General features: G+C 72.9%; 78 protein-coding genes and 4 pseudogenes. 34 read left to right on the top strand and 48 right to left on the bottom strand.

The window, feature by feature from the left end; all coding sequences use genetic code 11:
• Positions 1-275 precede the first annotated feature (275 nt).
• Both ACZ5WK_RS31085 and ACZ5WK_RS31080 read right to left on the bottom strand, forming a co-directional pair.
• Entirely contained in the window at positions 276-1,361 is a 1,086-nt protein-coding gene (locus ACZ5WK_RS31085; protein WP_465552320.1) for a polyprenyl synthetase family protein, read from the bottom strand.
• The gene (locus ACZ5WK_RS31080) at positions 1,358-1,777 is read right to left on the bottom strand and encodes a hypothetical protein (protein ID WP_465552318.1); all 420 of its coding nucleotides are present in this window, start codon (positions 1,775-1,777) and stop codon (positions 1,358-1,360) included. The genes ACZ5WK_RS31085 and ACZ5WK_RS31080 overlap by 4 nt, the downstream gene beginning before the upstream one ends.
• A 424-nt stretch (positions 1,778-2,201) precedes the next feature.
• On the opposite strand from ACZ5WK_RS31080, the gene ACZ5WK_RS31075 reads away from it, so the two are divergent.
• The gene (locus ACZ5WK_RS31075) at positions 2,202-2,672 is read left to right on the top strand and encodes a hypothetical protein (RefSeq protein ID WP_465552316.1); all 471 of its coding nucleotides are present in this window, start codon (positions 2,202-2,204) and stop codon (positions 2,670-2,672) included.
• Positions 2,673-2,782: 110 nt separating this feature from the next.
• Here ACZ5WK_RS31075 and qcrB read toward each other — a convergent pair whose 3' ends face one another.
• Positions 2,783-4,438, bottom strand: coding sequence for a cytochrome bc1 complex cytochrome b subunit (gene qcrB, locus ACZ5WK_RS31070; protein ID WP_465552314.1), 1,656 nt, complete (start codon positions 4,436-4,438; stop codon positions 2,783-2,785).
• A 374-nt stretch (positions 4,439-4,812) separates the two neighbouring features.
• Between qcrB and ACZ5WK_RS31065 the strand changes: the two genes are divergently transcribed.
• Entirely contained in the window at positions 4,813-5,217 is a 405-nt protein-coding gene (locus ACZ5WK_RS31065) for a hypothetical protein (RefSeq protein ID WP_465552312.1), read from the top strand.
• Between the two features lie 13 nt (positions 5,218-5,230).
• Here ACZ5WK_RS31065 and ACZ5WK_RS31060 read toward each other — a convergent pair whose 3' ends face one another.
• Entirely contained in the window at positions 5,231-5,776 is a 546-nt protein-coding gene (locus ACZ5WK_RS31060) for a DUF6328 family protein (RefSeq protein ID WP_465552310.1), read from the bottom strand.
• 528 nt (positions 5,777-6,304) lie between these two features.
• Positions 6,305-6,628: a plasmid stabilization protein gene (locus ACZ5WK_RS31055; protein WP_465552308.1), complete on the bottom strand. Its 324-nt coding sequence runs from the start codon at positions 6,626-6,628 to the stop codon at positions 6,305-6,307.
• A 244-nt stretch (positions 6,629-6,872) separates the two neighbouring features.
• On the opposite strand from ACZ5WK_RS31055, the gene ACZ5WK_RS31050 reads away from it, so the two are divergent.
• From ACZ5WK_RS31050 to ACZ5WK_RS31035, 4 genes are all read left to right on the top strand, one after another.
• Complete coding sequence (locus ACZ5WK_RS31050; RefSeq protein WP_465552306.1) at positions 6,873-7,241, top strand: STAS domain-containing protein; 369 nt, start codon at positions 6,873-6,875, stop codon at positions 7,239-7,241.
• A gap of 150 nt (positions 7,242-7,391) precedes the next feature.
• Complete coding sequence (locus ACZ5WK_RS31045) at positions 7,392-11,252, top strand: hybrid sensor histidine kinase/response regulator (protein WP_465552304.1); 3,861 nt, start codon at positions 7,392-7,394, stop codon at positions 11,250-11,252.
• Positions 11,249-13,654, top strand: coding sequence for a SpoIIE family protein phosphatase (locus tag ACZ5WK_RS31040; RefSeq protein WP_465552302.1), 2,406 nt, complete (start codon positions 11,249-11,251; stop codon positions 13,652-13,654). The genes ACZ5WK_RS31045 and ACZ5WK_RS31040 overlap by 4 nt, the downstream gene beginning before the upstream one ends.
• Positions 13,655-13,746: 92 nt before the next feature.
• Complete coding sequence (locus tag ACZ5WK_RS31035) at positions 13,747-14,100, top strand: hypothetical protein (protein WP_465552300.1); 354 nt, start codon at positions 13,747-13,749, stop codon at positions 14,098-14,100.
• A 58-nt stretch (positions 14,101-14,158) separates the two neighbouring features.
• Here ACZ5WK_RS31035 and ACZ5WK_RS31030 read toward each other — a convergent pair whose 3' ends face one another.
• Positions 14,159-15,118, bottom strand: a complete 960-nt coding sequence (locus ACZ5WK_RS31030; RefSeq protein WP_465552298.1) for a LysR family transcriptional regulator — start codon at positions 15,116-15,118, stop codon at positions 14,159-14,161.
• A gap of 71 nt (positions 15,119-15,189) precedes the next feature.
• On the opposite strand from ACZ5WK_RS31030, the gene ACZ5WK_RS31025 reads away from it, so the two are divergent.
• Positions 15,190-15,972: an NAD(P)-dependent oxidoreductase gene (locus ACZ5WK_RS31025; RefSeq protein ID WP_465552296.1), complete on the top strand. Its 783-nt coding sequence runs from the start codon at positions 15,190-15,192 to the stop codon at positions 15,970-15,972.
• Between the two features lie 86 nt (positions 15,973-16,058).
• On the opposite strand, the gene ACZ5WK_RS31020 is transcribed toward ACZ5WK_RS31025, so the two are convergent.
• On the bottom strand, positions 16,059-16,934 hold the full coding sequence (locus tag ACZ5WK_RS31020) for an MBL fold metallo-hydrolase (protein ID WP_465552294.1): 876 nt from the start codon (positions 16,932-16,934) through the stop codon (positions 16,059-16,061).
• Between the two features lie 149 nt (positions 16,935-17,083).
• Here ACZ5WK_RS31020 and ACZ5WK_RS31015 point away from each other — a divergent pair.
• From ACZ5WK_RS31015 to ACZ5WK_RS30985, 7 genes and pseudogenes are all read left to right on the top strand, one after another.
• Positions 17,084-17,662, top strand: a pseudogene (locus ACZ5WK_RS31015) (cupin domain-containing protein); the annotation flags it as partial.
• The gene (locus ACZ5WK_RS31010; protein ID WP_465552331.1) at positions 17,639-18,139 is read left to right on the top strand and encodes a helix-turn-helix domain-containing protein; all 501 of its coding nucleotides are present in this window, start codon (positions 17,639-17,641) and stop codon (positions 18,137-18,139) included. The pseudogene ACZ5WK_RS31015 and the gene ACZ5WK_RS31010, both read left to right, overlap by 24 nt.
• 372 nt (positions 18,140-18,511) lie before the next feature.
• Positions 18,512-19,606: a sugar ABC transporter substrate-binding protein gene (locus ACZ5WK_RS31005; protein ID WP_465552292.1), complete on the top strand. Its 1,095-nt coding sequence runs from the start codon at positions 18,512-18,514 to the stop codon at positions 19,604-19,606.
• 112 nt (positions 19,607-19,718) lie between these two features.
• Positions 19,719-20,507 (top strand): ATP-binding cassette domain-containing protein, encoded by a 789-nt coding sequence (locus tag ACZ5WK_RS31000; RefSeq protein ID WP_331741217.1) that lies wholly within the window; start codon positions 19,719-19,721, stop codon positions 20,505-20,507.
• Positions 20,504-21,781 (top strand): sugar ABC transporter permease, encoded by a 1,278-nt coding sequence (locus tag ACZ5WK_RS30995; protein WP_465552290.1) that lies wholly within the window; start codon positions 20,504-20,506, stop codon positions 21,779-21,781. The genes ACZ5WK_RS31000 and ACZ5WK_RS30995 overlap by 4 nt, the downstream gene beginning before the upstream one ends.
• A 322-nt stretch (positions 21,782-22,103) precedes the next feature.
• The gene (locus ACZ5WK_RS30990; protein ID WP_465552288.1) at positions 22,104-23,366 is read left to right on the top strand and encodes an MFS transporter; all 1,263 of its coding nucleotides are present in this window, start codon (positions 22,104-22,106) and stop codon (positions 23,364-23,366) included.
• Between the two features lie 159 nt (positions 23,367-23,525).
• Positions 23,526-23,759: a hypothetical protein gene (locus ACZ5WK_RS30985; RefSeq protein ID WP_465552286.1), complete on the top strand. Its 234-nt coding sequence runs from the start codon at positions 23,526-23,528 to the stop codon at positions 23,757-23,759.
• 164 nt (positions 23,760-23,923) lie between these two features.
• Here ACZ5WK_RS30985 and ACZ5WK_RS30980 read toward each other — a convergent pair whose 3' ends face one another.
• From ACZ5WK_RS30980 to murQ, 3 genes are all read right to left on the bottom strand, one after another.
• Positions 23,924-24,844: a Rieske (2Fe-2S) protein gene (locus ACZ5WK_RS30980; RefSeq protein ID WP_465552284.1), complete on the bottom strand. Its 921-nt coding sequence runs from the start codon at positions 24,842-24,844 to the stop codon at positions 23,924-23,926.
• Between the two features lie 197 nt (positions 24,845-25,041).
• The gene (locus tag ACZ5WK_RS30975; protein ID WP_465552282.1) at positions 25,042-25,272 is read right to left on the bottom strand and encodes a hypothetical protein; all 231 of its coding nucleotides are present in this window, start codon (positions 25,270-25,272) and stop codon (positions 25,042-25,044) included.
• A 235-nt stretch (positions 25,273-25,507) separates the two neighbouring features.
• A complete protein-coding gene (murQ, locus tag ACZ5WK_RS30970) occupies positions 25,508-26,437 on the bottom strand; it encodes an N-acetylmuramic acid 6-phosphate etherase (protein ID WP_465552280.1) in 930 nt (309 codons plus the stop codon).
• A 65-nt stretch (positions 26,438-26,502) separates the two neighbouring features.
• Between murQ and ACZ5WK_RS30965 the strand changes: the two genes are divergently transcribed.
• A complete protein-coding gene (locus ACZ5WK_RS30965) occupies positions 26,503-27,147 on the top strand; it encodes an endonuclease (protein WP_465552278.1) in 645 nt (214 codons plus the stop codon).
• Positions 27,148-27,322: 175 nt separating this feature from the next.
• Here ACZ5WK_RS30965 and ACZ5WK_RS30960 read toward each other — a convergent pair whose 3' ends face one another.
• Both ACZ5WK_RS30960 and ACZ5WK_RS30955 read right to left on the bottom strand, forming a co-directional pair.
• A complete protein-coding gene (locus ACZ5WK_RS30960; RefSeq protein WP_465552277.1) occupies positions 27,323-28,003 on the bottom strand; it encodes a DUF6445 family protein in 681 nt (226 codons plus the stop codon).
• Positions 28,004-28,129: 126 nt separating this feature from the next.
• Entirely contained in the window at positions 28,130-28,774 is a 645-nt protein-coding gene (locus tag ACZ5WK_RS30955; protein ID WP_465552275.1) for a TetR/AcrR family transcriptional regulator, read from the bottom strand.
• Between the two features lie 270 nt (positions 28,775-29,044).
• Between ACZ5WK_RS30955 and ACZ5WK_RS30950 the strand changes: the two genes are divergently transcribed.
• The gene (locus tag ACZ5WK_RS30950) at positions 29,045-30,412 is read left to right on the top strand and encodes a DHA2 family efflux MFS transporter permease subunit (protein ID WP_465552273.1); all 1,368 of its coding nucleotides are present in this window, start codon (positions 29,045-29,047) and stop codon (positions 30,410-30,412) included.
• 142 nt (positions 30,413-30,554) lie between these two features.
• Complete coding sequence (gene mca / locus ACZ5WK_RS30945) at positions 30,555-31,436, top strand: mycothiol conjugate amidase Mca (RefSeq protein WP_465552271.1); 882 nt, start codon at positions 30,555-30,557, stop codon at positions 31,434-31,436.
• Positions 31,437-31,504: 68 nt separating this feature from the next.
• On the opposite strand, the gene ACZ5WK_RS30940 is transcribed toward mca, so the two are convergent.
• From ACZ5WK_RS30940 to ACZ5WK_RS30930, 3 genes are all read right to left on the bottom strand, one after another.
• Positions 31,505-33,127, bottom strand: coding sequence for an extracellular catalytic domain type 1 short-chain-length polyhydroxyalkanoate depolymerase (locus tag ACZ5WK_RS30940; RefSeq protein ID WP_465552269.1), 1,623 nt, complete (start codon positions 33,125-33,127; stop codon positions 31,505-31,507).
• Between the two features lie 353 nt (positions 33,128-33,480).
• Positions 33,481-34,479: a YdcF family protein gene (locus tag ACZ5WK_RS30935; RefSeq protein ID WP_465552267.1), complete on the bottom strand. Its 999-nt coding sequence runs from the start codon at positions 34,477-34,479 to the stop codon at positions 33,481-33,483.
• A gap of 50 nt (positions 34,480-34,529) precedes the next feature.
• The gene (locus tag ACZ5WK_RS30930) at positions 34,530-35,804 is read right to left on the bottom strand and encodes an MFS transporter (RefSeq protein WP_465552265.1); all 1,275 of its coding nucleotides are present in this window, start codon (positions 35,802-35,804) and stop codon (positions 34,530-34,532) included.
• A gap of 76 nt (positions 35,805-35,880) precedes the next feature.
• Between ACZ5WK_RS30930 and ACZ5WK_RS30925 the strand changes: the two genes are divergently transcribed.
• On the top strand, positions 35,881-36,438 hold the full coding sequence (locus tag ACZ5WK_RS30925; RefSeq protein ID WP_465552263.1) for a MarR family winged helix-turn-helix transcriptional regulator: 558 nt from the start codon (positions 35,881-35,883) through the stop codon (positions 36,436-36,438).
• Between the two features lie 133 nt (positions 36,439-36,571).
• On the opposite strand, the gene ACZ5WK_RS30920 is transcribed toward ACZ5WK_RS30925, so the two are convergent.
• From ACZ5WK_RS30920 to ACZ5WK_RS30910, 3 genes are all read right to left on the bottom strand, one after another.
• Positions 36,572-38,197 (bottom strand): lipase family alpha/beta hydrolase, encoded by a 1,626-nt coding sequence (locus tag ACZ5WK_RS30920; protein WP_465552261.1) that lies wholly within the window; start codon positions 38,195-38,197, stop codon positions 36,572-36,574.
• A gap of 132 nt (positions 38,198-38,329) precedes the next feature.
• Positions 38,330-39,316, bottom strand: coding sequence for a prolyl aminopeptidase (gene pip, locus ACZ5WK_RS30915; RefSeq protein ID WP_465552259.1), 987 nt, complete (start codon positions 39,314-39,316; stop codon positions 38,330-38,332).
• A 155-nt stretch (positions 39,317-39,471) separates the two neighbouring features.
• Positions 39,472-40,155 (bottom strand): TetR/AcrR family transcriptional regulator, encoded by a 684-nt coding sequence (locus ACZ5WK_RS30910; protein ID WP_465552257.1) that lies wholly within the window; start codon positions 40,153-40,155, stop codon positions 39,472-39,474.
• Positions 40,156-40,328: 173 nt separating this feature from the next.
• On the opposite strand from ACZ5WK_RS30910, the gene ACZ5WK_RS30905 reads away from it, so the two are divergent.
• Positions 40,329-41,942 (top strand): MFS transporter, encoded by a 1,614-nt coding sequence (locus tag ACZ5WK_RS30905; protein WP_465552255.1) that lies wholly within the window; start codon positions 40,329-40,331, stop codon positions 41,940-41,942.
• Between the two features lie 116 nt (positions 41,943-42,058).
• Here the strand turns inward: ACZ5WK_RS30905 and ACZ5WK_RS30900 are convergent, their stop codons facing one another.
• The 3 genes from ACZ5WK_RS30900 to ACZ5WK_RS30890 form a co-directional block, all read right to left on the bottom strand.
• Positions 42,059-42,886 (bottom strand): lysophospholipid acyltransferase family protein, encoded by an 828-nt coding sequence (locus ACZ5WK_RS30900; protein WP_465552253.1) that lies wholly within the window; start codon positions 42,884-42,886, stop codon positions 42,059-42,061.
• Positions 42,883-43,893 carry a GNAT family N-acetyltransferase gene (locus ACZ5WK_RS30895; RefSeq protein WP_465552251.1) on the bottom strand — a complete coding sequence of 337 codons (1,011 nt, stop codon included), beginning with the start codon at positions 43,891-43,893 and terminating at the stop codon, positions 42,883-42,885. The genes ACZ5WK_RS30900 and ACZ5WK_RS30895 overlap by 4 nt, the downstream gene beginning before the upstream one ends.
• Positions 43,894-44,271: 378 nt before the next feature.
• On the bottom strand, positions 44,272-45,651 hold the full coding sequence (locus ACZ5WK_RS30890; RefSeq protein ID WP_465552249.1) for a serine hydrolase domain-containing protein: 1,380 nt from the start codon (positions 45,649-45,651) through the stop codon (positions 44,272-44,274).
• A 322-nt stretch (positions 45,652-45,973) separates the two neighbouring features.
• On the opposite strand from ACZ5WK_RS30890, the pseudogene ACZ5WK_RS30885 reads away from it, so the two are divergent.
• The 3 genes and pseudogenes from ACZ5WK_RS30885 to ACZ5WK_RS30875 form a co-directional block, all read left to right on the top strand.
• Positions 45,974-46,246, top strand: a pseudogene (locus ACZ5WK_RS30885) (carbohydrate binding domain-containing protein); the annotation flags it as partial.
• Between the two features lie 6 nt (positions 46,247-46,252).
• Positions 46,253-46,612 (top strand): annotated as a pseudogene (locus tag ACZ5WK_RS30880) (glycoside hydrolase family 18 protein); the annotation flags it as partial.
• A 109-nt stretch (positions 46,613-46,721) separates the two neighbouring features.
• A complete protein-coding gene (locus ACZ5WK_RS30875) occupies positions 46,722-48,695 on the top strand; it encodes a HEAT repeat domain-containing protein (RefSeq protein WP_465552247.1) in 1,974 nt (657 codons plus the stop codon).
• 131 nt (positions 48,696-48,826) lie between these two features.
• On the opposite strand, the gene ACZ5WK_RS30870 is transcribed toward ACZ5WK_RS30875, so the two are convergent.
• The 5 genes from ACZ5WK_RS30870 to ACZ5WK_RS30850 form a co-directional block, all read right to left on the bottom strand.
• A complete protein-coding gene (locus tag ACZ5WK_RS30870; RefSeq protein ID WP_465552245.1) occupies positions 48,827-49,978 on the bottom strand; it encodes a polymorphic toxin type 44 domain-containing protein in 1,152 nt (383 codons plus the stop codon).
• Positions 49,979-50,017: 39 nt separating this feature from the next.
• Entirely contained in the window at positions 50,018-50,359 is a 342-nt protein-coding gene (locus tag ACZ5WK_RS30865) for a hypothetical protein (RefSeq protein ID WP_465552243.1), read from the bottom strand.
• 158 nt (positions 50,360-50,517) lie between these two features.
• Positions 50,518-51,849 (bottom strand): M1 family metallopeptidase, encoded by a 1,332-nt coding sequence (locus tag ACZ5WK_RS30860; protein ID WP_465552241.1) that lies wholly within the window; start codon positions 51,847-51,849, stop codon positions 50,518-50,520.
• Positions 51,850-51,977: 128 nt separating this feature from the next.
• Positions 51,978-56,021, bottom strand: a complete 4,044-nt coding sequence (locus tag ACZ5WK_RS30855) for a Pls/PosA family non-ribosomal peptide synthetase (protein WP_465552239.1) — start codon at positions 56,019-56,021, stop codon at positions 51,978-51,980.
• A gap of 468 nt (positions 56,022-56,489) precedes the next feature.
• Complete coding sequence (locus tag ACZ5WK_RS30850; protein ID WP_465552237.1) at positions 56,490-57,704, bottom strand: FAD-dependent monooxygenase; 1,215 nt, start codon at positions 57,702-57,704, stop codon at positions 56,490-56,492.
• Between the two features lie 276 nt (positions 57,705-57,980).
• On the opposite strand from ACZ5WK_RS30850, the gene ACZ5WK_RS30845 reads away from it, so the two are divergent.
• The gene (locus ACZ5WK_RS30845; protein ID WP_465552329.1) at positions 57,981-58,523 is read left to right on the top strand and encodes a TetR/AcrR family transcriptional regulator; all 543 of its coding nucleotides are present in this window, start codon (positions 57,981-57,983) and stop codon (positions 58,521-58,523) included.
• A 301-nt stretch (positions 58,524-58,824) separates the two neighbouring features.
• On the opposite strand, the gene ACZ5WK_RS30840 is transcribed toward ACZ5WK_RS30845, so the two are convergent.
• The gene (locus tag ACZ5WK_RS30840; RefSeq protein ID WP_465552235.1) at positions 58,825-59,520 is read right to left on the bottom strand and encodes a TetR/AcrR family transcriptional regulator C-terminal domain-containing protein; all 696 of its coding nucleotides are present in this window, start codon (positions 59,518-59,520) and stop codon (positions 58,825-58,827) included.
• 103 nt (positions 59,521-59,623) lie between these two features.
• Between ACZ5WK_RS30840 and ACZ5WK_RS30835 the strand changes: the two genes are divergently transcribed.
• Both ACZ5WK_RS30835 and ACZ5WK_RS30830 read left to right on the top strand, forming a co-directional pair.
• Entirely contained in the window at positions 59,624-59,956 is a 333-nt protein-coding gene (locus ACZ5WK_RS30835; RefSeq protein ID WP_465552233.1) for a hypothetical protein, read from the top strand.
• A 335-nt stretch (positions 59,957-60,291) separates the two neighbouring features.
• Entirely contained in the window at positions 60,292-61,878 is a 1,587-nt protein-coding gene (locus tag ACZ5WK_RS30830) for an FAD-binding oxidoreductase (RefSeq protein ID WP_465552231.1), read from the top strand.
• A gap of 1,178 nt (positions 61,879-63,056) precedes the next feature.
• On the opposite strand, the gene ACZ5WK_RS30825 is transcribed toward ACZ5WK_RS30830, so the two are convergent.
• A complete protein-coding gene (locus ACZ5WK_RS30825) occupies positions 63,057-63,776 on the bottom strand; it encodes a hypothetical protein (protein ID WP_392934775.1) in 720 nt (239 codons plus the stop codon).
• Positions 63,777-64,173: 397 nt separating this feature from the next.
• The gene (locus ACZ5WK_RS30820; protein ID WP_465552229.1) at positions 64,174-65,013 is read right to left on the bottom strand and encodes an IS5 family transposase; all 840 of its coding nucleotides are present in this window, start codon (positions 65,011-65,013) and stop codon (positions 64,174-64,176) included.
• A 270-nt stretch (positions 65,014-65,283) separates the two neighbouring features.
• Here ACZ5WK_RS30820 and ACZ5WK_RS30815 point away from each other — a divergent pair.
• Positions 65,284-66,080, top strand: a protein-coding gene (locus ACZ5WK_RS30815) for an IS5 family transposase (protein ID WP_465552328.1) whose coding sequence is annotated in 2 segments (ribosomal slippage) — positions 65,284-65,626 and positions 65,626-66,080 — 798 coding nt in all. Because the reading frame shifts where the segments join, the coding sequence is not laid out codon by codon here.
• 19 nt (positions 66,081-66,099) lie between these two features.
• On the opposite strand, the gene ACZ5WK_RS30810 is transcribed toward ACZ5WK_RS30815, so the two are convergent.
• The 3 genes from ACZ5WK_RS30810 to ACZ5WK_RS30800 all read right to left on the bottom strand — a co-directional run bounded on the left by ACZ5WK_RS30810 (position 66,100) and on the right by ACZ5WK_RS30800 (position 67,634).
• Positions 66,100-66,771: an HD domain-containing protein gene (locus ACZ5WK_RS30810; RefSeq protein ID WP_465552227.1), complete on the bottom strand. Its 672-nt coding sequence runs from the start codon at positions 66,769-66,771 to the stop codon at positions 66,100-66,102.
• 449 nt (positions 66,772-67,220) lie between these two features.
• The gene (locus ACZ5WK_RS30805; RefSeq protein ID WP_465552326.1) at positions 67,221-67,439 is read right to left on the bottom strand and encodes a lantibiotic dehydratase; all 219 of its coding nucleotides are present in this window, start codon (positions 67,437-67,439) and stop codon (positions 67,221-67,223) included.
• A gap of 15 nt (positions 67,440-67,454) precedes the next feature.
• A complete protein-coding gene (locus ACZ5WK_RS30800) occupies positions 67,455-67,634 on the bottom strand; it encodes a hypothetical protein (protein WP_465552225.1) in 180 nt (59 codons plus the stop codon).
• Between the two features lie 239 nt (positions 67,635-67,873).
• Here ACZ5WK_RS30800 and ACZ5WK_RS30795 point away from each other — a divergent pair, with 239 nt between their 5' ends.
• Positions 67,874-68,935: a homoserine kinase gene (locus ACZ5WK_RS30795; protein ID WP_465552223.1), complete on the top strand. Its 1,062-nt coding sequence runs from the start codon at positions 67,874-67,876 to the stop codon at positions 68,933-68,935.
• Here ACZ5WK_RS30795 and ACZ5WK_RS30790 read toward each other — a convergent pair.
• The 6 genes from ACZ5WK_RS30790 to ACZ5WK_RS30765 are packed head-to-tail and all read right to left on the bottom strand — an operon-like array spanning position 68,925 to position 74,495.
• The gene (locus ACZ5WK_RS30790; RefSeq protein WP_465552221.1) at positions 68,925-70,133 is read right to left on the bottom strand and encodes a DegT/DnrJ/EryC1/StrS family aminotransferase; all 1,209 of its coding nucleotides are present in this window, start codon (positions 70,131-70,133) and stop codon (positions 68,925-68,927) included. The genes ACZ5WK_RS30795 and ACZ5WK_RS30790 overlap by 11 nt on opposite strands.
• Positions 70,134-70,177: 44 nt before the next feature.
• Entirely contained in the window at positions 70,178-71,152 is a 975-nt protein-coding gene (locus ACZ5WK_RS30785; protein WP_465552219.1) for a phosphotransferase family protein, read from the bottom strand.
• On the bottom strand, positions 71,139-72,107 hold the full coding sequence (locus ACZ5WK_RS30780; protein WP_465552217.1) for a Gfo/Idh/MocA family protein: 969 nt from the start codon (positions 72,105-72,107) through the stop codon (positions 71,139-71,141). The genes ACZ5WK_RS30785 and ACZ5WK_RS30780 overlap by 14 nt, the downstream gene beginning before the upstream one ends.
• Positions 72,104-72,748, bottom strand: coding sequence for a dTMP kinase (locus tag ACZ5WK_RS30775; protein ID WP_465552215.1), 645 nt, complete (start codon positions 72,746-72,748; stop codon positions 72,104-72,106). Before ACZ5WK_RS30775 ends, ACZ5WK_RS30780 begins: the two co-directional genes overlap by 4 nt.
• Complete coding sequence (locus ACZ5WK_RS30770; RefSeq protein WP_465552213.1) at positions 72,745-74,292, bottom strand: glycosyltransferase family 2 protein; 1,548 nt, start codon at positions 74,290-74,292, stop codon at positions 72,745-72,747. Before ACZ5WK_RS30770 ends, ACZ5WK_RS30775 begins: the two co-directional genes overlap by 4 nt.
• Positions 74,289-74,495, bottom strand: coding sequence for a hypothetical protein (locus tag ACZ5WK_RS30765; protein WP_465552211.1), 207 nt, complete (start codon positions 74,493-74,495; stop codon positions 74,289-74,291). Before ACZ5WK_RS30765 ends, ACZ5WK_RS30770 begins: the two co-directional genes overlap by 4 nt.
• Positions 74,496-75,506: 1,011 nt before the next feature.
• Between ACZ5WK_RS30765 and ACZ5WK_RS30760 the strand changes: the two genes are divergently transcribed.
• Positions 75,507-77,390, top strand: coding sequence for an APC family permease (locus ACZ5WK_RS30760; protein ID WP_465552324.1), 1,884 nt, complete (start codon positions 75,507-75,509; stop codon positions 77,388-77,390).
• Positions 77,391-77,477: 87 nt separating this feature from the next.
• On the opposite strand, the gene ACZ5WK_RS30755 is transcribed toward ACZ5WK_RS30760, so the two are convergent.
• The gene (locus ACZ5WK_RS30755) at positions 77,478-78,656 is read right to left on the bottom strand and encodes an RICIN domain-containing protein (RefSeq protein ID WP_465552209.1); all 1,179 of its coding nucleotides are present in this window, start codon (positions 78,654-78,656) and stop codon (positions 77,478-77,480) included.
• Between the two features lie 236 nt (positions 78,657-78,892).
• Between ACZ5WK_RS30755 and ACZ5WK_RS30750 the strand changes: the two genes are divergently transcribed.
• Positions 78,893-81,403: an ATP-binding protein gene (locus ACZ5WK_RS30750; protein WP_465552207.1), complete on the top strand. Its 2,511-nt coding sequence runs from the start codon at positions 78,893-78,895 to the stop codon at positions 81,401-81,403.
• A 17-nt stretch (positions 81,404-81,420) separates the two neighbouring features.
• Here the strand turns inward: ACZ5WK_RS30750 and ACZ5WK_RS30745 are convergent, their stop codons facing one another.
• The 3 genes from ACZ5WK_RS30745 to ACZ5WK_RS30735 form a co-directional block, all read right to left on the bottom strand.
• Positions 81,421-81,927: a universal stress protein gene (locus tag ACZ5WK_RS30745; protein ID WP_465552205.1), complete on the bottom strand. Its 507-nt coding sequence runs from the start codon at positions 81,925-81,927 to the stop codon at positions 81,421-81,423.
• A 134-nt stretch (positions 81,928-82,061) separates the two neighbouring features.
• On the bottom strand, positions 82,062-82,211 hold the full coding sequence (locus tag ACZ5WK_RS30740; RefSeq protein WP_465552203.1) for a hypothetical protein: 150 nt from the start codon (positions 82,209-82,211) through the stop codon (positions 82,062-82,064).
• Entirely contained in the window at positions 82,208-82,996 is a 789-nt protein-coding gene (locus ACZ5WK_RS30735; protein WP_465552201.1) for a GNAT family N-acetyltransferase, read from the bottom strand. The genes ACZ5WK_RS30740 and ACZ5WK_RS30735 overlap by 4 nt, the downstream gene beginning before the upstream one ends.
• 276 nt (positions 82,997-83,272) lie before the next feature.
• Here ACZ5WK_RS30735 and ACZ5WK_RS30730 point away from each other — a divergent pair, with 276 nt between their 5' ends.
• Together ACZ5WK_RS30730 and ACZ5WK_RS30725 are read left to right on the top strand one after the other, a co-directional pair.
• Positions 83,273-83,827: a universal stress protein gene (locus tag ACZ5WK_RS30730; RefSeq protein WP_465552199.1), complete on the top strand. Its 555-nt coding sequence runs from the start codon at positions 83,273-83,275 to the stop codon at positions 83,825-83,827.
• A 7-nt stretch (positions 83,828-83,834) separates the two neighbouring features.
• The gene (locus ACZ5WK_RS30725; RefSeq protein WP_465552197.1) at positions 83,835-84,242 is read left to right on the top strand and encodes a hypothetical protein; all 408 of its coding nucleotides are present in this window, start codon (positions 83,835-83,837) and stop codon (positions 84,240-84,242) included.
• A gap of 171 nt (positions 84,243-84,413) precedes the next feature.
• On the opposite strand, the gene ACZ5WK_RS30720 is transcribed toward ACZ5WK_RS30725, so the two are convergent.
• The 6 genes from ACZ5WK_RS30720 to ACZ5WK_RS30695 form a co-directional block, all read right to left on the bottom strand.
• A complete protein-coding gene (locus ACZ5WK_RS30720; RefSeq protein ID WP_465552195.1) occupies positions 84,414-85,076 on the bottom strand; it encodes a DUF4097 family beta strand repeat-containing protein in 663 nt (220 codons plus the stop codon).
• Between the two features lie 357 nt (positions 85,077-85,433).
• A complete protein-coding gene (locus tag ACZ5WK_RS30715; RefSeq protein WP_465552193.1) occupies positions 85,434-86,675 on the bottom strand; it encodes a serine hydrolase domain-containing protein in 1,242 nt (413 codons plus the stop codon).
• A 220-nt stretch (positions 86,676-86,895) separates the two neighbouring features.
• Positions 86,896-87,687 (bottom strand): ABC transporter permease, encoded by a 792-nt coding sequence (locus ACZ5WK_RS30710; RefSeq protein ID WP_465552191.1) that lies wholly within the window; start codon positions 87,685-87,687, stop codon positions 86,896-86,898.
• Positions 87,684-88,670, bottom strand: a complete 987-nt coding sequence (locus ACZ5WK_RS30705; RefSeq protein WP_465552189.1) for an ATP-binding cassette domain-containing protein — start codon at positions 88,668-88,670, stop codon at positions 87,684-87,686. The genes ACZ5WK_RS30710 and ACZ5WK_RS30705 overlap by 4 nt, the downstream gene beginning before the upstream one ends.
• A gap of 556 nt (positions 88,671-89,226) precedes the next feature.
• Positions 89,227-89,595: a DUF1048 domain-containing protein gene (locus ACZ5WK_RS30700; RefSeq protein ID WP_465552187.1), complete on the bottom strand. Its 369-nt coding sequence runs from the start codon at positions 89,593-89,595 to the stop codon at positions 89,227-89,229.
• A 2-nt stretch (positions 89,596-89,597) separates the two neighbouring features.
• The gene (locus ACZ5WK_RS30695; protein WP_465552185.1) at positions 89,598-89,927 is read right to left on the bottom strand and encodes a PadR family transcriptional regulator; all 330 of its coding nucleotides are present in this window, start codon (positions 89,925-89,927) and stop codon (positions 89,598-89,600) included.
• Positions 89,928-90,538: 611 nt separating this feature from the next.
• Between ACZ5WK_RS30695 and ACZ5WK_RS30690 the strand changes: the two genes are divergently transcribed.
• From ACZ5WK_RS30690 to ACZ5WK_RS30680, 3 genes and pseudogenes are all read left to right on the top strand, one after another.
• The gene (locus ACZ5WK_RS30690) at positions 90,539-91,369 is read left to right on the top strand and encodes an SDR family NAD(P)-dependent oxidoreductase (protein ID WP_465552183.1); all 831 of its coding nucleotides are present in this window, start codon (positions 90,539-90,541) and stop codon (positions 91,367-91,369) included.
• Between the two features lie 28 nt (positions 91,370-91,397).
• A complete protein-coding gene (locus ACZ5WK_RS30685; RefSeq protein WP_465552322.1) occupies positions 91,398-91,472 on the top strand; it encodes a 50S ribosomal protein bL37 in 75 nt (24 codons plus the stop codon).
• Positions 91,473-91,701: 229 nt separating this feature from the next.
• Positions 91,702-92,102 (top strand): annotated as a pseudogene (locus tag ACZ5WK_RS30680) (amino acid permease); the annotation flags it as partial.

The following is a 92,102-nucleotide window of genomic DNA, read 5'->3' as shown; positions in this document are numbered from 1 at the left end:
CCGCACGATTCACCTTGATCGTCACAGCGTCAGATCATGCCGCCCACAACGCTACTGGTCACATCGCCGCCGCAATCACGCACCAGGTCGTAAGAGGCCGTCGGCCTGCCGGACGCCGTCGGCGGAGAACGGGCCGTCGGCCACCCCCCATGCTCCGCCGCAGCGACGTCATCCCCGGTGACGCCGGCCACTCCTCGACCGGTTCCCGGTCCGCAGTCGTGGATCTTAGGGCCTGCCCGGAGCGCACCGGGTGAACATCGGGGTACGGCCGGGGCTCAGCGCCCCCGGGCCACCACGAAGCCGGGCAGGGCGAGCAGGAACTCCCGGGCCTCTGCGGCCTCCTCGGACGGTCCGTCCGGCGGCGGGGCGGCCGCCAGTACCTCCGCGATCTCCCGCTCAGCAGCGGCGACCAGACCGGCGGCGGCCTCCCGGGCGCTCTCCACGCAGTCGTACGCGGCCATCCGGTCGAGCAGCCAGCGGACGTCCTCCGCCGCGCCGAGGCCGCGCTGGGCCCGGGTGCCGTGCAGGTAGCGCTCGGTGCGGGCGCGCTCGGCCGGGGTGCAGCGCTCCAGCAGGTGGATCAGCAGCAGGGTGCGCTTGCCCTCCCAGAGGTCCCCGGCGATCTCCTTGCCGTAGTCGGCCAGCGTGCCGACCAGGTTGAGCACGTCGTCCTGGATCTGGTAGGCGGCACCCAGGTACCAGCCGAACCGGTCCAGCCGGTTGGCGTCGGTGCCCGCGCCCTCGGCGACCAGCAGGCCGCTTCGGCACGGGTAGAGGAAGGTGTACCAGGACGTCTTCTTGAGGCACATCCGGTAGTAGTCGGCGGGCACCAGTTCGCAGGCGTTGTCGCGGATCCAGGCGATCTCCAGCGCCTGGCCCTCCAGCGACTGGCGGCACATCAGCTCGGTCTCCTCGAAGAGCCGCCAGGCCAGCCCGCCGCCCAGCTCCCGCCGGTTGGCCATCAGCCGCTGGAGCCCGAGCAGGTTGGTGGCGTTGCCGACGTTCAGCGCGACCTCGACACCGTAGGCGGCGGAGAGCGTGGGCTCGCCGCGGCGCAGCTCGCTGCCGTCCTGGATGTCGTCGTGGATCAGGAACCCGTTGTGGAAGAGCTCGACCGTCACCGCCGGGTTGAGCGCGCGCTCCGGGCGGCCGCCGAACGCGGCACAGGTGGCCAGGCAGAGTGCGGCCCGCAGCCCCTTGCACGGCCGGGCCGGGTAGTCGGCGGCCAGCTCGTAGAGGTACGGCGGGCTCTGCTCCGGGATGTGGCGCAGCAGCGCCGTCACCGTCCGCGCCCGGTACCGGGCCAGCACCCGCTCGACCAGCTGCTCCCCGCCGGGGAGCGGTGGCGCCGCGGCCGTCACCCCTGCTGGCCTTCGGCCCCGTCGGGGCGCTGGGCCGGGCTCTGCTGCGGGCCGAAGGTGTTCTGCATCGACCGGTTGGCGAAGCCCGGGGCGAGGGTGCTCAGGTTGAGCAGCAGGTCGAGGGCGTCGTGCGCATTGGCGGCCAGCCGCTGGGTGTGCTCGGCGGCCTCGCCGGAGGTGTTGCCGAGCAGCCGGTCGCTGACGGCGTCGATCAGCTCGTGGGTGTTCTCCGACACGCGCTGCACCAGCCGGCCGAACTCGTCCGGGTCGACGCGGTGTTCGCCGGTGAGCCGGTCACCGGCCGCCTTGGCGTCCGTCAGCCCGGCGGCGAGCTCGCGCTCCAACACCGCGGCCGCCTCCATGACCGCCCGCGAGCCCTGCTCGCCGACATCGCTGAACCGACCGGCGTCGGGCATGGCAGACCTCCTGGTTCGAGCCCCGGACGGACCGGGGCGGGCCGGGTCGGCGGCCGGGCAGAGGGCCGCCTAGATCGCCGATCGTACAGGCGTGTGTGCGGAGCGTACCGATGGCCTTTCCGGGTGTCACCGGTCTGGCGGGGCGCTCGCCGCGCCGCGGGCGCTCCCTGTCAAGCGCAGTGCGCCTGGTCACCCGCCCGTGCACCCCGTCGATGCCGGGCGGCGCCCCGTCTTCGCAGGTCGGAGCCGTGTCGGCGGCCGTGCCCCGGCGAGTCGGCCCACCCTCCACGGCTGGTCACTGATAGTAGTTGCGTGGTTGCGCCACGGGGCCCCGTGCGGGGTCGGGCCGGCCGATCTCGACAGGTGCGCGCCGCTGCCGCAGTGCTGCTCGCCGCGGTGCCCGGGTGCTGGACAAGGAGCGGTCATGGGTGGCAGACAGCGCCCGCCGAGAGCACGGGGCGCTCGGCCGGGCAAGAGCGCCGGGGCGGCGAGCGCCCGGGTGGGCGGCAAGGCGGACGGACGGCCGGGCGGCGGGGGCGGCCGGGCGGAAGGCGGGAGCGGCCGGGTGGACCCCAAGGTGGAGATCGCCCGGCTGGAGGGCTATCTCGCCTGGGAGGCCGAGGTGTCGGCGGCCGAGCGCGACGCGCGGGCCTTCGCCGACCGGTTCCCCTGGCTCTCGCCCGGCGAGCGGGAGAGCCTCGAACAGGCCTACGCGGCCGACCGGTTGCGCTATGCCGAGGACGTGGTCGACCGGGCCGTGGAGCGGTGCCGGCAGCTGGCGGCCCGTTACCGCAGCGAGTGCCGTCGGATCTGCGCCCGCTGGGCAGCCCTCTGCCTGTCGGTGACGTTCGCGGCCGCGCTCTGCGCGGTGGTCCCCGCCGCCCTGCGCGGCTGAGCGGACAGGCTGAGCAGACAGGGGGAGAAGGGGCCGGCCGGTCCTCAGACGGCACAGGGCCCGCCACGCGAAGACGGCGTGGCGGGCCCTGTCGTACCGGCGCCCGTGGGTCAGTGGTGGCCGTGGCCGCTGGTGATCTCCTCGTGCTCCTCCGCGGTGGGCTTGGGGATCTGGCTGCCCGCGCCGTAGAAGCCGCGCGAGAGCTGGGCCCGCAGCCGCGCCAGCAGGCCGGCCCGCCGGGCCACCCCGTTCTCGTCCACCTCGGCCGGCAGGACGACCGGCCGCGGCTGGTCGTGGTCGGTGAGGGTGTGCAGGGAGCCCTGCGGCAGCGGCGCGTGCACCTCGATGAACTCGCCGTGCTGGAGCCGCCTGATGACGCCGGTCTCCCGGCCGTGCAGCACCTTCTCCTTGTCGCGGCGCTGGAGGCCCAGGCACCACCGCTTGACGATCACGAAGACCACCACCGGCGCCACGAAGAAGCCGATCCGCACCGCGTAGGTGATCGCGTTGATCGACAGGTCGAAGTGGGTGGCGAGCAGGTCGTTGCCGCCGCCGGCCAGCAGCACCAGGTAGAGGCTGATCCAGGCCGCGCCGAAGGCGGTGCGGACGGGGGCGTTGCGCGGGCGGTCGGCGATGTGGTGCTCACGCTTGTCGCCGGTGATCCAGGCCTCGAGGAACGGGTAGGACCAGAGCGCCACCAGCACCGTCGGGAAGATCATCAGCGGGATGAAGACGCCCATGTTGAGGGTGTGTCCGCCCCAGACGCTGATCTCCCAGCCCGGCATCACGCGGATCAGGCCCTCGGAGTACCCCATGTACCAGTCCGGTTGGGCGTCGGTGGACACCTGGTCGGGCCGGTACGGGCCGTACGCCCAGATGGGGTTGACGGTGGCGATCGCCGACATGACGGCGATCACGCCGAACACCAGGAAGAAGAACCCGCCCGCCTTGGCCATGTAGACCGGCATCAGCGGCATGCCGACCACGTTGTCACGGGTGCGGCCGGGCCCGGCGAACTGGGTGTGCTTGTGGTAGAAGACCAGGATCAGGTGGGCCACCAGCAGGCCCAGCATGATCCCCGGGATCAGCAGGATGTGCACGGTGAACAGCCGCGGCACGATCTCCGTGCCGGGGAACTGCCCGCCGAAGAGGAAGAAACTCATGTAGGTGCCGACGATCGGGACGGCGAGGATCGCCCCCTCCATGAACCGGAGGCCGGTGCCGGAGAGCAGGTCGTCGGGCAGCGAGTAGCCCATGAAGCCGTCGAACATGCCAAGGATGAGCAGGCCCGCGCCGAAGAGCCAGTTGATCTCGCGCGGCTTGCGGAACGCCCCGGTGAAGAACACCCGCATCATGTGCACGAGCATGGCGGCGACGAAGACGATCGCCGCCCAGTGGTGGATCTGACGGATCAGCAGACCGCCGCGCAGGTCGAAGCTGATGTCCACGGTCGAGGCGTAGGCCTCGGACATCTGGACGCCCCTGAGCGGGATGTACCTGCCCTCGTAGATCACCTCGGCCATCGAGGGCTTGAAGAACAGGGTCAGCCAGACACCGGTCAGGATGATGACGACGAAGGTGTACAGGCAGATCTCGCCCAACATGAAGGACCAGTGGTCCGGGAAGATCTTGCGGATGTTGGATTTGGCCAGGGCGTAGATGCCGAGCCGGCCGTCGGTCCAGTCGGCGAGGGCCTCGGCCTTGTTCGCTGGCGCCGCACGCGTGCTCTTGACCGGTCCCGGGCGCGACTTCTGGTGGCTGCTCACGACCGGCTCCCCGGCGTCCGCTGCGTACCGACCGGGGAGCCCGCCTGCGGAGCTGCCGGCCGGCGGATTGATGTGATCATGGGACCTCTCGATACGGGGCCGCCGGGTTCGCCGGCGCGCGGATCCGCCGATCCACTGGCCACGTTGCTCAAAGTGATGGAGCGCTTACTCTGTCATGCTGTCGGCAGGGGGCCGCCTGTGCACGTCCATCGGCCCGTACGGCCGCTCGTGTCGGGCCGTCCGGGGGGTGTGCGGGGCGATCGGCCGCCGGTGGGAGCGGGTGTGGTGCTCCCGGGTGCTGTTGGCGGGGCGCTGAACCGTTTCGGCGCGCGCCGTGCGCCGGGAGGGCGCGCCCAGGGGCCTACGCTGCGCCAATGGTGGATCACCGGGAACTCTTCGAGGACGTGACCGCGACCCTGGCCCGCGCCGGGTTCGACACCGGGCCGGGCCCGTCGGGCCTGCGGATCGGCCACCGGCCGCAGGGCGTGGTGGTGGGCTGGACCCCCGCTCCGGAGCGGGCGGAGCCGACCGGTCAGGCCGACGCGGCAGGCACGGCAGGCGTGGCGGGCGGGCACGAGGGTGCGGCGGGGCCGCCGCCCGCCGAGGGCATCCGGGCGGCGGTCAGCGGAGCCGTCGCCGTGGTGCTGCGCGAATCCGGCTACCGGGTGGCCGCGGCCGGGAGCGACGGCCTGCTGGTCACGGCCGGCCCCGAACCGGCCCCGCCGGCGGCCGGCCCGCCGGAGGAGGCGGACGCCGTTCCCGAGCAGTGGTGGGGTTGACGGCGCGCCGGGCTCAGGGCCGGTCCTGACCCCGGTCGGGCCCGTGCCCGTGGTGGCGGCGCAGCGCCTGGACGGGCAGGACCAGCCAACAGGCGGCGAACCAGAGCATGACGCCCGCGGTGATCCCCGCGGCCGTCGTCGCCGAACCGGTGGCGACCCGCAGCAGGAGCAGCAGAGCCGAGCTGACGGTGAGGGCCAGCAGCACCAGCCCGACCCCGACGAGACGCGCCGCGCCGTCCACCAGCTGTGGTTTGAGGCGGCGGCCGGCCAGCACCCGGTGGTACGAGACGGGGGCGGTCAGTGCACCGGTGGCCAGGGCGCCCATGACCACCGTCAGCACGTAGAGCCAGCGGTCGAAGTCGCCGAGCTGGGCGAAGCGGGGCATGAAGACCACGCTCAGCAGGAAGCCGAAGAGGATCTGCGAGCCGGTCTGCGCCACTCGCACCTCCTGGAGCATCTCGCCCCAGCGGCGGTCGGCCCGCTCCTCCGGCGACTCGCGCCGGCCCGTCCGGGGAGGGTCGGGTGAGGCGGCCGGGCCGCCGGTCTCCGGGGTCGTCACGGTATTCGCCTCCCGCGCCCCTGTCGGCCCGGCCGCGCCGGTCCGGCCGCGCGGGCCGGTTCTGCCGCCCGGCGGGGGAGAGGGATGTGCCGCCCGGGCGGGCGTCCGGGACGGGCCCGGGCAGCCGCGGGTGCCTGGACGTCACCGGCCTCGGCCCGCAGGCACCGGCCGTCCCCGCGCAGACGTTCCCGGGACACGGCCGCCCGGGCGGTCACGGGCTGCGCGTGGTCGACCGGCCGGCCCGGGCGCGGGGCACGCTGCCGGACGGCGAGGGGAAGCGCCGGACGGCGGCGTCGGGCGGGGGCTCCGGACGCGGCGCCGGGTCCGGACCCGGCAGCGGGTCCGGGAAGGGAGGGACCGGCGGGGGTGCCGGATCGGGCTCCCGGCCGGGCTTGGGCGGGCCGGGGTACGGGTGGGGGAACGGATCGGTGTCCGGGTCAGGGGGTGTCGGTACGGTCATCGCGACCGCCTCCTTCCGCATGGCGGGCTGCGCCGTGCGTCGCTCGGCGTCCGGGCGTGTGCCCGGCGCTAGCGTCCGAGCGCGTGCTCCAGCTCCCGCTTGTTCATCTTCGAACGCCCCTTGATGTTGCGCTGCTTGGCCTCGTTGTACAGCTGGTCGTAGGTGGGGCCCTGGGCGCCCTGGTGCGAGCGCAGACCGCCCCGCCGGCCGGAGGAGATGTCGTGGGTGGAGGAGCGGCTCGCCGTCCTGGTCTCGCCGTGGCGGGCCCTTTCCTTGTTCACCGTCCGGGCGGCGATCTCCTCGGCCCGCTCCCTGCTCTCGCCGCGGTCGAGCGCGCTCTCCTTGATGTGCTCGTACTGTCGCTCCCGCTTGGGGCTCGATCCTCGGGGCATGGCGCTCTCCTCCTCGGTGCCCGGGCAGTCGGGCTCTCCGGTCGGGCTCTCCGCCGGTACGGCCGGTCGGCTCCCCTGTTCCTGCGCCGCGTCTACCCGGGAGGCGGGCACCGAACCATGGCGGGAGGGCCCGAAGGCCCCGGCGGATGCGGAACGGGACCAGTCCCGCAGGCCGCCCCGCACCAGGCCGAACAGGCCTATCGTGGAAGGACCCGGGCAGACGCGGGCGGGAGGAGCCGAGCCCATGAAGCGTGGCACGCCGAAGAACGCCGACCCGGCGGCCGAACCGGGCGGGCTGACCGTCGAGGCGCGCCCGTGGGCAGAGGGAACGGTGCTCACCCTCCGCGGTGAACTCGACCTCGACACCGCCGAGCCGGTGCGCGCGGCCCTGGACCGCGCGCTGGAGAGCCCCGGCACCGTCGTCGTGATCGACTGCGGGGGCCTGGAGTTCTGCGACTCGACCGGCCTGAACGTGATGCTGCGCGCCCGGGCCCGCGCCGAGGACGACGGCGGCCGGATCGAACTGGCCCGCCCCCGGCCGCTGGTGCTGCGGATGCTCGAACTCACCGGCGCCACGGATGCCTTCCGGATCCGGGGCGAGGCACCGCCGTAGCGGATCGGGCCGGGGTGTGCGGGCCGAGGTCCACGTGTCGCCGCCGTCCCTCCGGTGGCAGAGTGGAACGGGGTGGCGCCGCCGCCCCCACAGCTCGGGGCAGCCCGGACGGAGCGCCCCGTCGTGCGCCCGATCCGGAGGCTGGGACCAGTGGACGACCTCCCGGTGGACTCGTCGGCCACGCCCGCCGGCCCGCCCGCGGAGCTGGCCGAGCCAGGCCTGCGCCGGCTGCTGGACGGCCTGACGGCGGTGCGCGACGGAGACTTCGGCACCCGGCTCGCCGCCGACCAGCCCGGCTTGCTCGGCGAGATCGCCACCGTCTTCAACGGCATGGCCGAGCAACTCTCCCGGGTGACCTCCGAGGTGACCAGGGTCGCCCGTGAGGTGGGCACCGACGGGCGGCTCGGCGGACAGGCACAGGTGCCCGGCGTCTTCGGCACGTGGCAGGACCTCACCGACTCCGTCAACGCGATGGCGGGCAACCTGACCTGGCAGGTGCGGAACATCGCCCAGGTCACCACGGCGGTGGCCCGCGGCGACCTCACCCAGAAGATCGAGGTGGACGCGCGCGGCGAGATCCTGGAGCTCAAGAACACCGTCAACACGATGGTCGACCAGCTCTCCGCCTTCGCGGACGAGGTGACCCGGGTGGCCCGTGAGGTGGGCACCGACGGGCGGCTCGGCGGGCAGGCGCAGGTGCCCGGGGTGGCCGGCACCTGGCGGGACCTCACCGACTCGGTGAACTTCATGGCCGGCAACCTCACCAGCCAGGTCCGGGCGATCGCCCAGGTCGCCACCGCGGTCGCCGACGGCGACCTCACCCAGAAGATCCGGGTGGACGCGCGCGGCGAGATCCTGGAGCTCAAGGAGACCATCAACACGATGGTCGACCAGCTCTCCGCCTTCGCGGACGAGGTCACCCGGGTGGCCCGGGAGGTCGGCACGGCCGGCAACCTCGGCGGTCAGGCCACCGTCCGGGGCGTCTCGGGCACCTGGAAGGACCTCACCGACAACGTCAACGTGATGGCCTCCAACCTCACCGGACAGGTCCGCTCGATGTCCGAGGTGGCGACGGCGGTCGCCCGCGGAGACCTCTCGCGCCGGATCACCGTCGAGGCCGAGGGCGAGGTGGCCGCGCTCGCCGACGCGATCAACACCATGGTGGACACCCTGTCCGCGTTCGCCGACGAGGTGACCCGCGTCGCCCGCGAGGTCGGCACCGAGGGCATCCTCGGCGGCCAGGCGCTCGTCCCGAACGTCGCCGGGACGTGGAAGGACCTCACCGAGAACGTCAACTCGATGGCGAACAACCTGACCAACCAGGTCCGCAACATCGCCCAGGTCACCACCGCCGTCGCCCAGGGCGACCTCACGCTCAAGATCGACGTGGACGCCCGCGGCGAGATCCTGGAGCTGAAGACCACCATCAACACCATGGTCGACCAGCTCTCCTCGTTCGCCGCCGAGGTGACCCGGGTCGCCCGGGAGGTCGGCAGCGAGGGCCGGCTGGGCGGCCAGGCCGAGGTCGAGGGCGTCTCCGGCACCTGGAAGCGGCTCACCGAGAACGTCAACGGCCTGGCCGGCAACCTCACCCGGCAGGTCCGCGCGATCGCCGAGGTGACCAGCGCCGTCGCCGCCGGGGACCTCACCCGGTCGATCACCGTCGACGCCTCCGGCGAGGTCGCCGACCTCAAGGACAACATCAACGCGATGGTCGGGTCGCTGCGCGAGACCACCCGCGCCAACCAGGAACAGGACTGGCTCAAGACCAACCTCGCCCGGTTCTCCGGCGCCGTCCAGGCCCGGCGGGAGATCCGGGCCGTCGCCGACATGATCACCGACGAGCTGACGCCGCTGGTCGGCGCCCAGTTCGGCGCGTTCTACCTCGCCGAGGAGACCCCCTCCGGCACCGAGCTCGTCCTGATCAGCTGCTACGGCCGTGCGGCCGGCGAGGGGCCGCAACGGCTGCGGCTCGGCGAGTCCCTGGTCGGCCAGGCCGCCCGCAGCCGCCGCACCGTCGCCGTCGACGACCTGCCGCCCGGCTACGCCACCCTCGCCTCCGGAGCCGGACAGGCGGACGCCCGCGCGTTGGTGATCCTGCCGATCGCCCTGGAGGAGTGGCTGATCGGCGTGCTGGAGTTCGCCTCCGTCCACCCCTTCAGCCAGGTCCACCGCGACTTCCTGGAGCAGTTCGCCGAGTCCTGCGGCGTCAACATCGGCACCCTGCTGGCCAACGCGCGCACCGACGAACTGCTCGGCGAGTCCCAGCGGCTCACTGCCGAACTCCAAGCCCGGTCCGAGGAGTTGCAGGAGGGTCAGCAGGAGCTTCGGCGCTCCAACGCCGAACTGGAGGAGAAGGCGGCCCTGTTGGCCGAGCGCAACCGCGACATCGAGGCCAAGAACCTGGAGATCGAGCAGGCCCGGCAGGAGCTGGAGGAGCGGGCCCGGGAGCTCAGCCTCGCCTCGATGTACAAGTCCGAGTTCCTGGCCAACATGAGCCACGAGCTGCGCACCCCGCTCAACAGCCTGCTGATCCTCGCCCAGTTGCTCGCCCAGAACCCGGCCGGCAACCTGACGCCCAAACAGGTCGAGTACGCGGGCGTCATCCACTCGGCCGGCTCCGACCTGCTCCAGCTCATCAACGACATCCTCGACCTCTCCAAGGTCGAGGCAGGGAAGATGGAGCTCAGCCCCGAACCCTTCGCCGTGCGCGAGCTGTTGGAGTACGTCGAGTCCGCGTTCAAGCCGCTGGCCGACCAGAAGGAACTGGCCTTCGGTGTCACCGTCGACCCGGCCGTGCCCGCCGAACTGGTCACCGACCAGGCCAGGTTGCGCCAGGTGCTGCGCAACCTGCTGTCCAACGCGCTCAAGTTCACCGACACCGGGCGGGTCGAGCTGAGGATCGAGCGCGTCTCCGGCGCCGGCCTCCCGGACGAACTCGGCCGGGCCGGTGCGGCGGTGGCGTTCCGGGTCGAGGACACCGGCATCGGCATCGACCCCGCCCACCTGGACACCGTCTTCGGCGCCTTCCAGCAGGCCGACGGCACCACCAGCCGCCGCTACGGCGGCACCGGCCTCGGGTTGTCGATCAGCCGCGAGCTGGCCCGGCTGCTCGGCGGCACCATCACCGTCAAGTCCAGCCCCGGCACGGGCAGCTGCTTCAGCCTCTACCTGCCACTCGGCACCCGGGAGCGGGAGCAGGACACCGCAGCGGCTCCGCCCGTGGCCCCGGCCGAGCCGAGCGTGCTGGTGGTCGAGGCCGGACCGCCCGGACTGCTGACCCTGCTCGCCGGGAACGCGGCGGCCGCGCGCGGCGACCGGATGCCCCCGGCCCTGGTCCGCACCGCCGGCGACCAGGACGGGCTGCGGGCCGCGCTCGACCAGGGCCCGTACCGCTGCGTCGTCCTCGACCTGGCGCTGCCCGCGGACTTCCTCCGGGCGGCCGCGACCGCGCTGGGCGAGCGGGTAGGCGAGGCGCCCGTCCTCGGCTACCGGGGCGACGGGCCGGGCGGGCCGGGCCCCGGCGGGATCGAGACCGTCACCGGCCTGGACGACCTGCGCGAACGGATCATCGGCTGCCTGGGCGGGCGCCCCACCGCCCCGCCGGACCGCGCGCGGGCCGCCGACGAGCCGCTCGCCGGGCGTACCGCCCTAATCGTGGACGACGACGTGCGCAACGTGTTCGCGCTCACCGCCGCCCTGGAACAGCGCGGCGTGACCGTCCTGTACGCGGCCGACGGCCGGGCCGGGCTCGACCAACTCCGCGCCCACCCCGAGACCGACGTGGTCCTGATGGACGTGATGATGCCCGGGCTCGACGGCTACGCCGCTATCGGCGCGATCCGGGCCGACCGGCGGCTCGCCCGGATCCCGGTGATCGCCGTCACCGCCAAGGCGATGCCCGGCGACCGGGCCAAGAGCCTGGACGCCGGCGCCGACGACCACATCACCAAGCCCGTCGACACCGAGCGCCTGCTCGACCGGATGCGGCACTGGCTGGACGTGTCATGACAGCCGGGCACGGTGCCGGGCAGGGTGGTGCCGGGGCCGTCGCGCAGGAGCTCGCCGACACCGTCCGCCGGCTCCGGCAGGACGCCGACCGGCTGCGGGCCGGGGAACCGGACCGGGCCGCGGTGGACGTCGCCACCGGGATCCTCGCCGAACGGCTGCGGTGCACGCCCGCCGAGGCCGCCGCCCGCCTCGCCCGGCTGGCCCGTGAGGCCGGGCAGCCCGTCGCCGTGCTCGCCGCCGACCTCGCGGGAGCGCCCGAGGCCGTGCGGCGGTCCGAGCCCCAGACGTCGCCCGAGGCCGTGAAGCCGCCCGAGGCCGTGCGGCTGTCCGCGCCCCAGAAGCCGCCCGAGCCCGTGAAGCCGCCCGAGCCCGGCGAACCGCCCGGCGGGTCCGGCGGACCAGCCGCGCCCGGCCCCCTCCTCGTCACCCCGGCCCTGGCCGCCGTCCCCGACCTGCAACGGGCGGCCGAGGCCGTGCTCGACCAGAGCGCCGGACCACTCGGCGCCCGCGCCGTCGTGCTCTGGCAGCGTCTGCCCGGCGGAGCACTCGCGCTGGCCGCCCACGCGGGCCTGACCACCGCCGAGGCGCAGCCCTGGAGCCGCGTCCCGCCGGGCGTCGACACCCCCGCCCAGTACGTCGTGCACACCGGGCGCGAGCTCTGGCCCACCGGTCGGCGCCCCTCCGCCGTCTCGGTCGGCGGGCCCGCGGCCGACCGCGCCGTCCTTCCACTGGTCGACGCCGGCCGGCGCCGCGGCGCGCTCGAACTGCTCTGGCCGGGGCCCGCCCCAGCCCTCACCCAGAGCCTCCGCCGCCAGCTGTACGCCCTCGCCGACCTCTGCGCCACCCTGCTCGACACCAGCGGCCCGCCCGACCCGCCAGGCCCGCCGGCACCCGACCCGGCCGGTGCGCTGCTCGACGGCCTGCTCACCCCCGCCTTGCTGCTGCAACCGCTGCTCCGCGACGGCCGGTTGGCCGACTTCCGGATCGCCCGGACCAACGCGCGGTTCCGCGACCCGCTCGACCGCCCCCGGGCCGCACTGGAGGGCGCCTCGCTGCTGGAGACCTACCCGGACGCCTGTGCCGCCGGCCTCTACGACCTGCTCGCCGACGCCCACACCACCGGCGAACCCCGGCCCGGCGAGCGCCTGCACCTGGTCTTCCGCCGCGGCGACGCCCCGCTGCCCGCCACCGTCCGGCTCTCCGTCGCCCCGCTGGACGGACGGCTGCTGGTCAGCTGGCAGCTCACCACCGAACGGGACGGCGAGGGCGAGCAGGCCGGGCTGCTGCGCCAGGCCCAACGGCTCGCCCGGGTCTGCGGGTTCGAGGAATCCACCGCGACCGGCCGGATCCTCTGGAACGACGGCCTCGCCGAACTCTACGGGCTGCCGCCCGAGGCCCCGCCCGTCCCGCTGGCCCGCCTCGCCGACCACGCCCACCCGGACGACGAGCCCGCCGTCCGCCGCCTGCTGGACACCGTCCAGCGGCGCCACCGCTCCTCCTTCGCGGTCTTCCGGCTGGTCCGGCCCGACGGCTCCCAGCGCTACACCCGCATCATCGCCGAGCCCGTCGTCGACGACGCGGGCCGGCTGACCGCGGTCCGCGGCGCGTACCACGACGTCTCCTCCCAGCACTGGACCGAGGTCGCGCTCGGTGCCACCCGGGAGCGGCTCGCCGACACCGAACAGGAGGCCGCCGAGCGCGAGCGGCTCGCCCTCCGGCTCCAGCAGGCGATCCTGCCGCCCGAGCCGCCGCCGCTCGGCACCACCGGGCTGCACGCCGCCGTCCGTTACCGTCCGGCGGCCCAGCACGACCGGGTCGGGGGTGACTGGTACGACGTCCTGCTGCTGCCCGACCGGAAGGTGCTGCTCGCCGTCGGCGACGTGGCCGGCCACGGCGTCGGCGCGGCCACCGGCATGGTCGCGCTCCGGCACGCACTGCGCGGCCTCGCCGTCACCGGCGCCGGCCCCGGCCGGCTGCTCGGCTGGGCCAACACCGTCGCCCTGCGCGAACCCGGCGAGGTCACCGCCACCGCCGTCTGCGTGCTCTTCGACCCGGTCACCGGGGCGCTGCGCTGGGCCAGGGCGGGCCACCTGCCGCCGATCCGGCTCGGCAGGTCCGGGGCGGAGGTGCTGCCACTGCCGCACGGCGTGCTGCTCGGGGCGCTGGAGGGGACGGAGTACGAGGAGCGGACCGGGCGGCTGGACCCGGGCGACGTCCTGCTGCTCTACACTGACGGGCTGGTGGAGCGGCGCGACCGGCCGGTCGAGGACTCGGTGGACGAGCTGATCCGCGCGGCCGGCGCCCCCGGCGACGACCTGGAGCAGTACCTCGACCGGTTGTTGGAGCTCAGCCCGGCCGACACCGAGGACGACACCTGCCTGATCGCCGTCCGGGCCGTGTGACATCGCCGGCGCCCGGGGGGTGACAACTGTCACGGGAAAGCCAGGCACTGACACACTGCCGGGCGGCGGGACGGGAGCCCTACCGTAGGGGCATGACGAAGAGCATCGAGCAGGACAACGACCGGACCGACCTCCGCGTGAGCATCATCGGCGGTCACCGGCTGGCCGGGAAGACCATCCACGAGCGGACGGTGACGGCCTCGCTGATCGGCGGCGCGGACGTCGACCTGACGGACGTGGACCTCCCGGACGGCGCCGAGCTGCGGATCACCAAGCTGAGCCTGATAGGCGGGGTGCGCCTCACCGTCCGGCCGAACGTGCGCGTGGTGGTGGGCGGCCTGCGCCTCGGCGGGGTGAGCGACGACGGGCCGACCGAGCCCGGCGGCCCGACCGTCCGGGTGGACGCCTGGGGCCTGCTCGGCGGGGTGCGGGTCGGGCGGGCGTAGCGCCTGTCTCCTGCCGCCGGCGGCAGGCCTGGCTGCGGGCGCGGCCGCGGGCCCGGCGTCACGGCAGGGCCGGTGCTCCGGCTGCTCCCGCTGGTTCTGCCGTTCCCGGTGCTTGTGCCGATCCGGGTGCTCCCGGTGCTCCCGCCGCCGCCCGGAGGATGTCGATGAAGGCGGCGATCGCCGGTGGCAGGGACTGGCCGCGGCGGGTGGCGGTCTGCACCAGGCGGACGGGGGTGTCCTCCGGGTGCAGGGCGACCAGGGCGACGTCGGGTCGTGCGGCGCGCGCGGCCAGCGACGGGATGAGGGTGGGCCCCAGCCCGGCGGCGACCAGGCCCAACTTGGCGGTCCAGCCCGCCACCACGTATTCGATGCGGGGCCGGAACCCGCTGCGCAGTCCGGCGGCGAGCAGGGTGGACTCGACGTTGCGGCTGCCGGCGATCCAGTTCTCCTCGGCGAGTTCGGCCAGCCGCAGGCGGCTGCGGCCGGCCAGCGGGTGGTCGCGGGGGAGCGCCACCAGGACCACGTCCTCGAGCAGCGGCCGGAGGTCGAACGCCTCGGCGTCGTAGGGCTGTTCGGGAGGGCCGACGACCACCGCGAGGTCGGTGTCGCCCTCGCGCAGCCGGTCGAGCAGGGCGGCCGAGAGCCCCTCGGTGAGCGAGACCGAGACCTGGGGGTGGGCGGCCCGGAAGGCCGCCAGCGCTCCCGGCACCAGGGCGGCGTTGGCGCTGTCGAAGGCGCCGACCCGCAGCCGGCCGAGGTTGAGCCCGGTCAGGGCGGCCAGCTCCCGCCGGGTGCCGTCGAGGCGGCCGAGCAGCGCCTCCGCGTGCGGCAGCAGCGTACGTCCGTGCTCGGTGAGCCGGACTCCGCGCGCCAGCCGGTCGAACAGGACGACCCCGAACTCTGCCTCCAGGGTCGAGATCTGACGGGATATCGCCGACTGGGTGAACCCGAGTCGCTCACCGGCGGCGGTGAACGAGCCCAGGCGGGCGGCGGTGCGGAAGACTTCGAGCCAGGACATGTCCATTCCGCATGGTTACCATGCGAGACATTCGCTTGTCGCCTGCCTTTGCCCTCCCTAGCGTGGAGGCCATGGAAAAGATCGCATTTCTCGGACTCGGCCGGATGGGCCTGCCGATGGCCCGTCGACTCGCCTCCGCCGGACACCCGTTGACGGTGTGGAACCGCAGCCCCGCCAAGACCGAGGGGCTCGACGCGGCGGCGACGCCCGCCGAGGCCGTTGCCGGCGCCGGCGTCGTCATCACCATGCTGGCCGACCCGGCGGCGGTTGAGTCGGTGGCCGGGCAGTTCGCGGCGGAGCTGGCACCCGGCACGCTCTGGATCGACATGTCGTCCATCGGTCCGGACGCCACGGCTGCTCTTCGCGGCCACCTGCCCGACGGGGTGGCCCTGGTGGACGCGCCGGTGCTGGGCAGCGTCGGCCCGGCCGCCGCCGGCGGCCTGACCGTGCTGGCGGGCGGCCGGACCGAGGACCTCGACCGCGCGCAGCCGGTGCTCGACGTCTTCGGCACGGTGGTGCGCTGCGGCGGCCCCGGTGCGGGTGCCGCCCTCAAGCTCGTCGTGATCGGTGCGATGGTCGGGGCGGTCGCGGTGGTCGGCGAGGCGCTCGCGCTGGCCGACTCGCTGGGCCTGCCGGAGGAGCTCGCCCTCGGCGCGCTCTCCCGGGGGCCGCTGGCCGGCGCGGTGGCGCGCGCCCGCAGCGAGGACTCCGACTTCCCGGTCCGGCTGGCGGCCAAGGACCTCGCCCTGGCCGGCGGCGGCCCCGTCCTCACCGCCGTCCGGGACGTCCTGCTCGCCCACCCGGACGTCGCCGAGCAGGACCTCTCCCGGGTGGTCGACGCGATCCGGCGCTGACCGGGGGCGGTGAGGACGGGGCCGGTTCCGGTTGCCTGCCCGGCCGGCCCGGCACGGGGGTCCGGGCCGGGCCGGGCGGCTCCGCCTCAGGCCGCCCAGCGGGAGACGGTGAACCCCGAACCGTCGCGCCGCACTTCGGCGGCTCCCGTGCCACCGAAGTGCGCCGGGATCACCAACTCACGCTTGTCCGCCGCCCGTTCGAGGACACGCAGCCGGCTTGCCGCGGCCTGGGCCTGGTCCTCGCAGAAGCAGCTGTTGCAGGAGGGGTGCAGGAGCTGTACCGGGCTGTGCAGCAAGTCGCCCACGAACACGGCCCGTTCGCCGTGCGAAGCGAGCCGGAGCACCGAGGAGCCGGGGGTGTGGCCGGGCGCGGCCTCCAGGGTGAGTGCGTCGTCGATCCGGTGGGTGCCCTCCCAGCGCACCGCCTGCCCGGCCTGCTGGACCGGCAGGATGCTGTCGGCGAACATCTGGTACCGGTCGTCCTGCGGATCGGTGGCGGCGGCGAGGCCGGCGTGGTCGGCGGCCGGCATGAGGTAGACGGCGTTGGGGAAGGTGGGCACCCACGTACCGCCCTGGTCGACGGTGTTCCAGCCGACGTGGTCGGCGTGCAGGTGGGTGTTGACCACCACGTCGACCTCCTCCGGCCGTACGCCCGCCGCCGCGAGCCGGCCGGGGAAGTCACCCTGCCGGTGGTGGAACTGCGGCGAGTTCGGGCGCTCGCGTCCGTTGCCCACGCCCGTGTCCACCAGCACGGTCCGGCCCCCGTGGCGGATGACCCAGGTCTGCAGTGTTCCGACGTAGCTGTCGGTGGACGGCTCCCAGTGGTCGGGTGCCAGCCAGTGCTCGTTCTCCTTCCAGGTGGCCGCCGCCACCCCGGGCACGAGGGCAGGGGCCGGTACGAACGGCCCCTGCCACTCGACCACCCTGATGATCTCGGCGTCGCCGAGCACGATCCGCTCCATGGTGTCTCTCCCCGCGAGGTCCTGCGGCGGCGCTCTCGCCTCCGCTGATCCCGAGCCTAGGGAGCAGCCGGTGAGCTGCTCAATGCGCGAACCGCTCATCCGGATACGGGAGCGGATCAGCCATGCGCCGTACGGACTAGCATGAGCGCATGGATGTGGTCAGTGACGCGATTGCCGCCGTGCGGATCGGACAGCCGTCGTCCAACCGGCTGCGGGTGGGGGGCCGGTGGTGCGCACGGATCCCCGGCTACGACGGGGCCGGTTTCCACGTGGTGCTGGAGGGCGGCTGCTGGCTGCTGCCGGACGGTGGCGCGCCGGTGAGCCTCGGCTCGGGGGACGCGGTGCTGCTGCCGCACGGGACGGGCCATGTGATCGCGAGCGCGCCGTTGGGGCCGGCGGAGGCAGCGCGGGCGGTCTCCGTCGACCGGCTGCTCGGCCCCGGCCGCCCGGCCCCGACCCCGCCCGCCGGTGCCCCCGAACAGGCGGGGCCCGTCGCCGAGTTGCTCTGCGGCAAGTACCGGCTGGACCACAGCCGCACGCACCCGCTGATGCAGGAGCTGCCGGACGTCGTCCACCTGCCGAACCGGGTCGGCAGCCACCCCCAGCTGCGGGCTGCCGTGGACCTGCTGGGCGGCGAGCTGGTCGCCGACCGGGCCGGCTCGGCGCTGGCCGTGCCCAGCCTGATCGACCTGTTGCTGGTGTACATGGTGCGGGCCTGGCTGACGAAGGAGCCCGGGGCCGACCGGTCGGCATCGCCGCCCGAGGCGGCCGGTCCCACCGCCGGCGTTCCCATGTCCGGCGTTTCCATGTCCGGCGGTCTCACGTCCGGCGTTCCCACGTCCGGCGGGCGTTGGCCGGCGGCGCTCGGCGATCCGGTGGTGGCCGCCGCGCTGCGGGCCGTGCACGAGGACCCGGCCCGGGCCTGGAGCACCGACGACCTCGCCGCCGAGGCCGGCGTCTCCCGTGCCACGCTCACCCGGCGCTTCACCGCCCTGGTCGGCCGGCCGCCGATGGCATACCTCGCCTGGTGGCGGATGACCCGCGCCGCCACCCTGCTCCGGCAGACCGACGATCCGCTGGACGCGATCGCCCGCCGGGTCGGCTACAGCACGCCCTACGCCCTTTCGCACGCGTTCAGCCGCCTCTTCGGCACCACACCGGGCCGCTACCGCGCCCGCATCGCGGGTGAATCCGGTGCCGACTGAGGCGGGTGGGGCGGTTGTTTCGCGCTCTCCGCTCAAACTCTTGAACGCAAGACCTGACTTGCCCTGTCCTTGTCAAGAGAATGTGGAGAGCGCGCGAAGGAGTCGTGATGCTCTGGTCCTGCTCCGACCCCCTCAGGTCCGTACCAGGTCACAGCGGTCCGGCGTGCCGATTCGTCCGTTCTGTCATGCCCTGTCAGATTGGTACTCGGAGGTTCCTCCAAGTTTCAATCGCGGATAGGTGTTCATGAAGATAACGAAAAGCCCTCGACTGTCCCAGCGTTGGATTTACTTATTGACGTCATGCCGCGGCGGCGGATTTACTCCTCCCACCCCGCCGCAGCGTTGCGGCACCGTCAGGGAGGCACCCCCCACATGAACGCAATGACGCGCCGCCTCGTCATCGGCACCGCTGCGGTCTCGATGGCCCTGTCCATGGCAGCCTGCGGCAAGGCCGGCGGCGACAAGAAGGACACCGCGAGCTCCGGTGACACCAAGTCCATCGGCCTGCTGCTCCCGGAGAACGCCTCCTCCACGCGCTACGAGTCCTTCGACCGGCCCTTCATCGAGGCCAAGGTCAAGTCCCTCTGCCCGGACTGCAAGGTGCAGTACAGCAACGCCGAGGGCAGCGCCGCCAAGCAGAAGCAGCAGTTCGACACCCTGATCACCCAGGGTGTGAAGGTGATCATCCTGGACGCCTTCGACGCCAAGTCCACCCAGTCCTGGGTGAAGGAGGCCGCCGACAAGGGTGTCAAGGTCGTCGCCTACGACCGCCTGGCCACCGGCCCGGTCTCGGCCTACGTCTCGTTCGACAACGAGAAGGTCGGCGAGCTCCAGGGCCAGGCCCTGCTGGACGCGCTCGGCGCCAAGGCCGCCGACTCCAACATCGTCATGATCAACGGTGACGAGGCCGACCCGAACGCCGCCAAGTTCAAGGAGGGTGCGCACAAGACCCTCGACGGCAAGGTCAAGAAGGTCGTCTACGAGCAGTCCGGTGAGTGGAAGCCCACCGTGGCCGGCCAGAAGATCGGCGCCGCCATCACCCAGTTCGGCAAGGACGGGTTCCAGGCCGTCTACTCCGCCAACGACGGCATGGCGGGCGCCATCGTGACCCAGCTGAAGTCCGCCGGCATCAGCGTGCCGGTCGGCGGCCAGGACGCCGGCCTCGACGCCGTCCAGCGGATCGTCGCGGGCGACCAGGCGTACACCATCTACAAGGCGTACAAGCCGCTCGCCGACAGCGCCGCCGAACTCGCCGTCAACCTGCTGCAGGGCAAGGACGTCAGGTCCGTCGCCTCCGTGAGCGTGGACAGCGACACCGACAAGGCCATCCCGGCCAAGCTGCTGGAGCCCAAGGTCGTCACCAAGGCGAACATCAACGACACCGTCATCGCCGACGGCCTCTACAAGGCCGCGGACATCTGCACCGCCGACTTCGCCGCCGCCTGCACCGCCGCCGGCATCAAGTAACGCGCCCGCCAGGAGCAGTGGCCACGGCGCTCCCCGTCCAATCCGGGGAGCGCCGGCCCGCCGCCCTGCGCGAACCCCACCCCACCCCACCCCACGCACTACCCCGCAGGAGATGGTTCACGTGACAGGCGCACCCGTACTGGCGCTGCGCGAGGTCTCCAAGCGCTTCGGCGCCGTCCAGGCACTCACCGACGTCGACCTCGACGTCCACGCCGGCGAAGTCGTCGCGCTGGTCGGCGACAACGGCGCCGGCAAGTCCACGCTGGTCAAGACGATCGCCGGCGTCCACCCGATCGACGAGGGCGAGATCAGCTGGGAGGGCCGCGCCGTGCGCATCGGCCGCCCCCAGGACGCCCAGGCGCTCGGCGTCGCCACCGTCTACCAGGACCTCGCGCTCTGCGACAACCTCGACGTCGTCGCCAACCTCTTCCTCGGCCGTGAACTGCGCCGCCACGGCACGCTGGACGAGGTCGCCATGGAACGGCGTGCCAAGGAACTGCTGGACACCCTCTCGATCCGGATCCCCAGCGTGCGGATCCCGATCGCCGCGCTCTCCGGCGGACAGCGCCAGGTCGTCGCCATCGCCCGTGCCCTGGTCGGCGACCCCAAGATCGTCATCCTGGACGAGCCGACCGCCGCCCTCGGCGTCGAGCAGACCGCGCAGGTCCTCGACCTGGTCGAGCGGCTGCGCGAGCGCGGCCTCGGCGTCATCCTGATCAGCCACAACATGGCGGACGTCAAGGCGGTCGCCGACACCGTCGCCGTCCTGCGCCTGGGCCGCAACAACGGGGTCTTCCCGGTGGCCGGGACCTCGCACGAGGAGATCATCTCCGCCATCACCGGCGCCACCGACAACGCCGTCACCCGGCGCCAGGCACGCATAGCGGAGGAAGCGAAGTGAGCACCAGCCAGACCACCCCCACCCCGGCCGCGGGAGGAACCCCCGCCGCACCGGCGACCGACCCCCGGCTGCTGGTCCGCCAGGGCGGCTTCGCCGGCTACCTGGAGGAGTTCCGCCGCAAGATCAAGAGTGGTGATCTCGGCTCGCTGCCGGTCGTCATCGGCCTGGTCCTGATCGCCGTCATCTTCCAGAGCGTCACCGGTCACTTCCTGCAGGCCGACAACCTGACCAACATCACCAAGTGGATCGCCGGGCCCGGCCTGATCGCGGTCGGCGTGGTGTTCGTCCTGCTGCTCGGTGAGATCGACCTCTCGCTCGGCTCCCTGGCCGGCGTCTGCGCCGCCGTCACCTCCGTCCTGGCGGTACGGGAAGGCCTCAACGAAGGCCTGGCGATCCTGCTCGCCCTCGCCACCGCGGTGGCCATGGGCGCCCTGCACGGCTTCTTCTTCGCCAAGATCGGCGTGCCCGCCTTCGTCGTCACCCTGGCCGGCATGCTCGCCTGGAGCGGCCTGCAGGACTACGTGCTCGGCAAGCTCGGCACCGTCAACAACATCAACGACGGCGTCGTCGCCAACCTCGACACCTACTTCATCGGCGACGGCGACATCGTCTACGCCTGGGTGCTCGCGCTCCTCGCCATCGGGGTCTTCCTCGCCGGGCAGCTGCTGGACGCCCGCCGCCGCACCGCCGCCGGCCTGCCCGCGCGCAGCACCAGCGAGATCGCGCTGCGCACCGGCGCCCTCGCCGTGCTCGCCCTGGTCGGCGCCTACATGCTCAACCAGGACCGCGGCCTGCCGCTGCCGCTGGTCATCCTGCTGGGCGTGGTCGTGCTGACCGACTTCGTGCTGCGCCGCACCTCCTACGGCCGGCAGATCTTCGCCGTCGGCGGCGGCATCGAGGCGGCCCGCCGGGCGGGCATCAACGTGGCCCGGGTCCGCATCTCGGTGTTCATGATCTCCGCCGGCCTGGCCGGCCTCGGCGGTCTGTTCATCGCTTCGCAGCAGGGCTCCGCCGACAAGACGCTCGGCAGCGGGAACGTCCTGATGAGCGCCATCGCGGCGGCCGTCATCGGCGGCACCAGCCTCTTCGGCGGACGTGGCAAGACCTGGTCCGCGCTGCTCGGCATCCTGGTCATCCAGTCGATCACCACCGGCCTGGACATGGTCCACGCCGCACAGGCGATCCAGTACATGATCACCGGTGCCGTCCTGCTCGCCGCCGTGGTGCTCGACTCGGTCTCGCGCCGCACCCAGAAGTCCTCCGGCCGCGGCTGACCCGGGCGCTGACACGCGCTCGCTGACCCGCAGGCGCTGACCCGCCCTCCCTCGAACGGCCCGGTACCCACCCCCACGGGTACCGGGCCTCTTCCCTTTCGCGTTCCCTTTCGCGTTCCCATTCGAGCGAGCGGATCGTCCTGCCGGGGGAGCGGCCCGTTCCTCGGTTCTCCGAGGGAGCGGACCGTTCCGGCGTTCGGGGGAGCAGCGGTTCTGCGACCTCACCGTCGGGCCGGACGTCCGGGTCGCAAATGCGCCGGAGCCCGGCGGGGGCGGGCTGCTGGACTCGGGGTGACCACCGCCACCCCGACAGGACGGGACCATGTCCGCCTCCTCCTCCACCGCAGCCTCCGCCGCCTCCCCTCTGCCCGCCCGAACAGGCCGGACCATTCGTACCGATCCCACCGCCCGTCCGCCGCTGAGCGGCCGGCCCGCCGTGCTCGCCCTGACCGCGGGGATCTTCTCCCTCGTCACCACCGAGATCCTGCCGATCGGCCTGCTCACCCCGATCGGCGCGACCTTCCGCATCTCGGACGGCGCCGCCGGACTGATGATGACCATCCCCGGCCTGCTGGCCGCCCTCGCCGCCCCGACCGTGACCGCCGCCACCGCCCGGATCGACCGCCGCCCCATGCTCTGGGCCCTGATGCTGGTGCTCGCCGCGGCCGACCTGCTCAGCGCGCTCGCGCCTGCCTACTGGACGATGCTGCTCGCCCGGGTCCTGGTCGGACTGGTCATCGGCGCCTTCTGGTCGATCGGCTCGGGCCTCGCCGACCGCCTCGTCGCCGAGCGGCACCGGGCCGTCGCCACCGCCGTGATCTTCTCCGCCGTCCCGCTCGGCTCCGTGCTCGGCGTCCCCGCCGGGGTCTACCTCGGCGACCTCGCCGGCTGGCGGACGGCCTTCCTCGCGATGGCGGCCCTCTCCCTGCTGGTCGCCGCCGCGCTCGCGCTGACGCTGCCCCCGCTGCCACCCCTGCACGCCACCCGGCTCGCCGTCCTGCGCGGGCTGCTCGGCGACACCCGCGTCCGCACCGGCCTGCTCGTCACCCTCCTCGTCGTGACCGCGCACTTCGGCAGCTACACGTACATCACCCCGTTCCTCGCCGACGAGGCCCATGCCGGCCCGGGGTTCATCACCGCGGCCCTGCTGGCATACGGCGCGGCGGGCATCGCCGGCACCTTCGCCGCCGGCCAGCGTGCCCGCCGCGCGCTGCACCCGACCTTCACCGCCGCCGCCGGCCTGCTCGCCGCGGCGACCCTGCTGCTCCCCGTCCTCGGGACCGGCCGGCCGGGTGCACTCCTGCTGCTGCTCGTCTGGGGATTCGCGTACGGCGCGGTGCCGGTCTGCTCGCAGACCTGGTTCCTGGCGGCGGCGCCGCACGCCCCCGAGGCCGCATCCGTGCTGTTCACCGCCTCCTTCCAGGCGACGATCTCGCTCGGTGCGCTGGCGGGCGGGGCCGTGGTGGACGCCGCCTCGACCCCCACGGTCATGGTGCTGGGCGGCGTCACGGCGCTCCTCGCGCTGGGCGCGATGCGGCTCCGGGGCGCTCCCGGCGGCGGGGGCGACGCCGGCGCGGCGTCGTAAGCCGAGCGTTCCGTGCGGTCGGGACGTTGGTCCCGGCTGCACGGGCCGTTCGCACCGCCTGATGCGGGGAGCCTGCCGCGCACCCTGGAAGGAGCACACCGCCGCCGGCCCGGGCAGGCCCGCGGTGCCGGAGCCCGAGAGTGAGGAAGTACCCCGTCCATGTCCGACGAGATCGTGTACCGCCTGGTGGACGCCTTCTTCACCCACTGCGACCACTGCCAGGAGCCGCGAGACCCGAACTGCCATCCGCGAGCACACTGGCGCCTCTACATGGACCTCGATCGCGAGACCGTCGAACGGATCCGCCGGTGGGCCAAGGACCCCGCCACCATGCCGGGCACGCCGGCCGAGCGGACCGTCCTGCTGAGCTGGCTCGACGCCCAGGAGGCGTAGCGACTCCTGAGGGCGTGGCCCGGCGGTGCACGAGTGGCCCGTCTGTGCGTGAGCGGCTGTTCCGTGCGTGAGCGGCTCTTCCGTGCGTGAGCGGCCCGGCGGGGCGTCAGCCGTCCGTCGGCGCGCGCCCGGTCGGGACCGCACCGGCCGCGCGCACGGCTCCGTCAGCCTGCGCCCGGGAGCCGGGCCTCCAGACGGCCGGCGCGCACCCGGGTCTCGAACACCGGCTGCGCGGCGGTGGCCGGCCCGCGCACGACCTCGCCGTCACCGAGCCGGAACGTGCTGCCGTGCCACGGACAGCGCAGGCAGCCGTCCACCACCGTGCCCTCCGCGAGCGGGCCGGAGAGATGTGAACAGCGCTCGGCGAGCACCGCGAAGCCGTCCCCGGTGGCGACCACGACGACGTCCACCCCACCGGCCCTCCGGCGGACCGGTTCACCGGGCGGAAACTCCTCGACCCCGCCCAGCTCCACCCAGTCCGCGGGCGCCAGCCGGTGCACCGCCGCCGCCCGGTTCGGCCCGGCCGCCTGCCGGTAGGAGAGGTGGCCGCCGAGCGCCGCACCGGCCGAGACGGCGGTCAGCCCGGCCAGGCCGAGCAACCGCCCGTGAAGCCCGTGGCCGCGACAGCGGGCCACCAGCGAAGCCGCGTACAGCACGACCCCGGTCGTGTTGGAGACCGCGTGCACCAGACCGGTCCGTCGCCGCGGCGGATCCAGCCGGGCCCAGTCCACCCAGCCCGCCAGCGCGGCGGGGCCGACGGTGACCAGGCCCGCGGCGACCAGCCGGCCCGCCGCCCGGCGGTCCCCGCCGGTCAGGTCGAGCAGACCCGCTGAGAACCAGCAGCCGAGCGGCACCTGCACCAGGGCCGGGTGCAGCGGGTGCCCGAGCGGGACGCCGTGCAGGACGTCGCGAAACGGCCCGAGCGGCAGCGCCGTGACCGCGTCGTGAAGCGGCCCGGCCGGAGCGTCCAGGAAGTCCCAGCCCGCCGGCGCGTCCAGGGCGCCACGCAGCCGCCGGGACCATGGGGAGATGTGCGCGAAGGTGTCCATGGTGAGCGGCTGGCCGCTGCCCGGGATTCCAAACATGCGCGGTCCGCCGGCGCCGACCTCGGCCGGCCACTCTCGTCCGCGCGGGAGGCCGTCGGCCCCCGTCACGAGGCCGCGCCGGTCCTGCTGGACGGCCGGGCCGGCGCCCTCGTGCACCGGACGGAACTCGGCGGCTGACCGGTTGGACCGCCTCGCACACTCCCCGCCTCGCACACTCCCCGCCTCGCACGCGCATGTCACCGGAACTCGGCGGCGTGGTCGGACACCCATGCGCGGTAGGTGCGTGCCGGTGTGCCGGTGACCGCTTCGACCGTGGAGGTCGTGGTCGGGCGAGGGGCGGCGAGCATGTCGGCGGAGCCATCGAGGAGGGGATCCACGAACGAGTCGGGGAAGTCGTCGTCGGCCAGGAGCCGCCGGCGCGCTTCCCCGCGGGGCAGTTCCTGCCACCGGAGTCGGCGGCCCAGCACCTCACCGATGGTTCGCGCCTGCTCGGCTGGGTGAGGACTTCCGGGCCGGTCAGCTCGTGGACGGCGCCGTGGTGGCCCTCCGCTGTGAGGGCACGCACGGCCACGGCGGCGATGTCCGCCCCGTGGAGGAGAGCCATGGGTACGGACCCGTCGGCACCGGCGCCTCCGTCCCCATCTGTCGCTGATCGGCACCGACGGGAAGTCAGTACGCACACGGTCGGCGCTGTGGCCGGCGTCAGCCCCTCGGCCGGGCCCCCGGCGGCAGGGACTCCAGCGCCTCGCGCAGCCGTCCGCCCGAGGCGGCGAGCAGCCGGCCGGCGGTCGGCGCGTCCACCCCGGCGAGGACGACCAGGACGGCGTCCTTGGCCCGGCCGCCGGTCGCGGCCAGTGCCGCCCGGACGGTGGCCTCGTCGGCGCCGGTTGCCCCGGCGACGATGCGGTGTGCCCGGTCCCGGAGCTTCTCGTTGCCCGCGCGGACGTCGACCATCAGATTTCCGTACGTCCTGCCGAGCCGGACCATGACGGCGGTGGAGATCAGGTTCAGCACCAGCTTCTGTGCCGTGCCCGCCTTGAGCCGGGTCGAGCCCGCCACCACCTCGGGCCCGACCTCGATCTCGATGCCCAGCTCGGCCGCCTCCACCAGGGCGGAGCCCCGGGCACAGGCCAGCCCCACCGTCAGCGCCCCGGCCGTGCGGGCCCGTTGGACGGCCGCCACCGTGTAGGGCGTCCGGCCCGAGGCGGAGATGCCCACCAGGCTGTCGGCCGGCGTCGGCGCCAGCGCCTCCAGGTCGGCGACGGCAAGGTCGGTGCGGTCCTCCGCGCCCTCGACGGCGCCCACCAGGGCCGGCGGCCCGCCCGCGATCAGGCCGACCACCCGGCCGGGCGCGGTGCCGAAGGTCGGCGGGCACTCGCTCGCGTCCAGCACCCCGAGCCGACCGGCCGTGCCCGCGCCGGCGTAGAGCAGTCGGCCGCCCCGCCCCATGCGGGCGGCGACCGCGTCGACCACGGCCGCGACGTCCGGCAGCCGGCCGCTCACCGCCTCGGCGACGGTGCGGTCCTCGGCGTTCATCAGCCGGAGGAGATCGAGTGTCGCCATCCGGTCGATCCCGGCCCACTCGGGCCGCACCGCCTCGGTCGCCGGCTGTGAGGGTGGCTGCGTTTCCATGGGTGCACCCTCCCCGTGCATGGGCGGCGTCAACCCGGGCAGGTGCCCGGGGAGGGAGGCGTGCCATGAACCGGGACCGCACCGTCGCCGCCCTGCTGGAGCGGTACGGCCGCACCTACGCCGAGGAGGCCGGTATCGCGCTGCGCGACACCCCGGCGCCGCTCTACCAACTGCTCGTCCTCACCGTGCTCTGCTCCGTCCGGATCGGCGCCGCCACCGCCGTGGCCGCCGCCGGGGAGCTCTTCGCGGCGGGCCTGCGGACGCCGCGCGCGATGACCGGGGCGAGTTGGCGGTCCCGGGTGGAGGCCCTCGGACGCGCCCACTACGTCCGGTACGACGAGAGCACCGCCACCGCCCTCGGCCGTGGCGCCGACCTCCTGCTCGACCGTTGGCACGGCGATCTCCGGCGCCTGCGGACCGAGGCGGGCGGCGCACCCGGGCGGGTCGTGGAACTGCTCCAGGAGTTCCCGCGCATCGGGCCGGTCGGCGCCGGGATCTTCTGCCGCGAGGCCCAGGCCGTCTGGCCGGAGCTGCGGCCCTTCTTCGACGGGCGCGCCCTCGCGGTGGCGGCTGAGCTGGGCCTCCCGGAGTCCCCGGCGGGTCTCGCGGAGCTGGTCCCGCCCGGGGACCTGGACCGCCTCGCCGCTGCGCTGACCAGGGTCGGGCTGGCCCACGGCGCGCCGCGTGAGCTGGTGGCGGCCGCTTCGTGAACGGGCCGTCCGGCCTGCCCGGCGCGACAGGTCCGTCAGGTCTGCCCGGTCCGCTCGGCTCGTCAGGTCTGCGGGCCCCTGCCCGGCTGCGGTCCGGTCCGCCCGGTCCGCCCAGCCCGGCCGGCTGCGGTCCGGCCAGCCGTCACTGTGGGGTCCGGCCACGCGTAACCGCGGGTCAGGCCATCCAGAAGAAGACCGCCGTCATCCGCCGCTCCTCCAGTTCGGTGCCGTAGTACGTGGTGGCGCTGTGGATCAGGTTGGCGTGGTAGAGCAGCAACTGGTTGTAGCGGTTGGGGACGCGGACGTCCTCGGTGAACGCGTCGCCGGGGACGTGGCGGGTGCCGAGCGCCTCCACCAGGTTGTTGTGTGGCGCGCTGACCAGGTTGCCGCCGAGCCGGCCGCCCGGGAACTGCTGGCGGTAGAAGCTGGTCCCGGCGTCCTTGGGGGCGCCGGGGCTGAGGTAGAGCACGGCGGCGTAGCGGCAGAGCGCGCGGGAGTCGGTGTGCGGGCGGGAGGTCGACTCCCCGGCGCCGACGACCTGGACGCAGTTGTGGTTGAGCGTTCCGCCGCCGGGAGTGCTCTGCACCCAGAGCCGGGAGGCTCCGGTCGCCTTGCGGACCAGTGCCTCGACCCGGGCCAGCTCGTCCGGCTCCAGCCCGGGCATGGTGCGCAGCCCCGGCCACGCCTCGGGCCGGTAGGGGTAGCCCTCGGTCCACTCCCCGCGGGCCAGCACGCGCTCGCGGACGGCGTCGGGATCGGGCAGTACGTCGTTGATCACCCAGTAGTCCCGGCCGGGCGTGGGTTTGCGGTAGGGCAGGACCGGCAGGGCGGTCCGCCTGAGGGGCTGTGAGGGCATGCGCCGACCATAGGGTCGGCACTGCCCAACTTTCTGCCGTGAGCAGGTCAACCTTTCGTCAAGGGCCGTGCCGGCGCTACCGCCTGTCGTCGCTGCTCAGGGCGGTTGTCCTGGGGCAGGTCTCGATCACGGCGCCGGCCGGACCGCGTATCCGCCGAGGGCGCTCTGCAGTTGGTCGAAGGCGCGGCCGGCGGCCGGGCGGATGGCGTCGGCTATCGGCTCGTACTCCTCGCCGGCCAGGACGCGGCGGAACACCTCGGCGAACAGCGTCCGGTGGACCGCGGCGAGCAGGCCGGCCGCGAGCCGGGCGGTGAGGTCGGCGGGCGGGGTGCCGGTGGCCTCGGCGAGGGCGGTGCCGAGGGCGTCCTCGCTCTGCTCGTGGATCTCGCGCAGGCGGGCGACCAGCGCGGGGCTCTCGGCGATGGTGCGGGCGAAGGCGGGACCGGAGAACCCGAGCGCGGCGTCGTGCCGGTCGATCGCGGCCAGGCACTCCCGGCGCAGCGCGGCCAGTGCGGACTCGCCGGGCGCCCGCCGGGCGACCGTCCGGGCGAGCCCGGCGACGATCTCCTCGTGCAGGTCGAGGACCAGGTCCTCCTTGCGCGGGAAGTGGTTGGTGACGGTCATTTTGGCGACGCCGGCTGCGGCCGCGACCTCGGCGATCGTCGTCCGGTCGAAGCCCCGCTCGATGAACAGCTTGGTCGCGGCGTGCGAGATCGCCTGGCGGGTGCGGCGCTTGTTGAGCTCGCGCAGATTCGGGGTGCCGTCGGTCATGGACGTGAGCCTAGCGCAGCCTCGCTGGGTCGAACACAGAAATTGTGCTTGACCCAATCGCTGGGTCGGACCTAAGTTTTGTCCCGGCGGCCGGGAAGGCCGTCGCAGGGGAGACTTCGGGGAGGGGCCATGGCAGGATCGGCGGCGGGTTCGCGCACGTCACACACATCGGGCGCGGCACGGGCCGGGCGACGTGTGGAGCGTGCCGGGCGAAGCGCAGAGCATGCCGGACAACGGGGGAGCGGGCACGAGCCGCTGCCACCCGGCCTGATGAGGACGGGGGCCGTCCTCGCGCTGGGGCCGGTGCTGGCGCTGCTCGACACGACGATCGTCAACGTCGGGATCGACTCCGTCGCCCGCGACCTGCACAGCTCGATGACGGCCGTCCAGTGGGTGTCCACCGGCTACCTCCTGGCCATAGCGCTCGTCATGCCACTCTCCGGCTGGGCCGCCGGGCGTTTCGGCGCCCGCCGGACGTGGCTGGTCTCGGTCGCGCTCTTCGTCGCCGGCTCCGCCCTCTGCGGGCTGGCCTGGTCGACGGGCAGCCTGATCGCCTTCCGGGTGCTGCAGGGGATCGGCGGCGGCATGATCCAGCCCCTCGGGCAGACGATCATGGTGCAGGCGGCCGGCCCGTCCCGGATCGGCCGGGTCATGGGCGTGCTGATGCTCCCGATCAGCCTGGCCCCGGTCCTCGGGCCGGTCCTCGGCGGCCTCGTCCTGGAGCAACTGGACTGGCGGTGGATGTTCCTGCTCAACGTCCCGGTCGGCCTGGCCACCCTGCTGCTCGCCGCCCGCCTGGTCCCGGCCGACGTGCGACACCCGGAGCCGCGGCCCCGGCTGGACGCCCTCGGGCTCGCCCTGCTGTCACCGGGCCTGACGGCACTGGTCTACGGGCTCGCCACCATCGGCGACGCCGGGGGCGGGGCGAGCGGGACGGCCGTCGGGATCGGGGCCGCACTGCTGCTGGGGTACGGCGTGCACGCGCTCCGCACTCCGGGCGAGGGCCGGCTGCCGCTGATCGACCTGCGGCTGTTCGCCCGGCGCGGCTTCGCGGTGGCCACCGCCAACTCCTTCCTCCAAGGCGCCGCGCTGTACAGCTCGATGTTCCTGGTGCCGCTCTACTACCAGCAGGTCGAGCACCGCGGAGCCGTCGAGGCGGGGCTGCTGCTGGCGCCGCAGGCGCTCGGCACGGCCGTCACCTCACTGCTGGCCGGCCGGATCGCCGACCGGATGGCCCCGCGCCCGCTGATCCTCGTCGGCATCGCCTGCTCGCTGCTCGGCACGCTCGCCTTCACCCGGCTCGGCGCCGGCTCCGGCCCCGCCGACGGGCTGCTGGCGGCCTCGCTGGCCCTGCGCGGCGCAGGCATGGGCATCATCGTCATCCCCGGGATGGCGGCGGTGTACGGCAGCGTGGAGCGGGCCCAGGTCCCGGCGGCCGCCGGTGCGGTCAACGTGCTGAACCGGGTGGGCGGCGCGCTCGGCACCGCCGTCCTCACGCTCGTCCTCCAGCACGTGCTGGCCGAGCATCCGGCGCACCAGGCCGCCGCCTTCGGCTCCACCTTCTGGTGGGTGCTCGGCCTCTCCGCCCTCGCGATCGCACCCGCTCTGCTCTATCCGGCCGGCCGCAAGCAGCACTGACCGGCCCCGCTGATCAACCGATCGCCGAAACACGCCATCGAAACACCGGCACCGAAACACCGGCGTCGAAACCGGCCGTCGAGACACGACGGGCGGATACCGACCATCCACCGACCACCGAGATCCGAGAGAAGGACCACGCATGTTCACCAAGCACCCCGGACTCCGCCTGCTCACCGTGCACGCCCACCCCGACGACGAGTCGAGCAAGGGCGCCGCCACCCTCGCCCGGTACGCCGCCGACGGCGTGGAGGTCGTGGTCGCGACCTGTACCGGCGGCGAGCGCGGATCCGTCCTCAACCCGGCGCTCGACCGCCCCGAGGTCCGGGCCGACCTCACCCGGATCCGGCGAGAGGAGATGGCGGCCGCCCGCGAGATCCTCGGGGTCGACCAGCGCTTCCTCGGCTTCACCGACTCGGGCATGCCCGGCCCCGAGGAGCCGCTCCCCGAGGGCTGCTTCGCCCTCCAGCCGGTCGAGACCGCAGCGGCACCGCTGGTCGCCCTGATCCGCGAGTTCCGCCCGCACATCGTCATCACCTACGACGAGACCGGCGGCTACCCGCACCCCGACCATGTGATGACGCACCAGGTCACCGTCGAGGCCTTCGAGGCGGCCGCCGACCCGGACCGGTACCCGGAGGCGGGCGAGCCCTGGCAGCCGGCCAAGCTCTACTACCACCTGGCGCTCTCCCGGGCCTGGTTCCAGACCCTGCACGACGCCATGACGGCGCACGGCGTCGCCTCGGCCATGGGCGAGCTGCTCGCCGACTGGCCGGACACCCCGCCCGCGCTCGCCACCACCACGCGGATCGCGTGCGCCGAACAGTTCGCCGTCCGGGACGCCGCGCTGCTCGCGCACGCCACTCAGATCGAGCCCGGTGCCGGCTTCATGGCGCACTCGCGCGACATCGAGCGCCAGGTCTGGCCGACGGAGGACTACCACCTCGCGCGCAGCGTGGTGCGCACGGCGCTCCCCGAGGCCGACCTCTTCGCCGGCCTGCGCCCCGGGGAGGCGAGCGGATGAGGCGCCTCAGCTGTGCGGCCCGTGGCGGCCGGCCGGGCCGACCGGCCGCGACGCCTTCTGCCGGTACGTCAGCACTGCCCGTCGGCGAGGACGAACCAGCCCGGGCCGGTCTGCTTGAGGGTGTGGGTGGTGAAGGTGTTCCAGAGCCCCATGCCCTGCCCGGAGCCGAGCGCGTAGGTGAGGCCGCCGCTCTGCGTCGCCCGCCCGGCCTTCACCTGGTTGTAGTTGTTGTCCGTGAAGCACTGCGGCGTGCCGCCGCCCGTGGTCGCCGTCACCGCCGCCGAGCGGGCACCCTCGGCGCCCGCCGCGTCGACGGCCGCCACGGTGTAGGCGTACGCCGTTCCGGCGCTCAATCCGGTGTCGGTGTACGACGCGCCGGACGGGCCCGCCACCCGGACGCCGTCGCGGTACACCGCGTACGAGGCGGCGCCGGTGACGGCCTGCCAGGCGAGCGAGACGGTGTCCGCGCCGGTGGCGGTCGCGGTCAGTCCGGTCGGTGCGGGCAGCGAGGGGTCGGTGGGGCCGCCACCGCCGTCCAGACCCCAGAACTGTGCGGTGTAGTAGCCGGAGCAGATCGTGTTGAGGAAGTAGCTGCCGGTGGCTCCGCACTGGTCGGCGTTGGAGCCCGGGCTGACCGCGAGCCCGTGGCCCATCCCCGCGACCGAGTAGAGCGCCACGGCGGGCCGGCCGCCGGCGTCGTTGTAGAGGGACTGGGTGGTGCCGCCCGGCCGGCTCCGGGTGGCGGACGCGTTCTGGCCGATGCCCCACACGTTCGTCCACTGGTCCCGCAGCTCGGTCGCGTTGACCGGCTTCACGGTGGTGTCGGCGCTGCCCTGCCAGATCGCGACCCTCGGCCACGGCCCGGTGTAACCCGGGTACGCCCGGCGGACCTTGTCGCCCCACTGGGCAGGGGTGAGCCGCTGGTCGTTGTTCTGGCAGCCGGACGCGGCGCTCTGGGCGGTGGCGCAGTGGGCGGGCAGGCCGGAGTCGATCGCACCGCCGGCGAACACGTCGGGGTAGTCGGCCAGCAGGTCGGCCGCCATTCCGCCGCCCGCCGAGAGGCCCGTGACGAACACCCGGCGGCTGTCCGAGCCGTACAGCGACTCGGCCTTGGAGACCATCTCGACCACCGACTCGGCCTCGCCCGTGCCCCGGCTGTCCTTGTTCGCGTCGAACCAGCTGAAGCACGACAGGCTGTTGTTGGCGGAGCCGGTCTGCGGGAACACCACGGCGAAGCCGTAGAGGTCGGCGAACTTGGTCCAGCCGGAGTTGCGGTAGTAGTCGTTGGCGGTCTGCACACAGCCGTGCAGCGCGACCACCAGCGGCGCACCGGCCGGCAGACCCGCGGGCGCGTACGCGTACATGGCGAGGTTGCCCGGGTTGGCGCCGAAGCCTGTGACCTGCTGGTACGTCCCGCCCGGTGCGGCATCGGCCGCGTTGGCCGCGTTGGCCGCGTTGGCCACGGAGACGCCGGAGACGCCGGAGGCGGCGGTGACCGGAGCGATGGCAGGGCCCGCCGCCGCGGGCGCGGTGGTGGCCGCGAGCGCGCCCGCCGCCAGCGCCGCGGCGGCCGTGCAGCGCGCGAACCGCCCGCCGCGCCGTGGCGGAGCGCCGGTGGAGGCCGCGGACGGGGTGGACGGGGTCGACGGGGTGAACGGGGTGGACGTACCGGTGGTGGGCAGCACAGCCATGGAGGACTCCGGGGTGGGGGAGGAGTTCGGGTGGGATGCCGTGCAGCGTGGCGTGTCCGGCCGTCGGGAGGTATGTGACGGTCCCCCGGCCTCGGGCGGCCCGTCATGGCCGGTACCGCCATGGCGCGGTCGTGGCCGCGGGCACCGCAGCGTTGTGGCTTCACGAGCACGGGAGCACCCCCGACGCGATCCTGACCGCACGTCCGGCTGCCCGGAGCACCGGGCTCGACGCACCCGCGTCGTGACCGTGGCGGGCGCCCACGGCCCGAGACACCGGGCCCCGGCCGTCGAAGCGGCCGGGGCCCGGAGCGAACGAACGATCCAAGGGAGGTGAGGCGGCAGGGCTGCCGGTGTCAGAGCGCGGCGAGCAGTCCGCAGAGCGCGAGAACGCCGCAGATGCCGAAGTTGATCAGCTTGTGCGCGAGGAACACCGCGGCGAACTCGCGGATGGTCGCGCTGGGCCAGTAGTACGCGGCCGTCGGCGAGCCGAACACCTGCCCGTTGACGCCCGTCTTGCGGGCCATCAGCGCGGCCCGGAAGGCGTGGAAGTTGTTGGTGACGATCACGCAGCGGTAATCGGGCTTGGCCTGTTCCATGATCGCCTTGCTGAACAGCAGGTTCTCCTCGGTGGTGCGGGAGCGGTCCTCGCGCTCGATCCGCTCCGCCGGGAACCCGCGCCCGACGAGGTAGTCGGCCATCGCGTGGGACTCCGGGAGCTTCTCGTCCGGCCCCTGCCCGCCGGAGGTGATCAGTACCGGCGGGTTGCCGCGCGCGGCCTGCTTCTCGAAGACGTCGCGACCACGGTCGAGCCGGCTGGCCAGCAGTGGCGGCACCCGGTCGCCGCCGATCAGGCCGGAGCCGAGCACCACGACGAAGTCCACGTCCCGGCGCGGCCGATGACGGCCGTACAGGAAGGCGTAGCCGACGAAGCAGACGAACAGGAAGGCGACGTACCCGACCACCAGCACGGCGGTTCCCGCGAGGATGCCGAGCCGGTAGGAGCGGGTGAACAGCGCCGCGGCGAGCAGGACGAGCACCGCGAGGATGCCGAGGCCCGCGAGCAGGGAGAGCAGGTTGGCGGGCCGGATGCCCTCCTTCCGGATCATGGTCAGGCCGTTGGCTATCAGAAAGCCGATCAGCGCGAGGGTGCCGATCGCCGGTAGCAGGATGATCGCGACCGCCGCCAGTTCGGCCACCAGCGTGGGCGCCTTGCGCAGTTCGGCGAGCAGCGCGAGGGCGAGGAAGGACACGGCGATGCCGAGCAGGACGGCATTGCTGAACTGGCGACGGTCGCGCAGGACCCCGATCCCGCACAGGACGAAGAAGAGGGCTGCTGGGGCATAGGCGATCATGTTTGTATCGTAGGTGCCCCGGTAGGACCGGAAAGACCGCTGGAACCGGGTCAGGGGCGGGCCTGGGCGGTTTCGGTGCGCTCGCTCTGTTCGTCCGAACCGGCAGGCCCGCTCGCCTCCTTGGGCCCGTCGGGCGCCGTCCGTCCGATCCTTCGTACGCCTGGCACCGCCGCCGTGCCGGCGCAGGCGACGGCGACCAGGGCGGCCGTGACCAGCAGCGGCCCGGTGCTGCCCCAGGCGTCCGCGGCCAGTGGTGCGAGCGTGTAACCGAGCGGTGCGGCGGCCAACGAGAGCAGCCAGTCGTAGGAGGTGACCCGGGCCAGCACCTGTTCGGGGAACTCCTGCTGCACCACCGTCTGCCAGACCGGGTTGAGGAAGCCGAGCCCGGTCATCGCCACGGCGTACGCGGCGACGGTGAGCGGAGCCGGGGCGGTGGTGGCGAGGGCGAGCAGCGGCAGCGCGTAGAGGGCGAGACCGAGGTTGGCGACCAGGACCGGGCGGCCCGGGCGCACCCGGCCGGCGATCAGCGATCCGGCGAGCACGCCGATCGCCCCGGCCTGGGTCATCGCGATCCAGACGCCGTCCCCGCCCAGCTCGCGGGCGGCGATCAGCGGGCCGAGGGTGAGCAGCACCGTGCTGGCGCCGTTCCACGCGCCGTGGGCGACGAGGCTGGTCCAGTACCAGGTCCGTGAACGGAGTTCGGTCCAGCCTTCGGTCAGGTCGGCGAGGAACGGGCGGCGATCGGCGGGGTTGTGCCGGACGGTGATCCGCGTCAGCAGGGCGGCGCTGACCGCGAAGGAGGCCCCGTCCAGCACGAACGCCCAGCCCGCGCCCGCCGTGTACACCAGCAGGCCCGCCAGCGCGGGCCCGCCGAGGCGGGCGGCGCTGCTGACGGACGCCAGCAGGGCGTTGGCCCGCATTCGCAGCGGCCCCTCGACGGTGGCCGCGACCAGTGGGGAGGCGGTGGGCATGGCGAACGCGGAGGCCGTGCCGCCGATCGCCTCGGCCACGGCGATGTGGAGCAGCCGCGGTTCGGCGCCGATCAGCTCGACACCGACGGACAGTTGCGCGGCGGCCCGCACGAGGTCGGTCACCAGCGCCACCACCCGGGGGTTGAACCGGTCGCCGACCACCCCGCCCAGGGGGAGCAGGAGGAGCCGGGGCACCATCGCACAGCCGAGTACGAGCGCCAGCGCGCCGGAGGAGCCGGTGGCCCGGGTGATGGCGATGGCCAGTGCGGCGGGGACGACGGCGTCGCCGAGGGTGGAGATGGTCCGGCCGGCGAAGAGCAGGCGGAAGTCGCGGAGTCCGAGTGGATGCGTCACGACGGGGACTATATTTTGGCGCCGAAATTTCGGCAACGAAATATCAGCTGTGGCCGCCGACGCCTAGACTCGACCCATGGAGCACCCCGAACGACGGTTCGACGAGCCGCGCGACTGGACCGACGGCCACGTCGAGCGCTGGCAGTCGGTCCTGCCGCACCTCGACCCGGACATCGAGGGCGCCGTCACCCGGATGAACAAGCTCTCCCGCCACCTGCGCCGGGTGCGTGAACAGGGCGTCGCCGACTACGGCCTGCAGAAGCACGAGTTCGACACGCTCCACGAGCTGGCCGGTCGCGGCGGCCGCGCCGTCCCCTCCGAGCTGCGGGCCGACCTCAACCTGGCTCCGGCCTCGGTGACCGGCCGTCTCGAAGCCCTGGAACGCCGGGGGTTCGTCGTCCGCACCCCGTCCACCGAGGACCGCCGCCGTGTCGACGTCGAGCTGACCGAGGCAGGCCGGGCGGCCTGGCAGGAGGCGCTGGACGTGGTCGGACGCGAGGAACACCGACTGCTCGGAGTCCTGGCACCCGAGGAGCGGCGTCTCCTCTCCGACCTGCTGCGCCGGGTGCTGCTGGCCTCGGAGGCGCCCGCGCCGGCCGACGGGAGCGGGCGGGGTGGGCAGCCGAACCCCTGACGGCCGGGCCTGCCGGCGGATGGCCCGCACCACGCGGTGCAGGCCATCGCCCGCGTGCACAACGTCTCCCGGAAGGGTGAGCCACCAGGTCGGAGCACACCTCGACCTGCCCACCCGCTGCCCTGCACCGGCTCTAGTTCCAGGGGCTCACCGAGAGGCGGACGGCGGCGTGCGGGCCGAGGAGTGGGGCGGCGGTCGTCGGGAGGTCGACGTGGCCCACCCAGGAGTCGGCGGCCGGGTCGTCGTCGGGGAGCGGGGCGTCCTCGGGCCGGAGGTCCTTGATCGCTCCGGCGATCCGGGAGTTCCAGTGGGCCCAGGCGGCCGGGCGCGGCCGGGAGGCGTCCACGTCGACGATCAGGCTGTCGGAGAAGTCGGCGGTCCGTTCGAGGTGGTCGCCGAAGCCGAAGAAGCCGTGGTGCTCGCGCAGGGAGAACACCCGCAGGTCGAGCGCGTAGCGCAGCGGTCCGGTCGCAGCGGGTCGCGGCAGGGCGCTGGAGAGGAAGGCGGTCGCCAGCCGGACGGCGCCGTTCCCCGCGCCCCCGCCGCGGTGGCCGTCCCCGTCGCCATCGGCACTGCCACCGTCACCGCCACCGCCACCGCCACCGCCGTGACCGTCCTCCGCCGGGTCGGAGAGCTGGATCGGGCACCAGTGTGGTGCGACCCGCTCGTGCATCGTCACAGGCAGCCCGCGTACCGAGAGGGCGACCTCGGCCTGCCACGTCACGTCGGGGTCGTCGGTCGGCAGCTCCACCCCGACCAGGTCGGCACGGACCCGGAGGTCGCCGAAGAGGAAGCGGCGCAGGTTCTGGTAGCCCTCCTCGGAGTTGACCAGCCCGTAGCGCCCGCTGTGGCTGCGGTGGACGAAGGCCTGCTGGGCGCCTGTGACCTGGGCGTTGGTGATCTGTACGAGCCCGTCGCTGCGCGGCCCGACCGTCGCCGCCGAGATCCCGTGTGCCACGTCGTAGTCGGTCGGGTCGGTGCCCACCAGGCAGAACACCCGGTCCAGGGGGAACGCGCCGGCGGCGTCCTCCGCCGGCCCGGTGCCGTCGTCGTCCGGCATGTCGACGGCCCGCCAGCCGTCCGGCGGCCCGTCCGGGTCGAGCCGGGCCGTCGGCGTCAGGTACCGGTACATCCGGTCCGGGCCGAAGATGTCCGCGCCGTTGACGTTGAGGGTGTCGCGCAGCGCCTCCGGGACGCCGAAGCCGATGTCGAAGGTGATCCCGCCGTGCGGCGTGCCGTAGGTGAAGAGCTTGGCCACGTAGTCGGCGGCCCGGCGGCCCGGGCGCAGGTCCGGGATGGTCTTCTGCAGCAGGCAGCGGCAGATGAGGCCGCCCATCGAGTGGGCGACCAGGTTGACGCGCGGCGCGCCCGTCCTGGCCTGCAGCTTCTCGATCAGGGCCAGCAGGTCGGCGGCGGCGGACTCCAGGTCGAACTGCTTGGGCTTGGCGCCCCAGGTGCCGGAGCAGAGGTCGTAGAAGCGGTGGATCCAGATGCTGTCCGGCGGGATGTCGTCGTGGGTCTCCAGGTACGTCCCCTGACCGCCTTCGACGAAGATGTGGTAGCCCTCGTCGAGGTGCAGCCGCAGTAAGGGACTCTCGAACTGGTAGAAGACGGGGGAGTCTTCGCGCCCGACGCGGATGTGCGTCGAGCCTTCGTTGAATCCGTAGAACGGATCCGTGACGGCCTTCTCGATCCCCGAGGTGCCCCCGGCGTAACCCCGGACGTAGATGATCGGGAGCCTGGCGGACGGCGTGCTCATGGCCGGCCTGCCCTCTCCGCGGCCGGTACCGGCCGGCACCGGCCGACCTGTGGAAGTGGAGGTTCTCCCTCCAGTGTCGGGGTCTGCACCCGGGCTGTCACCCCCCGGGTGCGGACCGTTGATGACTCGTCACTACTCGTGTCGGGGCTTGTGCTCCGGAGCCGGCCCGGCGAACCGTTCGATGGCCGTGAAGACCGCCTCGCCCATGGCCGGGCTGCCGGTGTGCCCGGAGTCCTGGACGACCGTCAGCTCCGCGTCCGGCCAGGCCTTGGCCAGTGTCCAGGCGCTCTCCAGCGGCGCGCCGAGGTCCAGCGCCCCGTGGATCAGCGCACCCGGGATGCCCGCCAGCCGCCCGGCGTCGCGCAGGAGTTGGCCGTCCTCCAGGAAGGCATGGTGGGAGAAGTAGTGCGCGGTGATCCGGGTGAAGGCCATCAGTGCGTCGTCCGGCCGGTCGGTGTAGGCGTTCGGCGCTCCGAGCACCTCGTGCGCGATCACCGCGTCCTCCCAGGTGGCCCAGTCGCGTGCGGCCTTGCGCCGGACGGCCTCGTCCGGGCTGTTCAGCAGCCGGCTGTACGCCGCCACCAGGTCGCCGTCCCGGTCGGCGGGCGGCAGCGCGTCCCGGAACGCCTCCCACGGGCCGGGGATCAGCCGGGCGGCACCGCGGTACAGCCAGTCGGTCTCCTCGGGGCGGGTCATGGTGACCCCGCAGATCACGATCTCGGAGACCCGCTCGGGGTGGGCCTGCGCGTAGGCGAGGATCAGGGTGGACCCCCACGACCCGCCGTAGAGCAGCCACTGCTCGATGCCGAGGTGTTCGCGCAGCCGCTCCATGTCGGCGATCAGGTGGGCCGTGGTGTTGTGCTCCAGGCTGGTGGCCGGGTCGGCGGCGTGCGGCCGGCTCTGCCCGCAACCGCGCTGGGAGAAGTGGACAAGGTGGTAGCGCTCCGGGTCGAAGTACTTCCGGTTGCCCGTGCGCAGCCCCGACCCGGGGCCGCCGTGCACCGTCAGCGCGGGCTTGCCCTGCGGGTTGCCGGAGGCCTCCCAGTGGATCTGCTGGCCGTCGCCGACGTCCAGCCATCCCTGCGCGTACGGCTCGCTGTGCGGATAGAACTCGGGCATGCGGAGCACCTCCTGGGCGGACGGACGGGGAGTGGTGAGGCTACCCGTCCGCCGCGGCGCCGTCGACGCCGTTGATCCCGGTGGCGACGCGGAGGGGCGCGCAGGCTCCCGCCGGGGACCGACATGTCCGACGGATCGTCACGTGTGCCGCGGTGTCAGCGTTTCTCCGGCGGAAGAAGCGCGGCGAGCCCGTCGACGATGCGTTCCAGTCCGAAGTCGAACCGGGTGTCCATCACCGGCTCGGTGAGGTCGCCGGCCAGGGCGACGAGGTTGGGGAACTCCTCTGGCGGCAGTGCGCGGAAGCCGTCGCCGGCGGCTGCGACGATCTCGCCGCGGCTCGCGCCCCTGGTCTCGTCGGCGGAGATCGGCGACTGCTCCTGGAGGACGAAGCCCTGGACGTAGGCGCCCAGCAGATAGGTGGTCATGGCGGCGTCGGCGTCGGAGAAGCCGGCCTCGCGCAGCCGGTCCAGCTGCTCCTCCATGAGCCTCAGCAGGTGCGGGCCGGGGGCGAGCCGCCCGGCGACCACCTTGGCGGCGTCGCGCTTGTCCAGCAGCAGGCGGCGGTAGCGGCGGCCGTACTCCAGGAACTGGGTGCGCCAGTCGCCCTCGCGAGGCGGTGCGACGGCGTCGGCCATGATCGCGTCGTTGAGGAGGTCGAGCAGCTCGTCCTTGTTGCGGACGTGCCAGTACAGCGAGGCCGCCTTCACGCCGACCTCGGCCGCGACCTTGCGCATGGACAGGCCCGCCAAACCGTCCCGCTCCAGCACCCGCAGGGCCGCCGCGGCGAGGGCGTCCCTGGTCAGTGCGGGCTGGGTGCCGCTGTCGTCGTCCGCCGGCATGGGCCTCCGCTCGCCTCCCGTGGATTCGCGGGCTCGGCCGGTCCGGCCCCCGCGTCTCGCCGGACTCCCGCGGCCGCGGAAATCCCGCTTGCAATCTAACACTGTTAGGGGCACTCTGTCCGTGCCGGTCAGTCCCTAACGGTGTTAGGGGCTTGGAGGATGGAGGAGTACCCATGGGGGAGTCGAGCGCCCTGCGCAAGCGGCTCGCACTGGCCACACTGTGCGTCACCATGTTCATGTCCATGCTGGACAACGTCATCGTCAACATCGCGCTGCCCCGGATCGGGCGGGACCTGGACGCCGGGATCAGCGGCCTGCAGTGGGTGGTGGAGGGGTACAGCCTGGTCTACGCCGCGCTGCTGCTCACCGGCGGCGCGCTCGGCGACCGCTACGGCCGCACCCGGGTGTTCCGGCTCGGGCTCGCGCTGTTCACGGCCGGGTCGGCGGTCGCCGCGCTCGCCGGGACGACGGACGTGCTGGTCGCGGCCCGGATGCTCCAGGGCGTCGGCGCGGCCCTGCTCACCCCGGGCAGCCTGGCGATCCTGCGGCATGTGTTCACCGACGAGCGCGAGCGGGCCCGGGCTGTCGGCCTCTGGTCGGCCGTCTCCGCACTCGGCCTCTCGGTCGGGCCGGTGATCGGCGGGCCGATGGTCGACCACCTGGGCTGGGCCAGCGTCTTCTGGATCAACGTGCCGATCGGGGTGGTGGGGCTGGTCCTGGCGAGCCGGGTGCTGCCGGCCATCGCCCGGCGGGATCGGCGCGTCGACCTCGGGGGCCTGGCGCTGTCCGCGGCCGGTCTCGGCGCTCTCGTCTACGCGCTGATCGCGGGCCCTTCCCGCGGCTGGACGGACAGCCGGGTGCTCGGCTGTGCGGTGGCGGCCGCCCTGCTGCTGGCTGCCTTCCTCCTGCTCGAACGCCGCCTGGCCGAACCCATGCTGGACCTCGGGCCGTTCCGCGACGGCGTCCTCGGCGGGGCCCTGCTCAGCGGGTTCATGGTGAGCTTCGGGATGTTCGGGGCGATGTTCTTCCTGCCGCTGTTGATGCAGGGCGTGCTGAGGTGGGCCCCGACCGACGCCGGGTGCGCGGGCCTGCCGATGGCGGCGATGATCGTCGCCGGCGCCCCGGCCGCGGGGCGGCTGACCGGCCGTCACGGCCCGGGGCTGCCGCTGGTCCTGGGTCTGCTGCTCTGCGCCGTGGGACTCGGCGGGCTCTCCCTCTACGGCGAGCAGGCGCGTTACCCGGAGTACGTGTGGACGCTCTTCGCCATGGGCCTGGGGATGGGGCTGACGTTCACGCCCGTCTCCATCGCCGTCCTCCAGCGGGTCGACCCGGCCCGGACGGGGATGGCCTCGGCGACCGTCAACACCCTGCGCGAGCTCGGCGGTGTGATCGGCGTCGCCGCCCTCGGCGCAGTCCTGACCCACCGCATGACCGGTAGCCTCACCGGCTCGCTGGAGCGGCTGGGCGTGGCGCCGGACACGGTCGGGCGGGCCGCCGACGCCCTGGCCGGCGCGGGCGGCGGGCACGGCGGCTCCGGGGCGGCGCTGCCGGGGCCGGTCCAGGCAGCGGTGGACGGCGCGTTCGTCGACGGCGTGCATCTCGCCGTGCGCTGCGGCTCGGCCGGGCTGGCGGCCACCGCCGTCCTGGTCGCCGTCCTGCTCCGGCGGGGCTCCCGGTCCGGGCCGCCGACCGGGGACGGCGGCCCGGACCGGCAGTCACCGGCCGGTGCCGCCTCGGCCCGCACTGCGGGGCCGGCGCGGACTCGCCCGGTGAGCGCCCGCCCCTGAGTGCCTGCAAGTGCGCGCCCGCCGGTGAGCGCCCGCCCCTGAGCGCCTGCAAGTGCGCGCCCGCCGGTGACCGGCGACCAGGGACCGTCTGCCGGTGACCGTCCACCGGCAGTCGGTCACCGCCCGGCCGCCTCCACCGCGGCCTGGGCGGCCAGGGCTAGGTCACGCCGGGCCCGCCACCGCTCCGGCCCGTGCGGCCCGATCGGGGCCAACGGCGCCGGGATCGGTGGCAGAAACCTCACCTCCGCCACCAGCCCCCGCACCGCGACCACCCGGGCGAGCGAGGTGACCAGGTCGTCATCGCCGACGAAGGCGGGCACGCTGGTCGGCCGCCCGTCCGCCAGCCGGTAGCGGATCGTCACCGGCTGGACGGGAGCGCCGGACCGCACCGCGGCCTCGAAGAAGGCCGGGCGGAACCGGCCGCTCTCCCGCCCGCACCAGGTCGACCCCTCCGGGAAGACGACCACCGGCCGGCCTGCCCGGAGTACCCCGGCGACGGTATCGACCGCGGCCGGCAGGGCACGCAGCCGGTCCCGTTCCACGAGGACAGTGCCGCCCGAGGAGACCAGCCGTCCGAGGACGGGCCATTTCGCTACCTCGGCCTTGGCGACGGAACGGCCGGGGCTCCCGGCCGCGATCAGCGGGATGTCCAGCCAGGACACGTGGTTGGCCACCACCAGGACGCCGCCGTCGGCGGCCGGGGGCGGCGCGAGCCGGACGGTCACCCCGAGGGCGCCGAGCAGGGTGCGCGCCCAGAGCCGGACCAGCCGGTCGCGCACCCCCGCGGGGAGGGCGCGCACCGGCGGGATGAGCGCGATGCCCGCCACCAGCACGGGCAGGAAAGCGGCCAGCCGCATCACCCGCCGGGGGAGCGCCACCACCGGGGCCGGTTCGGTCAGGCAGCTCGCCGGCGTGCAGGGGGCCGTGGGCAGCCAGACGCTCATTCGGTCGTGGCGGTGGCGGTGGCAGCGGCAGGGGCAGCGACGTCGGTTGCGACGGGAGCGGCGGTTGCGGCGCCGGACGGGTCCGGGGAAGCGGTTGCGCCCGGGGAGGCTGCGGCGCCGGAAGGGGCCTGGCCGGTCGGTCCCGGCAGCCCGGCGAGGAAGTGCCGCAGGTAGCGCGGGTCGGTGCGCTCCAGCGACAGCAGCACGTACAGGTCGGCGGTGGCGAAGTCGGGGTCGTGCGCGGGTGCGCCGCAGACCCAGGCTCCCAGCCGCAGATAGCCGCGGAGCAGCGGCGGCAGAGCGGCCCGCTCGGCGCGCGGCAGGCCGGTCGCGTCCCACGGCCGGTGCGGGGCGACCCGGTAGTGCTCGGGTGCCAGGTACGTGGCGCTGACGGTGTCCCAGACCCGGGCCGCGGTGGCACCGCCGTCGTCCAGCGGGATCGAGCAGCAGCCGCCGACCCAGGTGTTGCCGGTCTCGGCGAGGTAGCGGGCGATGCCGCCCCACATCAGGTTGATCACGGCGCCGTTGCCCCGGTGGCGCGGGTCGATGCAGGAACGGCCCAGCTCCACCAGTCCGTCGCGGAGCGGGGCGAGGGCGGAGAGGTCGAACTCGCCGTCGGAGTAGAGCCGCCCCGCCCGTCGCGCGGCCTCGGGACGCAGCAGCCGGTAGGTGCCGACCACCGGGCCGTCCTCGCCCTCGCGCACCAGCAGGTGGTCGCAGTACTCGTCGAACGGGTCGACGTCCAGGCCGGGCACCGGGCTGTGCAGCACGGCGCCGAGTTCGGCGGCGAACACCTGGTGGCGCAGCCGCTGGGCGGCGCGCACGTCGTCCTCGTCGCGGGCCAGCGAGACGGTGTAGGCGGCGGGTGCCTCGACGGGGGTGGGCCGGGCGGTGGCCGGCCGGGCGCCGGTCGGACGGGTCTGACGCGGGGTGGGCACCACGCCGGTGTGGCCGGTGAGGTGGCCGGGGGCGACTGCGGGCGGAGCGTATGTGGGGACGGTGGTCATGGCAGACCCTCCAGGGCAGCACGGACGACGGCGGCCACGGATCGCCGTGGCACCTGCCCGGCCCGCGCGGTCGTCGCCTGCGGGCCGGTATCCGTATGTTTTTCCGAGCCGGCTGGCGTCCACGTTGCGGTTCGGCGGAGCGCAGATGTGCACCTGCTGAATGGGGGCACCCGGCGCCTTTCGGCCACCTGCCGGGCGCTCGGATGTCGCCGCATGCTCCGCTCCACGGGGTGGAAACCGCGGGCCGGGGCCCGCCCCGGCCCCGGTGTTCCGGGCAGCGGTACCGGCCCCGGCCCCAGCGTGCCGGACAGCGGCCCCGGCCCCAGCGTGCCGGGCAGCGGTACCGGCCCCGGCCCCGGTGCTCCGGGCGGCGGTGCCTCAGAAGGCCTGCCACCCCTGCGGGTCGACCCCACCCGGCACGGCGCCGGCCGGGCCGTAGGGCTCGCGGGTGAGGACGAAGGAGCCGACGTCCAGGTGGCTGACCGAACCGTCGGCGGCCCGCACCACCCGCAGCGTCTCGCCCGCGTAGTAGTTGTCCAGGCCCGTCCAGGTGCCGTCGGCCTCGGCGCGGAACCGGGAGCTGCGCGAGCTGCCGGCGAGGGAGGCCAGCTCCAGCAGACGGTCGGCCCTGAGCCGTACGGAGTGCGGGGCGGCGCCCCAGTACCAGGGGCCGGTGAGCGCGAGCAGTTCCTCGTCGACGGACGGCAGCGGGCGCCAGGGCTCGGGCAGCCGGGGCTCGTGCTCGGCGGTGAGCGCGATGAGGTCCGCCGCGACCAGCGGGGTGTTGGCGCCGCTGGTGGCGTTGGAGAGCGCGACCGCCGCCAGGCCGTCCGCCTCGCTGACCCAGAGGCCGGCGGTGAAGCCCGGCATCGAGCCGGTGTGCCCGAAGAGCACCCGGCCGTCGTGGCGCATCAGCTGGAGGCCCAGTCCGTAGCCGCCGGACCAGTCGGCGCTGTCCGGGCCGGTGGCGGGCCGGCGCATCTCGGCGAGGGTGTCGGCGGACAGCACCTTGTCGTCGCCGCCGGCCAGGAAGGCGGCCCAGCGGGTGAGGTCGGCGACGGTCGACCAGAGCTGCCCGGCCGGAGCCATCAGGCCGGTGTCGGTGAGCGGCTCCGGCAGCATGACGTCCGCCCAGGGGTGGACGGCGAAGCCGCCGGCGTGGGGGTGCTGGGGGAGCAGGGTGGTGCGGTCCATGCCGAGCGGTTCGAGGATCTCGCGGCGCAGTACCTCGCCCCAGGGCTCGCCGCGCAGCCGCTCGACCAGCGCGCCGAGCAGGGCGTAGCCGGGGTTGGAGTAGTGGAAGCGCTGCCCGGCCGGGTGCTTCTGCGGGCGCTCGTCCTCCAGGACGTCGCCGAGGGCGGGGCGCAGCGCGCCGTCGGTCCGCTCCCACCAGGGCCCGGGCGTCTCGGAGGCGAGGCCGGCCGAGTGCGCCAGCAACCGGCCGACGGTGGCACCGTCGGCCGGGCTCCCGGGCAGATGGCGCCCGACCGGGTCGGCGAGGTCGAGCAGGCCCTCGTCGCGCAGTCGGAGCACCAGGACGGCGACGAACGTCTTGGTGAGCGAGCCGATCCGGTACTGCACGTCGGTGGTGGGGGCGTGGTCGTCGATCATGCTGCGGGTACCGCTCCAGACCGGCCGGCCGTCCCGGACCACCGCGGCGACCAGCGAGGGCGTACGCCCCTCGGCCTGGGCCACCGCGATCCGGTGCAGCAGGGCGCGGCGGGTGGTGGGGAGCAACTCGTCGTACTGGTCGGTCATCTGATCCTCTGCATCATCGGGTGGAAACGGCTGGACGGGTCGGGCGCGAGGGTGGCGCCGGCCGCCACCGGGGTGTCGGCGGTGGCGCGGACGGCGGGCGCCCTCAACCTAGTCCGGCGGCCCGCTCGGCTCCACCCCATTTTCCCCGGTCGTCCCGCAATGTCGCAGGGTGGTGCCCGAAAGCTCTCCCGGGCGAGGAGCGGCCGGCCCCGTTTCCGTTCACCGTCCGCCCGCCGGACGGTACTTGACACCGTGAATTGGTCCAGTCCATTTTGGGCTTCTCCCCGCACCTCCGCCCCCACACCCCCACTGGAGGTCACCGGTGCACAAGCGCACCAGAATTCCCGCCGCCGGAGCGGCCGTCCTGCTCGCGCCGGCCGCCGCGTTCACCGCGCCGACCGTCGCCCACGCGGCGAACCAGCTCACCAACCCCGGCTTCGAGACCGGCACCCTGCCCGGCTGGTCCTGCTCCGGCGGGCTCGGCTCCGTCGTCGCCGCCCCCGTGCACGGCGGGACCAAGGCCCTGGCCGGCGCGGCCGGTGCGAGCGACAACGCCAGGTGCACCCAGACCGTCGCCGTGCAGCCCAACACCGCCTACACCTTCACCGTCATGCCGTTCGACTTCGGCAACGCCTCCACCGACATGTACGCCGCCACCGTCAGTGCCGCCGAGGGCCTGAAGACGAAGCTGAAGTCCACCTTCGGGTGGGACGACGCCACCGCCTACGCGCACGTCGGAGTCTCCGGCATGAACGGCCTCAGCGACACCGGCGAGACCACCACCGTCCAGAACTGGACCGCGATCCGCGACTGGGCCGACAGCCACCACATCGCCCGCCTCGCCTTCTGGTCGGTCAACCGCGACCGCGGCTGCCCGGGCGGCGGCCAGGAGGAGACCTGCTCCGGCATCGCCCAGAACGACTGGCAGTTCACCTCCGTCACCGCCGGCTTCACCGGCTGACACCCCGTCCGGCCGGCCGGCCCGGGCCCCTCGTCGAGAAAGGCCCGGGCCGGACTGTCAGCGGGGTGGTGCAGAGTGGGCCGTGCACAGGACCACCGGGAGGACGGGCATGTTCGACACCCTGCACGACATCGACTGGGCGGCCCTCCACCACGCCTACGGCCCGGCCGACGACGTGCCCGGGATGCTGCTCGGCCTCGCCTCCGACCACCCCGGCGAGCGTGAGGCGGCCCTCGACGACCTGCACGGCGCCGTCCACCCCCAGTGCGACATCTACGACTCCACGCTCGCCTGCGTGCCCTTCCTCTTCGAGTTGATCGCCGACCGGGCCCGGCCGGACCGCGGGCCGGTGGTCGAGCTGCTCACCAGCATCGGCGAGGCCGTCCACCACTACCCGGCCGGCGAGGAGGAGAGCACGCAGGGGTCCGTCTGGCGGCTCACCCTGGCTCAGGGCCGGGCTGCCGTGGTCGCGCGCGCCGACGCCTTCACCCCCCTGCTCACCGACCCCGATCCGGACGTGCGCTGCGCCGCGGCCGCCGCGCTCGCCCTCCTGCACGCCGACGGCCCCGCCACCCTCGCGCTGCTGCGCGGGCGGCTGCCGCACGAACCCGGGGCCGAGGCCCGGACCGCCCTCGCCACCGCCGCCGCCACCCTGGCGGACCGCTTCCCCGAGCTCGCCGCGCCCGCCACCGCCTGGCTCACCACCCTGGCCGGGGACGGGAATCAGCCCGCCGCCCTGCGCCTCACCGCCTCCGCCAGGCTCGCCGCCCGCGCCCCCGGCCCCCTGCCCGCCGACACCGCTGCAGCCACCGCCCGACTGCTCCGCCACATCCCCGTCGGCCAGGCCGGCCGGTCGGCCGACGCCGCCCTGCGGATCATCCACCGCGCCCTCGGCGACCGCCTCACCGACCGGGTGGCGCTCTGCACCGAGCAGCTGACCGCCGCCGACCCGGCGCTGCGACGCGGAGGCATCCGGCAGACCGGCCTGCTGTTCCGCGAGGTGCGTGGCCCCTTCGGTGAGCTGGCCGCCCTGCTCGGCCGCCGGCTCGCCGACCCGGACCGGACCGTCGGCAAGGCCGCCGCCGCCGTCCTGCCGGACCTCTTCCGCCTCGCCGCCCCCGCGGCCGACGCCCTCGCCGACTGCCTCGCCACGGCCGAGGACCCCTGGTCCGACACCCGCTCCGACGACCTGCCCAACCCGCACCACCTGCTCCGGGCCCTCACCCGGCTCGGCGACCCGCGCGCCCTCCCGGCGCTGGCCGCCGCCCTCGACCGGCCGGCCCTCCCGCACGACCTCGGCTTCCTCGTCGCCGAACTCGGCCCCGCCGCCGCTCCGCTCGCCGGCCCGCTCCGCGAGCGCCTCGCCGCCCTGTCACTGGAGCGCCCACCGCATCTCGACCAGGTCGACCCACTCCTCACCGCCCTCGGCGCGACCGGTGGCGCGGACGCCGTCCCCGCCGTCCTGCGCGTGCTGCGCGCCGCCCCCACGGGCCCGCTGACCGACTCCGCCCTGCGCGCCCTCGCCCGGCTCGGCCCGGCCGCCGCCGAGGCGGCCCCCGCACTGCGCACACTGCTCGCCGATCCCGGCTCGCCGCACGCCCTGCCCGCCGCCGCTGCCCTCTGGGCCGCCACCGGCGACACCGGCGCCGTCCTTCCGCTGCTCCTCGCCAAGGCCGGCGACCCGAGCCCGTGGGTCCGCCGCGCCGCCGCCAGGGCCCTCGCCCCGATCGGCCCGGCCGCCGCCGAGGCCGCCCCGGCCCTGCGCGCCATGCTCGCCGACGGCGAGGTCTGGGTCCGGGTCGACGGCGCCACCGCCCTCTGGCACACCACAGCCGACGCCGGCGCCGTCCTCCCCGTCCTCACCGCCGCCTGGACGGAGAACCCGCACACCCGCGCCACCACCGCCGGCTGCCTCACCGTGATGGGCGCGGCCGCCGCGCCCGCCCTGCCACTCGTCCACGCCGAACTGGCCGCCACCCGCCGCCACAACGCCGGCTTCGGCAGCAGCCACGTCATCCACGACGACGAGCAACTGCTCCACGCCTGCCGCACAGCCGCCGAGGCGACAGCCCCGGCGGGCTGAGCGAGTCCGGTGGTGCCCGGGTCCCCGGTCCGGGGCGACCGGGGCACCACCGACGAGGGCCGCGGGGTCAGGACCCGGGCGAGGCGCTCCACCCCGCCCCGAGCCGGACGCGCACCGGCCTCCCCGGCCCGCTACCGGGCCGGGCGGACCTGGGTGATGCTCGTGTCACCGGCCCGCCGCTTGGCCTCCATGTCGTCGATCAGCTGCAGCACCGCCGCGTCCATCTGCTCCTTCGTCATGTTCGGGCCGTACTTCTCGTAGAGGTCCATGCCGATCTTCATCGACATGTCGTCACCCGGGTCGTTGGTGCCGGTGCCGCCGGTACCGGCGTTGGCGGCCTCGACGAGCTCCACCCGGCTGATCCCGGCCGACCTCCCGACGTACCCGTAGTGGATGTTGGAGTAGATGTCGTACGAGACCTCCACATCCCGGTCGGGCACCTTGAAGTAGAAGTCGTTCGCCGACTGGAGGTCGTAGCGCTTCTCCAGGATCGGCTTGTGGTCCCACGGACCACCGCTCTTGACCTGCTCGTACCAGATCGCCAGCCCCACCGCGCGCGGCCCGGCGACCGAGCCCGGGAGCGGGTTGATGATGGCCCAGGGGCTCTCGCTCTGTTCCATGTTCCGCCGGATCTCGGCGACCTGCGCGGAGTCGATGTTGGTCTTCATCTCGTCGAAGATGAAGTTCGAGGCGTCCGTGAAGTGGGATTCGCCCAGCCCGGCCTCGGCCTTGTCGAGCGTGTTGTACCCGCCCGGGTTGAACTCCTTGTCGCTGGCGCCGGTGTTGCGCCCCAGCGCCCAGGCCGCCGCGCGGTCAGCCTCGTGGGCGGCCGCGCGGGCGTTGACGATGGCCCGCTCCAGCTCCTCGATGTTCTTCTTGTCCCGGGCGTCCTGCTCCGGGTCCGGCTCGGCCAGGCACTGGGCGGGCATCGCCTTCCCGCCGGCACCGACCACCAGGTTCAGCCGCGGCGCCTCCTGCTCGGCCAGCCGGAGCAGTTCCTTGCGGGCGGCGGAGATCGCCGTGTGGGCGTCCAGCAGGACGCCGTGGATGGCGTCCGCCTCGGTCATGGCGTCGTACAGTTCCTTGGACACCTTCGCCATGAAGGTCTGCGCCGCGTCCGCGTCGGCGCCGCTCCAGCTGGCGTGAGTCGGAACGATCACCTGGTCCCGGTACTTGCCCTGCTGCTCGCCCATGGCCCGGGCGGCGTTCGACCACTGGTCGGCCGCCTCCTTGAGTTCGGTGAGAGGCGCGGCCAGCACCTGTTCGTATGTCAGCATGCTCATCCCCGTGCTGTGTTGCGATCCGCCCGTAGTCGTGGGCGGTCAGTGGAACTGCGAACCCATGCCCTGCATCTGCTGCGCGATCCCGTTGTCGGTCGCACTGTGGCCGGCGGCGCTCTCGTCGAGGTTGCGGCCGGTGAGGTCGACCGCCTGGAGGATCGAGGCGGTCTGCCTGGACCAGCGCGTGACCGCCGCCTGGAGCGCCGCGCCGAGCTCGAACCCCTGGTGCGCCAGCATGCTGCCGGCCCGCTGGCCCGGCGCCTCCGGATGCTTCGATCCGGCTTGGACGGCCGGCGATATCTCCCGGCAGTGCCCCGCGGACTTGCGCAGCACCCCGGTGTTGACGCTGACCCCGCCCGAGCCGCCGTTTCCGCCTTCCGGCATCCCTGTTGCCCCCTTCGTCGTCGGTTCCGCGCGCCGGAGGAGGGGCTCCGCCCCGCCGACCGGCCCAGCTCATCGTACGGATGTACGTTTCTGATGCGGCGAATGGTAGCGGGCGAGCCGTCGCCGCCGAACAGCCCCCGACGACGGGGAGCGGCCGGTCAGGCGGACACCGGGGGCAGCGTGCCGTGCCACAGCCAGGCCTCGAACAGGCCGCCCAGCGCCAGCCCCTGCGCGTACCGCTGGGCGTGCGCCGTGAAGTCGGCGGTGGTGACGCTGCCATGGCGGTTGAGGGTGGCCCAGTCCTTGAGCATCCGGAAGAAGGGGGCCTCACCCAGAGTGACCCTGAGGGCGTGGACGGTGAGACCGCCGCGCTGGTAGAGCCGGTCGTCGAACATCAGCTTCCGGCCCGGGTCGCCGAGCCGGAGGTCCTGCGGAAGGCGGGCCAGCAGGGCGCGCGCGGCCGCGGCGTGGGCGGCCGCGGACGGGCCGCCGGTGTGCTCGGACCAGAGCCACTCCGCGTACTTGGCCAGGCCCTCGTTGAGCCAGATGTGGCTCCAGTCGGCGATCGACACGCTGTTGCCGAACCACTGGTGCGCCAGCTCGTGGGCGATCAGCCGCTCGTTCTCCCAGCCGCCGCCGAGGTGGTTGGTGCCGAAGGTGGCGACGCCCTGCGCCTCCACCGGGACGTCCAGCTCCTCGTCGGCCACCACGACCGCGTACTCGCCGAACGGGTACGGGCCGAAGATCTCCTCGAAGTACGCCATCATCTCCGGCTGCCGGCCGAAGTCGGCGGCGAACTCGGCCGCCAGCCCCGCAGGCACGTAGCCGGTCTGCCGCACGGCCGGGCGCTCGGCGAGCGCCACCGGCAGGTAGTGGCCGATCGAGACGGTGACCAGGTAGGTCGAGGTCGGCGCGGACTGCTCGTACACCCACGTCGTGCTGGACGCCCGGGGGGTGCGGGTGAGCGGCCGGCCGCCGACCACCACCGTGTACGGGGACGGTGTGGTGACCGCTATCTGGTACGTCGCCTTGTCGGCCGGCCGGTCGTTGCACGGGAACCAGGAGGGCGCGCCGACCGGCTGGCTGGCGACCAGCGCGCCGTCGGTCAGCTCCTCCCAGCCGAGGCCGCCCCACGGGCTGCGCACCGGGCGTGGGTTCCCGGTGTAGTGCACCTCGACGGTGAACGCGGCCCCCGCCGCGAGCGCCTTGGCCGGGCGGACCCGCAGCTTGCCGGCCCGGTGGGTGTAGCGGGCGGCCTTGCCGTCCACCAGCACCCGGCCGATCCGGAAATCGGCGAGGTCCAGCGCGAACTCGGGCAGGGCGGTGCCCGCGACGGCGCTGAGCCGGGCGGTGCCGCCCAGCCGGTTGGGGCCGGGCCGGTAGTCCAGCGCGAGTTCGTAGCGGTGGACCTTGTAGCGGGGGTCGCCGCTGTTCGGGAAGTACGGGTCGGGCGCGGCGGTGGGGGCCGCCGGGGCGTGCTGGTGGTTCACCGGGCGGGATTTCACCGGGTCGTGCGCTCCCTGCGAGCTGGGGGACGAGGACGCGTCCACGGGGGACACGGCGGACATGGGGGGCGTGGCGGACGGGACGGACGTGGGTGCGGGGAAGGCGGGGCCGGTCACGAGGTGGTCTGCCACGCCTCGATCGGGTTGCCCAGCCACCGCGTGTCCGCGGGCACGGACTCGGCGCGCATCACCAGCGAGGCCGGGCCCAGCGTGCTGCGCGCGCCCACCGTACTGCCGGGCAGCACGATGCCGCCCGGGCCCAGGGTGGCGCCCTCGCGGAGGATGACAGTATCCATCCGCATGATCCGGTCATGGAAGAGGTGGGTCTGCACCACACAGCCCCGGTTGATGCTCACGCCGTCCCCGAGCGTGACGAGGTCCGCCTCAGGCAGCCAGTAGCTCTCGCACCAGACGCCCCGCCCGACGTCCGCGCCGAGCGCCCGCAGCCAGAGGTTCAGCACCGGGGTGCCCGGCACCGCGCCCACCAGCCACGGCACCGCGAGCACCTCGACGAAGGTGTCGGCCAGCTCGTTGCGCCAGACGAAACCGCTCCACAACGGGTGCTCCACCGCCCGGAACCGCCCGACCAGCAGCCACTTCGCCGCCACCGCGACCAGGCAGGCCGCCCCGCCCGCCGTCAGCAGCACCACGCCGGACAGCAGCGCCGCCGCCACCGGCGACCAGCCGGCCGCCAGCCAGGACAGCGCCGCCAGGGTCAGCGCGCCGAGCGCCCCGGAGGCCAGCACCGGCAGCAGCCGGGCCACCTCGACCAGCCCGCGGGCCCAGAGCAGCCGGGCCGGCGGCTCGTAGGTCAGGCTCTGGTCCGCCTGGTCGGCCGACCGCGGCAGCCGCATGGGCGGCATGCCCAGGTAGGAGCCGCCCTTCTTGGCCTTCGCCGGAGTCGCGGACAGCACGCCCACCAGCCCCCGCTTGGGGACCGACCGGCCCGGTGCGGTCATCCCCGAGTTGCCGAGGAACGCACGCTCGCCGACCTTCGCCTCGCCGAGCCGCACCCAGCCGCCGCCCAGCTCGTACGGGGCGATCAGGGTGTCGTCCGCCAGGAACGCGCCGTCCCCGACCGTGGTCAGGCTGGGCAGCGCCAGCACCGTGGACACCTCGGCGCCGCGGCCGACCTTCATCCCGAGCGCCCGCAGCCAGAGCGGTGTCACCAGACCCGCGTACAACGGGAAGAGGATCTCGCGCGCCTGGTCCATCAGCTGGGTGACGGTCCACGCCTGCCAGCCGACCCGCCCGTGCAGCGGGTGCACCCCGGGCGTCAGCCCGATGCTGAGCAGCCGGACGGCCGCGACGAGCTGCGCGGCGTACACCACCCCGTAGGCGAGGGTGGCCGGGAGCAGGCCGAGCAGGGCGCCGCCGAGCGCGGTGCCGAGGCCCGTGCCGGGGTGCACGGAACGGGCGAGCACCGCCAGCCCGGCGAGCGCCGGCAGGACCGGCAGCAGGCTGAGCGCCGTGCCGCTGGCCCCGTACAGCGCGGCCCAGCGGGCGCGGCGGACCGGCCGCTCCTTGGGCCAGGCGCGCTCGGCGCGGCCCAGCTTGACGGCGGGCGCGCCGCCCCAGCGCTGGCCGGTCGGCACCTGGCCGGTGACGCTGGAGCCGGCCACCACCTGGGCCCCCTTGCCGACCTTGGCGCCGGGCAGCAGGGTCGACCGCGTCCCGACCACGGCGCCCGGGCCGACCTTGACCTGACCGACCTCCAGCCGGTCACCGTCCAGCCAGTAGCCGCAGAGGTCGACCTCGGCCTCCACCGCGCAGCCCCGGCCGAGCTTGAGCATGCCGGTGACCGGCGGCAGCGAGTGCAGGTCCACCTCGGGGCCGACCTTGGCGCCGAGCGCCCGCGCGTAGCGCACGAGCCACGCCCCGGAGAGCGCGGTCGCGCCGGTCACCTCGGCGAGCCGCTCGGCCGTCCAGAGCCGCAGATGGGTGGAGCCGCCCCGCGGGTAGCGGCCCGGGCGCAGGCCGCGCAGGAGCAGCCGGGCGCCCCCGGCCGCGACGGCCAGCCGGCCCGCCGGGGTGTAGAGCGCCAGTGCGCCCGCGCCGACCGCCCACCAGGAGGCGGTCGGTGCCCACGGGTAGTCGCCGAGCCAGGTGAGCGCGTTGCCGAGTGCCAGCAGCGCGACCGTCCAGCGCAGCCCGACCACGGTGAAGAGCGGGATCAGCAGGAGCAGCTGGAGCACCTTGGCCCGGGTCGGCACCGGCGCGACCGTGCGGGCCTCGCCGCCGTCGGACGCACCGCGCTCCAGGTGGCGGGCGAGCTTGCGCAGCGTCGGCTGCTGGTAGATGTCCAGAACGGCGGCGCTGGGGTAGCGGGTCCGCAGCAGGGTGGTGAGCCGGGCGGCGGCGAGGCTGCCGCCGCCGATGGCGAAGAAGTCCTCGCGCGGGCCGCTCACCGGCACACCGAGGATCTCGGTCCACTGTTCGGCCAGCCAGGCCTCGGTGCCGTAGAGCTGCTCGGTGGGCCCGGCCGTCTCCAGGCCGGGCAGCGGCCAGGGCAGCGCGTTGCGGTCGACCTTGCCGGACGTGCGGGTGGGCAGTGACTCGACCGGCGCGAGCAGCGGCACCAGGGCGGCGGGCAGCTCGGCGCGGAGCCGTTCGACGGCCTGCTCGCGGTCCCAGCCGTCCTTGGTCACCAGGTAGCCGACCAGCAGCTGGTTGCCGCCGCGCGCGGTGCGGACCGCGGCGGCCGCCCCGGCCACGCCCGGCAGGGCCTGGAGGGCGGCGTCGACCTCACCGAGTTCGATCCGGCGGCCGCCGAGCTTGATCTGCTCGTCGGCGCGGCCGAGGAAGAGCAGGCCGGCCGGGTCGGCCTGGACGAGGTCGCCACTGCGGTAGGCGCGCTCCCAGCCGAGCGAGGGCAGCGGCGCGTACTTCTCGGCGTCCTTGGCCGGGTCCAGGTAGCGGGCCAGGCCGACACCGCCGATCACCAGCTGGCCGGTGCCGCCCGTCGCGACCGGCTCGCCGGCCTCGTCCACCACGGCGAGGTCCCAGCCGTCCAGCGGCAGGCCGATCCGGACCGGGCCGTCCCCGGTCAGCAGCGCTGCGCAGGCCACCACGGTCGCCTCGGTGGGCCCGTAGGTGTTCCAGACCTCGCGGCCCTCGGTGACCAGCCGCTGCACCAGCTCAGGCGGGCAGGCCTCGCCGCCGAAGATCAGCAGCCGGACCTCGTTCAGGGCCTCGGCCGGCCACAGGGCGGCCAGAGTGGGGACGGTGGAGACCACGGTGATCTCCTGCTCGGCCAGCCACGGCCCGAGGTCGGCGCCGCTGCGGACCTGCGAGCGCGGGACGGGCACCAGGCAGGCGCCGTAACGCCAGGCCAGCCACATCTCCTCGCAGGAGGCATCGAAGGCGACGGAGAGCCCGGCCATCACGCGGTCTCCCGGGCCGATCGGCTCGTCCTGGAGGAAGAGCGCGGCCTCGGCGTCGACGAAGGCGGCGGCGTTGCGGTGGGTGACGGCGACGCCCTTGGGGCGGCCGGTGGAGCCCGAGGTGAAGATGATCCAGGCGTCGTCGGCCGGGGCGGGGCGGGCGGGGGTCGAATGGGCCGGGGTCGGGCGGGCCGGGGCGGGCCGGGCGGGGGTGGCAGCCTCCTGCGGCGCGCCGGTGAGGGTCAGGGCGCGCTCCGCGCCGAGCACGCCGGCGACGGCCGCCTCCTCGAAGACCAGCTGCGCGCGCTCGTCCGGGTCCTCGGCGTCGACCGGGACGTAGGCGGCCCCGGTGGTGAGCACGGCGAGGATCGAGACGTAGAGGTCGTTCGTGCCGGAGGGGACGCGGATGCCGACGCGGTCGCCCGTGCCGATCCCGGCGGCGGCCAGCCGGCGGCGCAGCTGCTCGACCTCGGCGGCGAGCACCCGGTAGCTGAGCACGGTCCGGCCGTCGTCCAGGGCCGGTTCGTTGGGGTGGGCGCGGACGGTGGCGTCCAGGAGGTCGACCAGGGTACGCGGCGCGGGGGCCGGGCGTCCGGGGAAGAGAGCCGGGGAGAGGGCCTGCGGGGTGTGCGAGGTCTGCAGGGTCTGGGAGGTTGGCGGGGCCTGCGGGGTCTGCCGGGCCTTCTCGGGGGCGGCCGTCACGCCGGGGGCGGGGGCCTGTGGGGTGTGCGGGGCGTGCGGGGTGTGCTCGATGTGGCTCGGTTCAGCTGTCATGGCAGCCCGTGCGCTCCTCGTCCTCGCCCCTGTCCCGACCGGCGCTCGGCCCTTGGGGGCGGTGGGAGCACACGCCTGATCGGGTGACCCCACTCCGGGGCCGGAGCGGACAACCCGACCGATGGTAGCCCGGGGTGATGAACGGCGTACTGCCCGACACTCCACCCAACTTGCGCCCAACTGGCCGAATCTGACTGCAAGTCAGCGAATAACTGAGCTTCTGTGAGTCGGTTGTGACGAGCTGTCAGTCAGTTTGACGGGCCGTCAGCCTTTTTTTCGGGCCGTGACCCACGCCACACCGAAAGGTGCTCCCTTCGGGTGGCGGACGCCGCGCTCGAGGGTGCTGGACGCGGCTGCAGGTCCGGTGGCGTGCCCGTCATGGCCCCACCGCGGCCCCGCGGCGGCCCCTGGAGCCGGGCCTGCCGCGCGGTGTGGCGTGTGGGGTGCGGGATGCGGGGCGCATCCGGGTCAGGCCCGGGTGGTTGCGGCGGTGATCTGTGGCGGCGTCCAGTCGGCGTGGCGCAGTGCGGTGCGCACCATCGCACCGGGCGGGGTCAGGCGGATCGCCGCGTTGCGGGCGGCGACGGCCAACGGATGGGCGAGCTGCTGTCCCATCCGGCCGGCGCGGCGCGCGTCGCGGGCGACCGCCTGGCTCCGCGGGCGCCGCTCGGCGTCGTACCGGGCGAGGGCCGCCTCGACGCCGGGCTCCGAGCCGATCGCGGCAGCCAGGGTCACCGCGTCCTCCAGGGCCTGGCAGGCGCCCTGCCCCAAGTGGGGGGTCATGGCGTGGGCCGCGTCGCCGAGCAGTGCGACCCGGCCCGCCGTGAACGAGGGGAGCGGCGTGACCAGCTCGTTGACGTCGTGATGCAGGACGGCCTCCGGGCGGGTCGCGGCCAGCAGCGCGGGGATCGGCTCGTGCCAGCCGGCGAAGCGACGGCGGACCTCGGCCAGCGGGTCCGGGTAGCGCACACCGGCCGGGGCGTTAAGCACCGCGTGCCATTCGGCCCGGCCGTCGGGGAAGGCGATGTGTCCGAACTCCGCGCCGTGGCCCCAGGTCAGCTCGAAGTCGGCGATCGGGTCGCCGGTCGTCCCCTCGACCGGCCGCTCGGTGATCGCCCGCAGCACCGTCGAGCCGCTGTAGACCGGGCCGGGGTGGTCGGGGAAGAGCCGGCGGCGCACTCGGCTGCCGATCCCGTCGGCCGCGACCACCAGGTCGGCGTCGAGCGCGGTGCCGCCGTACTCGACCCGGACCCGTGGGGGCCGGTTGGCGCCCGTCGCCGCCTTGGCCGCCTCGACCGCCGTCACCTCCGCGCCGATCACCAGCGACTCGGCCGGCAGCGCCTCCCGCAGGATCCGGTGCAGCGCGGCGCGCGGGATACCGATGATCGGCGCGCCCAGCCCGCGCTCCAGCGCCGTGCCGTCCATCCGGGCCAGCCGGCGGCCGCTCGGAGTGCGGGTGCCACCGGTGTACTGGCGGCGCGAGGCCGCCTCCACCGCCTCGCCGACGCCGAGGGCGATGAGCGCCCGCAGGCCGTTGGCGGCCAGCGAGATCCCGGCGCCCGCGTCGTCCAGCACCGTTGCCCGCTCGACCACCGTGACGTCCCACCCGGCGAGCCGGAGCCCGATCGCGGCTGCCAGCCCTCCGATGCCGCCCCCGACCACCACCGCGCTGTTGCTGCTCATGCCCGGTCCTTCCCCTGTTGTTCGCGCTGACCTTCTACAGCTGTAGAGGGAGAGTACTCGCACTTACTACGGGTGTAGAAAGGGGGGATGCAGGAAGCTGAGGCAGACGGGCAGAAGCAGCCGGACGGGCGTGGGCCGCATGAACGCGGCCCGGCCGGGCACACGGCGCGCGGAGCGGCAACGCGCGGTTCGGCAGGGCACGGTTCGGCGACGCGAGGGGCCGACCGGCGCACCCTGCTGGCGGACGCGGCCATCGGGGTCCTCGCCGACGCGGGCATGCGCGGGCTGACCCACCGCGCGGTGGACGCGGCGGCCGGCCTGGCGGTCGGCACCACCTCGGCGTACCTGCGGACCAGGCAGGCGTTGCTCACCGCCCTGGTCCGGCGCCTGGTCGAGCTGGACCAGGGCGAGCTCCAGGCGATGGGCGAGCAGGTGCCGGCGCCGCGTTCGGCCACCGAGCTGGCCGAGGGCATAGCCCTGCTGGCCGAGCGCCGGCTGACGGGCGAAGGGCGGCGGCGCTCGCTCGCACGCTACGCCTGTGCGGTGGAGAGCGTGCGTGATCCCGAACTGCGCGAGATTCTCGTCCCGCGTGAGAACGCGGGCCACGCGGCCGTCCGCACCTTCATCGCAGCCCAGGGCGTCGCGGACCCGGCGGCACGCACCCTCACACTGCTGGCCTGTGTGGACGGCCTGGTCTTCGACCGGCTGGTCGGCGGCGGGACCCTGCGGGCGGACGAGATCCAGGGCCTGGTCGTGGCGGCCCTGCGCGGGCCGGAGAGCTCGGATGGCTTGGACGTCTCGGGTGGCGCGGACGCCTGACCCGCGTGGCGCAGTCGGGGCGCCGGTCGGTCGCACGCGCCGTGGTGGCCGAGCACCAGCGGCGTGGGGCCGAGTCGCTGTCGGGCGGGCGGTTCGGGAGGCCGATCCGGGCCGCCGGCGCCGGGCGCACGGGATGAACGAGAGTCCTGCCTGGCGGACCGTCAGCTCGGCCCGCGGGCGAATGGCGCGTCGACCTCGGCCGCCTCTGATGCCGTGCGAGGCACGGTCCCGCGTGCCGGTGATCGGACCCCGGACCACCCATCGCACGGTGATCACCTCTGCTGATGCGAAAGAAATTGCCCTAGCCTCGCGGCCTCCCCTCATCGCCGGCCCCGGCGCCTTCGTCGATCTCGGCGGCGAACCCCGCGAGCAGGATGCGCAGCGCGCGGTGGAAGCGCTGCTCCGAGTCCAGGCCGGCGCCGGTGCCGAAGGCTTCGGCCAACTGCGGGAACACCGCCGGGTCCAGTGAGCGGAACTGCTCCGGATCGGGCTCCGTCCCCTCGTGGTGGGGGGTCTCGCCGACTTCCGCGAGGGTGTGACCGAGCGTGAACGACACCACGGCGTTGAGGACGTCCAGGGCGTCCGCGAGCGGAACCCCGTCGGCGCGCAGCGCGCCGACGCCGCGTTCCAGCAGGTGCAGCGCCGCCGGAGTGGCGGCCGGGCGGGTGGCCAGGACGGTGAGCATGGCCGGGTGGTCGAGCAGGATCCTGCGCAGGGCGGCGGCGAAGTCGCCCACCACCCTCGTCCACGGGCGCCCGGCGGGGTCGGTGAAGAGGTCGCCGGCGGACAGCTCCAGCAGACGCTCCACCATGCCGTCGAGCAGGGCGGCCTTGCTCGGCACGTAGTAGTAGAGCGTCATGCCCTCGACGCCGAGCGCCCCGCCGAGCTTGCGGTTGGAGAGGGCGGCGAGCCCGTGCTCGTCGACGAAGGCCAGGGCCGCGTCGATGACCTTCTCCCTGGTCAGGCCCGTCCTCGGGCGCCCGCGTCCACTCGCCATCAATGTGCTTCTCCGTGCCGGGACTTGACATGTCTTGCGGTGCAAGAAAACAATAGCGGACATCGGCTTCTTGCACTGCAAGAAAAAGTTCGGGGAGGATGTCATGCAGCTCGTCAGTGTCATGGTGCGCAGGCTCAACGACGGGGTCGACTACGGGGAGTTCCGCAAGAGCTGGATCCCGGACGAGATCGTCCCGGGTGACCCGCGGACCCGGGTGATCACCGCCGCCGATGTGGAGGACCCGCAGAAGATCGTCACCATCGCGATCATCGAGGGCGACCACGGGCCCGAGTCCATCCAGGAGTGGATGGAACGGCTCGCCCCCGTCGAGGAGCGCCGCTTCGAGCGGATCAAGGACCTGGTCGGCCCGCCCACCCTGAACGCCGTCTACCAGGTGCTCGCCGAGGACGACCTCTCCAGGCCGATCGCCGAGTAGCGCGAGCGGGAGTGGGGCGGCCGGTGGCTCCGGCGTGCGGCCCATGGGGCCGGACGTCTGGTTTCGCGCGGCGCTCTCCCGTTTCCGGTGTTCGACCTCGGTCGGCGGTGATTCCGAGAAGGTGACGGGACATCAACGGATGCCACTGACAATGCGGTCGCCCGCAGGGCGCGACGCATTCCAGGAAAATGGCGTACAGTCACACTAATTCGTATAGGGATTCACAAGGCTAAACGTACGTGCTAGCGTGCGGCTGCCAGCTTCTCAGAGTCGAGAAAGTGGGTCCTGTCATGCGTCAAGAATTCTCCCGGCGTGGATTTCTGGGTACCGCGGGAATGGCCGCCGCCGGGGCGTCCGCCGCTTCCCTCGGCCTGGCGGCCGGCGCCGGCCCGGCAGCCGCCGATTCCGCCGAGGTGCCCGAGGGGCAGTCGGTGCTCCCCGACGACCCGCGGTACCAGACGCTCAGCCAGGGATTCAATCAGCGGTGGAGCAGCACACCGGCCTACATCCGGCTGGTGGGCAACGATGCCGACGCCGTGGCGGCCCTGAAGACGGCGCTCGACAAGGGGTTGCGGCCGACGATCCGGGGCGGCGGGCACTGTTACGAGGGCTTCGTCGACAACGACAACGGCGTCATCCTCGACCTCAGCACCCTGCGCGGTGTCCGCGCGGCGACGGACAAGTACGGCGCGTCCACGTACTGCGTGGAGGGCGGCGCCACCAACTGGGACGTCTACACCACGCTCTTCCGCAAGTACGGAGTCACGCTGCCGGCCGGCTCGTGCTACTCGGTGGGGGCCGGCGGGCACATCTGCGGCGGCGGGTACGGGCTGCTCTCCCGGCGGCACGGGCTGACCGTCGACCACCTGGTCCAGGTCGACGTGGTCACCGTCCGCGGCGGCAAGGTGGAGGTGACCAGGGCGCACCGCGACGACCCGAAGGGCTCGGCCGAGAAGGACCTCTTCTGGGCGCACACCGGCGGTGGCGGGGGGAACTTCGGCGTGGTGCTGCGCTACCACTTCCACCACGAGCTCCCGAAGCCACCGCCGAGGGTCTGGCTGAGCAGTGTCGCCTGGCCGTGGGACGAGCTGGTCAAGCAGCCGGCGGACTTCCACCGGCTGGTGAACAACTTCGCCGCCTTCTTCGCCGAGCACAGCGGAAAGGGCGAACCGGTCTACCGGGGGTTGTTCGCCATCCTCAAACTCACCCATCGGACGAACGGGAACGTCGTCCTGTTCAGCCAGTGGGACGAGGACGATCCCGGGCCGCTGGAGCAATTCCTGGCCGCGATGGAGGCCGGGATGAAAACCAAGGCGGCCGTCCAGACCTACAGCGCCGGCGGGCTGTTCCTTCCCTATCCGGACAAGAGCCGCCAGATGCCGTGGTTCCAGGCCACCATGACGCTCAACCCCTCGGGGGACAACCAGCGGGGCAAATACAAGTCGGCCTACCACCGCAGGGCGTTCACCCCCGCACAGGTCGACAGCTTCTGGGAATGGCTGACCAAGGACGTCCAGGGCGTCGACCTCACGCAGACGGTGGTCCAGGTCGATTCGTACGGCTGCAGGATCAACGAGCGAAGGCCCACCGAGGACGCCATCCCCCAGCGTGACTCGATCATGAAGCTCCAGTACCAGACCTACTGGACCGACCCCGCCCAGGACACCGCTCACCTCGACTACCTGCGCGGCCTCTACCGGGCGGTGTACAAGGCGACCGGCGGCATCCCCGAGATCGACACCGACACCGACGGCGCCTATGTGAACTACCCCGACACCGACCTCGGCGTGGTCGGCCAGGCGAACCCGGCTTACCAGCGGCTGTACTACAAGCAGAACTACAGCCGACTGCAGAGGGTGAAGAAGAGCTGGGACGAGAAGAACGTGTTCCACCACGCCCAGTCGATCACCCTGCCGTCCTGACCGCACACGCAGAGCCATGTCGACCATCCGGAAAGTAGATGATATCGGGGCGAATGGTGTGAGTAAAGGGGTCGGCGCAGGGTGCTGCCCCGAGCGTGGCGGGCTCGGCCGTACCTCCTCACACCGCCGGCGCGGGTCCGTCGCGCCGTGCGCTGAGTTCTCAGATATGCGCGCATCTGTGAGGGTGAACTCGGACTGATGCTGACTTTTGCTGACCTGAGCTGATGGGCCGTCAGATGCGATCGGCGTAGCTAGCTGTTCGGGCAGTAGCCGGTCGGGATCCGGCTGAGGGAGTGGATGCGCCCTGCGGCGTGCCTGGGCGTGCCATGCGCGGAAACGACCTGGCCGCTGATCGGTACCCGGGCCTGGCGTGCGACGAGTGTCCTGGCAGCGAGCTGAGGGTGAAGGCGGTGGCTGCGTCACCCCCATCGGGGAGACCGAGTGCTACTTCTCCGAGGCTGACACCACCATGCGCCCGGTGGCCACCGAGAGCCGCGCGTAAACCTGGCACGCCAAGCTCGTCCCGGCCGGCCTCGGCCCTGCTTGACTCGGGTTCGTTCCGGTCCACCGCCCGGAAGGGGCATCGGCATGCCCGGCTTCAGACCGCCGGAGTACTACGGCCCGGCCTCGGCCACCGCCCGGGTATGGTCCGATGGTTGTGAGGACAGCGCAGACAGATATCCCGGGTTGAGCGGGTTGGGACGGGAATCGCTCGTCTGCGCGAGGCCGCCGACCACACAGAGGAACCGGAACTCCGCGAATTCCCGGCCCGCCAGCGCGCCTACCTGCTCTCCGGACGGGCCTACCACCACCGCCGCGTCCCGGGCACTGGTGCCTGATCGAGGCGGAGCGGCATCACCCCGACGGCCTACCGGCGCCGCTTCGGCCCCGAGGCGGCCTGACGACCGCGCGTCGCGGGCTGCGGCTATCGCGTGGGCCCGGCCTCGCGGTCGACGGCGTCGGCCAGCTGGTCGAACGTGCGGTTCAGGGCGGACCGGCGTTCCTCCTTGAAGCCCGGCGAGGGCTCCAGGCCGTCGACGGTCCGCCAGGCCGCGGTGACAGCGCCGCCCGCTCGCCGTCCGGTCCGGTCGCGGCGACGGCGGCAGGGCCTCCCGGCGGCGGCCGGGAGGCCCTGCTCTCACACCCTCACATCCTCACGCCCCGTGGGCGGCCGGAGGTCACGCCTTCCGGATGGAGTAGGCGACGCCGCTGCCGTAGCAGTTGCTGCTGGGGTAGTAGCTGCTGACCACCCACCCGGCGGGCAGCGGGGAGAAGGAGCAGACGACCTCGGAGGTCTGCGTGGTGATCTTGAACAGGGTGTAGGAGATGCCGGTGCCGGCGCAGTTGCTGCTGCTGTACGAGCTGGTGACGACCCACCCGGCCGGAATCGGGGTCATCGAGCAGGCGCCGGTGCTGGTGTCGTTGACCGTGTTGTGGAGCGAGTAGGCGACGCCGGTGCCCGCGCAGTTGCTGCTGCTGTACGAGCTGCTGATCACCCACCCCGCCGGGATCGGGGTCATGGAGCACGCGCCGACGTTGAGGTCGTTGGCCACGTTGTGGAAGCCGTAGGCGACGCCGCTGCCCGCGCAGTTGCTGGTGCTGTACGAGCTGGTCACTACCCACCCGGCCGGCTTGGGGGAGAAGGAGCAGATGGTCAGATTGGTCTGCCCGGCCGTGTCGGTGATCGAATACGAGACACCGGAGCCGGGACAGCCCCAGCTGCTGTACGAGCTCGTGATGACCCACCCGGCCGGGATCGGGGAGAAGGAGCAGATGGTCGTGCTGCCGGTGACCCGCTGCGGGGCCGCCTGCGCCTGCGCGCTCGCGGCGGTCATCATGCCCAGGAGCAGCAGCACGACCGTCACCAGGTGCGAGGTGTGGGTCCGTAAGGTCTTCATGGCAAGCCTCAGATCTCTCGACGACGCTCTACAGCGGATTCCTGTGCAGGTGAAGTGAACGTTCGGCACACGATTCGTTCACGTCGGCTGAGATGGTGTCAGAGATCGCCCGGCGGCGCCAGAGTGCAACCGGCAGCCTTCCTTCCCCCCTCGCACACCGCCGCCCCCTCCTCACGCTCCCCGCCCGGACGCCGCCACGGCCAAGGATGCCCGCGCCGGATTGCGCCGGAGCACACCCCGGCGCCACTCCCGGGCCGGTCGGGGCAAGCATCTGGTAGACCGTCATAACCCGTTCCGCTGTGCCACCATGACGCCGTTCTTTCCAGGCCCCCAGAGGACTGGTATGGGATCGGCTCTCTCAGAGGGCGTTTGAGGTAGGCGGATTGCCCTTTATGTCTTAGTAGGTTCCTCGCCAGCTTGGTGTGGTTTCGTCCGTTATGCGCCTGGTGAGGTTGTCGATCGAGGCAATGTGGATCATGGCTTCGGAGCTGGCCGGGAGGGTCTCGTAGTCGCGGGTGAGGCGGCGGCGCTGCATGATCCACCCCAGGCTTCGTTCGACTACCCACCGTCTTTTCACCACGTGGAATCCGGGGATGTCGGACTTCCGGTGGACGACTTCGACGTCGATGCCCAGGGTGGCGCCGTGCTCGATCATGGCGTTCTTGAAGCCGGTGTCGACCCAGCTCTTGGAGATGCTGGGGTAGGTCTTCTTGGCCTGGTTGAGGAGGCGTATTCCCAGGGCGTTCTCGGACAGGCTCGCGGCGGTGACGGTCACGGCGAGGATGAGCCCGATGGTGTCGGTGAGGATGCCTCGCTTGCGGCCGACGATTTTCTTCGCGGCGTCGGTTCCCTGGCTGGTCAGGGGCACGTTGGTGGAGGTCTTCACGCTCTGGGTGTCGATCACCGAGGCGGTCGGCTCGGGCTTGCGTCCTTCCTTTACTCGGGCCAATCCGGTGAGGTCGTAGTTGAGTTGGGCGAAGAGCCCCTCGTCGCGCCAGGCGGCGTAGTAGGCGTAGACGGTGCCGTGGTTCGGGAAGTCGTGAGGGAGGTACTTCCAGGGGATTCCGGTGCGGTTGACGTAGAGGATCGCGTTGAACACGTCGCGCAGTTCGACCTTCGCCGGCTGGCCGGTCGGCCGTCGGTCGAGCCGGGCTTTCCTCCAGGTCGTCAGAATCGGCTCGATCAGGGCCCATCGGGCGTCGGACAGATCGCTCGGGTACGGCTTGCGCTCGGTCATGACACAGCGTCAGCACCGATGGCGGCGGAGGATCCCGTTCCACTGCCAGATCGGCGTTTCTATGACTTCTTCAAACCAGACGGACTTCAGGGAACATATACGGGTAAGACGAGCAGCCGATCCTCTGATCGAAGGATGGATGTTGTTCATCTATCGGGCATAGCGCAATCAAAGCGACGCGACCATAAGCCATTTATAGGATCAGAGATACCAAAACGCCCACTAAGAGGACATCTCATTTGGATGGCAAAGTAGGCTGCCGGTGTGACGATCGTGGAGCGTCTCGTCCCGGACGAGTTGTGGGAGCTGTTCCAGTTGGTGGTGCCGGAGGCGCCGACTCGGCCTCAGGGTGGTGGCCGGCGCCGCTACGGGGACAGGGAGGTGTTGGCGGCGATCGTTTTCGTCGCGACGTCCGGGTGCACGTGGGCCCAGTTGCCGCCCTGTTTCGGCCCGTCCGGGCCGACGGCCCATCGCCGCTTCAGCGAGTGGAGCAGGGCCCGGGTGTGGGCCAAGCTCCACCGGGTCCTCCTGGACGAACTCGGTTCCAAGGGTGAGCTGGACTGGTCACGGTGCGCGGTTGACTCGGTCAACATGAGGGCCCTGAAAAGGGGGAGCTGACGGGTCCGAATCCTGTCGATCGGGGCAAGTACGGGTCGAAGATCCATCTGCTCACCGAACGTACCGGTCTGCCCCTGTCGCTTGCGATCTCCGGGGCCAACGTCCACGACAGCCAGGCCCTGGTCCCGCTCGTCGACGCCATCCCGCCGATCCGCTCACAGCGTGGCCCGCGGCGGCGCAGGCCCGGCAAGCTGCACGGCGACAAAGCCTACGACCACCGTTTCATCCGTTCCTACCTGCGCCGTCGGCAGATCCCGGCCCGCATCGCCCGCCGAGGCGTCGAGTCCTCCCAGCGCCTCGGTCGGCACCGATGGGTGATCGAGCGCACTGTCGCCTGGCTCGGCGGCTTCCGTCGGCTCCACCACCGCTACGAACGCAAGGCCGACCACTTCGCGGCCTTCGCCAGCATCGCCGCAGCCCTCATCTGCCACCGCAGACTCTGCAGATGAGAAGCCATCTCGGGGCATGCTACGGCGAATCAGGGCGATAGTCGTCGTAGTCGCTCCATCCTGAGGATCGGGCAAGCTCTCTCCAGGTCGGCCAGATGCGGCCAGTCACCTGACGGACGAGCTCGCCCGACATCGTGAAGAGCGGTGCCTTGTGCGGCTTACCCAGTGCCTGGCCGACAATGCTGTCGTGGAGAACCGCCGCCGCGTGCAGACGGGGCAGCACGCGGTGGACGCGTTCCGCGTAGCCGTCCGGGAGGGCACTCGGGCCACCGCCCAGATCGAAGCCCGCACCGAGGGCGACCAGCGCAATCTCCGGCCGCTTCCGCACGGCAATCTCACGGTCCATGTGTAGTGCGATCGCGTCCCACACAACTTCCATTCGGTCCGGTGATACTCCCTGCTCGGTCAGAAAGCTGACCGCCAGGTCAGCACCGTCCAGCTCGAACCGGTGGTCACCGTTGCCCTCGGTACTGAGCCCACAGTCGTGCAGGACGCATCCCAGGAAGAGCAGTTCGTCATCGTAGTCGCGGTCCGGCTGCAGACCACGCCGCTCACCGAGAAGGCGTCCATAGAGGTAGGTGCGCAGGCTGTGATTGAAGATCGCGGCTGGGACCAGAGCCTGAGCATGTCGGAGTGTGTCGCGCGCAAGTTCAGTTGCCGGGAAGGCCAGCTCGCCGTACTCGTCGTTCACAAGGTGGCTCGCTTGTTCGGGCGTGGCCGGGGACAGTTCTGCTCCCGCAACCCGACGGGCGCCAAGCATTCCGTGATGATCACACCTCGCAGGGTACCAAGGCCAAATGAGATGACTTCTAAAACCGGGAGTGGGAGGCGACAGATGCGGACGCCGTGCTTCGGCAAGGTGCCGGTAAGAGTGAGCGTCCTGCATATCGGGTAGCCGTAGTCGTTGGCGGGCACGATGCTGGGCCTGCGTGCAGTGTGTGCCGTGGGAGTTCAAGTCGGAGTGGCGACACGAACCTCTTTCCCATATGCGCTTTCGCTGGTCAGCGAGCTGCAGCTGGATCCGCCGGCGAGCGCCGACGTCTACGGGCCGCTCCTCCCGACGGGCGAGCGTGGTCAGTGCGGTGATCACGTCGTCGGCCTCACAGCCGTTGTGCTCGATCCTGCGCACCCCGATCTGGTTCAGGCCTTGCCGTCCGGCCAGCCGATTCCGCTGTCCGCCACGATATCGAGCAGCGGGACCAAGGCACCGCGGCCGTATCGCTCGTAGGACCGCTGGTGGTAGGCCCGCCACGCCGCGGTGCCGTTGGGAAGCACCCTGAGCCGGGTGAGCAAGCCAGCTGTCCGCGCGGTTTCGTCGGCCACCGCCTGCGGGAGGACGAGGTCGGCGTCCAGGCGCAGGTCGACGGTCAGCGCCTAGCGTTCCCGATCGCGGGCACCGCTGATGGTGACCGCACTCCGAGCTCGGTTGCAGATGGTGCGGCTGGGCGCCTCGTTGTGGGCGGCGAGCAGGCTCTCGGTGGTGCGCGAGTCCACGACCAAGGCGGCGGTGCCGGGGTTGGTGTGGTGGTCGGCAGGTGCGGTGATCCTCTTCACGAACCTCCCGCGGGGCGTATGGACGCGTCGCCTGGCGTGGACCGCGTACGGATTCGACACCGCCACGATGGTTTGGGCAGGCTCGGTGCCCACGCCCAGGCCGGTCACGACGGGCTTGACGGGACTGCTGTGGCTCCCGGGACTGGCCTTCGCCCGAGTGGCCGGATGAACCACGGACGCGGGCGATGCGCCCGCCGAACCGGCCTCGCCGGGCCGCGCGCTCCGCTAGCCTGCTTTGGGTGACGGAAGCGATGGACGACGCCTCGTGTGGCTCGCGCTACAGCAAGATCGAGGAGGACCTGGTGGTCCTCGGCGGGGCCTTCGGGCTCGGTGAGGTCCAGGCGTGCCGCTTCCTGCCCAACGGCTTGATGAACGGCAACTGGCGGTTGGAGACGGCCGAGGGCGTGTTCGCGCTGAAGCGGATCATGGACGTTCCGCTGCAGCTGGCCCGCCGGAACCTGGCGGTCCTGTCCGAGCTGGCGGACGCCGGAGTCCCGGTCGGACGGCCGATGGTCACCTCCTCCGGACAGATCGTGGCGGAGGTCGCGGGCCGCGGCTACTGCCTGATCCCCTGGTTGGAAGGCGGCCACCAGCCCGGGACGGAGCTCACGCTGGACCAGGCGGGGGACCTCGGTGTCCTGCTCGGCCAGATCCACCGGAGCCTGAACGGCGAGCGGGCCGCCAGGCTGCTGCCCCCGGGATCGGAGCCGTTGGCTGCCCCGGTTACTACCCCGGGTGCGGCGCACGCCGAGGCGGCCCGCTTCTCGGTGCTGATCGCGGCCCTGGAGAGCCCGTCGGCGTTCGATGTCGAGGCGGTCCGGGCACTGGGTGAGCGCAAGGTGCTGCTCGACAAGTACGCCCGTGAGCGCCCGGCCACCGAGGTGGCGGCGGGCCCGGTGGGCTGGACGCACGGTGACGTGCAGCACCGCAACGTTCTGTGGCGGGACGGCAAGATCGCCGGGGTGATCGACTGGGACCGCATTCGCGTGCGCCCGTTCGGCGAGGAGGTCGCCCGCACCGCCACCGTGCAGTTCGGCGGTGAGGACGGCTTCCTCGACCTGGAGCGGACGGCCGCGTTCGTGGCCGGCTACCGGTCGGTGGTGCCAATCCCGGTGGCGGCCCTGGCAGACGCGGTGGAGCGGCTCTGGTGGAAGCGCATGTCGGACTACTGGCAGCTGGTCTTCCACTACGACCGCGATGACCATTCCTGCGACCACCTGTTCCTGCCCGCCGAGCGCTTCCTGGCCTGGTGGACCGAGCGGCGCGCGGACGTACAGGAGGCGTTCGCGGCTATGCCGTGACCACCGCGCGGACCAGTACGGCGGCGAGGGCCTCGGCGGCCTGCTCCATGTAGTCGGGGGCCGGGATCTGCGGCACCTTGAGGACGATCATCTGCCGCATAGCCTTGTGGAAGTTGGGCAGCTCCTCGCTGGTCGGCGGCCGGTAGGGGCTGCGGGCCAGGTGGGGCCAGAAGCGGGCGGCCAGGTCCGGGCGCTGGAAGAGCGGGGCCTGGGTCCAGTCCTCGTACAGCGAGCGGACGGGAACGCCGGCGGCCTTGCACCGCTTGCTCAGCTCGGCCGGGTCCGGCACGCGGGCGCTGATCGTCAGCGGGGTGCCGTACCAGCCGCGCACGGAGAGCTCGCCGATCTCGGGCCAGGCGATGGGCGCGTCGTACTCCTCCAGGGCCTCGCGGAGGGTGAGGAGGTTCTGCTCGGCTGCCAGCATCCGGTCGGGCAGTGACCGCAGCTGCTGGCGGGTGATGACAGCGGACAGGGCGGGCATCCGGTACTTGTAGGCGGCCCCGGTGGTGGCGAACGGCTTCAGCTCGGGCAGGGTGAGCTCGGCGGCGAGCCTGGCGGGGTGGTGGCCGAGGGTGAGGGCCCGCTCGTAGACCTCCCGGTCCATGGTGGTCAGGACGCCGCCCTCTCCGCCGGAGACGGCCTTGGACTCCTGGAGGCTGAAGCATCCGGCCGCACCCCAGGAGCCGACCGACCGGCCCTGGTAGAGGGCTCCGTGGGCGTGCGAGCAGTCCTCGACGATCGGCAGCTCCGTGGCGCCGACGAGCTGGTCCATGCGGGCGGGGATGCCCCAGGTGTGGGTGGCCAGGACCGCAGAGCAGGCGCCGGCGGCCTCGGCGACGGCGGTGGCGGCGATGTTCGGGCTGTCCGACTCGATGTCGCAGAAGACTGGGTAGCTGCCCGCCTGGAAGACGGCGGTGATGGCGGAGACCCAGGTCATCGGGGAGACGGCGACACCGGCCTCCGGGCCCGCGCCCACGGCGTGGAGGGCGGCGTGCAGGGATGCGGTGCCGGAGTTGAACGACAGCGCGTGGCGGGTGCCGGTGAGGCGGGCGAAGGCGGCTTCGAGGGCGTTGGTGGCTGGGCCGAGGTTGATCTCGGAGAGGTGGCCGTCGTCGAGGAGCTTGAGGACGGCGTCCTTCTCGGCCTGCCCGTACTTGGGCTCGCGGGGAAACGGGAGAGTGACGGCAGGGTCGCTCACGGGTGTCCTTCCGGGCGGGGCGGTGAACGGGAGGCGGGGCAGGGTTACGGGCGGCGGCGAGCGCTGGAGCCAGCGTCGGGGGTGATGCGCGGGACAGCGGCGAGGTGGCCGTGGTCGAGGTCTTCGAGGTCGGCCTGGAGCTGGGCGGCCCGCAGCCGGACCATGTCCGGCTCGTCGCAGGAGGCGTGGAAGTGCAGCAGCGAATAGGCGATGCGCAGGCGGAACAGGACCAGCGGCAGCAGGCAGTCGGCGGGCAGCGGGCCGTCGAAGTAGCCCGCGAACAGGGACTCGGTCATCGGGGCCGGCTCGCGCAGCGACCAGCCGGCGAGTTCGGCCAGCGGGTTGCCGCCGCGCACGCTCTCCAGGTCGACGACGCCGGTGATCTGCTGGTCATCGGTGAACAGGTGCCGGCCGACCCAGTCGCCGTGCAGGAGCCGGGGCGGACTTGAGGCCAGGCGGCCCGATCCGACGTCCAGGATGAAGCGGGCCCGGTGCAGCAACCCGGGCAGGTCGATGCCGTCGATGCTTGGGACGCTGCGGGGCGCAACGCTGAGGAACCAGTCCTGGATGGTGGCGTGCTGGCCGATGCCGTGCCCGTCGAGCTGGCCGAAGCTGCCGACCTCGATGCTGTGCAGGCGCCGGAGCACCTCACCCGCGCGGGTCGCTGCGTCCTGGTCCTGCGGCGTGGGCGGTTCGCCTTCGACGGGGCGGCCGGAGCAACGGGTCTCCACGCACGCATCCCGGCTGTGCCAGAGGATCTTGACGGCCGGAACACCGGCTTCGCGCATGCGGGCCGAGGCCCAGGCGGCAGTCGGGTAGCGCGAGCGGCTGCCCGCACGGCGGACCTTGACGACCAGGTTGTCGCCGTCGCGGGTGGTGACCGCGAAGGGGAGGCTGTCCGTTCCAGCCTTGAGCGGGGTGAAGTGCGCGTCGGCGGCGTCGAAGCCCGCCGCGGCGAGTGCGTCGACCAGCAGTGGGTGCGGGCGGCTGGTCAGAGTCGCGGCGTCAGAGGTGGGCATCGGGCACTTCCGGCACGGGGACGGGGCGCCGCTGGGTGGCGGATGCCAAGGCGGCGTCCAGCAAGGCGATGGAGGCGAGGTTGGCGGCGGCGGGCACCGGCAGGGGGCTGTCCTGGTGGAGGGCATCGACCATGGCGGTGATGCACCGCTGGTAGGCCGGCGGACCAGCCTCGGACGCGTTCCGCGCCTGGTGGGGATCCGGGGCCCACCGTGCGGCGAAGCCTCGGCCCTCGACGCGCCAGTCACCGTTGGCGTCGGTCCGCAGGGCCGGATCGACGATGTACCCGCCTCGGTAGGTGAACAGGGAGCCGTCGGCGAAGCGGACGGTGATCGCGGCGATCGCGTTGTGGGCCGCGAGGAAGCCGGTCGCCGTCTCCGTGCAGGTGACGTCGGTGGGCGGCGCGGTGATCAGCGCGCGGACCTGGTCGAAGGCGTGGACGGCGAGGTCGGTGGTGACGGGCAGGTGCTGGCCGTTGCGGAAGCCCGGGCCGGGCAGGGTGACCAGGGTGTCGGCGGTGACGGCAAGGGGCGCACGGCCGCGGGAGCGGACTGTGTCGGCGAAGGCGAGGAAGTCCGGGTCGGCGCCTCGGTTGTGCATGACGGCCAGCAGCAGGCCGCGTTCGCGGGCGAGGTGGACGAGGTCGAGGGCGTCGGGCAGGTTCAGGGCCAGCGGCCTCTCGGTCAGGACGTGCAGGCCGTGGGCGAGCGCCGAGCGGCTGACGGGGTAGTGGAGTTCGGGCGGGGTGAGGTTGACGACGACGTCGGCCTCGGCCTGGGCGAGCGCCTCGGTGAGCGTCGAGGCGAAGGCCGGGCTCAGCCCGTAGCGGGCGGTGAGGGCCCGTGCCGCCTGCTGGTCGGGGTCGACGAGGGCGGTGATCTCGATCCGCCCGTCGGCGAGCAGGGATCGGGCCCAGCGGCTGGCGATGGAGCCGCAGCCGGTGATCACGGCTTTCATGATGCCTCCTTCAGTGGATGCGGCGCGCAGGCCGAGCCGGGGTGGTGTTGGGCGGCCTGGTGGCGGTGGACGTGGTCGAGGGCGCGGGCGGTGAGTTCGTCCGGCGAGCCGCAGTTGGCGTCGAGCAGGGCGACGGCCGGGGCGAGCGGGTGGGCGAGGTAGGAGTTGAAGTGCTCGCTGAAGTGGCGGTCGTAGAAGATCGTCGGCATGCCCTTGCGCAGGCGGGCCCGACGGGCGAGCACGTCAGGGTCGGCGGTGAGCACGATCGTCAGGTCGGGCATCGCGACCGGCCGGCCGGTGACCAGGCGCCTGGCCTGGTCGTCGCAGTCGAAGCCGTTCATCCGGCCGACGGCGTGGGCGTGGGCGAGGAGGGTGTCCACGGTGCGGTCGAGGATCACGTCCCGGCCCTCGGCGGCGGCTTGCCTGGTCCGGGTGAGCCGCAGGTCCTCGACGTCCAGGAACTCGGCGATGTTGGCCAGCTGGTGTTCGGCCGTGAACGGCTCGGGGGCCGGCAGCCGGGTGGGGTCGGGGCTGGCGTGGTAGTAGCAGGGGATGACGGCGGGCCGGTTGAGGTGTGGGGCGAGCCTGGCGGCCAGCGTGGTCGTGCCGACGCAGCTGACGCCCTCGATGCCGAGGATCACGCGAACTCCCTGTCCGTGGTGGTGGATGGGGCGGTGCGACGGTTGCTCTTGGGAGCGAGCGCGGTGTGCCGGGTGCCGGTGACCGCCCAGCGGCCGAGCGCGGTCAGCGGACCGACGCTCTTGAGTAGGAGCCCGGCCAGTGTCTCCGCGCTCCGCAGGGCGGTTTCCCGGGCGGTCAGTGCCTGGCCTTCGGCCGCGGCGAGAGCGCGGACCGGTGCGACGGTGGCTGCGCAGAGCGCCGTCGCGGCCGCCGCCCGGATGGGCAGGCGTGTGCGCGGGCCGAGCGCGAGGGCCAGGCACACGGCCGTCGCGGGCGAAACCAGCAGCCAGGCCATGCCCCGGTAGGCGCCGATGGTCAGGGCCGCCGCATGGTCGCGGCGGCGGCCATGACCTTCGGCGTGCCAGCGGGCGGCGCACTGCGGGTAGTCGAGGTAGCTCTGGAACCAGCGCTCACTCTGGGCCAACAGCTCGCTCAGGTACTCGGCCGCCGGCACAGTGGTGGTGAAGGGCAGGCTGTCCACCGGGATGCCGTCCAGGGTGAGCCGGTAGCCGAAGGCGACGTCGTCGAGCACTGTGAAGGTGGGCAGGCCGCCGACCTTCCGGAAGACGTCCGTACGCACGAGCAGGCCGTGGCCGACAGTCTGGGCCAGCCCCGGCAGGCCGGGGCCGGTGTGCGGGCGGCGGGCGGCGTCGGCGTACTGGCGGAGGTTGGGGATCTCTCGTCGCAGGCTCCACAGGGTCTGGGCCCGGGCGGCGCCTCGGCACAGGCTCCGCTCCCACCAGGTGCCGGCCGCGTTCTGGGTGACGAAGCGGGCGGACTGCTGGACGACGCCGGGCAGCTGGCCGTCGCGGGCCCGGTGGTGGGCCAGGAACTCGGCGGTCCGCTCCAGCAGCTCACGGCTCGGGCGGGAGTCCACGTCGTAGACGGCGATGTACTCCTGATCCGCGTCAGCGATGGCGAGCTGTTCGACTGCGGCGTTGACCTGCGCGGCCTTGCGCCCGTCGCCCCGGTAGTGGACGTGCCGGACCAACGGCCCTTCTCCCGACAGGCGTGCGAGCTCCGCCGTGATGACGTCCGCCGTGGTGGGGAAGCCGGACAGCACCTCGGCCGCGACGGCCGACGTCAGCGAGCCCCCGCCGGTGCCGGCCAGGGCCTCGCCGAGGGCGGCCAGCTCGTCGCCGGTCAGCTGCGGGAAGCGCTCCACCGTGAGGTCGGCCGTTATCGCCCCCGCGAGCCGGGCGGCGAGGTGCCGGCGCTCGGCCTCCTCGCGGGCGGTGGACACCAGGGTCAGTGTCGAGCCGGGGAAGTCGCGCAGGAGCGGGACGTACCAGGCCGGCACTTGGGTGACCTGTTGTTGCTCTCGCAACACCGGGATGACGACGTGCAGGACCATCGGCCCCGCCGACCGCCGGTCCCCAGGCTGATCGGCCCAGGCCAGCGTCCGGCGGACCTGCCGCAGGCCGTTGGCGTTTCGCGCGGCCACGGCGGCGGCGATCCACCAGGTGGCGCTTCGCCACAGCGGCGTCCGCCCTTTCGTGTTCACCCGGTGCCGCCGTCGGCGACGTAGTCGTGGAACAGGCGATAGGCGTCCCGGAGTTCGCCGGCTTGGTAGGTGTCCTGCCAGGGCTTGTCGGGGCCGGCGAAGTGCACGAGGGCGGCGGTCTTCTCGTCCTGAAGGAGCTGGGCGAGCGGGCTGTCGGCCTCGGCGTAGTGGATGAAGCCGGGCTGGGCGGCCTGCGGCGACATGGCGAAGGTGTTCCACCGCCGGTCCAGCCGAAGGCTCTCGAAGGAGCAGTCGACGAGGCGCTCCGACGTGGCGGGTCCGCGAGGTCCGACGATTGATGACGTGTGACAGCTCCGACGACCTTCTGTATCCGGTGCCGGCGTCAGCGCGTCGTTAGCAGCCGTGTCGGCCGAATCAAGGAAATGTCAGGGCCGCTCGGCAGCTGCCCGTGTCGGAATAGCCTCGGGGGCGTTCGAGCCGTTCGGGCCCGTGGGGATCCGGACCGGGGTGACCGCCCCGGGACATCCGGGAGTTGACTCGGGCCGGTCGTCCCGCCGCATCGAATGATGCTCTACCGGAGGTGAGGTCCACGTGGCCGTTCTCAGTGCCTTCCAGCGCCGGCCGTTTCCTTGCGGCTCCCGTACCTGGGAGTCCGTGGGGGCAGCCTTGGCGGCGGTCGTCCGCAGGCTCGCCGACAGTCCGCTCGACAGCAGCGTGCTCCAGGCCATGGGCGGGGCCTCGGCCTCCGGTGCGGTCGGAGCCGGTCGCCGGGGGAGCAGGATGGGCGCGACCTGGCGACCCGTCACAGGCTCGGACGGCATTCGGCGCCTCGAAGCCCGGTGGGAATCCGAGCACTGAACGTCCCTGCCTGCGCCTGTCGGTGGTCGCGACGCGCACGCGGCCGGGGCTGCGTAGCGGCGCCGCGGTGTCCGTGCGTGGGCGGGCCGCTGTGTCCGGCCGAAACCCTCGGATCTGCCGGAGTCTCCGGAAGATCCGAGGGCTTCGGGCGGGTCTCGGGGCGGAGCCGTGTGGCCGATGTGGAGTGTTCCGCCATTGTGGCGACTTCATCCCGACGTTGCCCGGTCTGATCATCCGAGTCGCATACCCTGTCGCCTTGCCGTCTGCCCGGCGGCGAGGCGGTTCGAATCTGTGGACAGGGGTGCGGCGTGGTTTCGTCGGGTTCAGTCGATCCGGGGGCCGTGCCGTCCGGACGGCAGCGCTTCCGTGCGTGGTTGCTGGAGGGGCTGGCCGACATGGCCAAGCAGCACCCCGGGCCGCATGCGCAGGCCCCCGTCGAGCACAAGGGCCAGCGCTGGTGGCGGGTGATGTGCCTGACCGGCCTGGACTACTTCTCCACGCTCGGCTACCAGCCGGGCATCGCCGCACTGGCGGCCGGCCTGCTGTCGCCGGTGGCGACCATCGTGCTGGTGCTGGTCACGCTGTTCGGTGCGCTGCCGGTGTACCGGCGGGTGGCGCAGGAGTCCCCGCACGGCGAGGGTTCGATCGCGATGCTGGAGCGGCTGCTGTCGTTCTGGAAGGGCAAGCTGTTCGTCCTGGCGCTGCTGGGCTTCGCCGCCACCGACTTCATGATCACCATCACGCTGTCCGCCGCCGACGCCACCGCCCACCTGGTGGAGAACCCGCACCTGAGCAGTGCGCTGTCGGGCAAGCAGGTGCTGATCACGCTGATCCTGGTCGCCCTGCTGGGCGGCGTCTTCCTGAAGGGCTTCAGCGAGGCGATCGGCCTGGCTGTCGTCCTGGTCGCCGTCTACCTCGCGCTGAACGTGATTGTGGTCATCACCGGCCTGTGGGAGGTGCTGCAGGCTCCGCACCTGGTCGGCGACTGGGCCGACGCGTTGACCGCCGAACACGGCAACGCGATCGCGATGATCGGCGTCGCACTGATCACGTTCCCCAAGCTCGCGCTCGGCCTCTCCGGCTTCGAGACCGGCGTCGCGGTGATGCCGCACATCGAGGGCGACCCGGAGGACACCGAGGAGAAGCCGACCGGCCGGATCCGGGGCGCCAGGAAGCTACTGACCACGGCGGCACTGATCATGAGCGTCTTCCTGATCACCACCAGCTTCATCACCACCCTGCTGATCCCGAAGGCGGCGTTCGAGCCCGGCGGGGAGGCCAACGGCCGCGCCCTCGCCTACCTCGCGCACGAGTACCTGGGCAACACCTTCGGCAGCATCTACGACCTCTCCACGATCCTCATCCTCTGGTTCGCCGGGGCCTCCGCGATGGCTGGCCTGCTCAACCTGATGCCTCGCTACCTGCCGCGGTACGGCATGGCCCCGCACTGGGCGCGGGCGGTGCGGCCGATGGTCATCGTGCTCACCCTGATCGCCTTCCTGGTGACGTGGATCTTCGACGCCAGCGTGGACGCGCAGGGCGGCGCGTACGCCACCGGCGTGCTGGTGCTGATCTCCTCCGCTGCCATCGCCGTGACCATCGCCGCGCGCAAGGCCCGGCAGCGTAACTGGACCATCGGCTTCGCGGTGATCGCGGCGGTCTTCCTCTACACCACGGGCGTGAACATCGCCGAGCGGCCGGACGGAGTGAAGATCGGTGCCTGCTTCATCGCCGGCATCGTCCTGGTGTCGCTGCTCTCCCGGCTCAAGCGGGCGTTCGAACTGCGGGTGACGGACGTCGTGTTCGACGAGGCCGCTGAGCGGTTCATCCGTGACTACGCGCACCGTCCGCTGCGGCTGATCGCCAACGAGCCGGACAACCGGGACCTCGCCGAGTACCAGGAGAAGAAGCGGCAGATCCGGGCGGACAACGACATCCCGGCCGAGGACGACCTGGTCTTCGTGGAGGTGACCGTGCTCGACCCGTCGGAGTTCGAGGCGGCGCTGCGCGTCCGCGGCGAGGTGATGCACGACCGGTACCGGGTGCTCTCGCTGGAGAGTTCCAGCGTGCCGAACGCACTGGCGGCGCTGCTGATGCAGGTCCGGGACCGGACGGGGCAGCAGCCGCACATCTACTTCGAGTGGACGGAGGGCAACCCGTTCGCGCAGTTCCTGCGGTTCTTCCTGTTCGGGCAGGGCGAGGTCGCGCCGGTGACGCGCGAGGTACTGCGGGAGGCCGAGCCGGACCGCAACCGCCGCCCCCGCGTGCACGTCGGGTGAGTGCACGCCGGCGAATGAGCGGGTCCGGTGCCCGGTGGCTGCGAAGCCATCGGGCACCGGACCGGTCCTACCGGACGGGCAACCGGCTCAGCCGGTGATCGTCCACTGCTGCTCCTTGGAGCCTTCGCAGGTCCACACCCCGAGCGTCTTGTTGTCCTCGTGGTAGGTCAGGCAGTCCTGGTCGCTGATCCTGATCTGGTAGGTGTCGCCAGCGATGTTGAGGACCTCCCACTTCTGCGCCGAACTCCCCTTCCAGGGAGAGACGTTCGCGAGGTAGGTGCCCGTGTTCTCGGTGAGGTCGGGGCCGAGGGCGTTGGTGATCCGGTAGCGGCCGCCGCCCGCGTCCTGGAAGGTCCACTGGGAGCCGGCGCCGCTCGGCTTCCCGGCGATCACCGTCGAGCCGGCGGCGTCGCCGGTGGCGACGGCGCCGAGGTTGTTGACCGTCTTCAGGTGGACCGGGGTGCCGGTCGGCGGGTGGCCGGGTCCGGACGGCTTGGCGGGCACGGCAGGCGTGCCGGGCTTGGCGGGCACGCCCGGTGTGGCGGGTACACCGGGCGTGGCCGGCTCGCCGATGATGACGCCCGGCACCTCGATGGGCATGGCGGGGACGGTCGGCGATGCAGGCCTCCCGGGGTCGGCCGGGCTGCCGGACGGCGCGCCGTTCACCATGGTCGGCTGGAAGTTCACGACGGCGTCGGTGTGGTTGTAGCGCTGGCCGGGGCGGCTCGTGCCCGGCGGGTAGGCCCAGTTGTGCTCGCGCGTGGTGCGGTTCCACTGGCCGTAGAAGGCCCAGTTGCCCCAGCCGCCGTCGAACCCGTTGGCGAAGCTGCCGCCGCCGTAGAAGATCCAGATCCGGTAGGTCTGGTCCTCGCGCGAGGTCTGGTCGCGGTAGGTGACGTCGGTCTGGAAGGCGACGTTCTGGAGGTTCTCCTCGTAGTTGTGGACGTACCACGGATCTCCGAAGGCGTTGTTGCCCTTGATGTCGAAGATCATGATGTTGTAATTGCCGCCGGTTTGATTCACCAGCATGTCGAGCAGTCCCTTGACGAAGTCGGCGCGGGCCTTGTTCTTGGCCTCGCCGCTCTTCTGGGCCTGCTGGATGCACCACACGAAGGCGGTGGACCCCGGCGTCACCACGTTCGCGGCGTTGCAGTTCTCCTTGGCCGGGTCGAAACTCCCGTCGGCCGCCGCCGGGCCGGCCAGGCCCAGGACCACCGCGGCGCTGAGGCCCGCGGAAAGGACCGACAGCCTGCTTTTCGAACGCACGGATTCTCCGTTTCCTGATGACTGTTGATGACCGGAAATCACCATGGCACCGGGCGACGCTGTCTTGATCGTTTGGCCTGCGATCCATACGCCGCCCATGCACGGCCTGCGCAAAGGGGCAGGACGTCGGGCCCTTCGGGGCAGCGCCGGCCGGGTCAGCCTCGCCCGGGCCACCACCCCGAGACACCGGACCCGGGCCGGGGCAGCATGGACGTGACAGAGGTGGTGAGCGGGCCGTGCCGGGGAAGCTGCGGGTGTTTCTGGGGGCCGCGCCGGGGGTCGGGAAGACGTACGCCATGCTCGCCGAGGGACGGCGGCTGCGGGCCGGCGGGCTGGACGTGCTGGTCGGGTTCGTCGAGACGTACGGCCGCCGGGGCACCGAGGAGCAGCTGGGCGACCTGCCGGTGCTGCCGCGCCGCACGATGCCCTACCGGGGGATCGAGCTGACCGAGCTGGACGTGGACGCGTTGCTCGCCCGCCGCCCCGCGCTCGCCCTGGTGGACGAGCTGGCGCACACCAACGTCCCCGGCAGCCGTAACGCCAAGCGCTGGCAGGACGTGGGGGAGCTGCTGGCGGCGGAGATCGACGTGGCCACGACGCTCAACATCCAGCACCTGGAGAGCCTCAACGACGTCGTCGAGCAGATCACCGGGATCACCCAGCACGAGCAGATCCCGGACGAGGTGGTTCGCGCAGCTGACCGGATCGAGCTGGTGGACCTCAGCCCGCAGGCGCTGCGCACCCGGATGGCGCAGGGCGAGATCTACGGGCCCGACAAGATCGACGTGGCGCTCGACAACTATTTCCGGGCCGGGAACCTCGGCGCTCTGCGTGAGCTGGCCCTCCTCTGGCTGGCCGACCGGGTGGAGGAGGAGCTGGCCGACTACCGGGCCCGGCATGGCATCCGGGCACCCTGGGAGACCAAGGAGCGGATCGTGGTCGCGCTGAACGGCGCGCCGCAGGGCGAGCACCTGATCCGCCGGGGTGCCCGGACAGCGGCCCGGGTGCACGGCGACCTGATCGGTGTACACGTGCGGATGGACGACGGCACGGTGCAGGCCGAGCCGCTCGGTCTGACGGCCCAGCGCGGGCTGCTGCGCGAGCTGCACGGGAGCTTCGTGGAGATCAGCGGCAGCGACATCGCGGGCGCCCTGGTGGACTTCGCCCGGACGGAGAGCGCGACCCAGATCCTGCTCGGCCCGACGAGCCGCTCGTGGCTGCGGGAGCTGGTCTCCGGCTCCGTGATCAACCGGGTGATTCGGCTGGCCGGGCCGATCGACGTGCGCGTCCTCCCGCCACCCGCGCCCGGCCTGCTCACGGTGCCGCCCGGGCCCCGGCGGCGTCGGCCGGCGGCCGTGCCGGCCCGGCGGCGGCGGGCGGCGTGGCTGCTCGGCCCCGCGGGTGCGGCCGCGGTGGCGTGGGGGCTGTCGCCGCTGCGCGACTCGCTGGGCCTGTCCGGGGCGCTGCTCTGCCTGCTGCTGGCCGTCGCCGGAGTGGCCCGGCTGGGCGGGTTGTTCCCGGCGGCCGGGACCACCGCGGTGGCGGCACTGGCCGCGGACTTCTTCTTCACCGAGCCCTGGCAGAGCCTTGCTGTGACGCATGGCGCCGATCTGGCGGCGCTGCTCGTCTTCCTCGCCGTCGCCGGGATCATCGCCCATCTGATCGACGGACTCGCCCGCCGGTCCCAGCAGGCGGCCCGCGCACGGGCCGAGGCACAGGCGCTCGCAAGGATCGCGGGCGAGTCGGTGCAGGACGGAGAGCGCGCGTTGCCCGACCTGCTGGAGGGGCTGCGGCTGGCGTTCGGGCTGTCCGCGGTCGGCATCCTGGTACCGGACGGTACGGACTGGCGATCGGTGGTCGCAGTCGGCGGGCCGCTGCCAGGCCGTCCGCAGGATGCGACGTTCGCGGCCGAGCTGGACCGGGGTGCCGTCCTGGTGCTGGCGGGCCGCGCGCTGAGTGAGGAGAACGCCCGGCTGCTCGGTCCGTTCGTGACGCAGCTGCGCCTCGCGCAGGAGCGTGAGCGGCTGCTGGGAGAGGTGGCGGCGGCACGGACGCTTGCCCGCACCGATGCCCTGCACACGACGTTGTTGGAAGCGGTCGCCCATGACCTGCGCGAACCGTTGGCGGGGATCAAGGCGTCGGCGTCCAGCCTTCGCTCCGAGGAGGTGAAGTGGTCGCCCGCGGACGTGCGCAGGCTGTCGGAGATCGTGGACGAGGAGGCGGACCGGCTGACCCACATGGTTGCCAACCTGCTCGACCTGAGCCGCCTGCGGGCGGGTCGCGTGCCGGTCTCACTGTGGCCGACCGATCTGGCCGATGTGCTGGTCTCGGCCGTCGGCAGTCTCCCGCCGGCCGGGACACCCGTGCTGCTCGACCTTCCCGAGGACCTGCCGCAGGTGGAGGCCGATGCCGGGCTGTTGGAGCGGGCGCTGGCGAACGTGCTGGCCAACGCCCGGACCTGGTCGCCGCCGGGTGCCGCCGTCCGGGTGGATGCGGGCGCGGTGGCGGGTCGGGTCGACGTCCGTGTCGTCGACCGGGGGCCGGGGATCCGTGAACAGGATCGGGATCGGCTGTTCGAGCCATTCCACCTCAGCCGGCACGGCCCCGGCGGCCGGATCGCCGGGGTCGGCCTCGGGCTGACCGTGGCGAAGGGGTTCACCGAGGCGATGGGCGGCGAGCTCACGGTCGAGAGCACTCCGGGTGGTGGGACGACGTTCGTCTTCGGCCTGACCCGGGCGACCCGCTAGAGCTGGGCGGCCCGGTGTCAGGCGGTCGCGCTGCGGTGGAGTCCTGCGGCGAGCGGGACGGGGGCGCCGCTGCGGGCGGTGAGTTCCAGCTTCTCCAGCAGCGCCGACGGCGAGACGGCGATCACGGGGCAGGGCGCGTGGGTGCGGCAGTGGCGGGTGACGGAGCCGTGCAGCAGGTGGTCGAGGCGGCTGTGGCCGCCGGAGCCGACCACGATCAGGTCGTCCGGGCCGGTGGCGGCTGCGACCAGGGCCGGGCCGGCCGGGCCGCGGATCACCAGGGGGTGGAGGACGAGGCCGGCGGGGTAGCCGCCGTAGGCCTGCTCGAAGGTGGTGTCCAGGCGCTTGCGGGCGGAGTGCTCCAGCTCGGAGAGGGGCCGCAGGCCGTCGCGGTCCGACGGCTCCCAGGCGGTCAGCGGGACGAGCACCGCCGTGCGTCGGGTGGCCTCGTCGACGGCGCGGTACAGGGCTGCGAGACTGCTCAACGACCCGTTGAGTCCGACGATCACCCGTGTGGTGGCGGTCATGGCCGCTCAACTCCTTCTCGGTGTTTCGTTGCCCCCAGTGAAACCCGCGGCGGGGGTGGGGGAGCGGCCGCTGATGGGGCTCTGACGGCCGTCGCGCGCTTTTTGACGGGGCCTTGACGGTGCACGCCGGAGGGTCAGCCGAGGCCGGGGACGGACTGGAGCAGCAGGTCGATGGCCTTGATGCCGAGGAAGGGCAGGACCAGGCCGCCGAGGCCGTTCCACCGGACGTCCTCGACGCGACCCTGACGCGACGACCTGACGACCTGTCGGCCGACCGCAGTCACCGGGACGCGGCCGGGCCCGCCCAGTACACGACCTCGCGCCGGACGGCCCGGAAGCCCGCGGCCTCCGCGAGGGTCCGGCTGGCGAGGTTGCTCTCCGGAGCGGACCACGTCGGGGTGAGGCCGTGCGCGCGGGCGCCGTCGGTGGCCGCCTGGACGCAGGCCAGGGCGAGGTCGAGGCGGCGGAAAGCAACATCGGTTGCGACTGCGATCTCCAGATGGTCCCGGCCGACGAGGTACCCGCAGGTGAGTGAAGCCAGATACGGGCCGAGGAATGCGCCCCAGGCGAATCCGCTCGCCGCGAGTTCGCGGTGGCCGCCCCAGGTCCCGGCCGTCCAGTGCGGCTCGCCGCTGTGTTCGGCACCGCCGCGCAGCGCGAAGCGGTCGAGCCTGCTTTCGTCGCCCGGGCCGAGCGGGCGGACCCAGCCTGCGGTGTGCGGCGACACCGGACGCGGGCGTTCCCGCTGGACGTACAGCACGCGCACCCACGGGGTGAGGTGGGTGAAGGCGCGGCCCAGCAGGGGGAGGAAGCGGTCCGGGGCGTGGAACTGGCCCCGGCCGAGGCCGGCGAGCAGCGCGGGGTCGAGCCGGGCCGGGTCGCCCCGGAGCAGCCGCTCCGGTCCGCAGTGCACCAGCAGCGCACGGACGGAACCAGGATCGTCCGCCCACCAGCTGCCGTGGCCGCTCCGCTCGACGTGGGCGGCCAGGGTGGTGGCCCCAGGGAGCTCCGGGGTGAACCACTCGGTGGAGGGGAACGCGGCGACGGGGGCGGTCACGGAAGCGGGCACCCGTCCAGTACCGCGCACCGGACGGCCCCATCGGCCGGCCATTGACGGAAGCCTGGCGCTGATCGGCAGGGCTCTGACACAGCCCTGGCGCGATCCGGGACGCGGCCGCAGGCGACACGGCGTCAAGACCGCGTTCGGATCATGGTCGGGCGCGTCAGAATCCCGTCAAGGCCGCGCTGATCGGCCGTCCCCGGCGGCTTGGCTGGAAGCGGCTGAAAGCAGCCGAGGACAAGACGCGTGAAAGACGCGTGAACCGCAGCGGCGTGAGGACAGGACATGAACGGCAGCCACCCGAACGACGAGCGGCCACAGGGCCGCGTGGTGGTCGGCGTCAGCGGCTCCCTGGGCAGCCTGGCCGCCCTGCACCGTGCGGTCGCCGAGGCCCGCCGCACGGGGGCCGAGGTCGTTCCCGTCCTGGCCTGGGAACCGCCGGGCGGCGAGCTCGGCTACCGCCGCTCCCCGTGCCCGCCCCTGCTCGCGGCCGTCCGCGACGCCGCCGAGCAGCGCCTGCGCGACGCCCTGGACGCGGCCTTCGCCGGCGCCGGCCCGGGTGTGCCGATGCATCCGCTGGTCGTCCGTGGCGAGACCGGCCCCGCGCTGGTGCAGACCGCCGACCGCCCAGGGGACCTCCTCGTGGTGGGGCAGAGCGGCGGCCTGCTGCGCCGCCGACTGCGGCACTCCGTGACCGCCTACTGCATGCGGAAGGCCGGCTGCTCCGTGCTCGCCGTCCCGCGGCCGGAGTTGCAGCAGGAGCTGGAGTCGCTGCACCGGCGCAACCAGTGGCACCTCCCGGTTGGGCCTGCGCCCGAGCTGGTCCGCGCGAAGGGATAGGCCCGTCGTGCGGATGTACTCGGCCCGCCCCGGCGGCCACCGCTACCACCCCGTGCTGGAACGGCTGCCCGTCGCGATGTCGGGCACGGTGACGCTGGTCGCCGGCGGGGCCCTGGCACTCTGCCTGGGCCGGCTCGGTGAGCTGCACTCCGGCTGGCTCGCGTACGCGGCCTACACCGGGCTGAGCGCGCTGCTCGGAGCCTTCTCCCGGCCCTCGGCGGCACCGGTGATCGGCATGGCCGCCTGGCTGTGCTGCAACGCCTTCGCCGAGCACAGCCACGCCGAGCTCGGTTGGTCCGGCGCCGGCGCGGAGAGCGGCCACTACGCGCTGTTCACCGCGGCCGCCCTGCTTCTCGCGCTGCCCGCGGCCCTGCCGCGCCGGGCAGTTAGGGTCGACCGGCTGCCGATCGCCTGATCGTCATACGTGTCTGGGTGCCGCCTCCGCCCGAGGCGGCACCGCGTACGAAATCTCCGGGCCCTGCACGGGGATCGCAGGCCCCTCCCGGCAGACGGTCGAGTCCCCGGCGACGGCCGCCGGGATCCCCATCGCGGTGGGCCCGGCCGGCCGGTCCTGGTTCTGCTTCAGTCAGAGGCTGCGGGCGGTGATGTCGCCGTGCGAGGTTGTGGCGCGGATGTCGAGTTCGGCGGTGCCGTCGTTCCTGAGGGCGTTGCTGATGCGGCCGTAGCTGGTGCCTGCGTCCAGGGAGGCCGAGACGCCGGCGGCGGCGCCGACCGAGATGTCGCCGGACTGGGTGCTGAGCACGACCGTCCCGCGCACGGCCTCGGTGATCCGGATGTCGCCCCGCTGGGTGCTGATCTCCGCGGGGCCGCCGAGGCGGCCGATCTCGACGTCGCCGTCGGTCGCGGTGAGGCGGACGCTTGCGGCCTCGTCGATCTTGATCTGGCGGTACGCGCCCTCGAAGGCGATGTCGCCGAGGCGTCCGACGCCGGTGAGCTCGGTGGCGGCGGTCCTGGCCTCGATGTGGGAGCCGGCGGGCAGCTGGACGGTGACCTCCAGGGAGCCGGGGCCGAGGAGCTGGTTGTCGGGGGCCGAGGCCGTGATCCGCAGGACGCCGTCGGCGTAGGCGACGTCGGTCTGCTCGGCGGTCTTGGTGTCGCGGTTCTTGGAGGGGTTGGCGGGCAGGACCTCGACGGTGGTGTCGGCCCGGTCGGCGGCGATGAACCGGACGCGCCCTGCGGGGATGTCCAGGACGACGGAGACCGGGGCGGGGGTGTCGAACTTCTGCATCGTGCTCTCCTGTGCTCGTGTTTCTGGCATTGGAAACGCTACGTTGCTTTTCGTGATCTGGCAACTTACCTGTTGCGTTGAATGGACATTTATGCAGGCAGAGCCATGATTAATGTTGCAACGGTCATGAAAGTAACGCAACGATAGCCGCTCTGATCATTGCAATGGATGAGGTGAACGCTACAGTCGAGGGATCAGGGGCCGTGGTCACCCAGGGGATCTCCCATCCTCGGGCGACCACGGCCCCGACATGCAGGGCGAGGCCGACCTCGCGGAACCGTCGGCGGTTCGGTCGCCGAGGGGCCGGCCGCGGGGCGTCGCGGGCTGACCGGGGCCGGCCGGGACGCCGCGTCGGTGTCAGTTCTCGATGGCCTGGTAGACCGTGGTCCAGAAGTCGTGCATGAGCTGCACCGAATTCGGGACGGACGTCCCGACCTGGGTGAGCAGGATTCCGGTGACCTGGTTGTCCGGGTCGGCGTAGGTGGAGGTGCCGCTTCCGCCGTCCCAGCCGAACTGGCCGATGGGTGCGTAGTCGCCGCGGTACGTGCGCACCGCCATCCCGAAGCCCCAGCCGCCGTGCTGCCCTTGGCCGAAGGACACGTGGACGTTGTCGCGGGCCATGGCGGTGCGGGCGGCGTTCTGCTCGGGGGTGAGGCGGTTGGTGGTCATCAGCTGGGCGGCGGCTCGGGACAGGATCCGTTCGCTCCCGTGCATCCCGCCGTTCAGCAGCATCCGGAAGTAGGCGTGGTAGTCGTCGACGGTGGAGACCAGTCCGCCACCGCCGCCCTGGAACGCCGGAGGCCGGCTCCACCGTCCGCCGGCCGCCTCGTCCCACACCTGGAACTCGCCGGTCTGCGGATCGGGGGCGTAGAGGGTGGGAAGTCGGGCGATCCTGTCGGCGGGCACGTGGAAGCCGGTGTCCTTCATGCCGAGCGGGTCGAAGACGCGCTCGCGAAGGAAGGTCTCGAAGGGCTGGCCGGTGACCCTGGCGACGAGCACGCCGAGGAGGTCGCTGGCGATTTGGTACTGCCAGCTCTCTCCGGGCTGGCGCATCAGCGGAAGCGTGCCCAAGCGGCGCATCCACTCGTCCGGCTCGGGCATCGGTTCCGGCAGATTGGGTGTGAGCCCCTGCTCGAAGACCGCGTTCATGATCGGGGTGCCCAGCGCCGTCATATCCATGCCGAGCCCGAAGGCGGAGGTCAGCACGTCCCGTACGGTGATCGGTCGCTTCGCCGGCACGGTGTCGTCCAGTGGGCCGTCGATCCGCTTCAGCACCCGCCGGTCGGCGAGTTCCGGCAGCCACGGCTCCACCGGGTCGTCCAGTCGCAGCCGGCACTCGTCCAGCAGGACCATCGCCGCCGCCATCGTGACCGGCTTGGACGTCGAGGCCATCCGGAAGATCGTGTCCCGGCGCATCGGCGCGCCGCCGTCATGGCGCATCGTCCCGACCGCTTCGACGTGCGTCTCACCGCCCTGGCTGACCAGAGTGACCAGCCCGGGAATCTTTCCGGACTCGACATGCCGTGCCAGTACTTCGCGGATTCGGCGCAGCCCTGTTTCGGAGAAGCCGCTGCGCTGGCCGGTGAGCGTGACGGACATGGTTGTGCGCTCCTTTGATTGAGCAGACGGGTGGTGGAATGTGGTCCTTGTCGGCGCCCCGGGTGCCTGGATGGCTCAGGTCGCCTCGCCCGAGCGGATCTCACCCTCGGGCGACCCGGCCCTGGTGCCCGGCTGACCTGCGCTGTCACGCGGGCGAACGACGCTGTGTCGGAGTACGCCGCCCTGGAGCGGGACGGGCTGCGGGAGGCAGCCCGCGCGCTCATTTCGGGTCGCGGTTGAACTGTGCCGTCGACCAGCGGTAGCCGAGCGCGGTCAGGCCGACGCACCAGGCGATCGCGATCCACCCGTTGTTGCCGATGTGGGTGCCGAGCAGCAGGCCGCGCAGGGTCTCGATGGCGGGCGTGAACGGCTGGTACTCGGCGATCGGCTGGAACCAGCCCGGCATCGTGTCGGCCGGGATGAAGGCGCTGGAGATGAGCGGGAGGAGGATCAGCGGCTGTGCGCTGTTGGCGGCCGCCTCGGCGTTCGGGCTGGCCATACCGATGCCGACCGCGATCCAGGTGAACGCCAGGGCGAACAGCGTGAGCAGTCCGAACGCCGCCACCCACTCCACGGCCGTGGCGTCCGTGGACCGGAAGCCGATGGCCACGGCGACGGCACCGACGAGGACCACGCTGGCGACGCACTGCAGCACGCTGCCGACGACGTGTCCGACGATCACGGAGCCACGGTGGATCGCCATCGTGCGGAAGCGGGCGATGAGGCCCTCGCTCATGTCCATGGAGATGTGCACCGCGGCCCCGATCACGGTGCTGCCGATGGTCATCATCAGGATGCCCGGGACGATGTAGGCGATGTACTCGGAGCGGTCGGCGCCGTGGCCGCCGATGCCTGCGCTCATCACGTCTCCGAAGATGTAGACGAAGAGCAGCAGCAGCATGATCGGCGCGAGCAGCAGGTTCAGGGTTCCGGACGGGTAGCGCCGCGCGTGCAGGAGGTTGCGGCGCAGCATCGTGGTCGAGTCGCGGACGGCGAGGGAGAGGGAGCTCATCGGACGGCCTCCTTGGGCTGGTTGGGGATGTTGGCGGGGCCGGTGAGGGCGAAGAAGACGTCGTCGAGGTCGGGGGTGTGCACGGTCAGTTCGTCGGCCTCGATGCCGGCGGTGTCCAGCCGGTCGAGGATGGAGCGCAGCTCGCGCTGGCTGCCGTCGCTGGGGATCTGTAGTGCCAGCGCTTCGTCGTCCGAGGTCGCCTCGCGCAGGGCGACGGCGGCGCCCTGGTAGGCGGCCAGGTCGGTGAAGCGGAGTCGCACGTGTCCGCCGGGGATGAGCCGCTTGAGTTCCTCGGCGGTGCCCTCGGCGGCGATCCTGCCGTCGTTGAGGACGGCGATGCGGTCGGCGAGTTCGTCGGCCTCGTCCAGGTACTGGGTGGTGAGGAAGACGGTGACGCCGTCGGAGACGAGCTCGCGGATGATCTGCCACATGTTGTGGCGGCTGCGCGGGTCGAGGCCGGTGGTGGGCTCGTCGAGGAAGAGGATCCGCGGGTCGCCGACCAGGGTCATGGCGATGTCCAGGCGGCGCTTCATGCCGCCGGAGTAGGTGGAGGCGGGCTTCTTCGCGGCCTCCGTGAGGTCGAAGCGCTCCAGCAGCTCGGCAGCGGTGCGGCGACCCTTCTGCTTGGACAGGTGGTGCAGGTCCGCCATGAGGAGCATGTTCTCCTCGCCGGTGATCAGGCTGTCGACGGCGGAGAACTGGCCGGTGACGCCGATCGCGGCCCGCACGGCCTGCGGGTCGGCGGTGATGTTGTGGCCCGCGATCTGGGCCTGTCCGCCGTCGGCGGTGATGAGGGTGGAGAGGATCTTCACGGCGGTGGTCTTGCCGGCGCCGTTCGGCCCGAGCAGCGCGAACACGGATCCGGCCGGGATGTGCAGATCGAGGCCGTCGAGGACGGTCTTGTCGCCGTACGACTTGCGCAGACCGACGGCGGAGATGGCAGCCGGCGACGGGTGGCCGCTGCTCCTGCTGGATGTGGGCATGACAGATGAAGGCATGGAGCCCTCCCGTTCGAAGGCTGAAGTGACTGGGGGTGAGCGAGCTGAGGATGGTTCTTCGGGGTCGGGCGTCCAGCAGCCGCGGCGTGGCCTGGACGTAGACCCGGCTTGACCTGTCGCGTCGGTGGGCCGGGAGCGGGCCGGCAGGTCATCCGCGATCCAACCGGCGCCCTTCAGGTGTCGCGGCCGGGCTGTGAGCACCAGGTTCTCCCGCGCGGTGAGGATCTCGTCCACGGCCGAGACCTGCCCGGTGAGGCTGAGGGACTCACGCACCTGCGCATCCTGCGTGGCGACGTCGAAGCCGTTGACGGTAACCGTCTTCGCATCGGCCTTGAGCAGCGGGGACAGGTATGTTCACGACCGTGTCCTTGCCCGCCCTGTTCGGACCAGGCAAGGCAAAGATGCTGCCCGGCTGCCCGGCTGCCCGGCTGCCCGGCTGCGCGGCGAAGGGCACGCCGCGCAGCTCGTTGCTCTTCTGTCTGCAGGACTCCTCAGGGCCGTGCACGCGGATCGACGGTTCGGAGTTCGTGCGTGCAGTCTCTCAGGACGCCTGGTCCTCGGCGCGCGCGAGGTCGTCGGCCAGCCGCTTCCGCGCGCGAGTGGGGACATAGCCCCCCTCCGAGTAGTTCTGGGCGAACGCCTCGACGAACTCCGGGGGGTCCTCCCCGACGATCTCGCGGATCGGCATTCCGTCCGCCGCGGCCTGTTCGAACAGGTCGGCGAGGTCTTCGAACATCGACGCACTGCTGTCGCCGTCGGTCGGCACGAAGTGCATCAGGTACCGCTCGATCGCTTCGACCGCCGTGCGGTAGTTCTCGGGAAGCTCCTTGACGCGGGTCTTGTACGCCCTCCAGCGCTTCTTGGGCCCGATCACCTTCGAGATGAAGCCGCCCTTTTCGACGTCGGACATGGTCACCCTCCCCCTTCGCGGAGCTGTTCCAGTCGTTCCGTGAGGAAGCTCCACGTCCTCCAGAACTCTTCGAGGTACTCCCGTCCCTGAGCGTTGAGGGAGTACACCTTGCGTGGCGGCCCCTTCTCGGAGGGGACCTTCTCCACGTCGACGAGGCCACGCTTCTCGATCCTGACGAGCAGCGCGTAGACGGTCCCCTCGGCGATGTCGGAGAAACCCTGCTCCCGAAGCCCTGCAGTGATCTCGTAGCCGTGCGCGGGCCGGCCGGAGAGGGACGCGATGATGATGCCCTCCAGTGTGCCCTTGAGCATCTCCGTCTCCAGCTTGGACATGGGAAACCTCCTTCCTGAGGTATCTAGTGTTACTGACTACTGCTACACAGTAACGCTGACTACCGGTACTTAGCAAGAGGGAGTAGTGGGGGTGTGGGTCGGCACCGCGAGCACTCGGTTCAGCAGCAGTGCCGGCGGGAACCCGAGTGGGCCGCACTACTCTCGAACGCCATGTCGGAGTAGGAGGCGTGGGCGAGGTACCGCTGCTACTCGGTCCCGATTCCCACGGCTCGCGCCGATCGGACGTCAAGGGCCTGTCAGGGAGCCGTCAGGGGCCCGTCATGGACGGCGAGCAGGCTTGCCCGGGCTCCGCAGGGTGGCGTTGGATGGGGGACATGAACCGCTCGACACGCCACCACGACCGCCCGCCGCATACGCGGCCGCGGGTCGTCGCTGTCGCGGTCACCGCCGCCGTCCGGTAGGTCCGAGCCTCCCCGCTCCGCCGCCGGCCTGCGTGCCGCGTGGTGCCGTCCGCCTCCCTCGCCACTTCGCGCGGGGGAGGCGGACGCGTCCTTCACCGTTCCACCCTTCTCCGCACCACCGGCCCCAGGTGGGCGTGCACCGTCACGCCCCCAGGCACCCCGGCGGTGCCCGCCACCCTTGGATGGGTCATGTCCGACGCTGTTCTGTCCACACTGTCGTCCCGCACCGCCCTGGTCACCGGCGCCTCCTCCGGCATCGGCTGGGAGAGCGCCCGCCTGCTGGCCGGGCTCGGGGCCACCGTCCTGGTGCACGCCCGCACCACCGCCGAGGCCGAGTCCGCCGTCGAGCGGCTCGTCGCCGCCGGTGCCCGGCGCGACCAACTCGTCGAGCTGGCCGCCGACTTCACCCGGCTCCCGGAGGTCGCCGTACTGGCCGGCACCGTGGTGAAGCACTACCCGGCGCTCGACCTGCTGGTCAACAACGCCGCCGTGATGGCCCCCGAGCGCTGCACCCTCAGCGACGACGGCAACGAGGTCTCGCTCCAGGTCAACTTCCTCGCCGCGCACCTGCTCGCCAGGCTGCTGCGCGCCCCGCTCTCGGCGGCCGGTGACGCGCGGATCGTCAACGTCTCCTCTTCCCTGCACCGCACCGCCTCGATGAACTGGACGGACCCGCACCGAACGAAGAAGTACTCGCGGGTCGCGGCGTACGCGCAGTCCCAGCTCGCCCTGACCATGGCCACCGCCGACATGGCCCCGGCCGGCTCCGGCATCACCGCCGTCAGCCTCAACCCGGGCCTGTGCGACACGGCGCTGCTGCCGCTGTACGGCCGGGTGGGCGCGCCGCCGGCCGAGGGCGCGGCCGCCGTGGTCCGGCTCTGCCTGCCCGACGTGTCGCTGCTCAACGGCGAGTACTACGACGGCGGCGAGCTCGCCCCGACGGCCGCGGTCGTGCAGGAGGAGCGCTCGCAGAAGCGCCTCGCCAAACTGGCCGACCAGCTGGTCGGCAACGCCGCCTGATTCACCGACCCACCAGAGAAAGAACGACATGTCCAAGCGTTCCCGCAAGAAGAAGGCCCGGCTGAAGAAGAAGGCCAACCACGGCCGCAAGCCCGGCCGGTAACCCCATGACCCACCCGGTGCCGCGTGCCACCGGCACCGGGTGAACGATCGGCCCCCGGTGGCCCCTGTCCGAACTGTGGCGGACGGGTGGCCCCGGGGGCCGCCGCATGCGCGGAGGCGTCAAGGTGCCGTCAAGACCGCCGGTGTCCGCATCAAGGGAGCGCAGTAAGCGGTAGCCGGACCTCCGGACGGCCTCACGATCGTCACACTCACGATCGATGGAGAAACGGATGTCCGACATCACTACCCCGGCCGTCACCGCTGAGCCCGAGCCTCCGGATACCGGGGCGGGGCCGGACGAGCGTCACCGTCTGAGTGTGCTGGGCGGGCTCGCGGCGTTGTCGCTGGACGCGATGGCGTCGGTGGCGTACGGGCCGGAGTCGATCGTGCTGGTGCTGGCGGCGGCCGGGGCGTACGGGCTCGGGTTCACGGTGCCGGTGACGGTGGCGATCGCGGTGCTGCTGGCGGTGCTGGTGGCGTCGTACCGGCAGGTGATCGCGGCGTTCCCGGACGGCGGCGGCTCGTACGCGGTGGCGAAGGCGCATCTGGGGCGGCGGACGGCGCTGACCGCGGCGGCGTCGCTGGTGATCGACTACGTGCTGAACGTGGCGGTGTCGGTGACGGCCGGGGT

This window comes from Kitasatospora sp. NPDC032757, assembly GCF_055579305.1.
The sequence above is the reverse complement of the archived record's forward strand: the minus strand, read 5'-3'. Positions and strand labels throughout refer to the sequence as shown.

Bases quoted from the DNA above. Each gene is read 5' to 3' on its own strand.
- ACZ5WK_RS30965 (WP_465552278.1), top strand. From the start codon at position 26,503: ATGAACCGGGACCGCACCGTCGCCGCCCTGCTGGAGCGGTACGGCCGC.
- ACZ5WK_RS30980 (WP_465552284.1), bottom strand. From the start codon at position 24,844: ATGTTTGGAATCCCGGGCAGCGGCCAGCCGCTCACCATGGACACCTTC.
- ACZ5WK_RS30890 (WP_465552249.1), bottom strand. From the start codon at position 45,651: ATGACCGACCAGTACGACGAGTTGCTCCCCACCACCCGCCGCGCCCTG.
- ACZ5WK_RS30820 (WP_465552229.1), bottom strand. From the start codon at position 65,013: ATGACCGAGCGCAAGCCGTACCCGAGCGATCTGTCCGACGCCCGATGG.
- ACZ5WK_RS30950 (WP_465552273.1), top strand. From the start codon at position 29,045: ATGAGGACGGGGGCCGTCCTCGCGCTGGGGCCGGTGCTGGCGCTGCTC.
- ACZ5WK_RS30765 (WP_465552211.1), bottom strand. From the start codon at position 74,495: ATGTCGCCGCAGGCCGCCCAGCCCGGCTTCATCCACTACGCCGAGGCC.
- ACZ5WK_RS30835 (WP_465552233.1), top strand. From the start codon at position 59,624: ATGCAGCTCGTCAGTGTCATGGTGCGCAGGCTCAACGACGGGGTCGAC.
- ACZ5WK_RS30690 (WP_465552183.1), top strand. From the start codon at position 90,539: ATGTCCGACGCTGTTCTGTCCACACTGTCGTCCCGCACCGCCCTGGTC.
- ACZ5WK_RS30830 (WP_465552231.1), top strand. From the start codon at position 60,292: ATGGCCGCCGCCGGGGCGTCCGCCGCTTCCCTCGGCCTGGCGGCCGGC.
- ACZ5WK_RS30720 (WP_465552195.1), bottom strand. From the start codon at position 85,076: ATGCAGAAGTTCGACACCCCCGCCCCGGTCTCCGTCGTCCTGGACATC.
- mca (WP_465552271.1), top strand. From the start codon at position 30,555: ATGTTCACCAAGCACCCCGGACTCCGCCTGCTCACCGTGCACGCCCAC.
- ACZ5WK_RS30715 (WP_465552193.1), bottom strand. From the start codon at position 86,675: ATGTCCGTCACGCTCACCGGCCAGCGCAGCGGCTTCTCCGAAACAGGG.
- ACZ5WK_RS31030 (WP_465552298.1), bottom strand. From the start codon at position 15,118: ATGTCCTGGCTCGAAGTCTTCCGCACCGCCGCCCGCCTGGGCTCGTTC.
- ACZ5WK_RS30710 (WP_465552191.1), bottom strand. From the start codon at position 87,687: ATGAGCTCCCTCTCCCTCGCCGTCCGCGACTCGACCACGATGCTGCGC.
- ACZ5WK_RS30705 (WP_465552189.1), bottom strand. From the start codon at position 88,670: ATGCCCACATCCAGCAGGAGCAGCGGCCACCCGTCGCCGGCTGCCATC.
- ACZ5WK_RS31020 (WP_465552294.1), bottom strand. From the start codon at position 16,934: ATGGAGCGGATCGTGCTCGGCGACGCCGAGATCATCAGGGTGGTCGAG.
- ACZ5WK_RS31035 (WP_465552300.1), top strand. From the start codon at position 13,747: ATGACGAAGAGCATCGAGCAGGACAACGACCGGACCGACCTCCGCGTG.
- ACZ5WK_RS30985 (WP_465552286.1), top strand. From the start codon at position 23,526: ATGTCCGACGAGATCGTGTACCGCCTGGTGGACGCCTTCTTCACCCAC.
- ACZ5WK_RS30875 (WP_465552247.1), top strand. From the start codon at position 46,722: ATGTTCGACACCCTGCACGACATCGACTGGGCGGCCCTCCACCACGCC.
- ACZ5WK_RS30850 (WP_465552237.1), bottom strand. From the start codon at position 57,704: ATGAGCAGCAACAGCGCGGTGGTGGTCGGGGGCGGCATCGGAGGGCTG.
- ACZ5WK_RS30905 (WP_465552255.1), top strand. From the start codon at position 40,329: ATGGGGGAGTCGAGCGCCCTGCGCAAGCGGCTCGCACTGGCCACACTG.
- ACZ5WK_RS30910 (WP_465552257.1), bottom strand. From the start codon at position 40,155: ATGCCGGCGGACGACGACAGCGGCACCCAGCCCGCACTGACCAGGGAC.
- pip (WP_465552259.1), bottom strand. From the start codon at position 39,316: ATGCCCGAGTTCTATCCGCACAGCGAGCCGTACGCGCAGGGATGGCTG.
- ACZ5WK_RS30960 (WP_465552277.1), bottom strand. From the start codon at position 28,003: ATGCCCTCACAGCCCCTCAGGCGGACCGCCCTGCCGGTCCTGCCCTAC.
- ACZ5WK_RS31055 (WP_465552308.1), bottom strand. From the start codon at position 6,628: ATGCCCCGAGGATCGAGCCCCAAGCGGGAGCGACAGTACGAGCACATC.
- ACZ5WK_RS30925 (WP_465552263.1), top strand. From the start codon at position 35,881: ATGGAGCACCCCGAACGACGGTTCGACGAGCCGCGCGACTGGACCGAC.
- ACZ5WK_RS30745 (WP_465552205.1), bottom strand. From the start codon at position 81,927: ATGACCGCCACCACACGGGTGATCGTCGGACTCAACGGGTCGTTGAGC.
- ACZ5WK_RS31000 (WP_331741217.1), top strand. From the start codon at position 19,719: ATGGTTCACGTGACAGGCGCACCCGTACTGGCGCTGCGCGAGGTCTCC.
- ACZ5WK_RS30760 (WP_465552324.1), top strand. From the start codon at position 75,507: ATGGCCAAGCAGCACCCCGGGCCGCATGCGCAGGCCCCCGTCGAGCAC.
- ACZ5WK_RS31065 (WP_465552312.1), top strand. From the start codon at position 4,813: ATGGTGGATCACCGGGAACTCTTCGAGGACGTGACCGCGACCCTGGCC.
- ACZ5WK_RS30920 (WP_465552261.1), bottom strand. From the start codon at position 38,197: ATGAGCACGCCGTCCGCCAGGCTCCCGATCATCTACGTCCGGGGTTAC.
- ACZ5WK_RS30695 (WP_465552185.1), bottom strand. From the start codon at position 89,927: ATGTCCAAGCTGGAGACGGAGATGCTCAAGGGCACACTGGAGGGCATC.
- ACZ5WK_RS31025 (WP_465552296.1), top strand. From the start codon at position 15,190: ATGGAAAAGATCGCATTTCTCGGACTCGGCCGGATGGGCCTGCCGATG.
- ACZ5WK_RS30895 (WP_465552251.1), bottom strand. From the start codon at position 43,893: ATGACCACCGTCCCCACATACGCTCCGCCCGCAGTCGCCCCCGGCCAC.
- ACZ5WK_RS30855 (WP_465552239.1), bottom strand. From the start codon at position 56,021: ATGACAGCTGAACCGAGCCACATCGAGCACACCCCGCACGCCCCGCAC.
- ACZ5WK_RS30990 (WP_465552288.1), top strand. From the start codon at position 22,104: ATGTCCGCCTCCTCCTCCACCGCAGCCTCCGCCGCCTCCCCTCTGCCC.
- ACZ5WK_RS31005 (WP_465552292.1), top strand. From the start codon at position 18,512: ATGAACGCAATGACGCGCCGCCTCGTCATCGGCACCGCTGCGGTCTCG.
- ACZ5WK_RS30700 (WP_465552187.1), bottom strand. From the start codon at position 89,595: ATGTCCGACGTCGAAAAGGGCGGCTTCATCTCGAAGGTGATCGGGCCC.
- ACZ5WK_RS30900 (WP_465552253.1), bottom strand. From the start codon at position 42,886: ATGAGCGTCTGGCTGCCCACGGCCCCCTGCACGCCGGCGAGCTGCCTG.
- ACZ5WK_RS31075 (WP_465552316.1), top strand. From the start codon at position 2,202: ATGGGTGGCAGACAGCGCCCGCCGAGAGCACGGGGCGCTCGGCCGGGC.
- ACZ5WK_RS30955 (WP_465552275.1), bottom strand. From the start codon at position 28,774: ATGACCGACGGCACCCCGAATCTGCGCGAGCTCAACAAGCGCCGCACC.
- ACZ5WK_RS30870 (WP_465552245.1), bottom strand. From the start codon at position 49,978: ATGAGCATGCTGACATACGAACAGGTGCTGGCCGCGCCTCTCACCGAA.
- ACZ5WK_RS30940 (WP_465552269.1), bottom strand. From the start codon at position 33,127: ATGGCTGTGCTGCCCACCACCGGTACGTCCACCCCGTTCACCCCGTCG.
- ACZ5WK_RS30785 (WP_465552219.1), bottom strand. From the start codon at position 71,152: ATGCCCACCTCTGACGCCGCGACTCTGACCAGCCGCCCGCACCCACTG.
- ACZ5WK_RS30780 (WP_465552217.1), bottom strand. From the start codon at position 72,107: ATGAAAGCCGTGATCACCGGCTGCGGCTCCATCGCCAGCCGCTGGGCC.
- ACZ5WK_RS31050 (WP_465552306.1), top strand. From the start codon at position 6,873: ATGAAGCGTGGCACGCCGAAGAACGCCGACCCGGCGGCCGAACCGGGC.
- ACZ5WK_RS30840 (WP_465552235.1), bottom strand. From the start codon at position 59,520: ATGGCGAGTGGACGCGGGCGCCCGAGGACGGGCCTGACCAGGGAGAAG.
- ACZ5WK_RS30935 (WP_465552267.1), bottom strand. From the start codon at position 34,479: ATGATCGCCTATGCCCCAGCAGCCCTCTTCTTCGTCCTGTGCGGGATC.
- ACZ5WK_RS31010 (WP_465552331.1), top strand. From the start codon at position 17,639: ATGGTGCGGGCCTGGCTGACGAAGGAGCCCGGGGCCGACCGGTCGGCA.
- ACZ5WK_RS30825 (WP_392934775.1), bottom strand. From the start codon at position 63,776: ATGAAGACCTTACGGACCCACACCTCGCACCTGGTGACGGTCGTGCTG.
- ACZ5WK_RS31080 (WP_465552318.1), bottom strand. From the start codon at position 1,777: ATGCCCGACGCCGGTCGGTTCAGCGATGTCGGCGAGCAGGGCTCGCGG.
- ACZ5WK_RS30730 (WP_465552199.1), top strand. From the start codon at position 83,273: ATGAACGGCAGCCACCCGAACGACGAGCGGCCACAGGGCCGCGTGGTG.
- murQ (WP_465552280.1), bottom strand. From the start codon at position 26,437: ATGGAAACGCAGCCACCCTCACAGCCGGCGACCGAGGCGGTGCGGCCC.
- ACZ5WK_RS30865 (WP_465552243.1), bottom strand. From the start codon at position 50,359: ATGCCGGAAGGCGGAAACGGCGGCTCGGGCGGGGTCAGCGTCAACACC.
- ACZ5WK_RS31040 (WP_465552302.1), top strand. From the start codon at position 11,249: ATGACAGCCGGGCACGGTGCCGGGCAGGGTGGTGCCGGGGCCGTCGCG.
- ACZ5WK_RS30845 (WP_465552329.1), top strand. From the start codon at position 57,981: ATGCGCGGGCTGACCCACCGCGCGGTGGACGCGGCGGCCGGCCTGGCG.